The 112,989-nt window shown below is 60.5% G+C and carries 110 protein-coding genes (2 of these 110 only partly in view); 57 read left to right on the top strand and 53 right to left on the bottom strand.

What is annotated here, in order from left to right; translation table 11 throughout:
• On the top strand, positions 1-716 hold the 3' portion of the coding sequence (locus AC3WTM_RS06160; RefSeq protein ID WP_102670757.1) for a YfaP family protein. 97 nt of this gene lie to the left of the window's left edge; only the last 716 of its 813 coding nucleotides appear in the window; its start codon lies beyond the left edge, outside the window; its stop codon occupies positions 714-716.
• 337 nt (positions 717-1,053) lie between these two features.
• Here AC3WTM_RS06160 and AC3WTM_RS06155 read toward each other — a convergent pair whose 3' ends face one another.
• From AC3WTM_RS06155 to exaC, 9 genes are all read right to left on the bottom strand, one after another.
• Positions 1,054-1,800, bottom strand: coding sequence for a LexA family transcriptional regulator (locus AC3WTM_RS06155; RefSeq protein WP_102670759.1), 747 nt, complete (start codon positions 1,798-1,800; stop codon positions 1,054-1,056).
• 228 nt (positions 1,801-2,028) lie between these two features.
• Positions 2,029-2,556, bottom strand: a complete 528-nt coding sequence (gene ppa / locus AC3WTM_RS06150; RefSeq protein WP_007990564.1) for an inorganic diphosphatase — start codon at positions 2,554-2,556, stop codon at positions 2,029-2,031.
• Positions 2,557-2,669: 113 nt separating this feature from the next.
• Entirely contained in the window at positions 2,670-3,482 is an 813-nt protein-coding gene (locus tag AC3WTM_RS06145; protein ID WP_102670760.1) for a M90 family metallopeptidase, read from the bottom strand.
• Positions 3,483-3,486: 4 nt separating this feature from the next.
• Complete coding sequence (locus tag AC3WTM_RS06140; RefSeq protein WP_102670761.1) at positions 3,487-4,143, bottom strand: DedA family protein; 657 nt, start codon at positions 4,141-4,143, stop codon at positions 3,487-3,489.
• A gap of 270 nt (positions 4,144-4,413) precedes the next feature.
• A complete protein-coding gene (locus AC3WTM_RS06135; RefSeq protein WP_102670762.1) occupies positions 4,414-4,875 on the bottom strand; it encodes a GNAT family N-acetyltransferase in 462 nt (153 codons plus the stop codon).
• Between the two features lie 114 nt (positions 4,876-4,989).
• Entirely contained in the window at positions 4,990-5,814 is an 825-nt protein-coding gene (gene eutC, locus AC3WTM_RS06130; protein ID WP_102670821.1) for an ethanolamine ammonia-lyase subunit EutC, read from the bottom strand.
• Between the two features lie 8 nt (positions 5,815-5,822).
• On the bottom strand, positions 5,823-7,217 hold the full coding sequence (locus AC3WTM_RS06125; protein ID WP_102670763.1) for an ethanolamine ammonia-lyase subunit EutB: 1,395 nt from the start codon (positions 7,215-7,217) through the stop codon (positions 5,823-5,825).
• A 102-nt stretch (positions 7,218-7,319) separates the two neighbouring features.
• A complete protein-coding gene (eat, locus tag AC3WTM_RS06120; RefSeq protein WP_102670764.1) occupies positions 7,320-8,693 on the bottom strand; it encodes an ethanolamine permease in 1,374 nt (457 codons plus the stop codon).
• Positions 8,694-8,964: 271 nt separating this feature from the next.
• Positions 8,965-10,485, bottom strand: coding sequence for an acetaldehyde dehydrogenase ExaC (gene exaC / locus AC3WTM_RS06115; RefSeq protein ID WP_034148108.1), 1,521 nt, complete (start codon positions 10,483-10,485; stop codon positions 8,965-8,967).
• A 299-nt stretch (positions 10,486-10,784) separates the two neighbouring features.
• On the opposite strand from exaC, the gene AC3WTM_RS06110 reads away from it, so the two are divergent.
• The 4 genes from AC3WTM_RS06110 (at position 10,785) to AC3WTM_RS06095 (ending at position 15,125) form a co-directional block, all read left to right on the top strand.
• The gene (locus AC3WTM_RS06110) at positions 10,785-12,698 is read left to right on the top strand and encodes a sigma-54-dependent Fis family transcriptional regulator (RefSeq protein ID WP_102670765.1); all 1,914 of its coding nucleotides are present in this window, start codon (positions 10,785-10,787) and stop codon (positions 12,696-12,698) included.
• Between the two features lie 171 nt (positions 12,699-12,869).
• Entirely contained in the window at positions 12,870-14,219 is a 1,350-nt protein-coding gene (gene mpl, locus AC3WTM_RS06105) for a UDP-N-acetylmuramate:L-alanyl-gamma-D-glutamyl-meso-diaminopimelate ligase (protein WP_102670766.1), read from the top strand.
• Positions 14,216-14,848 (top strand): flavin prenyltransferase UbiX, encoded by a 633-nt coding sequence (gene ubiX / locus AC3WTM_RS06100; RefSeq protein ID WP_095941968.1) that lies wholly within the window; start codon positions 14,216-14,218, stop codon positions 14,846-14,848. Before mpl ends, ubiX begins: the two co-directional genes overlap by 4 nt.
• Positions 14,841-15,125 (top strand): YceK/YidQ family lipoprotein, encoded by a 285-nt coding sequence (locus AC3WTM_RS06095; protein ID WP_090451603.1) that lies wholly within the window; start codon positions 14,841-14,843, stop codon positions 15,123-15,125. Before ubiX ends, AC3WTM_RS06095 begins: the two co-directional genes overlap by 8 nt.
• Before the next feature lie 48 nt (positions 15,126-15,173).
• On the opposite strand, the gene AC3WTM_RS06090 is transcribed toward AC3WTM_RS06095, so the two are convergent.
• From AC3WTM_RS06090 to AC3WTM_RS06080, 3 genes are all read right to left on the bottom strand, one after another.
• Positions 15,174-15,815, bottom strand: coding sequence for an oxidoreductase (locus AC3WTM_RS06090; protein WP_102670767.1), 642 nt, complete (start codon positions 15,813-15,815; stop codon positions 15,174-15,176).
• Positions 15,816-15,842: 27 nt separating this feature from the next.
• Positions 15,843-17,561: a C13 family peptidase gene (locus AC3WTM_RS06085; RefSeq protein WP_102670768.1), complete on the bottom strand. Its 1,719-nt coding sequence runs from the start codon at positions 17,559-17,561 to the stop codon at positions 15,843-15,845.
• Between the two features lie 115 nt (positions 17,562-17,676).
• Complete coding sequence (locus AC3WTM_RS06080) at positions 17,677-18,132, bottom strand: MaoC family dehydratase (protein ID WP_102670769.1); 456 nt, start codon at positions 18,130-18,132, stop codon at positions 17,677-17,679.
• Positions 18,133-18,325: 193 nt separating this feature from the next.
• Here AC3WTM_RS06080 and AC3WTM_RS06075 point away from each other — a divergent pair, with 193 nt between their 5' ends.
• From AC3WTM_RS06075 to AC3WTM_RS06060, 4 genes are all read left to right on the top strand, one after another.
• Positions 18,326-18,688 (top strand): CidA/LrgA family protein, encoded by a 363-nt coding sequence (locus tag AC3WTM_RS06075; protein ID WP_102670770.1) that lies wholly within the window; start codon positions 18,326-18,328, stop codon positions 18,686-18,688.
• The gene (locus tag AC3WTM_RS06070) at positions 18,685-19,401 is read left to right on the top strand and encodes an LrgB family protein (RefSeq protein WP_102670771.1); all 717 of its coding nucleotides are present in this window, start codon (positions 18,685-18,687) and stop codon (positions 19,399-19,401) included. The genes AC3WTM_RS06075 and AC3WTM_RS06070 overlap by 4 nt, the downstream gene beginning before the upstream one ends.
• 10 nt (positions 19,402-19,411) lie before the next feature.
• A complete protein-coding gene (locus tag AC3WTM_RS06065) occupies positions 19,412-20,002 on the top strand; it encodes an LON peptidase substrate-binding domain-containing protein (protein WP_046041675.1) in 591 nt (196 codons plus the stop codon).
• A 118-nt stretch (positions 20,003-20,120) separates the two neighbouring features.
• Positions 20,121-20,282, top strand: a complete 162-nt coding sequence (locus AC3WTM_RS06060; RefSeq protein ID WP_158247450.1) for a hypothetical protein — start codon at positions 20,121-20,123, stop codon at positions 20,280-20,282.
• A 90-nt stretch (positions 20,283-20,372) separates the two neighbouring features.
• Here AC3WTM_RS06060 and AC3WTM_RS06055 read toward each other — a convergent pair whose 3' ends face one another.
• Both AC3WTM_RS06055 and AC3WTM_RS06050 read right to left on the bottom strand, forming a co-directional pair.
• Complete coding sequence (locus AC3WTM_RS06055) at positions 20,373-21,689, bottom strand: bifunctional DedA family/phosphatase PAP2 family protein (RefSeq protein ID WP_102670772.1); 1,317 nt, start codon at positions 21,687-21,689, stop codon at positions 20,373-20,375.
• A 158-nt stretch (positions 21,690-21,847) separates the two neighbouring features.
• Positions 21,848-22,546, bottom strand: coding sequence for a DNA-3-methyladenine glycosylase (locus AC3WTM_RS06050; RefSeq protein ID WP_102670822.1), 699 nt, complete (start codon positions 22,544-22,546; stop codon positions 21,848-21,850).
• A gap of 189 nt (positions 22,547-22,735) precedes the next feature.
• On the opposite strand from AC3WTM_RS06050, the gene AC3WTM_RS06045 reads away from it, so the two are divergent.
• The 13 genes from AC3WTM_RS06045 to AC3WTM_RS05985 all read left to right on the top strand — a co-directional run bounded on the left by AC3WTM_RS06045 (position 22,736) and on the right by AC3WTM_RS05985 (position 35,318).
• Complete coding sequence (locus tag AC3WTM_RS06045; RefSeq protein WP_102670774.1) at positions 22,736-24,007, top strand: glutamate-5-semialdehyde dehydrogenase; 1,272 nt, start codon at positions 22,736-22,738, stop codon at positions 24,005-24,007.
• Position 24,008: 1 nt separating this feature from the next.
• Complete coding sequence (nadD, locus tag AC3WTM_RS06040; protein WP_007975898.1) at positions 24,009-24,698, top strand: nicotinate-nucleotide adenylyltransferase; 690 nt, start codon at positions 24,009-24,011, stop codon at positions 24,696-24,698.
• 73 nt (positions 24,699-24,771) lie between these two features.
• The gene (gene rsfS, locus AC3WTM_RS06035) at positions 24,772-25,266 is read left to right on the top strand and encodes a ribosome silencing factor (protein WP_007975896.1); all 495 of its coding nucleotides are present in this window, start codon (positions 24,772-24,774) and stop codon (positions 25,264-25,266) included.
• Between the two features lie 9 nt (positions 25,267-25,275).
• Positions 25,276-25,743: a 23S rRNA (pseudouridine(1915)-N(3))-methyltransferase RlmH gene (gene rlmH / locus AC3WTM_RS06030; RefSeq protein WP_008052376.1), complete on the top strand. Its 468-nt coding sequence runs from the start codon at positions 25,276-25,278 to the stop codon at positions 25,741-25,743.
• 10 nt (positions 25,744-25,753) lie between these two features.
• Entirely contained in the window at positions 25,754-27,649 is a 1,896-nt protein-coding gene (gene mrdA, locus AC3WTM_RS06025) for a penicillin-binding protein 2 (RefSeq protein WP_102670775.1), read from the top strand.
• 31 nt (positions 27,650-27,680) lie between these two features.
• Entirely contained in the window at positions 27,681-28,784 is a 1,104-nt protein-coding gene (gene rodA, locus AC3WTM_RS06020) for a rod shape-determining protein RodA (RefSeq protein ID WP_173677931.1), read from the top strand.
• Positions 28,785-28,801: 17 nt separating this feature from the next.
• Positions 28,802-29,812 carry a lytic murein transglycosylase B gene (gene mltB / locus AC3WTM_RS06015; RefSeq protein ID WP_102670777.1) on the top strand — a complete coding sequence of 337 codons (1,011 nt, stop codon included), beginning with the start codon at positions 28,802-28,804 and terminating at the stop codon, positions 29,810-29,812.
• Positions 29,812-30,822, top strand: a complete 1,011-nt coding sequence (locus AC3WTM_RS06010) for a septal ring lytic transglycosylase RlpA family protein (RefSeq protein ID WP_102670778.1) — start codon at positions 29,812-29,814, stop codon at positions 30,820-30,822. Before mltB ends, AC3WTM_RS06010 begins: the two co-directional genes overlap by 1 nt.
• Positions 30,823-31,006: 184 nt before the next feature.
• Positions 31,007-32,164, top strand: a complete 1,158-nt coding sequence (locus AC3WTM_RS06005; RefSeq protein WP_102670779.1) for a D-alanyl-D-alanine carboxypeptidase family protein — start codon at positions 31,007-31,009, stop codon at positions 32,162-32,164.
• 83 nt (positions 32,165-32,247) lie between these two features.
• Positions 32,248-32,523, top strand: coding sequence for a DUF493 domain-containing protein (locus tag AC3WTM_RS06000; RefSeq protein WP_008052383.1), 276 nt, complete (start codon positions 32,248-32,250; stop codon positions 32,521-32,523).
• Positions 32,523-33,170, top strand: a complete 648-nt coding sequence (gene lipB, locus AC3WTM_RS05995; protein ID WP_046041686.1) for a lipoyl(octanoyl) transferase LipB — start codon at positions 32,523-32,525, stop codon at positions 33,168-33,170. Before AC3WTM_RS06000 ends, lipB begins: the two co-directional genes overlap by 1 nt.
• A 25-nt stretch (positions 33,171-33,195) precedes the next feature.
• A complete protein-coding gene (lipA, locus tag AC3WTM_RS05990; protein WP_162130289.1) occupies positions 33,196-34,194 on the top strand; it encodes a lipoyl synthase in 999 nt (332 codons plus the stop codon).
• A gap of 173 nt (positions 34,195-34,367) precedes the next feature.
• Positions 34,368-35,318: a S66 peptidase family protein gene (locus AC3WTM_RS05985; RefSeq protein WP_102670780.1), complete on the top strand. Its 951-nt coding sequence runs from the start codon at positions 34,368-34,370 to the stop codon at positions 35,316-35,318.
• Between the two features lie 117 nt (positions 35,319-35,435).
• On the opposite strand, the gene AC3WTM_RS05980 is transcribed toward AC3WTM_RS05985, so the two are convergent.
• The 5 genes from AC3WTM_RS05980 to leuS all read right to left on the bottom strand — a co-directional run bounded on the left by AC3WTM_RS05980 (position 35,436) and on the right by leuS (position 41,565).
• A complete protein-coding gene (locus AC3WTM_RS05980) occupies positions 35,436-36,758 on the bottom strand; it encodes a lytic murein transglycosylase (RefSeq protein WP_102670781.1) in 1,323 nt (440 codons plus the stop codon).
• A 61-nt stretch (positions 36,759-36,819) separates the two neighbouring features.
• Positions 36,820-36,984 (bottom strand): alternative ribosome rescue factor ArfA, encoded by a 165-nt coding sequence (arfA, locus tag AC3WTM_RS05975; protein WP_003228536.1) that lies wholly within the window; start codon positions 36,982-36,984, stop codon positions 36,820-36,822.
• A 204-nt stretch (positions 36,985-37,188) separates the two neighbouring features.
• The gene (gene holA, locus AC3WTM_RS05970) at positions 37,189-38,226 is read right to left on the bottom strand and encodes a DNA polymerase III subunit delta (RefSeq protein ID WP_102670782.1); all 1,038 of its coding nucleotides are present in this window, start codon (positions 38,224-38,226) and stop codon (positions 37,189-37,191) included.
• A 39-nt stretch (positions 38,227-38,265) separates the two neighbouring features.
• Entirely contained in the window at positions 38,266-38,871 is a 606-nt protein-coding gene (locus AC3WTM_RS05965; RefSeq protein WP_102670783.1) for an LPS-assembly lipoprotein LptE, read from the bottom strand.
• An 87-nt stretch (positions 38,872-38,958) separates the two neighbouring features.
• Positions 38,959-41,565 (bottom strand): leucine--tRNA ligase, encoded by a 2,607-nt coding sequence (gene leuS / locus AC3WTM_RS05960; RefSeq protein ID WP_102670784.1) that lies wholly within the window; start codon positions 41,563-41,565, stop codon positions 38,959-38,961.
• A gap of 281 nt (positions 41,566-41,846) precedes the next feature.
• Here leuS and AC3WTM_RS05955 point away from each other — a divergent pair, with 281 nt between their 5' ends.
• Complete coding sequence (locus AC3WTM_RS05955; RefSeq protein WP_102670785.1) at positions 41,847-42,167, top strand: hypothetical protein; 321 nt, start codon at positions 41,847-41,849, stop codon at positions 42,165-42,167.
• A gap of 104 nt (positions 42,168-42,271) precedes the next feature.
• The gene (locus AC3WTM_RS05950) at positions 42,272-43,030 is read left to right on the top strand and encodes a YdcF family protein (RefSeq protein ID WP_102670786.1); all 759 of its coding nucleotides are present in this window, start codon (positions 42,272-42,274) and stop codon (positions 43,028-43,030) included.
• A 122-nt stretch (positions 43,031-43,152) separates the two neighbouring features.
• Here the strand turns inward: AC3WTM_RS05950 and lnt are convergent, their stop codons facing one another.
• The 5 genes from lnt to miaB all read right to left on the bottom strand — a co-directional run bounded on the left by lnt (position 43,153) and on the right by miaB (position 48,557).
• Positions 43,153-44,676: an apolipoprotein N-acyltransferase gene (gene lnt, locus AC3WTM_RS05945; protein WP_102670787.1), complete on the bottom strand. Its 1,524-nt coding sequence runs from the start codon at positions 44,674-44,676 to the stop codon at positions 43,153-43,155.
• A gap of 8 nt (positions 44,677-44,684) precedes the next feature.
• On the bottom strand, positions 44,685-45,524 hold the full coding sequence (locus AC3WTM_RS05940; protein ID WP_046028710.1) for a CorC family transporter: 840 nt from the start codon (positions 45,522-45,524) through the stop codon (positions 44,685-44,687).
• A 5-nt stretch (positions 45,525-45,529) separates the two neighbouring features.
• Positions 45,530-46,024, bottom strand: a complete 495-nt coding sequence (ybeY, locus tag AC3WTM_RS05935; protein WP_102670788.1) for an rRNA maturation RNase YbeY — start codon at positions 46,022-46,024, stop codon at positions 45,530-45,532.
• Entirely contained in the window at positions 46,017-47,024 is a 1,008-nt protein-coding gene (locus tag AC3WTM_RS05930; RefSeq protein WP_102670789.1) for a PhoH family protein, read from the bottom strand. The genes ybeY and AC3WTM_RS05930 overlap by 8 nt, the downstream gene beginning before the upstream one ends.
• A gap of 204 nt (positions 47,025-47,228) precedes the next feature.
• Positions 47,229-48,557, bottom strand: coding sequence for a tRNA (N6-isopentenyl adenosine(37)-C2)-methylthiotransferase MiaB (miaB, locus tag AC3WTM_RS05925; protein WP_102670790.1), 1,329 nt, complete (start codon positions 48,555-48,557; stop codon positions 47,229-47,231).
• A gap of 134 nt (positions 48,558-48,691) precedes the next feature.
• Here miaB and AC3WTM_RS05920 point away from each other — a divergent pair, with 134 nt between their 5' ends.
• Entirely contained in the window at positions 48,692-49,021 is a 330-nt protein-coding gene (locus tag AC3WTM_RS05920; protein WP_102670791.1) for a DUF1820 family protein, read from the top strand.
• A 26-nt stretch (positions 49,022-49,047) separates the two neighbouring features.
• Here the strand turns inward: AC3WTM_RS05920 and AC3WTM_RS05915 are convergent, their stop codons facing one another.
• From AC3WTM_RS05915 to AC3WTM_RS05900, 4 genes are all read right to left on the bottom strand, one after another.
• Positions 49,048-49,602, bottom strand: a complete 555-nt coding sequence (locus AC3WTM_RS05915) for a tetratricopeptide repeat protein (protein WP_102670792.1) — start codon at positions 49,600-49,602, stop codon at positions 49,048-49,050.
• Between the two features lie 224 nt (positions 49,603-49,826).
• Entirely contained in the window at positions 49,827-51,110 is a 1,284-nt protein-coding gene (gene hemL / locus AC3WTM_RS05910; RefSeq protein WP_102670793.1) for a glutamate-1-semialdehyde 2,1-aminomutase, read from the bottom strand.
• A 10-nt stretch (positions 51,111-51,120) separates the two neighbouring features.
• A complete protein-coding gene (gene thiE, locus AC3WTM_RS05905) occupies positions 51,121-51,744 on the bottom strand; it encodes a thiamine phosphate synthase (protein WP_102670794.1) in 624 nt (207 codons plus the stop codon).
• Between the two features lie 31 nt (positions 51,745-51,775).
• Positions 51,776-52,573, bottom strand: a complete 798-nt coding sequence (locus AC3WTM_RS05900; protein WP_102670795.1) for a hydroxymethylpyrimidine/phosphomethylpyrimidine kinase — start codon at positions 52,571-52,573, stop codon at positions 51,776-51,778.
• Between the two features lie 314 nt (positions 52,574-52,887).
• Here AC3WTM_RS05900 and AC3WTM_RS05895 point away from each other — a divergent pair, with 314 nt between their 5' ends.
• From AC3WTM_RS05895 to AC3WTM_RS05880, 4 genes are all read left to right on the top strand, one after another.
• The gene (locus tag AC3WTM_RS05895; RefSeq protein WP_102670796.1) at positions 52,888-55,272 is read left to right on the top strand and encodes a hybrid sensor histidine kinase/response regulator; all 2,385 of its coding nucleotides are present in this window, start codon (positions 52,888-52,890) and stop codon (positions 55,270-55,272) included.
• A 74-nt stretch (positions 55,273-55,346) separates the two neighbouring features.
• Complete coding sequence (locus AC3WTM_RS05890; RefSeq protein WP_102670797.1) at positions 55,347-56,996, top strand: acyl-CoA dehydrogenase family protein; 1,650 nt, start codon at positions 55,347-55,349, stop codon at positions 56,994-56,996.
• A 76-nt stretch (positions 56,997-57,072) separates the two neighbouring features.
• Positions 57,073-58,572, top strand: coding sequence for an AMP nucleosidase (gene amn / locus AC3WTM_RS05885; RefSeq protein ID WP_173677927.1), 1,500 nt, complete (start codon positions 57,073-57,075; stop codon positions 58,570-58,572).
• Between the two features lie 72 nt (positions 58,573-58,644).
• Positions 58,645-59,280, top strand: a complete 636-nt coding sequence (locus AC3WTM_RS05880; RefSeq protein WP_102670798.1) for a pseudouridine synthase — start codon at positions 58,645-58,647, stop codon at positions 59,278-59,280.
• On the opposite strand, the gene AC3WTM_RS05875 is transcribed toward AC3WTM_RS05880, so the two are convergent.
• Entirely contained in the window at positions 59,275-59,484 is a 210-nt protein-coding gene (locus AC3WTM_RS05875; RefSeq protein ID WP_008022976.1) for a DUF2788 domain-containing protein, read from the bottom strand. The genes AC3WTM_RS05880 and AC3WTM_RS05875 overlap by 6 nt on opposite strands.
• A gap of 213 nt (positions 59,485-59,697) precedes the next feature.
• Positions 59,698-60,177 carry an Lrp/AsnC family transcriptional regulator gene (locus AC3WTM_RS05870; protein WP_007937367.1) on the bottom strand — a complete coding sequence of 160 codons (480 nt, stop codon included), beginning with the start codon at positions 60,175-60,177 and terminating at the stop codon, positions 59,698-59,700.
• Between the two features lie 437 nt (positions 60,178-60,614).
• Here AC3WTM_RS05870 and AC3WTM_RS05865 point away from each other — a divergent pair, with 437 nt between their 5' ends.
• Positions 60,615-61,658: a DUF6515 family protein gene (locus AC3WTM_RS05865; protein ID WP_102670799.1), complete on the top strand. Its 1,044-nt coding sequence runs from the start codon at positions 60,615-60,617 to the stop codon at positions 61,656-61,658.
• Here AC3WTM_RS05865 and AC3WTM_RS05860 read toward each other — a convergent pair.
• Positions 61,652-62,548 carry a cation diffusion facilitator family transporter gene (locus tag AC3WTM_RS05860; RefSeq protein ID WP_102670800.1) on the bottom strand — a complete coding sequence of 299 codons (897 nt, stop codon included), beginning with the start codon at positions 62,546-62,548 and terminating at the stop codon, positions 61,652-61,654. The genes AC3WTM_RS05865 and AC3WTM_RS05860 overlap by 7 nt on opposite strands.
• A gap of 42 nt (positions 62,549-62,590) precedes the next feature.
• Positions 62,591-63,010 carry a polyribonucleotide nucleotidyltransferase gene (locus AC3WTM_RS05855; RefSeq protein ID WP_102670801.1) on the bottom strand — a complete coding sequence of 140 codons (420 nt, stop codon included), beginning with the start codon at positions 63,008-63,010 and terminating at the stop codon, positions 62,591-62,593.
• A 109-nt stretch (positions 63,011-63,119) separates the two neighbouring features.
• Between AC3WTM_RS05855 and hrpB the strand changes: the two genes are divergently transcribed.
• Complete coding sequence (hrpB, locus tag AC3WTM_RS05850) at positions 63,120-65,636, top strand: ATP-dependent helicase HrpB (RefSeq protein ID WP_102670802.1); 2,517 nt, start codon at positions 63,120-63,122, stop codon at positions 65,634-65,636.
• A gap of 3 nt (positions 65,637-65,639) precedes the next feature.
• On the opposite strand, the gene AC3WTM_RS05845 is transcribed toward hrpB, so the two are convergent.
• Positions 65,640-66,569, bottom strand: coding sequence for a LysR family transcriptional regulator (locus tag AC3WTM_RS05845; protein WP_102670803.1), 930 nt, complete (start codon positions 66,567-66,569; stop codon positions 65,640-65,642).
• A gap of 226 nt (positions 66,570-66,795) precedes the next feature.
• Here AC3WTM_RS05845 and AC3WTM_RS05840 point away from each other — a divergent pair, with 226 nt between their 5' ends.
• The 5 genes from AC3WTM_RS05840 (at position 66,796) to AC3WTM_RS05820 (ending at position 72,687) form a co-directional block, all read left to right on the top strand.
• Positions 66,796-68,286: an aldehyde dehydrogenase gene (locus AC3WTM_RS05840; RefSeq protein ID WP_102670804.1), complete on the top strand. Its 1,491-nt coding sequence runs from the start codon at positions 66,796-66,798 to the stop codon at positions 68,284-68,286.
• A 21-nt stretch (positions 68,287-68,307) separates the two neighbouring features.
• Positions 68,308-69,678, top strand: a complete 1,371-nt coding sequence (locus AC3WTM_RS05835) for an aspartate aminotransferase family protein (RefSeq protein ID WP_102670805.1) — start codon at positions 68,308-68,310, stop codon at positions 69,676-69,678.
• Positions 69,679-70,067: 389 nt separating this feature from the next.
• On the top strand, positions 70,068-71,054 hold the full coding sequence (locus AC3WTM_RS05830) for an ABC transporter substrate-binding protein (protein ID WP_102670806.1): 987 nt from the start codon (positions 70,068-70,070) through the stop codon (positions 71,052-71,054).
• An 8-nt stretch (positions 71,055-71,062) separates the two neighbouring features.
• A complete protein-coding gene (locus AC3WTM_RS05825; protein WP_007990681.1) occupies positions 71,063-71,866 on the top strand; it encodes an ABC transporter permease in 804 nt (267 codons plus the stop codon).
• Positions 71,854-72,687 (top strand): ABC transporter ATP-binding protein, encoded by an 834-nt coding sequence (locus tag AC3WTM_RS05820; protein WP_102670807.1) that lies wholly within the window; start codon positions 71,854-71,856, stop codon positions 72,685-72,687. Before AC3WTM_RS05825 ends, AC3WTM_RS05820 begins: the two co-directional genes overlap by 13 nt.
• A gap of 82 nt (positions 72,688-72,769) precedes the next feature.
• Here AC3WTM_RS05820 and AC3WTM_RS05815 read toward each other — a convergent pair whose 3' ends face one another.
• Both AC3WTM_RS05815 and AC3WTM_RS05810 read right to left on the bottom strand, forming a co-directional pair.
• A complete protein-coding gene (locus AC3WTM_RS05815; protein ID WP_102670808.1) occupies positions 72,770-73,849 on the bottom strand; it encodes an endonuclease/exonuclease/phosphatase family protein in 1,080 nt (359 codons plus the stop codon).
• 66 nt (positions 73,850-73,915) lie between these two features.
• Positions 73,916-74,590: a YciC family protein gene (locus AC3WTM_RS05810; protein ID WP_102670809.1), complete on the bottom strand. Its 675-nt coding sequence runs from the start codon at positions 74,588-74,590 to the stop codon at positions 73,916-73,918.
• Between the two features lie 178 nt (positions 74,591-74,768).
• Between AC3WTM_RS05810 and AC3WTM_RS05805 the strand changes: the two genes are divergently transcribed.
• The 3 genes from AC3WTM_RS05805 (at position 74,769) to AC3WTM_RS05795 (ending at position 76,779) form a co-directional block, all read left to right on the top strand.
• Entirely contained in the window at positions 74,769-75,551 is a 783-nt protein-coding gene (locus AC3WTM_RS05805) for a DUF2076 domain-containing protein (protein ID WP_102670810.1), read from the top strand.
• A 120-nt stretch (positions 75,552-75,671) separates the two neighbouring features.
• Positions 75,672-76,151, top strand: a complete 480-nt coding sequence (locus tag AC3WTM_RS05800; RefSeq protein WP_007990686.1) for a LabA-like NYN domain-containing protein — start codon at positions 75,672-75,674, stop codon at positions 76,149-76,151.
• 22 nt (positions 76,152-76,173) lie between these two features.
• The gene (locus tag AC3WTM_RS05795) at positions 76,174-76,779 is read left to right on the top strand and encodes a 3'-5' exonuclease (RefSeq protein ID WP_102670811.1); all 606 of its coding nucleotides are present in this window, start codon (positions 76,174-76,176) and stop codon (positions 76,777-76,779) included.
• 129 nt (positions 76,780-76,908) lie between these two features.
• On the opposite strand, the gene AC3WTM_RS05790 is transcribed toward AC3WTM_RS05795, so the two are convergent.
• Positions 76,909-77,361 carry an Lrp/AsnC family transcriptional regulator gene (locus tag AC3WTM_RS05790; protein WP_102670812.1) on the bottom strand — a complete coding sequence of 151 codons (453 nt, stop codon included), beginning with the start codon at positions 77,359-77,361 and terminating at the stop codon, positions 76,909-76,911.
• 165 nt (positions 77,362-77,526) lie between these two features.
• On the opposite strand from AC3WTM_RS05790, the gene yedA reads away from it, so the two are divergent.
• Both yedA and rhlE1 read left to right on the top strand, forming a co-directional pair.
• Entirely contained in the window at positions 77,527-78,468 is a 942-nt protein-coding gene (yedA, locus tag AC3WTM_RS05785; protein WP_102670813.1) for a drug/metabolite exporter YedA, read from the top strand.
• Between the two features lie 65 nt (positions 78,469-78,533).
• The gene (gene rhlE1, locus AC3WTM_RS05780; protein WP_102670814.1) at positions 78,534-79,874 is read left to right on the top strand and encodes an RNA helicase RhlE1; all 1,341 of its coding nucleotides are present in this window, start codon (positions 78,534-78,536) and stop codon (positions 79,872-79,874) included.
• Between the two features lie 117 nt (positions 79,875-79,991).
• Here rhlE1 and AC3WTM_RS05775 read toward each other — a convergent pair whose 3' ends face one another.
• Together AC3WTM_RS05775 and AC3WTM_RS05770 are read right to left on the bottom strand one after the other, a co-directional pair.
• Positions 79,992-81,233: a TIGR03862 family flavoprotein gene (locus tag AC3WTM_RS05775; protein ID WP_102670815.1), complete on the bottom strand. Its 1,242-nt coding sequence runs from the start codon at positions 81,231-81,233 to the stop codon at positions 79,992-79,994.
• A 292-nt stretch (positions 81,234-81,525) separates the two neighbouring features.
• Positions 81,526-82,446 (bottom strand): histone deacetylase family protein, encoded by a 921-nt coding sequence (locus tag AC3WTM_RS05770; RefSeq protein WP_102670817.1) that lies wholly within the window; start codon positions 82,444-82,446, stop codon positions 81,526-81,528.
• A 79-nt stretch (positions 82,447-82,525) separates the two neighbouring features.
• On the opposite strand from AC3WTM_RS05770, the gene AC3WTM_RS05765 reads away from it, so the two are divergent.
• From AC3WTM_RS05765 to AC3WTM_RS05755, 3 genes are all read left to right on the top strand, one after another.
• On the top strand, positions 82,526-83,095 hold the full coding sequence (locus tag AC3WTM_RS05765) for a GNAT family N-acetyltransferase (RefSeq protein WP_057713194.1): 570 nt from the start codon (positions 82,526-82,528) through the stop codon (positions 83,093-83,095).
• A 106-nt stretch (positions 83,096-83,201) separates the two neighbouring features.
• Positions 83,202-84,071, top strand: coding sequence for an acyl-CoA thioesterase II (gene tesB, locus AC3WTM_RS05760; RefSeq protein ID WP_090451550.1), 870 nt, complete (start codon positions 83,202-83,204; stop codon positions 84,069-84,071).
• Positions 84,068-84,661: an HAD family hydrolase gene (locus tag AC3WTM_RS05755; RefSeq protein ID WP_102670818.1), complete on the top strand. Its 594-nt coding sequence runs from the start codon at positions 84,068-84,070 to the stop codon at positions 84,659-84,661. The genes tesB and AC3WTM_RS05755 overlap by 4 nt, the downstream gene beginning before the upstream one ends.
• 143 nt (positions 84,662-84,804) lie before the next feature.
• On the opposite strand, the gene AC3WTM_RS05750 is transcribed toward AC3WTM_RS05755, so the two are convergent.
• From AC3WTM_RS05750 to AC3WTM_RS05735, 4 genes are all read right to left on the bottom strand, one after another.
• On the bottom strand, positions 84,805-85,764 hold the full coding sequence (locus tag AC3WTM_RS05750; protein WP_102670819.1) for a macro domain-containing protein: 960 nt from the start codon (positions 85,762-85,764) through the stop codon (positions 84,805-84,807).
• Complete coding sequence (gene ypfJ, locus AC3WTM_RS05745) at positions 85,765-86,682, bottom strand: KPN_02809 family neutral zinc metallopeptidase (protein ID WP_492587596.1); 918 nt, start codon at positions 86,680-86,682, stop codon at positions 85,765-85,767. It lies immediately after the preceding gene.
• 226 nt (positions 86,683-86,908) lie between these two features.
• A complete protein-coding gene (locus tag AC3WTM_RS05740) occupies positions 86,909-87,742 on the bottom strand; it encodes an aldo/keto reductase (RefSeq protein ID WP_102672589.1) in 834 nt (277 codons plus the stop codon).
• Complete coding sequence (locus AC3WTM_RS05735; protein ID WP_102672590.1) at positions 87,726-89,474, bottom strand: FAD-dependent oxidoreductase; 1,749 nt, start codon at positions 89,472-89,474, stop codon at positions 87,726-87,728. The genes AC3WTM_RS05740 and AC3WTM_RS05735 overlap by 17 nt, the downstream gene beginning before the upstream one ends.
• A gap of 175 nt (positions 89,475-89,649) precedes the next feature.
• On the opposite strand from AC3WTM_RS05735, the gene AC3WTM_RS05730 reads away from it, so the two are divergent.
• The 4 genes from AC3WTM_RS05730 to AC3WTM_RS05715 all read left to right on the top strand — a co-directional run bounded on the left by AC3WTM_RS05730 (position 89,650) and on the right by AC3WTM_RS05715 (position 93,467).
• On the top strand, positions 89,650-90,426 hold the full coding sequence (locus tag AC3WTM_RS05730) for an IclR family transcriptional regulator (RefSeq protein ID WP_090451541.1): 777 nt from the start codon (positions 89,650-89,652) through the stop codon (positions 90,424-90,426).
• Between the two features lie 179 nt (positions 90,427-90,605).
• Positions 90,606-91,661 carry a Gfo/Idh/MocA family protein gene (locus tag AC3WTM_RS05725; protein WP_102672591.1) on the top strand — a complete coding sequence of 352 codons (1,056 nt, stop codon included), beginning with the start codon at positions 90,606-90,608 and terminating at the stop codon, positions 91,659-91,661.
• Between the two features lie 2 nt (positions 91,662-91,663).
• A complete protein-coding gene (locus tag AC3WTM_RS05720) occupies positions 91,664-92,479 on the top strand; it encodes a sugar phosphate isomerase/epimerase family protein (protein WP_102672592.1) in 816 nt (271 codons plus the stop codon).
• A 109-nt stretch (positions 92,480-92,588) separates the two neighbouring features.
• Complete coding sequence (locus tag AC3WTM_RS05715) at positions 92,589-93,467, top strand: DMT family transporter (protein ID WP_102672593.1); 879 nt, start codon at positions 92,589-92,591, stop codon at positions 93,465-93,467.
• A gap of 38 nt (positions 93,468-93,505) precedes the next feature.
• Here AC3WTM_RS05715 and AC3WTM_RS05710 read toward each other — a convergent pair whose 3' ends face one another.
• On the bottom strand, positions 93,506-94,843 hold the full coding sequence (locus AC3WTM_RS05710) for an MFS transporter (RefSeq protein ID WP_102672608.1): 1,338 nt from the start codon (positions 94,841-94,843) through the stop codon (positions 93,506-93,508).
• A gap of 268 nt (positions 94,844-95,111) precedes the next feature.
• On the opposite strand from AC3WTM_RS05710, the gene quiC reads away from it, so the two are divergent.
• Together quiC and AC3WTM_RS05700 are read left to right on the top strand one after the other, a co-directional pair.
• Complete coding sequence (gene quiC / locus AC3WTM_RS05705; RefSeq protein ID WP_102672594.1) at positions 95,112-97,013, top strand: 3-dehydroshikimate dehydratase QuiC; 1,902 nt, start codon at positions 95,112-95,114, stop codon at positions 97,011-97,013.
• Between the two features lie 102 nt (positions 97,014-97,115).
• A complete protein-coding gene (locus AC3WTM_RS05700; protein ID WP_102672595.1) occupies positions 97,116-97,793 on the top strand; it encodes a TetR/AcrR family transcriptional regulator in 678 nt (225 codons plus the stop codon).
• 36 nt (positions 97,794-97,829) lie between these two features.
• Here the strand turns inward: AC3WTM_RS05700 and AC3WTM_RS05695 are convergent, their stop codons facing one another.
• From AC3WTM_RS05695 to AC3WTM_RS05675, 5 genes are all read right to left on the bottom strand, one after another.
• On the bottom strand, positions 97,830-98,684 hold the full coding sequence (locus AC3WTM_RS05695) for a shikimate dehydrogenase (RefSeq protein ID WP_102672609.1): 855 nt from the start codon (positions 98,682-98,684) through the stop codon (positions 97,830-97,832).
• A gap of 5 nt (positions 98,685-98,689) precedes the next feature.
• Positions 98,690-99,130, bottom strand: a complete 441-nt coding sequence (aroQ, locus tag AC3WTM_RS05690; RefSeq protein ID WP_102672596.1) for a type II 3-dehydroquinate dehydratase — start codon at positions 99,128-99,130, stop codon at positions 98,690-98,692.
• A 139-nt stretch (positions 99,131-99,269) separates the two neighbouring features.
• Entirely contained in the window at positions 99,270-100,181 is a 912-nt protein-coding gene (locus AC3WTM_RS05685; protein ID WP_102672597.1) for a LysR family transcriptional regulator, read from the bottom strand.
• Positions 100,182-100,294: 113 nt separating this feature from the next.
• Positions 100,295-101,374 carry a tRNA (uridine(54)-C5)-methyltransferase TrmA gene (trmA, locus tag AC3WTM_RS05680; protein ID WP_102672598.1) on the bottom strand — a complete coding sequence of 360 codons (1,080 nt, stop codon included), beginning with the start codon at positions 101,372-101,374 and terminating at the stop codon, positions 100,295-100,297.
• Positions 101,371-102,666, bottom strand: a complete 1,296-nt coding sequence (locus tag AC3WTM_RS05675) for an NCS2 family permease (protein WP_008050771.1) — start codon at positions 102,664-102,666, stop codon at positions 101,371-101,373. Before AC3WTM_RS05675 ends, trmA begins: the two co-directional genes overlap by 4 nt.
• A gap of 222 nt (positions 102,667-102,888) precedes the next feature.
• On the opposite strand from AC3WTM_RS05675, the gene AC3WTM_RS05670 reads away from it, so the two are divergent.
• On the top strand, positions 102,889-103,335 hold the full coding sequence (locus AC3WTM_RS05670) for a DUF4879 domain-containing protein (RefSeq protein WP_102672610.1): 447 nt from the start codon (positions 102,889-102,891) through the stop codon (positions 103,333-103,335).
• A 67-nt stretch (positions 103,336-103,402) separates the two neighbouring features.
• Positions 103,403-103,954: a DJ-1 family glyoxalase III gene (locus AC3WTM_RS05665; RefSeq protein ID WP_090451522.1), complete on the top strand. Its 552-nt coding sequence runs from the start codon at positions 103,403-103,405 to the stop codon at positions 103,952-103,954.
• Positions 103,955-103,960: 6 nt separating this feature from the next.
• Here the strand turns inward: AC3WTM_RS05665 and AC3WTM_RS05660 are convergent, their stop codons facing one another.
• Positions 103,961-105,211: an MFS transporter gene (locus AC3WTM_RS05660; protein ID WP_008050777.1), complete on the bottom strand. Its 1,251-nt coding sequence runs from the start codon at positions 105,209-105,211 to the stop codon at positions 103,961-103,963.
• 485 nt (positions 105,212-105,696) lie between these two features.
• Here AC3WTM_RS05660 and AC3WTM_RS05655 point away from each other — a divergent pair, with 485 nt between their 5' ends.
• From AC3WTM_RS05655 to AC3WTM_RS05645, 3 genes are all read left to right on the top strand, one after another.
• A complete protein-coding gene (locus AC3WTM_RS05655) occupies positions 105,697-107,133 on the top strand; it encodes a cytochrome ubiquinol oxidase subunit I (RefSeq protein ID WP_102672599.1) in 1,437 nt (478 codons plus the stop codon).
• Positions 107,134-107,136: 3 nt separating this feature from the next.
• Positions 107,137-108,144: a cytochrome d ubiquinol oxidase subunit II gene (gene cydB, locus AC3WTM_RS05650; RefSeq protein WP_102672600.1), complete on the top strand. Its 1,008-nt coding sequence runs from the start codon at positions 107,137-107,139 to the stop codon at positions 108,142-108,144.
• An 86-nt stretch (positions 108,145-108,230) separates the two neighbouring features.
• Positions 108,231-108,398 carry a DUF2474 domain-containing protein gene (locus AC3WTM_RS05645; RefSeq protein ID WP_015096916.1) on the top strand — a complete coding sequence of 56 codons (168 nt, stop codon included), beginning with the start codon at positions 108,231-108,233 and terminating at the stop codon, positions 108,396-108,398.
• 65 nt (positions 108,399-108,463) lie between these two features.
• Here AC3WTM_RS05645 and AC3WTM_RS05640 read toward each other — a convergent pair whose 3' ends face one another.
• Both AC3WTM_RS05640 and AC3WTM_RS05635 read right to left on the bottom strand, forming a co-directional pair.
• Complete coding sequence (locus AC3WTM_RS05640) at positions 108,464-109,588, bottom strand: methyltransferase (RefSeq protein ID WP_102672601.1); 1,125 nt, start codon at positions 109,586-109,588, stop codon at positions 108,464-108,466.
• Between the two features lie 175 nt (positions 109,589-109,763).
• Positions 109,764-110,477, bottom strand: coding sequence for a helix-turn-helix transcriptional regulator (locus AC3WTM_RS05635; RefSeq protein ID WP_102672602.1), 714 nt, complete (start codon positions 110,475-110,477; stop codon positions 109,764-109,766).
• Positions 110,478-110,781: 304 nt separating this feature from the next.
• Between AC3WTM_RS05635 and AC3WTM_RS05630 the strand changes: the two genes are divergently transcribed.
• Positions 110,782-111,558 carry a ferredoxin--NADP reductase gene (locus AC3WTM_RS05630; RefSeq protein ID WP_102672603.1) on the top strand — a complete coding sequence of 259 codons (777 nt, stop codon included), beginning with the start codon at positions 110,782-110,784 and terminating at the stop codon, positions 111,556-111,558.
• 41 nt (positions 111,559-111,599) lie between these two features.
• Here AC3WTM_RS05630 and mscL read toward each other — a convergent pair whose 3' ends face one another.
• Both mscL and AC3WTM_RS05620 read right to left on the bottom strand, forming a co-directional pair.
• Positions 111,600-112,013 carry a large-conductance mechanosensitive channel protein MscL gene (gene mscL, locus AC3WTM_RS05625; RefSeq protein WP_102672604.1) on the bottom strand — a complete coding sequence of 138 codons (414 nt, stop codon included), beginning with the start codon at positions 112,011-112,013 and terminating at the stop codon, positions 111,600-111,602.
• Positions 111,997-112,188: a hypothetical protein gene (locus AC3WTM_RS05620; protein WP_102672605.1), complete on the bottom strand. Its 192-nt coding sequence runs from the start codon at positions 112,186-112,188 to the stop codon at positions 111,997-111,999. Before AC3WTM_RS05620 ends, mscL begins: the two co-directional genes overlap by 17 nt.
• A 460-nt stretch (positions 112,189-112,648) precedes the next feature.
• On the opposite strand from AC3WTM_RS05620, the gene radA reads away from it, so the two are divergent.
• Positions 112,649-112,989 carry the start of a DNA repair protein RadA gene (gene radA, locus AC3WTM_RS05615; RefSeq protein ID WP_102672606.1) on the top strand. Its footprint extends 1,027 nt past the window's final position, so 341 of the gene's 1,368 nt are visible here — the first part of the coding sequence; it begins with the start codon at positions 112,649-112,651; its stop codon lies beyond the right edge, outside the window.

Raw genomic sequence — 112,989 nt, 5'->3', positions numbered from 1 at the left:
TAGGCGGCTGGCGCACCGGCGCCCCTGAGGGTGAAGGGGAAAACTTCCGGCAGACCGTCAACTACCCGGCTTCATCGGTGAATACTCCGACAGGGCAGGCCAACACGGCTCGCATCAGCGGGCAGATCAAAGCTACAGCCAAATCCACAGAGCCCGGCCGGCTGATCGTCAACGGGGTCAGCATGCCGCTGAAAATCGACCCGGCCGGGCGCTTCGATCGCCCGTTCTCATTCCCCAACGGCAGCAACAGTGTCGAGGTTCGCAGCCCTGATGGCCAACAACGTCAGCGCACGCAATTTCTCAACAGCAGCGGCGGCGCGACCCCGGCCAAGTTGCGCGTTTTGCTGTCCTGGGACAGCGACGGCACGGACCTCGACCTGCACCTGATTACCCCCGATGGCGCGCATGTCTGGTACGGCGACCGCGTCGTCCCCAACGGCGCAGCGCTCGACGTCGACGTCACCACCGGCTACGGCCCGGAAATCTTCGCCATGCCTGCGCCGATCAAGGGGCAATATCTGGTGTATGTGAACTACTTCGGCGGCGGTTACAGCAGTGATGAGGAGGGGCAGGAAGATGCGGTGCAAGCGCTGACCACGGCGCAGGTGACGGTGATTACCGAGGAAGGCACGCCGAGCGAGAAGATGGAGACGTTCCTGGTGCCGATGCGCGCGGTGGGGGAGTTGACGTTGGTGAAGGGGTTTAGTTATCCGTGAGGGGGAAGTGACAGCGCTGTTGAGACAAATGCAGGTTCTGGGCAGTTAACTTTTTTCAGGCATTAAAAAGCCGGCTTGTGGCCGGCTTCTCGGGGACTGGCTTGGATCATTTTTGGTAAACCGCGCCAGCCTTCAAAACGTACACCCGGATCTTGCGTCCGGCTGTGGGACCTGGTGAGAAAGTCATCTGCCAGGCCAGTGCATCTGAGCCGCAGGGCGGATCGATGCACAAATGTGGGGCGCAGCATACGCAGGTTTTACGGAAATTCCCAGCGGGAAGTGCCGGGCAGAGCCGTTTGGCCACCCGGGTGGGTGGCCGATGGGCGTTCTGGAACGCTTAAAGAAAGGGCACCGTCGGCCGTCGTTTGTTCAGGGTCGACCACCAGAACACCCAGCCCAGCACCCTGATGTTCTGCTCTTCGATTTGTGCGGCCCTGAAGATTTCATCCGGGTATTCGGCGCGGTTGTGGCTGCGCAGTCGCAGGGAGTTGCCCGGTAGTCGGTGCAGGTACTTGATGCGCAGCATGCCGTCATGTTCGATGGCGTAGATTTCGCCATCGACAATTTGGGTCAGGCCACGGTCAATCGCCAGGGTCGAACCGTCTTCAATTTTCTCACCCATGCTATTGCCACTCATCAGGGTGCAGATGGCATCGGCGTGGTTGATTTCCAGGGAGTCGAGGTGGCTGCGGGGTAGGCGGATGGATTTCTCGGGGTCTTCTATGACATGGGTTTTGTTGGATCCCGGGGCGGTGACAGCTTCTTTGAGGAACGGCAGTTCGACGTCGACAGGCTCTATGACCGTGTAGACACCGCGGATGGTCTGGGCATTGAAGGTGTTGCCGGACTCGTCGAGCAGGCGCAGGTGTTGGGCGTCTTTCGAGCCTTCGCCGGTTTTCAGCCAGTCGCTGCTGACGGAGAGTTTTCTGGCGACTTCTTCCATGCAATGGGCAGGCACACCGCGGGTGTACCAGTTATGTACATTTTGCGGAGCCGTATCCAGGAATTCGGCAAATCCGGTGGTCGTGATGTTCGCTGCTTCTAGGAGCGCTTTGAAGCGTGGGCCGCTAGTGTTCTTTTTCATGAACGCGAGTCTACTGGCGGCTAACCAGGGTTTGAATAAACACCCCGTTCAAATTTTACGGGAAATTTACGACCGGATGTAAGACGCTCCAAGTGGATTTTAAACAAGCAAAACCATTGGAGGGCGTATTTAAACGTAGTGTTTTGTGTGCTTGTCAGACACCCACAAAAAACCCCGGATTATCCGGGGTTTTTCTTGCTGCTTGCAGCTAAAAGCCTGCAGTCGGGCTTAGCCTTTGTAGGCAGCGACCGACTTGGTGATCGCTTCGCGGGCGGCGTCTGCGCCGGCCCAGCCTTCGATCTTCACCCATTTGCCTTTTTCGAGATCTTTGTAGTTCGCGAAGAAGTGCTCGATCTGCTGGATCAGCAGCGCTGGCAAGTCAGTGTATTCCTTCACGTCGACGTACAGCTGGGACAGCTTGTCGTGTGGGACTGCGATGACTTTGGCATCGCCGCCGCCGTCGTCGGTCATGTTCAGGATGCCGACCGGACGGGCGCGGATCACCGAACCTGGAGCAACCGGGTAAGGGGTTACGACCAGCACGTCGAGGGGATCACCGTCGTCAGCCAAGGTGTTCGGGATGTAACCGTAGTTGGCCGGGTAGAACATTGGGGTGGCCATGAAACGGTCAACGAACAGGCAATCGCTGTCTTTGTCGATTTCGTATTTGATCGGCGCGTGGTTGGCCGGGATCTCGATCGCGACGTAGATGTCGTTCGGCAGGTCTTTGCCAGCCGGAATCTTGCTGTAGCTCATTGGGCGTTGCCCCCGTTAGTTGACCAAAAACACTTGGCCGGATTGACCAAAAAGTGGCGGCGATTATAGGCATATTCCTGTGTCGACGCCATGGACCAGAAGTCGTATGGCGCTCACTGGTGTGCCTGATAGACAGGGTCATGCGCCTGAAGTTGCTTCAATCTCGCCAACGGATCCTGGCGATAGAACATCTTCAACTGTTGGTACACCTGTGGATAAGCCTTGTGCAGCAAATCCGGGGCGCTGAAGAAGTATTCGCTGGTGACGGCGAAGAACTCGGCAGGATTTTCAGCGGCATACGGATCGATGGCAGTTTCGGCATCGGGATTGCGTTCCAGTTGCCGGTCGAGGTCGTCGTAGGCCTCTTGCATGACGTTGGCCCAGTCGCTGACGCGCATATCGGCATGCAGCGGTGGCAGGCCGTTGGCGACGCCGTTGAGCATGTCGAGCTTGTGCGCCAGTTCGTGGATCACCAGGTTGTAGCCTTCCCAGCCTCCACTGGCCATTACGCCGGGCCAGGCGAGGATGATCGGGCCTTGCTGCCAGGCTTCACCGCTGTGCTCACCGTCCCATTCGTGCTCGACACCGCTGGCATCGCGATGGCGCTGTGGGCTGAGGAAGTCGTCTGGGTAGAGGATGATTTCGTGGAAGCCCTGATACCAGTTCAGGTCGCCGAGGTGCAGCAGCGGCAATTGCGCCTGGGCGGCGAGCAGCAAGCGTTGTTCCTGATGCAGTTCGACACCGGGCAGGGCGCTCAGGTGCTTGTCTTCGAGGAACAGCACGCAGGCTTCGCGCAGCCATTGGTCTTCGGCGGCGCTGATGCCATCGAGAAAACTCAGGTGATGGCGCACCCGTTGCCACATGTCGTCGGCAATCGGGTGCTTTGCCAGGGTGCGCCGGCGACGCCAGGCGCTCAGGGACCACATCGTGTCAGCGCGATTCGGCTTTGGAATTCGAACCGGCAAGGCGGTTACGCACCATGCCAATGATCATCGGCACAAGCGAGAGCAGGATGATGCCGACTACCAATAGCGACAGGTTCTTCTTGATGAACGGCACGTTGCCGAAGAAGTAACCGAGCGTCACCAGGCCACCGACCCATAGGATGGTGCCCAGCACGCTGAAGGCAAAGAAACGTGGATAAGGCATTTTCCCCACGCCTGCGACGAACGGTGCAAAAGTACGGATGATCGGCAGGAAGCGCGCCAGGGTCACGGTTTTGCCGCCGTGCTTGTCGTAGAAGTCGTGGGTTTGTTGCAGGTAGTCACGACGGAAGATCTTCGAGTCTGGATTGCTGAACAGCTTTTCACCTGCCGTTCGTCCGATGATGTAGTTGGTGCTGTCGCCCAGGATCGCCGCGAGCATCAGCAGGCCGGCGAGTAGTACCGGATCCATGCCGCCACCGGCCGCCACGGCGCCAGCGATGAAGAGCAGGGAGTCGCCCGGCAAGAAGGGCATGACCACAAGGCCGGTTTCACAAAAGATCACCATGAACAGAATGGCGTAGATCCATGCCCCGTAGTTGGTTACAAGCATGTCGAGGTAAACGTCGAGATGCAGGACAATATCGATCGGGTTGAAATCCATGGAAAGCACCTGTGGTGACGGCCCGACTCAGCAGACCTGTGCGGATGACTTCGCGTAAGACTACGGATAGGGGTAGTTTTTCTTACAAGCCGGGAATATCGGGATTATACGAGGCGAGTGGTGAAAATCGCGTCGAGATTGTAGCGGGGAATGTCATGACAGGGCTGATGTTTGATAACGAACAGGTGGAAGCGAACCTGTTCGCGATGCCGTTACTTCGTTGGACCAGTGTAATCCAGTCGATGCCATCGCGAGCAGGGTGCAGGTGATTCAGAGTTCGTCGCTGACCGGCAGCACATAGTTCTTGAATTCAGTGTCTTCCTTGAATCCGATGGACTCGTAGGTTTTCTGCGCGACTTCGTTGTTGCTGCTGGTGGAAACACGCATGCGCACGGCATTGGTTTCCTTGGCCATTTTTTTTGCGGTGCGGATCAGGTTGTCGGCCACCAACTGGCGGCGGGCGTCCTCGGCGACATAAATATCGTTGAGGATCCACACACGTTTGAGCGAAAGCGAGGAGAAGCTTGGGTACAGCTGGCAGAAACCCATCAGTTTGTTGCTGTCATCATCGGACAGCGCCAGGTAGATCACCGACTCCTTGCGACGCAGGCGTTTCTCGAGGAACGCCCGGGACGAGTCCGGATACGGCAGGGAACCATAAAACTCGCGATATTTGACGAACAAGGGGGTCAACAGGTCCAGGTGTTCGAGGGTCGCTTGAATAATCCGCATGGTAGGTCTCGTCTTCAAGTGGCTGTCTTACGTCTCTGACGGCGATGGGAAACCCTTGGCGGCCGCGCAACGATCCTGCCTGAAACTGGTACGAATGTGCAATGCGCAAACGGTTCAGGCATTCGGCGGTCCGAGCAGGAAATTTCCTTTCATGTCGCCTCCCGTGTCCGAGTCCAGTGTCTGAACCTGCGCTTCGTCCTTCAGATTGACCCCTGACAACTGCCGCCGGCAGGCTTCGCGCATCAAATACAGCAAACGGTGTGCCGCCATGCCGTAGCTCAGGCCTTCGAGCCGGACATTGGAGATGCAATTACGGTAGGCATCGGTAAGTCCGATCTTGGGATTGTAGGTGAAATATAATCCCAGGCTGTCCGGGGAGCTGAGGCCAGGGCGCTCGCCGATGAGGATCACGGTCATTTTTGCGCCAAGCAACTCACCGATCTCATCGGCGACGGCCACCCGGCCCTGTTCTACGAGTATGACTGGCGCAACAGTCCAGCCGTCGCCGGTCATTTGCTCTTCGAAGCGCGCCAGAAACGGCAGGGTATGGCGATGAACGGCCAATGCCGACAGGCCGTCGGCGACCACGATCACCAGGTCCACGCCTCCCGGATGAGCCACCGCGTAATCACGCAGGGTCTGCGCCGAGGCATCACTGAGTTTTCGCCCCAGGTCGGGGCGTTGCAGGTACGAGTTGCGATCCGTCGCCGCACTGTGCAGCAAAAGGCACTCGCGATCACGTTCGGCCAATTGCGCGCTGAGGGAGGCATGGTCAAACGGCAAGTGCACCGCATCCCGCGCTTGAGCGTGGGCGTATTGGAAGTCCAGTTGTGCGCGGGTGGGAATGCTGGTGCCGGTGCGGCCCAGGGCAATTCGCGCCGGCGTCAGGCGTCGTAGCTCCAGCCAAGGGTTGTGTGGATCGAAGGGTAATTTATCCATGTCAATGCTCATCCCAGTTGCGCCAAGGCCTGCCGGAAGGCTGGCGGCAGGCTGTCGCCGAAGAGAACCCTGCCATCGGCTTGAGTGAAGATGCCCATTCTCGCCAGCCACTGTTCGAATTCCGGTGCGGGCTTCAACCCCAGGGTCTGCCGGGCGTAAAGCGCATCGTGGAACGAAGTGGTCTGGTAGTTGAGCATGATGTCGTCGGAGCCGGGGATGCCCATGATGAAGTTGATCCCGGCGACGCCCAGCAGGGTCAGCAGGGTGTCCATGTCGTCCTGGTCGGCTTCGGCGTGGTTGGTGTAGCAGATGTCGCAACCCATGGGCACACCGAGCAATTTGCCGCAGAAGTGGTCTTCGAGACCGGCGCGGATGATCTGTTTGCCGTTGTACAGGTATTCCGGGCCGATGAAGCCGACGACGGTGTTCACTAGAAACGGTTTGAAATGCCGCGCCACGGCGTAGGCCCGGGTTTCGCAGGTTTGCTGATCGACGCCGTGATGGGCGTTGGCCGACAGGGCACTGCCCTGGCCGGTTTCGAAGTACATCAGGTTCTGGCCCAGCGTGCCGCGATTGAGGCTCAAACCTGCGTCGTACCCTTCCTGCAATATATTGAGGTTGATGCCGAAACTGGCGTTGGCCGCTTCGGTGCCGGCGATTGACTGGAACACCAGGTCCAATGGGACGCCGCGATTGATCGCTTCGATCGACGTGGTGACATGGGTCAGCACGCACGCCTGGGTCGGGATTTCGTAGCGCTGGATGATCGCGTTGAGCATTTCCAGCATGGCGCAAATCGAGGCGATGCTGTCGGTGGCCGGGTTGATGCCGATCATGGCATCGCCGTTGCCGTGCAGCAGGCCGTCGAGAATGCTTGCGGCGATACCGGCCGGTTCGTCGGTGGGGTGGTTCGGTTGCAGGCGCGTGGACAGTCGACCGCGCAGGCCGAGGGTGCCGCGGAATTTCGTGACCACACGGATTTTCTGCGCCACCAGCACCAGATCCTGCACGCGCATGATCTTCGACACGGCGGCAACCATTTCCGGGGTCAGGCCGGGGGCGAGGGCGCGCAGAACCTGCTCGTCGGCAGCATCGCTGAGCAGCCAATCGCGAAAGCCGCCGACGGTAAGGTGGCTGATGACCGCGAAGGCTTGTTTGTCGTGGGTGTCGATGATCAGGCGGGTGACTTCATCGGACTCATAGGGAATTAACACTTCTTGCAGGAAGTGGGATAGCGGAATATCGGCCAAAGTCATCTGTGCCGCGACGCGCTCGCCGTCATTGAGGGCTGCGACGCCGGCCAGAAAATCCCCGGAGCGCGCCGGGCTGGCCTTGGCCATCACATCCTTGAGGCTGTCGAAGCGATAGGTCTGGGCGCCGACGGAATGGGCGAATGCGGCCATGGGGCGGAGTCCTCCAATAATTACTGCGATCTGCTTTTTCTGTGGGAACTGCGTGCACTTCAATATGGCCGGCACCGGGCAGTGAGCCCGGTGCCGGTGCATTCAGATACCTTCGAGCATAGCGTCTGCCGGTGCCTCGGAACGTTGCTTGGCAGTCAACTGGAAGTACAGGTACCCGGCAACCATGAAGCCGAGGAAGACCAGGCCGATCAAGGTGTTGAACCAGGCCATCGCCACCAGGCACACCACCGCCAGAAACAGCGCGATCCCCGGCACGATCGGATAGCCCGGCGCGCGGAAGGTGCGCTCCAGGTTCGGTTCGGTCTTACGCAGCTTGAACAGGCTCAGCATACTGATGATGTACATCACGATGGCGCCGAATACCGACATGGTGATCATCGCAGCCGTCAGGCTCATGCCTTGCAGGTTGACCAGACCGTCGCTGTAGATCGCCGCGATGCCGATCACGCCGCCGGCCAGAATCGCCCGATGTGGCGTCTGGAAGCGCGAGAGTTTGGCCAGCCCCTTGGGCAGGTAACCGGCGCGAGCCAGGGCGAAGAACTGCCGGGAATAGCCAAGAATGATCCCGTGGAAACTTGCCACCAGACCGAACAGACCGATCCATACCAACATGTGCATCCAGGTCGAATTATCGCCGACCACGGCTTTCATCGCCTGGGGCAGCGGATCGTTGATGTTCGACAGTTGACGCCAGTCGCCGACGCCGCCGGCCATCACCATCACGCCGATGGCCAGGAACACCAGGGTCAGAATGCCGCTGACATAGGCTCTGGGGATCGTGCGTTTCGGGTCCTTGGCTTCCTCGGCGGCCATGGCCGCGCCTTCGATGGCGAGGAAGAACCAGATCGCAAAGGGGATCGCCGCAAAAATCCCGGGAATCGAGCCCATCGTGAACTCGTTCGAACCCGACCAGCCATTGAGCACGAAGTTGCTGAAGCTGAAGCCCGGGGCGACCACGCCCATGAATACCAGCAACTCAGCGACTGCCAGCACGGTGACCACCAACTCGAAGGTGGCCGCGATGCTGACACCTAGGATATTCAGGCCCATGAACACGAAATAGGCGCCAACGGCGGCGATCTTCGGGTCCAGTTCCGGATATTGCACGTTGAGGTAGGCACCGATGGCCATGGCGATGGCAGGTGGCGCAAAGACGAATTCGATCAGGGTGGCGATGCCGGCGATCAACCCGCCTTTCTCACCAAAGGCCCGGCGGCTGTAGGCAAACGGCCCGCCAGCGTGGGGAATTGCAGTCGTCAGTTCGGTAAAACTGAAGATGAAGCAGGTGTACATCGTCGCCACCATCAACGCGGTGACGAGAAAACCCAGTGTGCCTGCGGTGCCCCAGCCGTAACTCCAGCCGAAGTACTCGCCGGAAATCACCAGGCCGACGGCAATGCCCCATAAATGCAGGGTGCCGAGTGTGGGTTTGAGCTGTGTGGAAGAAGTAGTCATAAGTCCTCTCTAATTTTTATTGTTCGATCTTTTGGACTTTCGGGTGCGACGGGTTGGGTGCAATTCCTGAATGACGGGTACGCAAGGCCCGTGCCAGAGCGGCCAGCCTTTTGTGTTGTGTCATTTAAGTCGCTATCGCGAGCAAGCTCGCTCCCACAGGGTTCTGTGTCAGGTCTCAACAGCTGGATTCACCACAAAAACCTGTGGGAGCGGGCTTGCTCGCGAAGGCGGTAGAAAGGGCGACACAGAGTTAACTGTGTCGCCCCCGGTTTTAGAAGAAGCCCAGCGGATTGATGTCGTAGCTCACCAGCAGGTTTTTGGTCTGCTGATAGTGGTCGAGCATCATCTTGTGGGTTTCACGACCGACGCCGGACTTCTTGTACCCGCCGAACGCGGCGTGCGCCGGGTACAGGTGGTAGCAGTTGGTCCACACCCGACCGGCCTTGATGGCGCGGCCCATGCGGTAGGCGCGGTTTATGTCGCGGGTCCAGAGGCCGGCGCCCAGGCCGAACTCGGTGTCGTTGGCGATGGCCAGGGCTTCGGCTTCGTCCTTGAAGGTGGTGATGCTCACCACCGGGCCAAAGATTTCCTCCTGGAACACGCGCATTTTGTTGGTGCCCTTGAGCAGCGTCGGCTGGATGTAGTATCCGCTCGCCAGGTTGCCCTCGAGTTTTTCCACCTTGCCGCCGGTCAGCAACTCGGCGCCTTCGCCCTTGGCGATTTCCAGGTACGAAAGGATTTTGTCGAATTGCTGTTCGGACGCCTGGGCGCCGACCATGGTGTCGGTGTCCAGCGGGTCGCCACGTTTGATTTGCAGGACTTTTTTCATCACGACGGCCATGAACTCGTCGTAGATCGACTCTTGCACCAGCGCCCGGGAAGGGCAGGTGCAGACTTCGCCCTGGTTGAAGAATGCCAGCACCAGGCCTTCGGCGGCCTTCTCGATGAAGGATGGTTCGGCTTTCATGATGTCTTCGAAGAAGATGTTCGGCGACTTGCCACCCAGCTCCACGGTGGACGGAATGATGTTTTCGGCCGCGCATTTCATGATGTGCGAGCCGACCGGGGTCGAGCCGGTGAAGGCAATCTTGGCGATGCGTTTGCTGGTGGCCAGGGCTTCGCCGGCTTCTTTGCCGAAGCCTTGCACGATGTTCAGCACGCCCGGTGGCAGCAGGTCGCCGATCAGTTCGACCAGCACGGTGATGCCTAGCGGGGTTTGCTCGGCGGGTTTGAGTACCACGCAGTTGCCGGCAGCCAGTGCCGGGGCGAGTTTCCAGGCGGCCATCAGGATCGGGAAGTTCCACGGAATGATCTGCCCGACCACGCCCAGCGGTTCATGGATGTGATAGGCCACGGTGTTGCCGTCGATTTCGGCGGCGCTGCCTTCCTGGGCGCGGATGCAACCGGCGAAGTAGCGGAAGTGGTCGGCGGCCAGAGGGATGTCGGCGTTGAGGGTTTCGCGAACGGCTTTGCCGTTGTCCCAGGATTCGGTGATCGCCAGCAGTTCCAGGTTCTGTTCGATGCGGTCGGCGATTTTCAGCAGCACCAGCGAACGTGCCTGGGCGGACGTGGCGCCCCAGGCATCGGCCGCCGCGTGGGCAGCGTCCAGGGCCTTGTCGATGTCTTCGGCCGTGGAGCGGGGGAATTCGGCAATCGGTTGGCCATTCACTGGCGAGGTATTGGTGAAGTACTGACCTTTGACAGGCGCGACGAACTCGCCGCCGATGTAGTTACCGTATTTGGCTTTGAACGAAACGATAGCGCCTTCAGTACCGGGGTGAGCGTAACGCATGGTGGTCTCTCCTTGCTTTTGTGCTTATAGGGAGTCGCGCATGTGCGCTTGCTTTAAGCGTAGAGCAAGGGGCGGGCCAGTGCCTTGCATGTCAGGTAAATCAAGGCCTTGCGAGGTTTTTGTCGGACGGGCGGGTAGCGCCTGTGACGCTTTCGGTACAGCCTGGGTGACACTTTGTACCCTTTGTGGCACAGCTTGTGACCAGCCGGTCTTGCAGGCATTGCAATGCGGGCCGGGCTGGAGGATGCTCGGCATCACCTCATGCACGGGTCGCCGAGCCCCGGGGAGAATAATAAGAAATGCAAGACAACCATTTGAGTCGCCATGCCCAGCAAGTATTGACGGTGACCCAGGGCAAGACCCACCTGCACGGTCCGGGTAGCGATCCGTCCATCGCCCGTTCCTGGCTGCGCTGCCTTGAGGACTATCATCTCGATCCGGCCCTGAGCATCGCGCCGACGGTGCTGGAACATGGTCGTGTCCTGGAAAGCCGCGAGCGCTTGCAGCAAGTGCTGCACATCGCCGGCAATGAAATGACCAGCCTGCATCAACAGCTCTCCGGCGCCGGCCATGCAGTGCTGCTGACCGACGCCCGCGGTGTGATCCTCAACTGCGTCACCGCGCCCGCCGAACGACAGATCTTCGAGCGCGCGGGCCTTTGGCTCGGGGCCGACTGGAGCGAGGCCTGCGAAGGCACTAACGGTATCGGCACCTGTCTGGTGGAGCGTCAGTCGCTGACCATCCATCAGGACGAACACTTTCGCGGCCGCCACACCGGCCTGACCTGCTCGGCGAGCCCGGTCTTCGATCCCCATGGCGAATTGCTGGCGGTGCTCGACGTGTCGTCGGCGCGGCGCGATGTGTCGCGGCAAAGCCAGTTCCACACCATGGCACTGGTCAACCTGTCGGCGAAGATGATCGAGAGCTGCTACTTCCTGCGTTGCTTCGACAACCAATGGTTGTTGCGTTTTCACTTGCAAGCCGAGTCCGTCGGTTTGTTCAGCGAAGGGCTGCTGGCGTTCGACGGGGAAGGGCGCATTTGCGCGGTCAACCAGAGTGCGCTGAACCTGCTGGGACATATTCGCGGCGGCTTGCTGGGTAAACCGGTGGAGGCGTTTTTTGATTGTTCGCTCGATGAGTTGCTCGGTCGCGCAAGCACCAATGCCGCCGCCAGTTGGCCGTTACGCACCCGTGATGGTCGCAAGCTGTTTGCGGTATTGCGCGGTGAGGCACGGCGGCCGCTGCCAACTCCGTTGGTGCCAGCGGCCAAGGTTGCGCAAGCACCGCGTCTGTCGGGCATTTGCCTGGATGACGCGACGTTGCAGGCGGACTTCCGCAAAGCCTTGCGCGTCTACGAGCGGGACGTACCGCTGCTGATCAACGGCGAAACAGGGTCCGGCAAGGAGGCCTTTGCCAAAGCGGTGCACCACGCCAGTCAGCGGGCGGAGAGAGCTTTTGTCGCCCTCAATTGCGCTGCCATTCCCGAAAGCCTTATCGAAAGCGAGCTGTTCGGATATCGCGGCGGCAGCTTTACCGGTGCACGCAAGGAGGGTATGCGCGGCAAGTTGCAACAAGCCGATGGCGGGACCTTGTTCCTCGATGAAATTGGTGACATGCCACTGGCCTTGCAGACGCGCTTGCTGAGGGTGCTCGAGGACCGGCAAGTGGTACCGATCGGCGGCGAGCCGGAATCGGTGAATGTGCGGATCATCAGTGCCACTCACCGTAAGTTGCTGGATCGTGTGCAGGACGGCAGCTTCCGTGAGGATTTGTATTACCGGCTCAACGGGTTGGAAGTCGCGTTGCCGGCCTTGCGTGATCGTAGCGACAAATCCCGATTGCTCGATTTTTTGCTGGCCGAGGAGGCGGGCGGAGAAACCGTATCGATCGACGGGCCGGCGCGTGAGGCCTTATTGGGGTTCGCCTGGCCGGGTAACGTGCGGCAGTTGCGAAATGTGTTGCGTACGTTGGCAGCACTGTGTGATGACGGGCGGATTGGCCTGGAGGATTTACCGGCGATGATTCGCCAGGCGCGGCCGGTAGTGCAGGCGATGGAAGTGGTGCCGGAGCATCCGCTGGAAGATGCCGAGCGGCTCGCGTTACTCAGTGCGCTGGAGCAGACGCGCTGGCATATGACGCATACAGCGGAGCAACTGGGCGTCAGTCGCAATACCCTTTATCGCAAGCTGCGCAAGCACGGTATCGCCCGGTAAACCGCGTCGCACCCTTCGCGAGCAAGTCCGCGTCCACAGGGTACACGCGGTCCCCGTGGGAGCGGGCTTGCTCCGGGCGGCGTTCCGACGAAGGCGTACTCAACTCTGAAACATCAGGTGCGATTTTCCCCTCCCTAAGCTAACCTGCGACCAAGTTTTACGAGGTCGACTATGCACATTCATATTCTTGGTATCTGCGGCACTTTCATGGGGTCAATGGCGGTTCTGGCCAAAGAGCTGGGCCATCACGTGACGGGCTCCGATGCCAACGTCTATCCGCCGATGAGCACTCAACTGGAAGCCCAGGGTATTGAATTGACCCAAGGCTACGACCCGGCGCAACTCGATCCGGCCCCTGATCTGGTGGTGATCGGCAACGCCATGTCCCGGGGCAACCCGGCTGTGGAGTACGTGCTGAACAAAGGCCTGCCCTACGTCTCCGGCCCACAATGGCTGGCCGATCACGTGCTGCAAGGTCGCTGGGTACTGGCGGTTGCCGGTACGCACGGCAAGACCACCACCAGCAGCATGTTGGCCTGGGTGCTGGAACACGCGGGCATGAGTCCGGGCTTCCTGATCGGTGGCGTGCCGCAGAATTTCTCGGTGTCGGCGCGCCTGGGTGGCACGCCGTTCTTCGTCATCGAAGCCGACGAATACGACAGCGCCTTTTTCGACAAGCGCTCCAAGTTCGTGCACTACCGCCCGCGCACGGCAATCCTGAACAATCTCGAATTCGATCACGCGGACATCTTCCCGGACCTGCCGGCCATCGAGCGGCAGTTCCATCACTTGGTGCGGACCATTCCGAGCGAAGGCCTGGTGATTCATCCGACCACCGAGCCGGCGCTGCAGCGTGTCATCGAGATGGGCTGCTGGACTCCGGTGCAGACCACGGGTGCCGGCGGCCAGTGGCAGGTCAAGTTGCTCAGCGAAGACGGCTCGGCCTTCGAAGTGATGTTTGAAGGTGTTTCCCAAGGCGTGGTCGAGTGGGACATGACCGGTCAGCACAACGTCGCCAACGCACTGGCTACCTTGGCCGCGGCGCGCCACGTCGGCGTCGTGCCGTCCATGGGCATCGCCGCGTTGAGCGCCTTCAAAAGCGTGAAGCGCCGGATGGAAAAAGTCGCGGAAGTGGGTGGCGTCACCATTTATGACGACTTCGCTCACCACCCGACCGCCATTGCCACCACGCTGGATGGCCTGCGCAAACGCATCGGCGATGCGCCATTGATTGCGATCATCGAGCCGCGCTCCAATTCCATGAAGCTTGGCGCGCATCGCGACGGATTGCCGGAAAGCGTGATCGATGCCGATCAGGTGATCTGGTACGCCCCGGCCAACCTCGGTTGGGACCTGGCGGCCACGGCGGCGCTGTGTACCGTGCCGTCGATTGTCAGCGACTCCCTGGAAGGCATCATCGAACGCGTGAAGAGTCAGGCGCAACCAGGCACTCACGTGGTGATCATGAGCAACGGCGGCTTCGGCGGCCTGCACGGCAAACTCGCCGAGGCGCTTAAATGAACAACGGCCCGGACCGCATCACCTTGGCGATGACCGGCGCTTCCGGTGCTCAGTACGGTTTGCGCCTGCTCGACTGCCTGGTGCGGGAAGATCGTGAAGTGCACTTCCTGATTTCCAAGGCGGCGCAATTGGTGATGGCAACCGAAACCGACGTCACGCTGCCGGCCAAGCCGCAAATGATGCAGGCGTTCCTCACCGAATACACGGGGGCTGCCGCCGGGCAGATTCGCGTGTATGGCAAGGAAGACTGGATGTCGCCAGTGGCTTCGGGCTCCGGTTCGCCGGCGGCGATGGTGGTGGTGCCGTGTTCCACCGGCACTCTGTCGGCTATTGCCACCGGTGCCTGCAACAACCTGATCGAGCGTGCCGCCGACGTGACGCTCAAAGAACGTCGGCAGTTGATCCTGGTACCCCGTGAAGCACCGTATTCGAGCATCCATCTGGAGAACATGCTCAAGTTGTCGAACATGGGCGTGACGATTCTGCCGGCATCGCCGGGCTTTTATCATCAACCGCAAACCATCGATGACCTGATCGACTTTGTCGTGGCGCGGATCCTTAACCTGCTCAATATTCCTCAGGACATGTTGCCACGCTGGGGCGAGCATCATCTGACCAGCGATGAATAAGCTGCTGGTGATGGTGCTGGCGCTGCAATTGGCCGGGTGCGCCACGGCGCGCACCCTCGATGCGGCCAAGCCGGGCGCGCCGGTGGTGTACGCCGGGACTCGCCTGGATTTGTACGCAATGAACGGTGGGTGCTGTGCGATGGACCGATTCGGCGCCGAAGCACCGAGCTATCCGGGTGTTGATCTGCCGGCCAGTGCGTTGCTCGACACGCTGCTGTTGCCGCTGTCGTTGCTGACGGTGATAGGGGTGAGTTTTCAGGCGACGGGTGGATTGTAAGAGAGGGTTGTAGCGAGGGGGCTTGCTCCCTCGCCACAGGTTCGCGGTTTACTTGCCCAACTTCCTCAGCTCATCCGACTCGACAATCCTGACCCCGTCCTGCTCTTCCAGAGCCAGGCGCCACATCGCGCGAGCGAGTTGGCAGGCTTCGATACCATGGTATTTGCCAGGTATCAGCCGAGACAACGGGCCGGCGACTTTCTCGCCCAGTCGCGGCTCGGTGCGATCACCCAGCAACAGCGAAGGGCGGCAGATGGTCAGCTGCGGCCAGTTCTGCGCGCGCAGTGCGTACTCCATCTCGCCTTTGACCCGGTTGTAGAGAATCGAGGATCTGCGATCGGCTCCCAGGGCACTGATCACTATCAGGTGCCGTGCGCCCATCTCCCGTGCGCGTTTGGCAAAGGCCACGACCATGTCCAGGTCCACCGCGCGGAACGCCTGTTCCGAGCCTGCCTGTTTGATAGTGGTGCCCAGGCAGCAGTAGGCGATGTCGACACGGCCGTTCAACTGCGGCAGAAACTCCGCCGGGTCGCCGACGGGGTTTTCAAGGTGCGGGTGCTCGGCCAATGGCCTGCGTGAGGGGGCCAATACCCGTGTAATCGTCGGCTCGTTAAGCAGGCGATCAAGCAGATGTTCACCGGTCAGGCCGGTGGCTCCGGCAAGCAATACGTGCTGAGGCGTCAAGTACATAGTGTTTCTCCCTTGATACTATTCAGCTTAGTTGCTGTTTGCATCCTTGCTTTCGACGGACGAACTTTGCAGCGCTTTTCGTGCCTGCTGTTTGCGCAGGAGTTGCCAATGCGAGAGGACGGTTTTCGGTGCCCAGATCTGTGGTTCGGACGCTTCGAAACCGTCCGTCAGTTCACGTTCGGCGACAGTGGCCTTGGTCAGTTTGAAGGCTTGCTCCAGGTCATCGGTCTGGTTCAGGGCCTGGGCGAACAGGGCATTTCCGAAATAAGTGAAGTTGGCTTCCTCTGAGCAACCGAAGGACACTCGGTCGGCCCGCGAGGCCGTCATGATCAGGGTCCGTTCATCCTTGAGGGCGGGAATGAAACCGCCGGAGTAGCAGGACGAAATCACGATGATCTTGTCGCGGTTTTTCAGGGGGGCGAGAACAGCGGCCAATTCGTCAGCTGGCAGATCGGCCAATTCCATGCGTGGCTGGTCAAGCACCAGTTCGTGTTCATTGGTGCCGTGGCTGGTCAGGTAGATGAAAATCAGGTCTTCGGGACCGCTGCGCTCGGCCAGCGTCAGGGCCGCCCGGCGCAGGTTTTCCCGGGTAGCCATCGGACGGTCGGCGAGGTGGTCACGATGGTTCACCAGACGGATCTGGCCAAGGGTGCCAAAACGGGTGGTGAGCATGTTGGCGACGTAGTCGGATTCGCGCAGAAACACGCTTTGCTTGCCATCCCCCCCCAGGGTCAACGAATACAGCTCCACCGCCGGCGTCGAGTGTGGAACGTTGGCCAGCGCTGCGTCGAGCAGGCGGCCCTGGGCAAGCAGGCCGAGCTCCAGGGTGTCGGGCAATAATTTGCCCTCGGCGTCGCGTACGCGCTGGCCGTTGATCCATGTGCCGCTGAGCACGGTGCCATCGGTCAGCACCAATGTGCCGCGCCCTTGGTAACTGTCGTTGTCGAACTGGCCAGTGTAAAAGCTGCCGTCGGACAGGTTCAGGCGGCCCTGGCCGGAAAAACGCCAGTCATTGAACTGGCCGATGTAGTGGCTACCGTCAGTGCCGATCAACTCGCCCTTGCCGTTCAGCGAGCCTTCCTTGAACTGTCCCAGCCAGACATCGCCGTCGGCGTTTTCGTAGCGGCCCTTGCCGTGCAGTTGATTGTTCTTGAAGCTGCCGACATAGATGTCGCCGTCGGCGCTGTTGAAAGTCCCGTTGCCTTCCAGCTGGCCGTCGACGAAGTGCCCGGTGAACTGATTGCCGTTGCCGTCGCCGCGCTGGCCTTCGCCATTGGGCTTGCCGTGGGCGAATTGGCCTTGATAGGAGCTGCCGTCTTCGAGTTCGAGGCGACCCAGGCCTGCGTATTGATCGGCCTTGAACTCTCCACGATAGATCATGCCGTTTTCTTTGAGGGTACCTTCGCCGTTGCGCCGGCCGGCCTTGAAGCCGCCACTGTAGCTGCTGGCGTTGGTGGTCAATGTTCCCTGGCCGTCGAACAGTCCCTGATTGAACTGACCGCGATAGACTTCGCCATTGCTGCCATGCCATTCGCCCTGGCCCTGCCACTGGCCCTTGTCGAATTCGCCGGCGTACCAGCTGCCGTTCGGGTAGTCGATACGCCCCTTGCCTTGCAGCAAGCCATTGACCAGGTCACCACGATAGCGTCCGCCGTCCGGCAGGCGGGCGTCAGGAGGAAATGGTGATTCGCCGTCGCCGCAAGCGGTGAGCATCAAGGTCAAGGCAAGGAGTGCAAGTGGGCGCATAGCGGATTCCGGGCAATTAGGCGAGGGAGTATGCCGCAGCTATGTGTCCTTAATATAGGGTGAGGTACCGCGTGAGGGCGCGAAACAGCATGAGCTGCTTCGCATCCGGCAAGGTTTATACGAAGCACAGAGACAGGGGTTCGGCGATGTACGCCGGTTTGTCCGAGCCTTCGATTTCCAGGGTGGTGGTGGCCTTGAGCAGCCATTGGCCGGGTTTCTTCTCTATGACTTCGGTCAGGTCGACTTTCAGGCGTACTTTCGAATTGACTTTGACCGGCTGGATGAAGCGCACGCTGTCGAGTCCGTAGTTGACCACCATCTTCAAGCCTTCGGGCATAACGAGGATGTCTTCCATCAATTTCGGGATCAGCGACAACGACAGGAAGCCGTGAGCGATGGTACTGCCAAATGGCGTTTGTGCGGCCTTGATCGGGTCGACGTGGATGAACTGAAAATCCCCCGTGGCTTCGGCGAACAGGTTGATGCGGTCCTGATCGATCGTGAGCCATTCGGAACGTCCAAGTTCCTTACCGACATAATCTTTGAGCTCCGCAACTGGAACATAGGGCATTGAGACTCTCCTTGGGTTCATCGGTTTTATAGTTTTGGCTTGCGGGGATCTGACCTCCCGGCTTACTACTTTAGATCAACATGGCCGAACGCAGCGGTCAACTGACAATGCTTTTGGCGAATGCCGGTCTATAGCGCGAGCATGCTTATAATGCCCGGCCAATGCGGGTGACGGATTTTGCGGGAGTACTTTGATGCTGTTACGGGGCCTGACGTGGCTGGTGCTGTTCCAATTGCTCGGCACTGCGCTCAATCATTTGTTCTTGCCGGTGCTGCCGGGGCCGATTGTGGGGTTGCTGCTGTTGCTGGTGTACCTCATCTGTCGCGGGCAGGTCGGCGAGCCGCTGAACCTGGCGGCCAGTAGCCTGTTGCGTTACCTGCCGCTGTTGCTGGTGCCGCCGGCAGTGGGCGTGATGGTCTACGCCACTGACATCGCGGCGGATTTCTGGGCCATTGTCGGTGCGCTGGTATTGTCGCTGCTGCTTTCCATGGCCTTCGCCGGGGTGCTGATGCAGCGTATGGTCAAGGGGCACGCTCACTCCGAGGACAGCCAATGATCTTCGACTGGCACGGCGCCTGGGCGTCGGTGATTCACCATCCCCTGTTTGGTATCGGCATTACTCTTGGCGCCTATCAACTCGTCCTGGCGGCATTCGAGAAAACCCGCTGGATCTTTTTGCAGCCGGTGTTGGTCTCCATGTTGTTGGTGATCGGCGTGCTGGTGGGCTGCGGCCTGACCTATGCCGAGTACCGAAAGAGCACCGAGATTCTCAGCATCCTGCTCGGCCCGGCCACTGTCGCGCTGGCGGTGCCGCTTTATCTCAACCTGCGACGGATTCGGCAGTTGTTCTGGCCGATATTTACTACGCTGGTGATAGGTGGGGTGGTGGCCACGGGGATGGGCGTGTTACTGGGCTGGTCGTTCGGTGCCGAGCATATGATCCTGATGACCATGGCGCCGAAATCGGTGACTTCGCCTATCGCTATGTTGGTGGCCGAGCAGATCGGTGGTGTCGCAGCGCTGGCAGCGGTGTTCGTCTTGATTACGGGTGTGATCGGTGCAATCTTCGGCCCGGCGTTGTTGACCCGGCTGGGCGTGCATAGCCCGGAAGCCAGGGGCATGGCACTGGGCATGACGGCCCATGCGGTCGGCACGGCAGTGGCGATGCAGGAAAGTGAAGAGTGTGGTGCCTTCGCGGCGCTGGCGATGAGTTTGATGGGCGTGGCCACGGCGGTGCTCCTGCCGCTGGCGGTGTCGATGGTGGTGTAAGGAAATGTCTATGAGTCTGCCGCTTTTTCCGCTCAATACAGTGCTGTTTCCAGGCTGCATCCTCGACTTGCAGATCTTCGAGGCGCGCTATCTGGACATGATCGGCCGCTGCATGAAGCAGGGCGGCGGGTTCGGCGTGGTGTGCATCCTCGAAGGTGAGGAAGTCGGGATCGCCCCGGCTGGTTACGCCTTGGTCGGGTGTGAGGCGCTGATCACCGATTTCAAGCAACAGGACAACGGCCTGCTGGGGATTCGGGTTCAGGGCGGACGGCGTTTCCATGTATTACGAACGGAAGTCCAGCGCGATCAGTTGACCGTCGCCGAGGTCGAGTGGCTGGAAGACGAACCCGAGCAGCCGTTGCAGGATGAGGACGCGGATCTGGTTGCATTGCTCAAGGCCCTGGCGGAACACCCGATGGTCGAAGCGTTGAACATGGGCACTGAGGCGACCGGGCAACAATCACTGGCCAATCAATTGGCGTACCTGTTGCCTTTCGCGGAACTGGACAAGATCGATCTGCTGCAACTTGATGATCCGCAGCAACGACTGGATGCGATTCAGGCGTTGTTGGATGAGTTGCAGGGGGAGTTGTTTGCCTGAGCAGCATTTGGCAAACATTGCACACGATTGCCAGCATTGCTGGGGGGGCGGTGTTTTGATTAGTTTGGGATTGCCCGCATGAAGCGGGTTATTCCAAAATATCAAAAGGATTTCAGTGATGACTATTTTCTCCAATGAGCGCGCAGCATGGGAAGCGGCCGCTGTAGGTTACCTGCTCAAGCATGCAAGTCTGGGTCAATCTTTCGAAGATACTGCAATCGCAGCAGGCCGGCTCGCTGATGCACTGATTCTGGAAATGCGTAAACGTCAACGTGCCTGATTGCAAATAGTTGAACGCGTTCAAAAAGAACCCCGTCATATTTCGCGGGGTTCTTTTTTTATGAGAGGCCGAGATAAAACTGCACTCTTTTTAGTAGGCATACCGCAACATCGTATGGGGCAAATGCCGCAATACGAAGAAGCCGAACAGGGCCACCAACGCCGGTAGCAGGAGCCACCAGACCTTGGTCGGCATTGCGTTCAGTGGTGCCTGACGTTGACTCAGCCAGAGGCTGGCTGCGCAGACGCAGGCTGCCAGCATTGCACCAGCCAATACATCCGTCGGCCAATGCGCGCCTAGGTAAACCCTGGAGAGGGCAATCGCCAAGGCTGGTATGCAACCCAGTAGTAACCAGGTCAATCGCATCCGTGGCGGTTGTCCACGCCCGGCAAGTACGGCGAGGGTTAGAAACAGCGCGAAAGAACCCGAAGCGTGACCACTTGGCATGCTGTAACTGGTCAGTGGATCGCTCAGGACTTCCGGACGTACGCGAGCGAAGAAGTGTTTGGTCGCGGTGTTGGCCAGTGCCGTGCAGAGCAAGGTGCTGGAGGCGAAGATCGCTTGCGGCCATTGCCTGGCGATCACCAGTAGCACTACGAACAAAGCACTGAACGCCAGCATGTTGCGGAATTCGCCGATCAGTGTGAAGACTACGGCTACTTCATCGAGCATCGAATTGCGATGCTCTTGCACCAGTGTCATCACGCCCTGATCGAACGCGCTCAGATGCGAATAGCCGATAAACAACCCTGCCAGAATCAGAAAACTCATGCCGGTGATGAACATCGTGGCATTGCGATGCCGGCGCAGGCTACTGGTTGCGCTCAAACCGACCATCACAGCAATGCTGCCGACAACAACCCCGGCCTGGAGCCAGAAGCCTTCGGGCAATGGCAAGCGGATTGCCGCGCCCGTGGCCCAGCCAGGCATCAGATAAGCCAACGACCAACCCGCGCCAGCCAACAGGCTGACAGCGAAGAAACGCGGGAAAGGCATGTCGCACATTCCGGCCACCATCGGCAGCATTGGCCGCAAGGGGCCGATAAAGCGCCCAACCAGCAGGCTGGCGATGCCGTAGCGCTGGAAGTATGACTCGGCTCCGGCGATCCATTCCGGATGATGGCGCAAGCCCGGCAGGCGCCGGATGTTCTGATGGAAGTGCCGTCCCAGAAAATACGAAATGACGTCGCCCAGCACCCCGGCGATGAAACCCAGCAAGAGCGTCTCACCGAGTGTCAGCGCGCCACTGCCTGCCAGTACCGCCACGGCGAACAGCAGCACCGTGCCGGGAACGATCAGTCCGGCAATCGCCAGGCATTCCACAAAGGCCACGATGAATACCGCTGCCGCCAGCCATTGCGGGTTGGCCGCCAACCATCCGGTCACGCTATCGAGCCATGGGCCCATAAAAACCACTCCATCAAATGTTCAATTTTCTACTTGTAGGCGCGAGCCTGCTCGCGATAGCGCACTTTGAGTCAACAGTGATGTTGATTGTGCTGACCTCATCGCGAGCAGACTCGCTCCTGCAGGGGATTCCTTCGGTTTCAAAAACCGGATCAGTCTCAGGACAGCACAAAATAATCGCGACCTTCGATCTGTCCCCGTCGTAGCGGGTTGCGCGTGCAATAAGCCGCGTAGGTCGCATCGACGAAGCGGTACATCAGGTGTTCATCGCGCCCGTGGGGAATGCCCAGACGCGTGGTCTGGATGATGTGGGCGGGCGTTTGCCCTACGTGTTCTACCAGCAGCACTTCATGGTCGAAGCGTTTGGCGTCCCATACCGGCACTTTCAGGCCCAGCGCCTTGCAGAGCAGGGTTTGCCCGGCACAGAGTTTTTGTGACGGGCGAGGGTGGTCCTGGGAATCGGGATTGTTCAGTAGCATCTGCGCCAGGCTGGCCGGCCCGCTCAATTGATCGACCCACGGGTAGGCGGATTTGATCAGTACCGCGTTTCCCGGCCCTTGAGCACTGAAGTTCAGTGAGTCGCCGCCCCGAGCGTAATACATATAGATGTGGCCGCCATCCAGAAACAAAGCCTTACGCTTTTCTGTGTAGCCGAGGGATGCGTGGCTGCCCTTTTCCGCGCAGTAGTAGGCCTCGGTCTCGATAATTCGGGCGCTGAGCCACAGGTCGCCCACTCGATGGCGAATGACTTTGCCCAGTAAATCCCGGGCCAGAACTTGCGCGTCACGGTCGAAAAACGCGTCCGGGAGGCCCGTGGGCAGGCTCGCGGTGGACGCTCGAACAGTCAGATTGGACATGATGACCGGCATTTGTCAGGGCTGAATGAGTCGTGATGATAACAATTTGCAGCTTAATCCCGGCTGAACATCGGCAATTTGCCCTCCATTTCGACCATCCGCCCGTCACCGCTGTTAGTCGGTGGGCGCGACAGCTATAATCTGTCGCTTTACTCTTTACCAAGACCTAATCAAAGACCACGCCAGACCATGACTGAGTCCGTTCTTGACTACATGACCCGCCTGGGTCGCGCTGCCCGCGAAGCTTCCCGCGTGATCGGCCGTGCCAGTACCGCGCAGAAAAACCGCGCCCTGCAGGCCGCCGCCAACGCGCTGGACGCTGCCCGCGCCGAGCTGACGGCGGCCAATGAACAGGATTTGGCTGCCGGTCGCGCCAATGGTCTTGAGCCGGCCCTGCTTGAGCGCCTGGCTCTGACCCCGGCGCGTATCGACGGCATGATCGTCGGCCTGCGTCAGGTGGCAGCCCTGCCGGACCCGGTCGGCGCTATCCGTGACATGAGCTTCCGTCCGTCCGGAATTCAGGTCGGCAAGATGCGCGTGCCACTGGGCGTGATCGGAATCATCTACGAGTCGCGACCGAACGTGACCATCGATGCGGCCAGTCTGTGCCTGAAGTCCGGTAACGCGACCATCTTGCGTGGCGGTTCCGAGGCCATTCATTCCAATCGTGCCATCGCCGCCTGCATTCAGCGTGGCCTGGCCGAGGCCGATCTGCCGGCCGCGGTGGTGCAGGTGGTCGAAACCACCGATCGCGCTGCCGTCGGCGCGCTGATCACCATGCCTGAATACGTTGATGTCATCGTGCCGCGCGGCGGTCGTGGCCTGATCGAACGCGTCAGCCGTGATGCCCGTGTCCCGGTGATCAAGCACCTGGACGGCATCTGCCACGTTTACGTGAGTGAACACGCCGATCTGGCCAAGGCACAGCGCATCGCGTTCAATGCCAAGACTTACCGTTATGGCATCTGCGGTGCCATGGAAACGCTGCTGGTCGATCAAACCGTCGCCAGGGAGTTCCTGCCGGCGATGGCGGCACAGTTCCGCGAAAAAGGCGTTGAGCTGCGCGGTTGCGAGCGTACCCGGGCAATCATCGATGCCGTGGCCGCTACCGAAGAAGACTGGAGCACCGAGTACCTGGCGGCGATTTTGTCGATCCGTGTGGTCGACGGACTGGGACAGGCCATCGAGCACATCAATCATTACGGTTCCCATCACACCGATTCGATTGTCAGCGAACACCAGGGCGACACCCGGCGTTTCGTGGCTGAAGTCGACTCCTCGTCGGTGATGATCAATACCCCGACATGCTTCGCAGATGGCTTCGAATACGGATTGGGTGCCGAGATCGGCATTTCTACTGATAAGCTGCACGCCCGCGGCCCGGTGGGCCTCGAGGGACTGACCTGCGAGAAGTACATCGTGGTCGGCGACGGGCAGTTGCGCGGACAGGAGCCGGTCTGACTTGGGCGACTTCGACCCGTCAGCCCCGGTCACCGTCAGCGAGCCAGCCCCTCGCCGCATTGGTGTGCTGGGCGGAACGTTCGACCCGGTGCACATCGGCCATTTGCGCGGTGCGCTGGAAGTCGCCGAAACACTTGCGCTCGATGAGTTGCGCCTGACACCCAGTGCCAGGCCACCCCATCGGGACAAGCCGCAGGTGTCGGCAAAAGACCGTCTGGCGATGGTCGAGTGCGCGGTGGCCGGTGTGGCGCCGTTGGTGGTGGATGCCCGCGAATTGCAGCGGGACAAACCGTCCTACACCATTGATACCCTGGAACTGATGCGCGCCGAACTGGCCGTATCCGACCAGGTTTTTCTGCTTTTGGGCTGGGACGCTTTTTGCGGCCTGCCCACTTGGCACCGCTGGGAAGAGTTGCTCCAGCATTGCCATATCCTGGTGTTGCAACGCCCGGATGCCGACAGCGAACCGCCGGATGCCTTGCGCAACCTGCTGGCAGCGCGCTCGGTGAGCGACCCGCTGGCCCTCAAAGGGCCGAGCGGACAGATTGCATTCGTCTGGCAGACACCGCTCGCGGTATCCGCCACCCAGATCCGTCAACTGCTGGCCAGCGGTAAGTCGGTACGTTTCCTGGTGCCCGACGCGGTCCTGGCCTACATCGATGCGCACGGACTCTACCGTGCGTCGAACTGAATAGGAGTGCCTCAAGGCACGTGGCAACAACGTGTATTGAAGCGCCCGAACAAACGAGCAAAACGAGTTTTATATGACGAGCAACAACGAAAGCAAAGTAAAACGCAAAGGCACATTCAAGAGTGCCCCGCTGCCGGAAAAGGTCCTCGCCGCCGAGCCGCCTAAAGGCGACGAGCTGGTCAAGATCGCCGTAGCCGCCCTTGAAGACGTCAAGGCCCAGGATGTGCTGGTGATTGATGTTCGCGACAAGCAGAGCATCACTGACTACATGATCATCGCCACCGGTACCTCCAACCGCCAGATCGGCGCGATGCTGGACAAGGTTCGCGAGGCCGTCAAAGCCCTGGGTATCAAGCCGTTGGGTGAAGAAGGCAAGGGCGACAGCGACTGGGTGCTGTTGGACATGGACGACGTGATCGTTCACATGATGACCTCCAACGCCCGTCAGTTCTACGACCTGGAGCGCCTGTGGAAAGGTGCCGAGCAGAGCCGTGCGGCCGATGGCAAGCACCACAGCCCTGAAGTTGGTCACGAGCACTTCAACAAGCTCAACAAAGACCAGGAATAAGGGACCGCCGTGCGACTGCGACTGATCGCCGTCGGTTCACGCATGCCCAAGTGGGTGGAAGAAGGCTGGCATGAATATGCCAAGCGTCTTCCGTCCGAGCTGGCGCTGGAACTGGTGGAAATTCCGCTCAATACCCGTGGCAAGAACGCCGACGTGGCCCGTTTCATCCGTCAGGAAGGCGAAGCCATGCTGGCCAAGGTCGGGCCGAACGAGCGGATTGTCACTCTCGAAGTCCATGGCAAGCCCTGGAGTACCGAGCAACTGGCGGTCGAGCTCGATCGCTGGCGGCTGGACTCGCGCACTGTCAACTTCATGGTCGGTGGCCCCGAAGGGCTGGCGCCGGAAGTCTGTGCCCGGGCTGACCAGCGCTGGTCGTTGTCGCCGCTGACCTTGCCGCACCCGCTGGTGCGGATCCTGATCGGCGAACAGATGTACCGTGCCTGGACCGTGCTGTCCGGTCACCCTTACCACAAGTAGTTCTGCCCTCATGTCCCAGCCGATCCGCATCAAGGACCACGAAAAAGACGCCCGTCTGGTGCGTGGTCGCGTCGTGTTCGGGGCCATTGCAGTGGTGGCGCTGATTGCGGTGCTGATCGCGCGCCTGTATTTCCTGCAGGTGATCCAGTACGAGTACCACTCGACCCTGTCGGAAAACAACCGCGTCCACGTGCAGCCGATTCCGCCGACTCGCGGGCTGATTTTCGACCGCAACGGCGTGGTGATTGCCGATAACCGGCCGAGTTTCAGCCTGAGCATGACCCGCGAGCGTTCCGGCGACTGGCAGCAGGTGCTCGACGTGATCGTCGAAGTGCTGGAACTGACGCCCGAGGACCGGGTGATCTTCGAGAAGCGCATGCGTCAGGGGCGCCGGCCGTTCGAGCCGGTGCCGATCCTGTTTGAGCTGAGCGAAGAGCAGATCGCCCGGATCGCCGTTAACCAGTTCCGCCTGCCGGGCGTGGAAGTGGTCGCGCAGTTGGTTCGTCACTATCCCCAGGGGGCGCACTTTGCTCACTCGGTGGGCTACATGGGGCGGATCAACGAGAAAGAGCTCAAGTCGCTGGACCCGGTCAATTACAGCGGCACCCACCACATCGGCAAAACCGGCATCGAGCGTTTCTACGAGCCTGAATTGCACGGCCAGGTGGGTTACGAGGAAGTCGAGACCAACGCCAGGGGCCGCGTACTGCGCGTGCTCAAGCGTACCGATCCGATTCCCGGCAAGGACATCGTCCTGAGCCTGGACATCAAATTGCAGGAAGCCGCCGAAGCTGCGCTCGGTGGTCGTCGTGGCGCGGTAGTAGCGCTGGACCCGAAAACCGGCGAAGTGCTTGCGATGGTCAGCCAACCGAGTTTCGACCCGAACCTGTTCGTCACCGGCATCAGCTTCAAGGCCTATTCCGAGCTGCGCGACTCCATCGACCGGCCGCTGTTCAACCGCGTGCTGCGTGGCCTGTACCCGCCGGGTTCGACCATCAAGCCCGCGGTGGCGATTGCCGGTCTGGACGCGGGCGTGGTGACGGCGTCGTCGCGAGTGTTCGACCCGGGTTACTACATGCTGCCCAACTACGATCACAAATACCGTAACTGGAATCGCACCGGTGACGGTTTCGTCGATCTCGATACGGCGATCATGCGTTCCAACGACACCTACTTCTATGACCTGGCCCACAAGCTGGGGATCGATCGGCTGTCGGCATACATGACCAAATTCGGCATCGGCCAGAAAGTCTCCCTGGACATGTTTGAAGAGTCGCCGGGGTTGATGCCGTCCCGAGAATGGAAACGTGCGACCCGCCGGCAGGCGTGGTTCCCGGGTGAAACGCTGATTCTGGGGATCGGCCAGGGCTATATGCAGTCGACCCCGTTGCAACTGGCCCAGGCCACCGCTCTGGTCGCCAACAAAGGCGTCTGGAACCGTCCACACCTGGCCAAGACTATCGAGGGCGTGAAGCCGGTGGATGAGAATCCGATGCCGGACATCATCCTGCGTGACCCCTCGGACTGGGCCAAGGTCAACCACGGCATGCAGCAGGTTATGCATGGTGCCCGTGGTACGGCGCGCAAAGCCTCTATCGGCGCGCAATACCGGATCGCCGGCAAGTCGGGTACGGCCCAGGTGGTCGCGATCAAGCAGGGTGAGAAGTATGACCGTTCCAAGGTTCAGGAGCGCCATCGCGACCACGCCCTGTTCGTCGGTTTTGCGCCGGCCGACGACCCGAAAATCGTGGTGTCGGTGATGGTCGAGAACGGCGAGTCCGGCTCCGGCGTCGCCGCGCCAGTGGTGCGCCAAATCATGGATGCCTGGCTCCTGGACCAGGACGGTCGGTTGAAGCCCGAATACGCCAGCCCTATCAGTGCAGAGGCTACCGCCCGTGATGAATAACTTCGATCGCATGCTCTCCAGTGAGGATGTGATGCGTCGCCGTGCGACGCTGCTGCAACGCCTGCACATCGACGGCCCGTTGCTGATCCTGCTGCTGACCCTGGCGGCCGGCAGCCTGTTCGTACTCTATTCGGCCAGTGGCAAAAGCTGGGATCTGCTGGCCAAACAAGCCACTTCTTTCGGCATCGGTCTGGTGTCGATGATTGTCATCGCCCAGTTCGAGCCACGCTTCATGGCCCGCTGGGTCCCGGTGGGTTATGTGATCGGCGTGCTGTTGCTGGTAGTCGTCGACATCATGGGTCACAACGCCATGGGCGCTACCCGCTGGATCAACATTCCCGGGGTGATCCGCTTCCAGCCTTCGGAGTTCATGAAGATTCTGATGCCGGCGACTATCGCCTGGTACCTGTCCAAGCGCACCTTGCCGCCGCAACTCAAGCATGTGGGGGTGAGCCTGTTCCTGATCGGCTTGCCATTCATCCTGATCGTGCGTCAGCCCGACCTCGGCACTTCATTGCTGATTCTGGCGGGGGGCGCCTTCGTGCTGTTCATGGGGGGGCTGCGCTGGCGCTGGATCCTCAGTGTGCTCGCTGCCGCCGTGCCGGTGTCCGTGGCCATGTGGTATTTCGTTATGCACGATTACCAGAAGCAGCGCGTCCTCACGTTCCTTGACCCGGAAAGTGACCCGCTAGGCACCGGCTGGAACATCATCCAGTCCAAGGCCGCCATCGGCTCTGGTGGTGTGTTCGGCAAGGGCTGGTTGCTGGGCACCCAGTCGCACCTGGACTTCCTGCCGGAAAGCCATACCGACTTCATTATTGCCGTATTGGGTGAAGAGTTCGGCCTGGTGGGGATCTGCGCACTGTTGCTGATCTACCTGCTGTTGATCGGCCGCGGCCTGGTGATTACCGCCCAGGCGCAGACATTGTTCGGCAAGTTGCTCGCGGGCAGCCTGACCATGACGTTTTTTGTTTATGTTTTCGTCAACATCGGTATGGTCAGTGGCCTGTTGCCGGTGGTGGGGGTGCCGTTGCCGTTCATTAGCTACGGAGGAACTTCGCTGGTGACGCTACTGTCAGCGTTTGGGGTTTTGATGTCGATCCATACCCATCGCAAGTGGATCGCGCAGGTTTGAATAAGGTGAAATTTTCGATGCAAGTAATGCGTGGCTGGGCGACTCGATACGCGCCATGGGTCAGCCTGGTAAGCATCCTTGGCACCATGCCGGACGCGTTGGCCGGCGACTACGAAGGCTCACCCCAAGTGGCCGAATTCGTCGGTGAAATGACCCGCGACTACGGTTTCGCCGGTGAACAATTGATGGGTGTGTTCCGTGAGGCCGAGCGCAAGCAGTCGATTCTGGACGCCATCTCCAAACCTGCCGAACGGGTCAAGCAGTGGAGCGAGTATCGCCCGATGTTCATCACCGATGCGCGAATAGCCCGGGGTGTGGATTTCTGGCGTCAGCACGAAACGGTGTTGGCTCGTGCCGAACAGGAATACGGCGTGCCGGCCCAGGTGATTGTCTCGATCATCGGTGTTGAAACCTTTTTCGGCCGTAATACCGGAAATTTCAGGGTGATCGATGCCTTGTCGACCCTGGGTTTCGACTATCCTCCCCGTGCCGAGTTTTTCCGCAAGGAGTTGCGTGAGTTCCTGCTACTTGCCCGCGAAGAGCAGGTCGATCCGTTGACGCTCAAAGGCTCCTACGCTGGCGCAATGGGATTGCCGCAGTTCATGCCGAGCAGTTTCCGTGCTTATGCAGTGGATTTCGACGGTGATGGCCATATCAACATCTGGACCAATCCGGATGATGCCATTGGCAGTGTTGCCAGTTACTTCAAGCACCATGGCTGGGTCGCCGGCGAACCGGTAGTCAGCCGCGGCGATGTCCGTGGCGACCAGGTCGACGAAGGTTTGACCACAGGTATCGAACCGACGAAAACCGTGGGGGAGTTGCGAGCCCTGGGGTGGTCAAGTCATGATGCGCTGCGCGATGATATGCCGGTTACTGCGTTCCGCCTGGAAGGCGACAATGGCACCGAGTACTGGATGGGCCTGAAGAATTTTTACGCGATCACGCGATATAACCGCAGCGTGATGTACGCCATGGCCGTACATCAACTGTCTGAACAGCTGGTCCAAGCACGGGGCGTCAAGTAATGCGGGCATTGCCTATCAATAAACCCCTGAAGCTGATGGCATTCGCCGCGTTGGCAATGCTGGTCGCCAGTTGTTCGACCAGCCGTGCGCCGGCCCAGAAGACCAGCAGCACCGCTGTGCGCACGACGCCGGGGCTGGACATCAACCGCGCCCACAAGGATGGCGCGCCATGGTGGGATGTCGATGTTTCGCGTATCCCGGACGCCACGCCCACCCTGCACACCGGCCCGTACAAGGCCGCTCCTTACTCGGTACTGGGCAAAACCTACTTTCCGCTGCAGGAGTCAAAGACCTACGTGCAGTCGGGCACGGCGTCCTGGTACGGCACCAAGTTCCACGGCCAGAACACCGCCAACGGCGAAGTCTATGACCTGTACGGCATGAGCGCTGCCCACAAGACTCTGCCACTGCCAAGTTACGTTCGGGTGACCAACCTGGACAACAACAAGAGCGTGATCCTGCGAGTCAACGACCGTGGGCCGTTCTATTCGGACCGGATCATCGATTTGTCCTACGCTGCCGCCAAGAAACTCGGTTACGCCGAAACCGGCACCGCGCGGGTCAAGGTCGAAGGCATCGACCCGCAGCAATGGTGGGCTGCCAAGGGCCGTCCGGCACCATTAATGCTCAACGAACCGAAAGTCGCGCAGAATAGCGCCCCGGTGATCACGGCCTCGGCCGGCACCGTCGAGCAATGGACGCCGCCGCCGCAGCAACACGCCGCCGCGGTGGTGCCCGTGCAACTCGATGCAAAAAAAAACGCTTCTGTAGCAGCCTCTGGCCAGTATCTGCAGGTGGGCGCGTTCGCCAACCCGGACGCTGCAGAACTCCTGAGATCGAAGCTCAGCGGGATGGTGAACGCTCCGGTGTTCATCAGCTCGATCGTGCGCAATCAGCAGACCCTGCATCGGGTGCGCATGGGGCCAATCGGTTCGCCGGGTGAAATCCAGCAGGTGCAGAACAGTGTGCGCCTGGCCAATCTCGGCTCGCCGAGTGTGGTCACGGAGTAATACGTAGAGCTTGATTGACGGTTCGTCTGCGGTATTGGGGGGCGAACCAGGTTGTTGACTCGTTGAAGAACAAAAGCCCGGCAAGGGTGACTGAGTGAGCAACTGAACACGCGATGACTCGTTAGAAAGTCATTTGATTAGTTTTGCCCTTGGGCAAGTTTCCATTAGCGATTTCGAGAGACGGATGAACATCACCACCTTTGCCAAACGCCTGTTCCTGCTAGTCCCGCTGCTTCTCTCACCCGCCGCGTTCGCGGTCGAGATGATGCCTTCGCCACCACAACTGGCCGCCAAGGCCTATGTGCTCATGGATGCCAGCAGCGGCAACGTGCTGGTCGAGAACAACGGTGACCAGCGTCTGCCGCCGGCCAGCCTGACCAAGCTGATGACCGCGTACATCGCGACTCTGGAAATCCGTCGTGGCCAGATCGGTGAAAACGATCCGGTGACCGTCAGCGAAAACGCCTGGCGTACCGGCGGTTCGCGGATGTTCATCAAGGTCGGCTCGCAGGTGACTGTCAGCGACCTGTTGCACGGCATCATCATCCAGTCGGGCAACGACGCCAGCGTCGCACTCGCCGAGCACATCGCCGGCAGCGAAGACGCGTTCGCCGACATGATGAACAAAACTGTTGGCGACCTGGGCATGACCAACAGCCACTTCATGAACCCGACCGGTCTGCCGAACCCTGAGCACTACTCGTCGGCTCACGACATGGCCGTACTGGCTCGCGCGATCATCCACGAGGACCCGGCTCACTATGCGATCTACTCGCAGAAAGAGTTCTTCTGGAACGGCATCAAGCAACCGAACCGCAACCTGCTGCTGTGGCGCGACAAGACCGTTGACGGCTTGAAAACCGGTCACACAGACGAAGCCGGCTATTGCATGGTGTCTTCGGCCGTACGTGATGGCATGCGTCTGATCGCCGTGGTCTTCGGCACCAACAGCGAAGTGGCCCGTGCCGCCGAAACCCAGAAGCTGCTGACCTACGGTTTCCGTTTCTTCGAAACCCAGACCTTCTATCAGAAGGGCACCGAGCTGGCTCAGGCTCCGGTCTGGAAAGGCTCCACCAACCAGGTCAAGGCTGGCCTGGCGCAAGACCTGACCATGACCTTGCCAAAAGGCCAGCTGAAGAAGCTCGCTGCCAGCATGACCATGAACCCGCAACTGATCGCGCCAATCGCCAAGGGCGACGTGATCGGTAAAGTCGAAGTCAAACTGGACGACAAGGTGGTGCACAGCGCCGATCTGATCGCTCTGGATGGCGTCGAAGAGGGTGGTATCTTCCGCCGCATGTGGGATAGCATCCGTCTATTCTTCTACGGCTTGTTCAACTGATAGTGTGCACCTGCATGGCCCTGCGCTGATCCGGCGCGGGGCTTTGCCGTCGCCACGGCTTACGCTTACGAGGCCGTTACGCCATGACCGATACCGAAGTAAAGGCGCCAAAGATCGAGTTCCCTGCCAATGATTACCCGGTTAAGGTGATCAGCGACACCGGCGTGGGTAACAAGGACAGAATCATCGACATCGTCCGCAAATATGCAACGATCAACGATGAGCGTGTTGATGAGCGCCAGAGCAGCAACGGCAAATACACCACCATACAGTTGCACATCGTCGCGACCGACCAGGATCAGCTGTACAACATCAACAGCGAACTGCGGGCAACCGGTTTCGTGCACATGGTGCTGTGATGTCCGGGGTGCTGGGCTTTCGCGAGCTCGGCCAGATGGCTTACGAGCCGGTCTGGCATGCCATGCAACGCTTCACCAACGAACGCGGCAACGATGCCGCCGACGAGATCTGGCTGGTGGAACACCCTGCGGTGTTCACCCAGGGCCAGGCCGGCAAGGCCGAGCATCTGCTGCTTCCCGGTGATATTCCGGTGGTGCAGGTCGACCGTGGTGGTCAGGTGACCTACCACGGCCCTGGCCAACTGGTGGCTTATCTGCTGCTGGACGTGCGCAAGCTCGGGTTTGGCGTGCGCGATCTGGTCAGCCGGATGGAGCAATGCCTGATCGAGCTGCTGGCCAGTTACGGTGTCACCGCCGTGGCCAAGCCCGATGCGCCGGGTGTCTACGTCGACGGGGCGAAAATCGCCTCCCTGGGTCTTCGGATCCGCCACGGCTGTTCCTTTCATGGCCTGGCCTTGAACGTGGACATGAACCTGGAACCGTTTCGACGGATTAATCCCTGCGGCTACGCCGGGCTGGCGATGACCCAGCTGAGCGATCACGCAGGATCGATTGAATTTGCCGAGGTAAGTGCCCGGCTGCGCGCGCAGCTCGTCAAACACCTCGACTATGCTGAGCAGACGACCCTGACGGGCGGAATCGACTGATATGACTACTGATGCAGTGCAAACCATGATCCCGACGCTCGATGTCACCGAGCGCCCGGCCCCGCGTCCCAAGGTTGAAGCCGGCGTCAAGCTGCGCGGCGCCGAAAAGGTTGCACGCATCCCGGTGAAGATCATTCCGACCACCGAACTGCCGAAGAAGCCGGACTGGATTCGCGTCCGCATCCCGGTTTCGCCGGAAGTCGATCGCATCAAGGCCCTGTTGCGCAAACACAAGTTGCACAGCGTGTGCGAAGAAGCTTCCTGCCCGAACCTGGGCGAGTGCTTCTCCGGCGGCACCGCGACCTTCATGATCATGGGTGACATCTGCACCCGTCGCTGCCCGTTCTGCGACGTCGGCCACGGCCGTCCGAAGCCGCTGGACGTCAACGAGCCGGAAAGCCTGGCCATTGCCATCGCCGACCTGCGCCTGAAGTACGTGGTGATCACTTCGGTGGATCGCGACGACCTGCGTGACGGCGGTGCCCAGCACTTTGCCGACTGCATCCGCGAAATCCGCAAGCTGTCGCCGAACGTGCAGCTCGAAACCCTGGTCCCGGACTACCGTGGCCGCATGGACATCGCGCTGGAAATCACCGCCGCCGAGCCGCCGGATGTGTTCAACCACAACCTGGAAACCGTGCCACGCCTGTACAAGGCTGCACGTCCGGGTTCGGACTACCAGTGGTCGCTGACCCTGCTGCAACGCTTCAAGCAGATGATGCCGCACATTCCGACCAAGTCCGGCCTGATGCTGGGGCTGGGCGAGACCGACGAAGAAGTCATCGAAGTCATGAAGCGCATGCGCGAGCACGACATCGACATGCTGACCCTCGGTCAGTACCTGCAACCTTCCCGCAGCCACTTGCCGGTCCAGCGCTTCGTGCACCCGGACACCTTCGCCTGGTTCGCCGAGGAAGGTTACAAGATGGGCTTCAAGAACGTCGCTTCCGGTCCATTGGTTCGCTCCTCGTACCACGCCGACGAGCAGGCGAAGCTGGTCAAGGCCGAACTGATGTCGTCCTGATCGACTGTGAAACATAAAACGCCTGCAAGGTTTCAAAGCCTTGCGGGCGTTTTTTTGCCTGGCCTACGACAACGGCTGCCTTTTCCTGCAATCTGCGGGGCAACGGTTCCTCTTCTGTTTGTTCCCGTTCCTGACTACTGTGTGCTGATGTTTTCACGCAGGGAGATTCACGGATGACCGCTCGACCGACCCTCACCCTTTGCCCCCATGCTCCCGTCCCGGCACTGCCGTCGGAAGGCATGATCGGCGTTATCGCACCCGCCGGTCCCGCACCACTGGACACCGACAAGGCGGTGCAATGGATGCGTGCCCGGGGTTATTCACTGAAAGTGTTTCCCGGGGTCTACAAAAAAAACGGCTACCTGGCCGGTAGTGACGAGGTGCGACTCGACGATCTGCATGCAGCATTCGCCGACAGCGAGGTGGATGCGATCATCTGCCTGCGCGGTGGTTACGGTACGCCCCGGCTACTTGATCGCATCGATTTTGATTTGCTGCGTGACAACGCCAAGCCGTTCGTCGGCTACAGCGACATCACTGCGCTGCATTTGGCGATCAGTCGTTATGCCGGCTTCGTGACCTTTCATGGTCCGTTGCTCAATGCCGACCTGCTGGGTGAGAAGCAAATACCTACCGAGTCTTCGTTCTTCAACATGCTGCGAGGGGCGGTGAGGGCCGGAACAGTGCTGGCGCATCCGGTGGCCTACCCGCTGACCACGATCGAGCCAGGCGTGGCTCACGGGCGCTTGCTCGGTGGCAATCTGGCCATGATCGCCGCGACCATGGGCACGCCCTACGAGATCGACGCCGAGGGCGTCATTCTGTTGATCGAGGATATCAACGAGCCGCTGTATCGCATCGACCGGTTGCTCACCCATCTGCGGCTGGCAGGCACGTTGCACAAGCTGCGCGGTGTGTTGGTCGGGGATGTGGCGGGGGTTGAGGTGGCGGCGCTGGACAGGTTGCTCAAGCAGATCTTCGAGCCATTGAAGATTCCGGTGCTGTCCGGGTGGCGCAGCGGCCATTGCGACCCGAACCTGACATTACCCATGGGGGCGCTGGTCAGGTTGGATGCCGGAAACAAGGAATTGGTGCTGGAGCAGGATGTGGTGGTCAGGCGCTAGATTTTTATCGCCTGTCAGTCAGTCTTCGCGGGCAAGCCCGCTCCCACAGTGTTCGCGTCGTGCACAAATCATGTGAACGCCCCTGAACCTGTGGGAGCGGGCTTGCCCGCGATGCTTTTAGCGGTTACGCAGTCCTTCGAGCAACTTGTGCGTCGGATACCCATCTGCCGGCCAGCCAAACGACTGTTGGGCGCTGCGGATAGCCTTGCGGGTGTTGGCGCCGATGATCCCGTCGGCGGTGCCTGCGTCATAATTTTGCGCGCTCAACAGGGTTTGCAGTTCGATCCGCTCGGTACGGCTCAGAGGCAGGTCATCCTTTGGCCACGTACCGCTGATCAAGCCAGCGCCATTGAAGCGTTCGGACAACAGGCTGACCCCCAGGGCATAGGACGACGAATTGTTGTACTTGAGAATCGCACGAAAGTTGTCGAGCACAAGGAACGCGGGGCCGCGGTAGCCAGCCGGCAATAGCAGTGCCGCAGACAGTTGCTCCGAGCCTGCCGGGGCCTGGCCGCCATTGGGCAGCGTAACGCCCAGTTGGCGCCACTCGGCAACACTCTTGCGAATCGTGCCATCGGCCAGTACGTAGTTGAAGCCGCTCGGCAGCTGGACTTCAAAGCCCCACGGCTGACCTCTCTGCCAGCCGGAGCTTTGCAGGTAATGCGCGGTCGAGGCCAGGGCATCAGCCGAACTGCTCCAGATATCGCGACGGCCGTCGCCGTCGAAATCGACCGCGTGGGTGTTGTAGGTGGTCGGGATGAATTGGGTCTGGCCCATGGCGCCGGCCCAGGAACCGAGCATTTTTTCGGGTTCGATGTCGCCTTGTTGAAGGATTTGCAGGGCCGCGATCAATTGTGCGTGGGCGAAGCCGGGACGGCGGCCTTCGTAGGCCAGGGTCGCCAGCGAGTTGATCACCGACTTGCTGCCCTGGAACTGGCCAAAATTGCTTTCCATGCCCCACACGGCCACCAGCGCCTGACGATCAACGCCATAACGCTGCTCGATGCCTTGCAGGATGTTGGCGTACTGGTCGATCAGTGACTGGCCTTTGCGTACCCGCAGCGGCGACAACGCGCCATCGAGGTATTCCCACACCGGTTTTGCGAATTCCGGTTGGCTGCGATCGGCACGAATCACACTGGGGTCGAAGCTGACATTGGCGAAAGCGCGATCAAACAGATCGGCACGGATACCAGCGGCCAGGGCATCCTTGCGGAAACCCGCCTGCCATTCGGCAAATGTCTGGGTAGGCTGGATATCGAGGTTCTCACCCGTCGGAATCACCGGCGGAACAACCGCCGGGGCGGTAGCGACAGGAGGTGTCTGAAGCGGCTGAGCATCGGCTGCGGTCGGTTTTTCCGCACAGGCGACTAGCAAAACAAGGCTGGAGGCAGCGATCAATTGGCGTAAGTGCCAACGATGGGGAAGACAAAAGGGCATGCACGGGTCCAGGGAATACGAATCAGGTACAGACCTTAACATGTTGAAGGGGTGTTCTGCTTTACGCAGCCAGAAAGTAAGAAGCCTCCCAGCTGTCAGACTGGAAGGCTTCGCGGCGGTAGCTGCCTTTGCCCTTGGTGGGGCGTTCCTGGCGGCTGCGGAATAAAGGCTGGGCGATGATGGATTTGGCCTTGTTGGGGCCATGCTTTGATGGCTTTTTGCTCATGATGGTGCCTCGTAAGTGAGTGGTTTTTGCGAGGCAAATCATCTGCCGAAGTTGAGGGGCTGTCTAGTACCGGTGGCTATCGGAAAAAGCGCCGTTCTTTGTAGGAGCGAGCTTGCTCGCGGAGCACTTGAGGGCGCTGCGTTAAATCAGAAAGTCTGCGTTATTGTTAACGATCATCGCAAGCAAGCTCCTACAGGGGCGGTGTTATTCAGCGGGTAGGGTTAAGCGTTGCCCGGCCATCAACAACGTCAGCCGGCTCAGGCTCATCCACGGAGACCCGGCCGCCTGGCCCTTGATCTGCGCGTCGATGCGCTGCGCTTCGAGCAGCAATTGCGCCCAGCGTTGCGCCGAGTAGCGTTGCAGGGCTTTGCTCATCAAGGGTTTTCGTTTGTCCCAGACCGGAGGTTTGGCCTGGCTGAAAGCTTTGTCCAACGGCGTGCCCTGACTGTATTGCAGCGAAATATTGGCCAGCAGGCGCAACTCTCTAGCCAGGGCCCAGAGAATCACCGGCGGCTCGACGCCTTCACCGCGCAACCCTTCGAGCATGCGCAAGGCATGGGCTGCTTCACCATTGAGAACCGCATCGGTCAGGCCAAAGACGTCGAAGCGCGCACTGTCGGCTACCGCAGCCTGCACGGTTTCAACGGTGATCTGACCCCTTTCGGCCATCAGTTTGAGCTTTTCGATTTCCTGGGCGGCGGCCAGCAAGTTGCCCTCTACTCGTGCGGCGATCAGCTCTACGGCGTCCTGGCTGGCGGAAAGACCGGCCTGGGACAAACGTTGGCGGATCCAGCTTGGCAGTTGGGCGACATCGACCGGCCAGATCTGCACGAACTGGGTCTGTTGTCCTTCGACCAGCGCCTTGCCCCACTTGGTTTTCTGTGCGCTGCCATCGAGTTTCGGCAAGCTGATCAGCAGCACGGTGTCGTCGGCCGGGCGCGAGCAGTACTCGATCAGCGCGGCGGCGCCCTTGTCGCCGGGTTTGCCGGACGGCAGGCGCAGTTCCAGCAGGCGCTTTTCGGCGAACAGCGACATGCTGGCGCCGGCTTGCAGCAGCGTCCCCCAGTCGAAACTGGCGTCGGCGGCAAACACCTGGCGTTCATCGAATCCCTGCTGACGGGCGGCAGCGCGAACAGCGTCGGCTGCCTCCTGGCACAACAACGGGTCATCGCCGCTGATGATATAGACCGGCGCAAGGGCGCCTTGGAGGTGTTTGGCGAGTTGGGCGGGGGCGAGTTTCATAATTGAGGGCGAACGGGGCGCACAGGCGCCCCGTAAGTCTTACTGCTGTGGCAGTTCGACAGGCGACTGACGCGGGGTATCCGCTTCAGCCTTCTTTGCCGCTTCCAGCGCTGCGGCATCAGCCTTGGCCTTGGCTTCGGCAGTCTGCTGCAACTGGTCCAGTTGGGTAGGGCTCAGTTGTTCCAGGCGCAGCATCATGCGTTGAACCAACTCCCGGCGGCCTTCTGTGCGGGCCGTTGCGGCTTCCTGGTCGGATCCCACCAGGTTGTTGCCGTCGTGCATATAGATCTTCTGCACTTCAAGCTTGTCGCTCAACAGGGGCAGATCGCCGCGACCACGGATGTCGTAGCTCAACACGGTGGTGACCTGGTACTCGCCGGCACGACCGGCACCTGCATAGCTGAGGATGCGCTGGCTTTCCTGTTCATTGGTCAGTACCAGCTTGTAAGGCGCGCCGGTATAGACGTTGACGCCGCTGCCAATCAGTACCTGACGCAACTGAGTCACGGTTTCGCCATAAGCGTTACGGGCGCTCAGATCGAGTTCCTTGATCGCCAGTTGATTGGTGCCGGTGCCGCGCAGCTGGAAACCACAGGCGCTCAGCAGAACCGCGAGGCCCATCACCAGCAGATTGCGTTTGATCATCTTGTTGCTCCCCTTGAAACCATGTGGGCCGATCAAGCGACCCGAAAGGTTTTACTCGGCGCCAGGCTCACCTGGCGCCTGATCCAATTAGCTGGCGACGATATTGACCAGTTTCCCGGGCACTACAATCACTTTACGAATAGTCAGACCGTCGACGAAGCGCAGCACGTTCTCGTTGGCGCGGGCGGCGGCTTCGACTTCTTCACGGGTGGCACTGGCCGGCATTTCGATGTGACCACGCAGCTTGCCGTTGACCTGAATCACCAGTTGCAGGCTGTCCTGTACCAACGCACTGTCATCCACCACCGGCCAACCGGCGTCGATCACAGGATCGGCGTGACCCAGTTGATTCCACAGCTCGTGGCTGATGTGCGGGGTGATCGGAGCCAACAGCAGAGTCACGGTTTCCAGACCTTCGTGAATCAGTGCGCGATCCTGGTCGGTGCCTTGCGCGGCTTTTTCCAGTACGTTCATCAGCGTCATCACCTGAGCGATGGCAGTGTTGAACTTGTGGTTCTGGCCGACATCCTGGCTGGCCTGCTTGATGGCCAGGTGGATCGAGCGACGAACGACTTTCTGCTCGTCATTCAGGCTGGCGACGTCCAGTTTGCCCGGCAGGCCCTGAGTGACGTGGGCTTGAGCCAGGCGCCAGACGCGCTTGAGGAAGCGGTGCGAACCTTCGACGCCGGAGTCGGACCATTCCGCGCTCATGTCAGGTGGCGAGGCGAACATCATGAACAGGCGGCAGGTGTCTGCGCCGAACTGGTCGATCATCGACTGTGGGTCGACACCGTTGTTCTTCGACTTGGCCATCTTCTCGGTGCCGCCGATTTCCACCGGCAAGCCGTCGGCTTTCAACTTGGCGCTGATAACCTTGGCCTTGCTGTCACGCTCAAGCTCGACGTCCGCCGGGTTGAACCAGGTGTAAGCGCCATTGGCTTCGCGGCGGTAGTAAGTCTCAGCGATCACCATGCCCTGGGTCAGCAGGTTCTTGAACGGCTCGTTGGAGCTCACCAGGCCTTCGTCGCGCATCAGCTTGTGGAAGAAGCGCGCATAGAGCAGGTGAAGAATCGCGTGTTCGATACCGCCGATGTACTGATCCACCGGCAGCCAGTGGTCGGCCGCCGATTTTTCCACCAGGCCGCCTTCAAAGTGCGGCGAGGCGTAGCGGGCGTAGTACCACGAGGACTCTACGAAGGTGTCCATGGTGTCGGTTTCACGCTTGGCAGGCTGGCCGCATTTAGGGCAGCTGCACTCGTAGAACTCGGGCATGCGCGCCAGTGGCGAGCCGGCGCCATCGGGTACGACGTCTTCCGGCAGCACGACAGGCAGTTGATCTTCCGGTACCGGCACGTCACCGCAGGTGCCGCAGTGGATGATCGGGATCGGGCAGCCCCAGTAGCGCTGGCGGCTGATGCCCCAGTCGCGCAGGCGGAATTGGGTGCGCGAAGCGCCCAGTTCTTTCTTGATCAGCGCGACTTCGATCGCGTCGAAGGCGCCCGCGAAGTCCAGGCCGTCGAACTCGCCGGAATTGATCAGCGTGCCGTACTCGCCGTAGGCGTCTTGCCATGGCGCCGGGTTGCTGTCACCGGAGCTGGTGCGTACCACGGATTTGACCGGCAGGTTGTATTTGTGGGCGAATTCGAAATCGCGCTCGTCGTGGGCAGGAACAGCCATGACCGCGCCGTCGCCGTAATGCATCAGCACGTAGTTGGCGACCCATACCGGTAGCTTTTCACCGGTCAGTGGATGCTCAACGAACAGGCCGGTCGGCAGGCCTTTTTTCTCTTGAGTCGCAACGTCGGCTTCCGCAACGCTGCCGCCCTTGCATTCAGCGATGAACGCTTGCAGCTCAGGGTTGTTCTGTGCGGCCAGGGTGGCCAGGTGGTGCTCGGCGGCGACGGCAACGTAGGTCGCGCCCATCAGGGTGTCAGGACGGGTGGTGAAGACTTTCAGCGCGCCCGCTTCGCCGATGGAATCGACGTTGTACGGGAACTGCACTTCCATGCCGCGGGACTTGCCGATCCAGTTGCGCTGCATGGTCTTGACCTGTTCAGGCCAGCCAGTCAGTTCGTCCAGGCTCTCCAGCAGTTCATCCGCGTAGGCGGTGATCTTGAAGTAGTACATCGGGATTTCGCGCTTTTCGATCAGCGCGCCGGAACGCCAGCCGCGACCGTCGATCACCTGTTCGTTGGCCAGGACGGTCTGGTCGACCGGGTCCCAGTTCACGGTGCCGCTTTTTTTGTAAATCACGCCTTTTTCGAACAGGCGGGTGAACAGCCATTGTTCCCAGCGGTAGTAATCGGGCTTGCAGGTGGTCACTTCACGGGACCAGTCCACCGCCAGGCCCAGGCTGCGCAGCTGGGATTTCATGTAGGCAATGTTTTCGTAGGTCCACTTGGCGGGCGCTACGTTGTTCTTCATCGCGGCGTTTTCCGCCGGCATGCCGAAGGCATCCCAACCCATGGGTTGCAGAACATTCTTGCCTTGCATGCGCTGGTAGCGGGAGATCACGTCGCCGATGGTGTAGTTGCGCACGTGCCCCATGTGTAGCTTGCCGCTGGGGTAAGGGAACATCGACAGGCAGTAGTAAGTCTCCTTGCCTGGCTGTTCACTGACTTCAAAGGACTTTTGCTCGTCCCAGAACGACTGGGCGGCGGCTTCGATTTCACGGGGCTGATATTGTTCGTGCATGGCTACTTTTGAACTGAATAGGGGTGGCCTAATCCTCTTCAATGCAACGCTGGACGCTGATCACGCCGCATTGGCGTTTTCGATGTCCAGCCGAGCTGGAAGTGGAGTTACAGGAAGCGCCGTAGCATACATGACCGCGCTCTACCGAGGGAAACCCTGATTGCTGCCGCGCGTCCCGCAAAAACCGCCGCGAGGGCCGTTGGTCGCGGCGCTCAGCCGGTTTGTTCATGGAAGCTAAGCTCTAACTGGGGAGTAGGTCTTATCTTCCAATGAGGTGAGGGATGGTTGAGTCACAGCAAAAAGCTACAAAACCGGAGCTGTACGAAAGGCTGATCGATCGTCTGGCCCTGGCCTTGGAAGCGGCAAGAACTGCTGGCCGGTTGCGCGACGTACGCCCTCTGGAACTGGAACTGCGTGGCCTGAGCCCCGCAGAGTATGCACTGGTCAAGGCGTATCTCGATCGCAGTGAGCGTGAGACGCACGGATGCTTGTCAGAGGCGGTAAAGCAACTCGACGCACCACGTTCAGCCAAGATCATCTGGCTCAAGGACAAGGTTCCCGGCAGAGACGCGGTAAAGGTCCGGTCTTTGCAGTTCAAATAAGACACAGAGCCGTGCTCCATGGTTTTTTGAAGCATAGTTCTTCTGTATTGATTGTCGCATTGCGCTAACCCACTTAGGCTTCGGGCATCTCCAGGAGATGCTCGATGCCTTTTCGTTACTTTGTAAAACAACTTCTTTTGCCCCCCGGCATTCTATTGCTGCTGCTTTTGCTTGCCTGGTGGTTGCGCCGCTCAAGGCCAAGGCTCGCCGGTGTGTGCTTTGCACTGGGGTTGGGGGGGCTTTGGCTGATGAGCCTGCCGGTGGTGGTGCAGTGGAGTGCCAGCCTGCTCGAGCGTGAGCCACCGCTGGCCCGCGATGAATGGGCCGTGCTGGGGCAGCGCGCGGACGCCATTGTCGTCCTTGGTTCCGGACGCGAACGCGGTGACTTGGCCTGGGGTTCCGACCAACCCACGGGTGTAGGCCTTGAGCGTCAGCGCTTTGCCGCGCGATTGTCCAAGGCTTCCGGCCTACCGGTACTGACCAGCGGCGGATTGCATTACGGCACTCCGCCAAGCGAAGCGCAGATGATGGCTGACTCTTTGCGCGACGATTTTGGTGTGACCGTGCGCTGGCAGGAAGGGCGCAGCCGCACGACCTGGGAAAATGCGCAGTTCAGCGCCCAGGTGTTGCTGCCACAGGGCATCAAGCGTGTGGTGCTCGTGACTCATGCCGGGCATATGCCACGAGCGGTCTGGAGTTTCCGCAAGGCCGGGTTTGAGGTAGTGCCGGCACCGGTAGGGTTTCTGAGCGGCGACAATGCGCGGCCACTGGGAGGCTGGATGCCGGAATTCAAGGCGATCTGGCAGAACGGGCAGTTGATGAACGAGGCGGTGGGGCAGGTCGGTTATTCGATGTTCTACTGAGGTGATGTCGGTGCTGGTCGATGAGGTGCCTGTGATGCTGCCTTCGCGAGCAAGCCCGCTCCCACACTGGATTTTGTGTACGACGCCGATCAAATGTGGGAGCGGGCTTGCTCGCGAAGCTTTTAAACGGTTTTAGCCATCCGACTGGCGATCAGCGCCCAGCCAAACAACAACACGCAGAGAATGAGCAATGGCCACGAACGCCATTCCAGGTACGGCGTGAGGTTGTGCATCGGCACCACTTCGCCATACAGGATGCCGCGTTCGAACTGCGGGATCTGATCGGTAATCTGACCGAACGGGTTGATCAGACCGGACACGCCGTTGTTGGTGGCGCGGATCATCCAGCGGCCGGCCTCCAGCGCACGCATCTGCGCCATCTGCAGGTGTTGCAGCGGGCCAATGGAGGTGCCGAACCAAGTGTCGTTGCTGATTGTCAGCAACAGGTCGCTGCGGGCGGCGAGGCTGGCGGCGAACTCCGGGTACACCACTTCATAACAGATGTACGGCGCGATCTGATAACCCTTGGCTTGCAGCAACGGCTGGTCAGATGGTCCGCGGGCAAAGTCCGACATCGGCAGATCGAAGAAAGCGATCAACCCGCGCAACACATCCTCCAGCGGAACATACTCACCAAACGGCACGAGTTTTTGCTTGAGGTAGGTGCCGTCGCCTTCGCCGACAGCGGTGATGCCATTGAAGAAGCGCTTCTCGTGGTGGACCTCCATGCGGACCGGGACGCCGGTAATCAGCGCCGATTTACGCTCGGCCGCGAAGCTGCCCATCATGTTCAGGTAGCCCTCGGCGGACTCCTTGAGCACCGGGATCGCCGTTTCTGGCCAGATGAGAAGGTCGACTCGCCTGGAGCTGAAACTCATGTCGCGATACAGCGCCAGTTGCGCGTTGAGCTGCGTCGGGTCCCACTTCATGCTTTGTTCGATATTGCCTTGAATGGCGGCGACGCTCAGTGGCGGGCCCGACGGGCTGGTCCAGGCGTGGTGCTTGAGCGCGATGCCGGCCAGCCACGGACCGACCAGCAGCAAAACACCGGCAGCGATGAAGCCTTTGCGTCCCGTGCGAACCAGGCGCATGCCGTTGTAGATCAACGCCGCTGTCAGGGCCAGGGTGAAGGAAATCAGCCACATCCCGCCGATAGGTGCGAGCCCGGCCAGCGGGCCATCGAGTTGGCTGTATCCGGAATACAGCCACGGGAAGCCTGTCAGGAACCAGCCGCGGAAGGCTTCCTGGCCGACCCACAGCGCTGCGAAGGCCAGGGCGTCGGCCAGCGGCGCTTCATTTCGGCGTAACCAGCGCGCCCATATCCAGGCGGGCAGGGCAAAGAACCAGGCAATTGCCGCCGTGAAGAGCAGCATCAGGAAACCGGCCAGCAATACCGACGCGCCGCCGAAGTGGTGAATGCTGTAGTAGATCCAGCTGGTGCCGGCACCGAACAGGCCGAAACCGAAACACCAGCCGCGCCCTAGTGCCTGACGTGGGCTCAGCTCGCGCAGGCCGGCATAGAACAGGCCGACGGCGAGCAGTGCCAGGGGCCAGATATCGAACGGCGCCAGGGCCAGTGTGGTGATTGCACCGGCCGCCACGGCCAGCAGGTTACCGGGCCAGCCGGGGCGGGTTGTCCAGCGCATTTCAATCCTTAGCGAGCAATGGGCGTCAGGCGAAGCAAGTGAATCCGACGGCTGTCGGCGTTCAGGATGCGGAAGCGGTACGGGCCGATTTCAGTGATTTCGTTACGTTTTGGCAAATGCCCGAACGCGCTCATCACCAGGCCACCAACGGTGTCGAATTCGTCGTCGGAGAACTCGCTGTCGAAAAATTCGTTGAAGTTCTCGATCGGTGTCAGGGCCTTGATCAGGAAGTCACCGCTGGGCAGCGGCTTGATGTAGCTGTCTTCTTCGACGTCATGCTCGTCTTCGATGTCGCCGACGATCTGTTCCAGCACGTCTTCGATGGTCACCAGACCTGCCACGCCGCCGTACTCGTCAATGACGATGGCCATGTGGTTGTGGTTGGCGCGAAACTCGCGCAGCAGCACGTTAAGGCGCTTGGACTCCGGCACGAAGGTGGCTGGTCGCAGGAGGTCCTTGATGTTGAAGCTGTCGCCGTTCTCCCTGAGGATCAACGGCAGCAAGTCCTTGGCCAGCAGCACGCCCATCACGTCATCGTGGCTTTCGCCGATCACCGGGTAACGGGAGTGGGCCGAGTCGACCACGGCAGGCAGGAATTCGCGCGGTGTCTGGGTCGCCTTGATGCTGACCATCTGCGAGCGCGGGACCATGATGTCCCGGACCTGCAAGTCAGCTACCTGGATGGCGCCTTCGACGATGGCCAGCGCTTCACTGTCCAGTAGTTTGTTCTGGTGTGCATCGCGCAGCAGTTCCAGCAGCTCCTGGCGGTTTTTCGGCTCGTGGGCAAAAGCCTGGGTGAGCTTACCCAGCCATGACTTCTGCCCGTTGCTCGATCGATCTTCGCTCATAGCGATTACTCTGAATCCTTTGTTGTTTCGGTAGGGAATGTGTCGGTTTCGTCGTCCGCGTACGGATCGGGAAAGCCCAGTTCTGCAAGCAACGTTCGTTCCAGTGCTTCCATTTCTTCGGCTTCTTCGTCATCAATATGGTCGTAACCAAGCAGATGCAAGCAGCCGTGAATCACCAGATGCGCCCAATGGGCCTTTAGGTCCTTGCCTTGTTCAGCGGCTTCGCGCTCGACCACGGCCACGCAGATCACCAGATCGCCCAGAAGCGGGATGTCGAGGAACTCATCCGGCACGTCGGCCGGGAATGACAAGACGTTAGTGGCGTAATCCTTTTGCCGCCAGGTGTTGTTGAGCTCGCGGCCTTCGGTTTCGTCAACCAGACGAATGGTCATCTCCGAGTCGGCGGTGCGCTGGCGCAAAGCCAGTTCGCACCACTGGCGGAACTCGTCTTCGCTGGGGGTGGGGGCTTCAGTGGCGATTTGCAGGTCAAGCTCAAGCATCGCGGCGGCTATCCTTGGCGGCTGCATCATCGGCCGCTTTGGTTTCGAAGCGCTCGTAGGCTTCGACAATCCGTTGCACCAGTGGATGGCGCACGACGTCCTTGGGCTGGAAATGGGTGAAGCTGATCCCCGGCACTTCCTTGAGCACCTCAATCACATGGTGCAGGCCGGACTTGGTACCGCGTGGCAGGTCGACCTGGGTAATGTCCCCGGTGATGACTGCCGTGGAGCCAAAGCCGATCCGGGTCAGGAACATTTTCATTTGCTCGACCGTGGTGTTCTGGCTTTCGTCGAGAATGATGAAGCTGTTGTTCAGCGTGCGGCCACGCATGTAGGCCAGCGGCGCGACCTCGATCACCTGGCGCTCGATCAGCTTGGCGACGTATTCGAAGCCGAGCATTTCGTAGAGTGCGTCGTAGAGCGGGCGCAGATACGGATCGATTTTTTGCGACAGGTCGCCGGGCAGGAAACCGAGTTTTTCACCCGCTTCGACCGCCGGGCGAACCAGCAGGATGCGGCGGATCTGCTCGCGCTCCAGTGCATCCACCGCGCAGGCAACGGCCAGATAGGTCTTGCCGGTACCGGCCGGGCCGATGCCGAAGTTGATGTCGTTACCGAGGATTTCCTTCACGTAACGCACCTGATTCAAGCCGCGAGGGCGAATCATGCCTTTCTTGGTGCGCAGGGCGACGGACGGTTCGGCGGGGGAGTGGTTGTCCAGCTGCTCGACGGCCGATTCCTGCAGGAACAGGTGCACCATGTCCGGCGACAGCTCGGTAGCCTTGGTTTCCCGGTACAGGCGGCGCAGGAGGTTTTCCGCGGAGGTGGTGTGTTTGGGTTCGCCGATCAGCTCGAACTGGTTTCCGCGATTGCGGATCTCGATGGTCAGGCGCTGTTCGATCAAGCGCAAATGCTCGTCGAATTGCCCGCACAGATTGGCGAAGCGGCGAGCTTCAAAAGGCTCGAGGATGAAACGATGTGGTTCTATGGGTGCGTTCAAGGTCGTATTTAGCCGCCCTGGGGCAATGGTGATGAGTTCAAGGATAGCGCCAGTGGCGTGGGTGCGAAAGCTCTTAAATAACCAACGTCGCAGGCAGTCCCTGTGGGAGCGAGCTTGCTCGCGATGACGGCCTGACATTCAACATATGAGTTGTCTGGTCTGGCGCTATCGCGAGCAAGCTCGCTCCCGCAGTGGAGTGCAGTGTTATTGGATCAGCGAGCCCCGTAGCGAGTGCGGCTGCGCGGCATCAATGTGCACGTCCGCGAACTGGCCGATCAGGGTCGGATTGTCGCAGCGGAAGTTGACGATACGATTATTCTCGGTGCGGCCTTGGAGCTCGCCCGGGTCCTTTTTCGAGTAATCGGTCACCAGGATTCGCTGGATCGTGCCGACCATTTGTCGGCTGATCTCGAAACCTTGCTGGTTCAAGCGATGCTGAAGGGCATTCAGGCGTTCTTTCTTCAGCTCTTCCGGAGTGTCGTCGGCCAGATCGGCGGCTGGTGTGCCCGGGCGCTGGCTGTAGACGAACGAGTAGGAGAAGTCGAAGCCGACGTCGGCAATCAGCTTCATGGTTTGCTCGAAGTCTTTCTCGGTCTCGCCGGGGAAGCCGACAATGAAGTCCGAGCTGATGCAGATTCCCGGTACCGCGGCACGCAATTTGCGCAGTTTGGATTTGTATTCAAGCGCGGTGTGGTTGCGTTTCATCGCCGCGAGGATGCGGTCCGAGCCCGATTGCACCGGCAAGTGCAGGTGCTTGACCAGCTCCGGCACGTCGGCGTGGGCCTGGATCAGGCTGTCGGAGAACTCCAGCGGGTGCGATGTGGTGTAGCGGATGCGGTCGATGCCATCGACCGCGGCGACCACGCGGATCAGCTCGGCAAGGTCGGCCAGGCGCCCGTCATGGGTGAGGCCGCGATAGCCGTTGACGTTCTGCCCCAGCAGCGTTACTTCCCGCACGCCGTTTTCGGCCAGGTGAATGATCTCGGCAATCACGTCGTCGAACGGCCGGCTGACCTCTTCGCCGCGGGTGTAGGGCACCACGCAGAACGTGCAGTACTTGCTGCAACCTTCCATCACCGACACGTAAGCGCTCGGGCCGTCGATACGGGGCTCGGGCAAGTGGTCGAACTTTTCGATTTCCGGGAACGAGACGTCGACTTGCGGCAGTTTGCTGGTGCGCGCGGCGTCGATCATTTCCGGCAGGCGGTGCAGGGTCTGCGGGCCGAAGACAACGTCGACGTACGGCGCGCGATCGCGAATGGCTGCACCTTCCTGGCTGGCCACGCAACCGCCGACGGCGATCACCATGTCCGGGTTGGCCAGCTTCAGTTCGCGCCAGCGGCCGAGCTGGGAGTAGACACGATCCTGGGCACGTTCGCGGATCGAGCAGGTGTTGAGCAGGATCACGTCGGCGTCTTCTGCGCGAGCGGTGACTTCCAGGGCCTGATGTTCGCCCAGCAGATCGACCATGCGCGAGCTGTCGTACTCGTTCATCTGGCAACCGTGGGTTTCGATGTAAAGCTTCTTGGCCATGGATTAGAGTCATCACGTGATTCAAAGAACCGCACATTATAGGGAACATGTACTCAGGTTCCTACCGCTGCGCGTCCGATGGCTATGCTATAGTTTGCGCCCTCATTTTTATCCCCCGATGTGTTTCGCCCACCATGACCAAACGTGAAGCTCCAATCTACAAGGTGATTTTCCTCAACCAGGGCCAGGTGTTCGAAATGTACGCCAAGCAGATCTATCAGAGTGATCTGTGGGGCTTTCTGGAAGTGGAAGAGTTCGTCTTTGGCGAGCGCACGCAAATGGTCGTCGATCCGAGCGAAGAAAAGCTCAAGGCTCAGTTCGAAGGCGTAGTGCGCAGTTTTGTGCCGATGCATTCGATCGTGCGTATCGATGAAGTCGAACGTATGGGAACACCGAAAATCAGCGAAGCCCGTGGCGCGGTCGGCAATGTCATGCCGTTTCCGATGCCGATGCCTGATAAGTAAGGTTCTAGACCGAGTCAACGCAGAAATCAGGGTAGCGGCGAGAAAGGTGTACGCCCGTCAGCGCTCTGCAATTCCATCAAATATTTACGGAAGATTTGCCCGAGCACCTGGGTAGCAAGCTCCAGTTCTTCGCGGGGCATCTTTTCGGTGACTTCGTCGGCGGTGTCCAGGGCCTCTTCGGCGCCGTTGACCGCCGCCATCTTCAGCAGGATGTACGCCTGAACGTTATTGGCCGGCACGCCTTCGCCGTGGAAGAACATGGTGCCGAGTTTGAATTGTGCCTGGGCGTGGCCTTGCAGCGAGGCTTTTTCGAAATAGCTCAGGGCTTGATTGAGGTCGCGCGGCGTGTTTTTGCCTTCGTAGTAGAACTCACCCAACTCGTATTGCGCTTGCGCATCCCCTTCTTCCGACGCTTTCTGGCAGGCGGCGAGCGCCTGTTCCAGGTCTTGCGGCTGAGTATTGAGGGTGCAGCGACCCATCGCTGGGATTAACAACGAGTTGCCGCCTGCTTGTGCGTGCGCGAGCAGGGGCTGAAGAAGCAACAGGCAGCCCAGTGCAAGGGTGCGGCCGGTGCGGTTCATGGGAATCGACTTACCTCTGAAGGGCGCGCGGACCCATCGAGGGATCCAATAAGCGCGCATTATGAAATAAGCAGGGCCAACCTTACAAAGTCTTTACTCGTTTTTCTGCTGCACGGGAAATTTATCGCCCACTTTGCGGGGGATTATTAGCAGATGAGTAGGAAAAATCGTGGGAACGCAGGTGAAAACTGACGCTGGCAAGGGCCAGCGTCAGCATTTGAACGTTACTTCAAGGCCGCGAAGGCGCGCTCGGCGGCGTCCAGGGTCAGCTTCAGTTCAGCTTCGCCGTGGGCGATCGAAGTGAAACCGGCTTCGAATGCGCTCGGTGCCAGATAAACGCCACCTTTGAGCATCAGATGGAAGAAACGGCCGAACAGGGCTGCGTCGCTGGCCATGACGTCATCGAAGGTGACGATGTCGTCGGCACCACTGAAGTACAGCCCGAACATGCCGCCGGCCTGGGTGGTCACGAACGGAATGCCGGCCGCATCGGCGCGCTGTTGCAGGCCGTCGAGCAGGCGAGTGGTGTAGTCGGTCAGCTCGGCGTGGAAGCCCGGGCGGCTGATCAGGCGCAGAGTGGTCAAGCCGGCGGCCATCGCCAGTGGGTTACCGGACAACGTACCGGCCTGGTAGACCGGGCCCAGCGGGGCGATGCGCTGCATGATTTCGCGCTTGCCGCCGAAGCAGCCGACCGGCATGCCGCCACCGATGATCTTGCCGAAGGTGGTCAGGTCCGGCGTCACGCCGTAGTACGCCTGGGCACCGCCGAGGGCGACACGGAAACCGGTCATCACTTCGTCGAAAATCAGCACCACGCCGTGCTTGTCGCACAGGGTCCGCAGGCCTTCGAGGAAGCCCGGAGCAGGCGGTACGCAGTTCATGTTGCCGGCCACTGGCTCGACGATGATGCAGGCCACGTCCTGGCCAACTTCGGCCAGCATGCTCTCAACGGCGTCGATGTCGTTGAACGGCAGGGTCAGGGTGTGTTTGGCGAATGCCGCTGGTACACCGGCCGAGCTCGGTACGCCTTGGGTCAGTGCGCCGGAGCCGGCCTTGACCAGCAGGCTGTCGGAGTGACCGTGGTAGCAACCTTCGAACTTGATGATGCTGTCGCGGCCGGTGAAGCCACGGGCCAGGCGAATGGCGCTCATGGTTGCTTCGGTGCCGGAGCTGACCATGCGCACCATTTCCATCGACGGCACAAGGGAGCAGACCAGGTCGGCCATCTGCGTTTCCATCTCGGTCGGAGCGCCGTAGGACAGGCCGTGCTCAAGCTGTTTGCGCACGGCGTCCAGCACGTCCGGGTGGCTGTGGCCGAGAATCATCGGCCCCCAGGAACCGACGTAATCCACATAACGCTTGTCATCTTCGTCAGTGACGTAGGCGCCTTCGGCGTGCTTGAAGAACAGTGGCGTGCCGCCGACGCTCTTGAACGCGCGAACCGGCGAGTTCACGCCACCGGGAATATGTTTCTGGGCATTGGCAAACAGCGTTTCGGAACGAGACATGATCGGGCTCTCAGACTTTTAGTAATTCATTGAATGCGCGGGCGCGGCGGGTTACTTCAGCTGTGCTCTCGGCGCCAAACAGGCCATGCACCACGGCCAGCAGGTCGACACCATGGGTCACCAGCGGCGCGGCGTTTTCCAGGGTGATGCCGCCGATCGCGCAGATCGGCAGGTGCAGGTTGCTGCGTGCCTGGTCGAGCAGGTCGAGACTGCAGGTCGGGGCGCCGGGTTTGGTGTTGGAATTGAAGAAGCGGCCGAACGCGACGTAGCTGGCGCCTTCCTTGACGGCCTGTTCGGCGAGGTCGAGTTGCGCATGGCAGGTCGAACCGATGATTGCATCGCGACCCAGCAGGGCGCGGGTCGGAGACAATGGACCATCAGTTTGACCCAAGTGCACGCCGACATTCAGGCGTGCGGCCAACTCAGCGTCATCATTGATAATCAACCGGGTGTTGTAGCGCTCGCATAAATCACGCAAGGCTTCGGCTTCGCGCAGACGACGGGCTTCGTCACTGCTCTTGTCGCGGTATTGCAGCAAGGTGACGCCGCCTTCCAGCGCCGCCTCCACGTACTTGAGCAGCTTACCGTCCAGCAAATGGCTGTCGGTAATGGCGTACAGGCCACGTAGTTTCATCGGACAAGCCTCACCGCATTACAAATAGAAGTTACGAGCAGAAATCCAGTGGCAAGCGACGCGGCACGAACTGGCCTTTGCCCAGTTGCTCGGCATCACGCAGGGTGCGCCATGTGTAGTTAAGTGCGGTCTGCACGGCACTGGCGAGGTTTTCGCCCTGGGCCAGACGACCGGCCAGCGCACTGGCCAGGGTGCAACCGGAACCGTGATAACTGCCCGGCAAACGCTGGCAGGTAAAGGTTTCGCGCAAGCCGTCGCGGCTGTACAGGCGATTGTGGATTTCGGTTTCGTCGCCATGTCCGCCGGTGATCAGCAGGTGTTTGACGAACGGCAGGAGTTTTTCTGCGCACTCGTCCGCGGTGCCTTCGGGCAGTTCGGCGAGGATGCGGGCTTCGGGAAGGTTGGGGGTCGTAATGATCGAAAGGGGCAGCAAGCGTTCGCGCATGGCGTAGCCTACCTCGTCCTTGCCCAGGCGTCCGCCGCCGCCAGCGCGCAGCACCGGGTCGCAGACCACCGGCAAGTGCGGGTGCGCCGAAAGCAGTTCGACCACGGTGTCGACCATTTCCAGGGAGCCGAGCATGCCCAGTTTGACGGCGGCGACTTCGGAGTCGTTGAGCACGGCATTGGCCTGGGCCAGTACCCACTCACGGTCCAGGACGCGGAAGTCAGTGACATTGACGGTGTCTTGCACGGTCAGGGCGGTGACGGCCGGAGCCGCATGGCAACCCTGGGCGAGCAGGGCTTCGATATCTGCCTGCAAGCCGGCGCCACCACTTGGGTCGTGGCCGGAGAGACAGAGGACAACGGGGCGAGAGCTGTAGATATTCATGGTGCGCGAGCTTACCACCAAACAACGTTTTTCGGGTGTAGCGACATCCAGTCCGGCCGATAGATTGTGGCGAAGGTGCTTAGTGTTCGCAGTGCATTTTTTATATCTGATCAAGTCAACAGCTCTATCTCAGTGTTTTTGGCTGTAACGCCCGTGCTAGAGCCTTTGTAGGAAAAATTTCTGTGGTTCTCATTGGCTATCAACGGCTATGCTAGAGTGGATCCAAACCAATAACAGGTGATACCGGTTTTACGTCTGCTCAAAAGGAATGGGGGGCTTCCTGACAGAACCGGACAGGCCACGCTGGGGCTTCAATGCGCTATTTGCTGATGTTGCTGTTGTGTTTGCCCCTCCTGGCAAACGCCGTCGAGTTCGATGAGTTCACTCAAAGCCTTCCCTTGGGCCGAACCCTGCAGGTCTATGAGGACGCTGGTGGTCAGGCGACCATCGCGGATATCCGTGCACAAGCGGCGGCCGGCAACTTCAAGCCACACCACAAAAATACGCTTAACGCCGGGTACTCGCGTTCGGTGTTCTGGCTGAAAATCGACCTGCATTACCGTCCAGCCAATCCGGCGGCGCAAAGGACCTGGCTGCTGGAACTGGCCTATCCGCCCCTCGATCATCTCGATCTCTATTTGCCCGATGCGGCCGGCAACTATCAGCTGGTCAGGCAGACCGGCGATGCCTTGCCCTTTGCCAGCCGTGATATTCGTCAGAACAACTATCTGTTCGACCTGACGTTCAAGCCGGATCAGGCCGAAACCGTATTCATGCGCTTGCAAAGCGAAGGCTCGATCCAGGCGCCGGTAACCTTGTGGTCGAGTACCGCCTACCTCGAAGAGCAGCCCGTGCGTCTCTACGTACTGGGGCTGATCTACGGCGTACTGCTGGGGATGCTGGTCTACAACCTGTTCATCTACCTCAGCGTGCGCGACACCAGTTACCTCTACTACATCTTTTATATCGCCTCGTTCGGCCTGTACCAGCTGTCGGTAAACGGTGCGGCCGTGCAGTATTTCTGGCCGGACAATCCGTGGTGGGCCAACGCTGCGACGCCGTTTTTCATCGGCTGTGCGGGGCTGTTCGGCAGTCAGTTCGCCCGCAGTTTCCTGCAGATGGCTACCCACAGTCGCTGGCTTGACCGCTTGTTGCTGGCGCTGGTTGCCTTTAGCGCGCTGGTCGTGGGTTTGTCGTTGATGACCAGTTACGCCCTGGCCTTGCGCCTGGCCACGGCGCTGGCGCTGACGTTCACCGTGGTGATTTTTGCCGCCGGGATCTTTGCCTGGCTACGGGGCCTGCGCGTCGCGCGGTATTTCATCATTGCCTGGTCGGCGTTTTTACTCGGTGGCATCGTCAATACGCTGATGGTGCTTGGATACCTGCCGAACGTGTTCCTGACTATGTATTCCAGTCAGATCGGCTCGGCCATCGAAGTGGCGTTGCTGTCCCTGGCGCTGGCCGACCGCATCAACGCCATGCGCGAGCAGCAGGCTCAAACCCTGCTCGACGCCAGCCAGAAGCTTGAAGTCCTCAACCAGCAATTGGCTCACAGTAACAAGCTCAAGGACGAGTTCCTTGCCACCCTGACCCACGAATTGCGTACGCCCATGAATGGTGTGATCGGTTCACTGGAGCTGATGCAGACAGTCGAGATGGACCCGGAACTCGAGTACTACCAGCAGACGGCCTCGGGGTCGGCACGGGACATGATGCGCATGGTCAACGGCATCCTCACCCTCACCGAATTGCAGGCCGGCAAACTCAAGGCCTCGGCCGACACCTTCAGCTTGCGTGGCGTGGTCGAGGCACTGCGCACGCAGTTCGAGGGCAACGCATCGAGCAAGTCGCTGGACTTCAAGGTCGATGTCGCGCCAGGTGTGCCGGATCGCTTGCTCGGCGACAACGTCAAGATCGCGCAGTGCCTGGAATGCCTGCTGGATAACGCCATCAAGTTCACAAAGGTCGGCGGTCTGGCGCTGCGGGTGACCGGCAAGACCATCGAGCCCGACCGGGTGGCGTTGACCTTTGCGGTGATCGACACGGGCATTGGTTTCACCGATTTAGGGGAGGCCACGATGTATCAACGGTTCTTCCAGCTCGATGGCTCGATGACCCGTGAATACGGTGGCCTGGGGGTTGGCCTGGCCATTTGCCGACAGTTGGTCGAATTGCTCGGTGGACGACTGACTCATCGCTCCGAGCCAGGGCGCGGCAGCCGGTTTCAGCTGGATGTGGAAGTCGGGTTGCCGGCGGTCGAACGTCCGGTGACGCCGTTGATGCCCCGGGATTTTCCGCGCCTGCGCTTGCCCCAGGATTGTGCCGTGCTGTTGGTGGATGACAACAGCATCAGCCAGTTGGTGATGCGCGGCATGTTGCTCAAGCTGGGCTTTCGCGTACGTACGGCCAACAGCGTCGATGTCGCGCTCGATCTGTTGCAGCGCGAAGTGTTTGACGTAGTGTTGGTCGATTGTCAGTTGCCGCTGCCGGACGGTGAGTCGGTGTGCTGCCGGATCCGCGCGTTACCCGGTTATGCCGAGCTGCCGTTGTTCATGATCGCCCTGGGCGGTGACCGTGAACGCTGCCCGGCCGGCGCAGTAATTGATCACTTGAACAAACCGGTGAAATTCGAAGACTTGCAGGCCGCGCTCTACCGCCGTGTGCTCTGCCCGAAACAGGGCGAAAGCGCCGACAGTTAGGCGTATATGACACTTTGTTCGGTCGAGGGGCGGTGCTTAACTGAAGTCCCTTGGCCGACCAAAGGAGCCCTGTCATGAACCTGCATCAGTTCGCCGAAACCCACGAAGTCACCAACCAGCCACCGTCACTGGACGGCGCCAACCTGTACCGCATCGACTTGCCGTTGCAGGAATGGTCGCGGCGCTTCGGGGCCGGTTGGGCCGAATCGCGGATCGACGCCTATGGCGCGCTGGCCGGTGGCCCGTTGATGGAAGCCGGGTTCCTGGCCAATCAGAACAAGCCGGTGTTCAACAGCCATGACCGGTTTGGTCATCGCATTGATCTGGTGGAGTTTCATCCGGCCTATCATCAATTAATGCGCACGGCGGTCGAACACGGCCTGACCTCGCTTCCCTGGGCGCACCCGCAGGACGGCGCCCATGTCGCCCGCGCGTCCATGACCTATTTGCACAGCCAGGCCGAGGCCGGCAGTGGATGCCCGCTGACCATGACCTTTGCCAGCGTTCCGGCCATGCGACTGCAACCGGACCTGGCGCAAAAGTGGCTGCCGAAAATCCTCGCCACCGAATACGACCCGCGCAATGTCAGCATGGTCCACAAGGCCGGAGTCACCATCGGCATGGCCATGACCGAGAAGCAAGGCGGTACCGACGTGCGGGCCAATACCACCAAGGCCTATCCGGTCGGCGCCAGCGGTCCGGGCCAAGCCTATGAACTTGTGGGGCACAAGTGGTTTTGCTCGGCGCCGATGTGCGACGCCTTCCTGACACTGGCGCAGACCGACAAGGGCCTGACCTGTTTCCTGTTGCCACGCCATCGTCCGGACGACACGCGCAATCAGTTCTATATCCAGCGCCTGAAGAATAAACTCGGCAACTGCTCCAACGCTTCCAGCGAAGTGGAGTTCCGTGGAGCACTGGCGTGGATGGTTGGTGAAGAGGGCCGTGGCGTTCCGACGATCATCGAGATGGTCGCCATGACCCGCTTCGATTGCATGGTCGGTTCCAGTTCGCTGATGCGTCAGGCGCTGACTCAGGCCAGCCATCACTGCGCTCACCGAACGGTTGGCGGCAATCTGCTCAGCGAACAGCCGTTGATGCAGAACGTGCTGGCGGATCTGGCGCTGGAAAGCGAAGCGGCCCTGGCGTTGAGCCTGCGCATGGGCCGGGCGCTGGATCATCTGGATGATTCGCAGGAAGCCAAATTCGCCCGCCTGGTAACGGCGGTGGGCAAGTACTGGATCTGCAAACGGGCGCCGGCGATGATCAACGAAGCGGCCGAATGCATGGGCGGCGCAGGGTATGTCGAAGACAGCATCCTGCCGCGGCTTTACCGCGAGGCGCCGGTGAATTCGACCTGGGAAGGCTCCGGCAACGTGCAGTGCCTCGACGTGCTGCGTGCCCTGTCGAAAGAACCAGGCGTGCTCGATGCGCTGTTCAGCGAGTTGGGCGATGGCCATGGCGACAAGCGTCTGGCGGCGCACATCAGCCAGTTGCAGACGGCCTTCAAGGACACCAGCGACATCCAGTACCGCGCCCGGCAACTGACTGAAGACATTGCCCTGGGGCTGCAGGCGAAGCTGTTGCTGGAAGCCGGGAATGCGGTGGTCAGTGATGCGTTTATTGCCAGTCGCCTGGATGGCGGCGGCCGAGTGTACGGTGCGTTACCACGAGGGCTGGACGTGGAAACGATTGTCGCGCGCTCGACTCCGCAGGGCTTCTGATCACGGTTGACCCAGCACTGTAAATCTCTGTGCTCAGTCAATGCCACTGTTCCCGTGAAGCGACGATGCAGGCAAGATGAAGGTCTGCAAGTCAGAACACAGGATGCTGATCGTGACCGAAGCTTTTATTGTCGTTCAAACCGCCGAGCAAGCCGTGGATCGGCTTGCACTCTTGCACAATCGTGCGACCACCGCGTTGAGCCAGGCGCTCAAGCGCTACCTCAAGGATCGCGTCGAGCCCGATGCCGAACAGCGCTCGATGTTCCGCTATCCCGAATTGCGCCTGACCTATCACTGCCAGGGCGAAGTCCCGCAGACCACCCGTGCCTACGCCAAGGTCCAGCTGCCGGGCACCTACAGCGTCACCGTCACCCATCCCTCGGCTTTCCGTAAATACTTGCTGGAACAGCTCGTTCCGCTGATGCACGACTTCACCGTGACCGTGGAAGTCGGTGTCAGCCAGCAGAACATCCCGTATCCGTATGTGGTCGAGCAGGGCGATGAGCTGGCGGGCTCCGGCGTCACCGCCGCCGTACTGGCGCGGGTGTTCCCGAGTACCGACCTGTCGGCGGCGACCGACGGCATTGCCGACGGTCTGTACGATTGGGAAAACACCGATCCGCTGCCCCTGGCGCTGTTCGATGCCGCGCGGGTGGATTTCTCCCTGCGCCGACTGGTGCATTACACCGGCAGCGACTGGCGGCATGTTCAGCCGTGGATTCTGCTGACCAACTATCACCGCTACGTCGACCAGTTCATCGTCCATGGTCTGGAGCAACTGCGCAACGACCCGCGTTTCGTGCGCATGGTGCTGCCGGGCAACGTGATCATCGAAAAGAGCATGGATCACGGCGAAGCCTCGGCGATTGCCGCCGGGGTGGTCTGGCACCGCTACCAGATGCCGGCCTATCACCTGATCGCCAGCGATGGCCACGGCGTGACCCTGGTCAACATCGGTGTCGGCCCGTCCAACGCCAAGAACATCACCGACCACCTGGCCGTGCTGCGCCCACACTGCTGGCTGATGATCGGTCACTGCGGCGGCCTGCGTCAGTCGCAGACCATTGGCGACTACGTGCTGGCCCACGCCTACATGCGTCGCGACGGAATTCTCGACCGGGTGGTGCCGCCGAACATTCCGATTCCGGCGTTGGCCGAAGTGCAGCTCGCGCTTCAGCAAGCGGCGGCCAACGTCACCGGCGAGAAGGGCGACGAACTGAAGAAACGCCTGCGTACCGGCACCGTGCTGACTTACGACGACCGTAACTGGGAGCTGCGCTGGGCGCAGGAACGGCCGCTGATCAACCTGTCCCGCGCCGTGGCGGTGGACATGGAAAGCGGCACCATTGCCGCGCAGGGTTATCGCTTGCGAGTGCCGTACGGCACGTTGCTGTGCGTCTCGGACAAGCCGCTGCACAGCGAAATCAAGTTGCCGGGCTCGGCCAACGCTTTCTATGAGCGCGCGGTCAGCCAGCATCTGAAGATCGGTATCGAGGCGGTGGATCTGTTGCGCACCGAACTCAACTCGCTGCACTCGCGCAAACTGCGCAGTTTCGACGAGCCGCCGTTCCGCTAACGGTTTGTCATGGTCATTTGGCGGTCAGGGCACTAGCATTAGCAGCCCTGACCGTTAGATGTTGTTTTGCCCATGTCGCGTCCATCTCGTCCACCTTCCCGTCGCCCCGGCGCGAAGCCATCCCCATCAGCCCCGCGCCGTGTCGCCAAGGCGCCACCAGCCGAGCCGAAGCTGATCCTGTTCAACAAACCTTTCGATGTGCTGACGCAATTCAGCGACGGCGACGGGCGCGCGACCCTCAAGGATTACATCGATGTACCGGGCATCTATCCGGCCGGACGACTGGACCGCGACAGCGAAGGCTTGTTGCTGCTGACCAACGACGGCCAGCTTCAGGCGCGGATCGCCGACCCGAAACACAAACTGGCCAAGACCTATTGGGTGCAGGTCGAGGGCGAGCCGAACACCGAACAGTTGCAGCGCTTGCGCGACGGCGTCGAATTGAATGACGGCATGACCTTGCCCGCCGAGGCACGGCAACTGGACGAGCCTGAGCTGTGGCCGCGCAATCCGCCGGTTCGCTTTCGTAAAAGCGTGCCGACCAGCTGGCTTGAGTTGGTGATTCGCGAAGGGCGCAACCGGCAGGTGCGGCGCATGACCGCTGCGGTCGGGTTGCCGACCTTGCGCCTGGTGCGAGTCAGGATCGGCGACTGGACGATCGAAGGGCTCGATCAGGGACAGTGGAAAGAAGTACCGGCGCGCTTATAAAGTGCCGGATTCGATCAGGCCGATGACCACACTTTTGATCACGAATGCAGCAACACCAAGACCGAGTACGAAGAACAGAATGAACGAGCCAAAGCGCCCGGCCTTGGACTTCTTCGCCAGATCCCAGACGATGAAACCCATGAAAATGATCAGGATCGTGACCAGTCCGGTCATCATCCACTCTTCGAATACTGCAGGATCCATCGAACATCTCCAGCACAGGCGAGGCTAAAAGGGCGCGGCGAGTATACGCCGCACTGGCTTCGTGCAGTATTGACCTGCGTCGGTGTGTCGCAGTCATTCGTCGCCTGTGCCGGCCCCATCGCGAGCAAGCTCGCTCCCACAGGTTTTGTATGGATCACGATACTGCGGTCAACACAAAACTTTGTGGGAGCGAGCTTGCTCGCGATGGCGTCCTCAGCTGCGCAGATGAGTCAAAGGCAGTTCGGTGCTGTTCAACACCTGATTCAACACAAAACTCGATCGCACGCTGGTCACGCCTTCAATCCGCGTCAGATGCCCCAGCAGCAGTTTCTGGTAGTGATCCATGTCCGGCACCACGACCTTGAGCTGATAGTCGGCATCCATCCCGGTCACCAGGCTGCATTCGAGCACTTGGGGCAGGGTGCGGATGGCCGCTTCGAAATTCTCGAAACGCTCCGGCGTGTGACGGTCCATGCCGATCAGCACGTAAGCGGTCAGGCTCAGGCCTAGCATCTTGCGGTCGAGCAGGGCGACCTGGCGGGAAATGTAGCCGTCGTCTTCCAGTTGCTTGACCCGTCGCGAGCACGGCGAAGGCGACAGGCCGATGCGCTCGGCCAGCTCCTGGTTGGAGATGCGTGCGTCGCGCTGCAATTCCGCCAGAATACTCAGGTCGTAACGGTCGAGCTTGCTCATCAATCGGTCCTTTGTCGTAACTATTGCGGAGGATTATGTATCTAGGGTTAAAAATTGCGCAAGTGATGTTTAATTCAGCAATCTTCGCAATCCTCTGCCGGCGCTCCCGGCCTATTCTTATCACCAGAATCACTGCTCGGACAAACAGTCCAGTGCGGCTCGCCGAATCAGGCCCGCCGCGGTCGCCACCCCCACCGGGGATGTGCCGGCCCCCGAGCTACACACTGTCCAGAAGACGGCGTGAGGTGAGCCGACACCACAAGTGTCGAGCCAGGACGAAGTTCTCCAAGGGGAGGCCGACGGGTCTCCCCTTTTTCTTGCGTGGAATTTGACCCGCTGGCCTCAATAAATAAGTTGTGTGACAGATAACCAGTCGCAGAACCGGCCAGCGCTTTCCCAGTCTTAAGTACAGGCCCTTGCCCGCAATGAGGTAAAGCATGAAATCGCGCATCTGGCGTTTGGCCGGTGTTGGTTTGTTGTGTGTCAGTGTCTCTGTGCAAACGATGGCCGATGAGCCGCAAAACCGTAGTCATGATGGCGGGCAACGCAGCCAGGGTGGGCATCAGGGCGATAACCAGGGGCATGGTGGCGGCAAGCAGCCGCATCCGCAAAGCGGCCAGCAGCAGAATCAGCCCCGGGCGCAGAACAATGACAACCGCCAGAAAGAGCACAGCGGCCAGAATCAACGTCAGGACAATGACCAGAGGCAGAGCCGTCCAGCGCCGGATTTCAACAGCCAGGTGCGCTCGCCGCCGCCACCGCCGCAGATGCCGGCCACTGACATGCCAATCCAGCCCCGGCCCGACACCGTACGCCAGACCCAGGAGCCGCAGCGCGGTTACTACCAGGATCAGCCGCGTCGCAACGATTACAACAAGCACTGGAAGGGCTACATAGGCGCGCCGTCCAATGACACGCATTGGGAGGGGCGGTCGAGTGGAGGCGGCAACGGCTGGGGGCCTGGCCCCAGGTATCGTCCCGGTCAAGTGATCGACCGCTTTCCCGAGCGCGACTACCGCGTGCCTTACCGTGGCATGGATTACTACTATTCCGGAGGCTACTGGTATCGCCCGCTGGGCCCGCGTTACGTGGTTGTGCAGCCACCGCGCGGGATTCGTGTCAGGTACCTGCCCGATTACGCCGAGCAGGTGTGGATCGGCGGGGCGCTGCTGTTCCTGGCGGCCGGTTCCTATTACGCCTATCAGCAAAGCACTCAGGATTACGTCGTGGTCGAACCGCCGGTTGGCCAATCGCAACCTCCAGCCGGCAACAGCGGTTATGACGTGGAGGCATATCCAGCCAACGGTCAGTCGCCGGAGCAGGTCAGTCGGGATGGTTACGAGTGTTATCAATACGCGGTGCAGCAGAGTGGTTTCGATCCACGAACCGCCACCTACCAGCCAGCCCCGTCGGTGGTGCAAGCCTACCGACAGGCCCAGGGCAACTGCCTGAGCAGTCGCGGTTATCAGGTGACTTACTGATCCCGCGCGGCTTTCACCACTTCCTGCGGATCGGCGTGCACTAGCACTTCGGCCCGCGGGTAGGCGGTGTGAATGGCTGCGGCAGCCTGATCGCTGATGCCATGGGCAACGGATAGCGTCAGCTCCCCCGGCAGTTCCAGATGCAACTGCACAAACCATTGGTTACCGGAGATCCGCGTGCGCAGGTCATGGGCACCCAATACGCCAGGGACGCTGCACGCCAATTCCAGCATGTGTTGGCTGACCTCCGGCGGCAGTTCTTCATCCATCAACACCGCGAAGCTCTCCCGGGCGATCTGCACCGCGCTCCACAGAATGTAGACGGCGATTCCCAGGCCGAACCAGGGGTCGACCTGATGCAGTCCAAACCCGGCAAACACCAGCGCGATCAGAATGCTGCCGTTGAGAAGCATGTCCGAGCGGTAGTGCAGGGAGTCGGCGCGCACCGCATTGGAGCCGGTGGCCTTGACCACTCGATGTTGAAACATCAACAACGCCAGGGTCAGCACGAGGGAAAGCACAATCACGCCGATACTGATCAACGGCGCGCCCACGGGCTCGGGATGCTTCAACCGATCGTAGGCCTGCAACGCGATCAGTACCGCACTGCCGCCGATGAATAACGCCTGGGCCATGCCCGCCAATGACTCGGCCTTGCCGTGCCCGTAGCGATGATCATTGTCGGCGGGGCGCAGGGCGTAATGCACTGCCAGCAGGTTGAGCAATGACGTGACGCCGTCGAGTGTCGAGTCGGTGAGCCCGGCGAGCATGCTCACCGAGCCGCCCAACCACCAGGCGATGGCTTTGGCGACGATCAGGATGCATGCCACCGCCACCGAGGCACGGGTCGCCAGCCTCAGCAGGCGGGCGTGTTCGGAGCTGGAGGTCATAGGGGCCATCGTTCCTTGAAGAGTCCTTTCGCGCGTAGGGATTTACGCGGCGGGTTGCAGGCCAAACATCGCCAGTTGCTGGGCGTTGCCTTTGCTCTGAATCAGGCGTGGATCGTTCAGCGGGAAGCTGCGACCCAGTTCGCTTTCCAGAATAGTCTGCAACTTGCGGTTATCGACTTTGCCGTCGGCGCCGATGGCTTCCTTGAGTTTTTCCGGTGCAACCTGGGCAGTCTCTCCCGGCGCGTAGTAAATCGCGCCGGTGGCGAAGTCCACGGCAAACGCAATCAGGCCGGGGATGATGTAGAACAGCAAGCCCACGGCGTCGAGCGCGGCGATGGCCGGGTCGATCTTGCCTTCGATCTGGCCACGGCGATCCGGGTAGAAGATCGAACCGCAGGCGGTCACTTGAGTCAGCAAGGTTGCGACCAGAACACCGCCAATCAGGCGAAAGGGAGCACGCATATGAAATCTCCTGGGTAATCTCGAAACGAAACGTCGTCTGTATGAATTAAGACCCTGACGAACGCCTTGCAGTTCGCCGTTATACTCGGCCCTCTGTTTTGGAGCCAGTATGATTTCTTTGCCGATCGATGAAGTTTTACCCGCCCTGCGTGAAGCCCTCGCTACACGTCACGAAGCTGTGCTCGAAGCACCGCCCGGCGCCGGTAAGACCACCCGTGTGCCTTTGGCCTTGCTCAACGAGCCATGGCTGGCCGGGCAGACCATCCTGATGCTCGAACCCCGCCGTTTGGCGGCGCGGGCGGCGGCGGAGCGGCTGGCCAGTGAGCTGGGAGAGAAGGTCGGAGAAACCGTGGGCTATCGCATTCGGCTCGATAGCAAGGTCGGCCCCGACACCCGTATCGAAGTGGTCACCGAGGGTATTCTCACCCGTCGCCTGCAGGATGACCCGGCGCTGGAAGGCGTGGGCCTGTTGATCTTCGACGAATTCCACGAACGCAGCCTCGACGCCGACCTTGCATTGGCCCTGAGCCTCAATGGCCGCGAACTGTTTCGTGATGACCAACCACTGAAAATCCTGCTGATGTCCGCGACCCTGGAAGGCGAACGCTTGGCCGGGTTGCTCGACGACGCGCCGATCCTGCGCAGCGAAGGGCGCATGTTCCCGGTGGTGATGCGCTGGGGACGGCCGTTTCAGGCCGGTGAATTCATCGAGCCGCGTCTGGTGCAGACCATCCTTGAAGCCTTGAACGACGAGGTCGGCAGTGTGCTGGTGTTCCTGCCGGGGCAGGCGGAAATCCGGCGCGTGCATCAGCAACTGGCCGATGCCTTGGGCGAAAACACTCAGGTTCTACTGTGCCCACTGCACGGTGAACTGGACCTCGCCGCGCAACGGGCAGCCATTGATCCGGCACCGACGGGCAAGCGTAAAGTGGTGCTGGCCACCAACATCGCCGAAACCAGTCTGACCATCAATGGCGTGCGCGTGGTGATCGATGCCGGGTTGGCGCGGGTGCCGCGCTTCGACCCCGGCAGCGGCATGACCCGTCTCGACACCCAGCGCATCTCCAAGGCCAGCGCCACCCAGCGCGCGGGCCGGGCCGGGCGCCTGGAGCCGGGCGTGTGTTATCGCTTGTGGTCCCAGGATCAGCATGAGCAACTGGCGGCATACGGCAATGCGGAAATCCTTTCGGCGGACCTCGCGGGGCTGGCCTTGCAACTGGGTCGCTGGGGTGTGACGCCCGGGCAGCTGGTGTGGCTCGACGCGCCACCTGCCGCCGCGTATGCGCAGGCTCAGGACTTGCTCGAACGCCTGGGCGCTCTGCAGGGTGACGCGCTGACCCGACACGGTCAGGCCATGGCCGAACTGCCGGCGCATCCGCGCATCGCGCATTTGCTGTTGCGCGGCCAGGCGCTGGGTCTGGCGGACATGGCCTGCGACGTCGCGGCACTGCTCGGCGAACGCGATATCCTGCGCGGCGCCGGGGCTGACCTGCACAGTCGACTGGTGCTGCTGTCCGGTGAAGAGCGTGCCGTACGCGGTGCTCAGGGCGGCGTGCAGCGCGCACGACAACTGGCGCGGCAGTATCGTGGTTACCTACGGGGCAAAGCAACGGAGCCGGTCAGCGATCCAGATCACCCGCGCTGGCTCGGCGCATTGCTGGCGCTGGCCTATCCCGACCGGGTCGCTCAGCAACGGCGCGCCGGTGGTGCGGAATATCGCCTGGCCAACGGACGTGCCGCACTGTTCGCCGAGGCCGATAGCCTGATGAAGCAGCCTTGGCTGGTGATCGCCGATCTGGGCAGTCGCCAGGGCCAGCGTGAGGAGCGGATTTATCTGGCGACGGACTTCGATCCGACACTCTTCGATTCAGTGCTGGCCGAGCAGGTTCGCTGCGTCGATCAACTGGATTGGGATGAACGTGAAGGCGTACTGCGGGCCGAGCGTCAGCGCAAGGTTGGTGAACTGGTCCTCAGTCGTGAACCGCTGACCGGTCTCGACGAAAGCGCACGCAGCCAGGCGCTGGTGAATCTGGTGCGGCGCAAGGGGCTGGAGCTGTTGCCGTGGACGCCGGAGCTACGTCAGTGGCAGGCGCGGGTCGCCTTGTTGCGTCAACTGGACCTCACCGGCAAGAGCGAGAGCGAGTGGCCGGACGTCAGCGACGCCGCGCTGCTCAGAAACCTCGAGCACTGGTTGATGCCTTATCTGGGCAAAGTCTCGCGACTCAGCCATTTCGCCAATCTCGACCTGTCGAGCATCGTCCACAACCTGCTGCCGTGGCCGCTGCCACAACGCTTGGACGAACTGGCACCCCATCATTTGAGCGTGCCGTCAGGCTCTTCGATACGTCTGGATTACAGCGAACAGCCGCCGATTCTCGCGGTGCGCTTGCAGGAACTGTTCGGCCTGGCCGAAACCCCGCGCATTGCCGGGGGGCGGCAGGTGGTCAAACTGCATCTGTTGTCCCCGGCGCGGCGGCCGGTACAGGTGACTCAGGACCTGGCCAACTTCTGGCGCAGCACCTACGCCGAAGTGAAGAAGGATTTGAAGGGGCGTTATCCGAAGCATTATTGGCCGGATGATCCGCTGGTGGCCGAAGCGACAGCGCGGATCAAGCCACGTAAATAGTCGCTAAGGCAATTGATGCGGCTTTTCGGATTTGGCGGTCAGTTGTTCGCGGCAGTAATCCGCAAACAACTGCGCCGGCTTGGTCAGTTGCCCGCGTTTGAGCCACGCCGCCACCAGCCCCGAACCGGTGACGTCTTCAGCGATGTCCACGCACACCACTTTCTGCCCGTCGTAGGTGCATTCCGAATGCGGCTTGGTCACCAGGATCGAGAACCCGAACCCCTGGCCAACCATGCCCCGCACCATCTCGATCGAAGGCGAGCTGAAGGCGATGCGTGGGGTCAGTCCCAGCTCATCGAACAGGCTGACGAAGTAGGTCCGGCTCGGCTGCACGTCCAGAAGAATCATTGGCTCCAGGCACAGATCCCGCAGCGACACTTGCGCCTGCTGGGCGAAGCGGTGATCTGCCGGCAGCAATGCGTAAGGCCGTTGCGCGGGCATCAGTGGTTCGGTCTCGATGGTACCGTCGAGGTCGTGCTCGTAGAGGATCGCCAGATCGAAGGCTCCGGAAGTCAGGCCCTGTACCAGCTCTTGTTGCTCGCCGTCGCGGATGCGGATTTCCACCCCCGGGTACAACGCCGAAAATCCGGCGATCAATTGAGGCAGGTACAGCGGCGCGACGGTTTCGAAGCAGCCGATATCGATCTGCCCGGAGACCACATCGTTGTCGGCCAGGGCATTCTGCTCGAACTCCCTGGCCATGCGCAGCAGTTCCTGGGCCTTGCGGTAGAAGCGTGCACCACTGGGGGTCAATGACACACCCTGTGCATGGTGACGGATCAGCAGCTGCACGCCGAAACTGTCTTCCAGTCCTTTGATGGCCGTGGAGATCGAAGGCTGGGCGATGTACAGCTTGCGCGAGGCCTCGGCGACGCTGCCGCACTCGACGGTGGTGATGAAGTACTTCAGTTGACGCAGATTGTAGGCAGCCACAGCAAACCTCGGGGGAGAACGGATCAGGCATCCTGGCAATTTGCGCGCCACCCCTATCCGCTCGGGCAGCGATTTGTTGTGGTTGAACAATAACCACATGCTGCGCCAGAAGGGAGATTGGCTACGTAGTTTTTTCTTGGCCTGCGAACACATTTTTACTGGTTTTCCACCGCTTGGGCCTGAGCGACTATCCAATACACAAGAATGTCCTCTGGAGCATCTGAACGTGTTCGAGCTTGAGTATTGGCAACGCAAGGCCGCTTCCCTGCGGTTTCCCGACCAGGCCGTGATCGACGGCCAGTGTCGTCCGGCGCAGTCGAGGCAGACTTTCGCCGCGATCAACCCCGCCACCGGCCAATGCCTGGCCAACGTTGCCGCCTGCGGTGAAGAAGACGTGAACGCGGCGGTACACAATGCGCGGCAGGTTTTCGAGGCAGGCACCTGGGCTGCGCGCTCACCGACCGAACGCAAGCAAGTACTGTTGCGCCTGGCCGATTTGATCCTCGAAAACCGTGAAGAACTGGCGCTGCTCGACTCGCTGAACATGGGCAAGCCCGTCGCCGATGCCTACAACATCGACGTGCCGGGTGCCGCGGGAGTGTTCCGCTGGTACGCCGAAAGCCTCGACAAACTCTACGATCAGGTCGCGCCGAGTGCGCAGAACGTGCTGGCGACCATTACCCGCGAAGCCTTGGGCGTGGTGGCTGCCGTGGTGCCGTGGAATTTCCCTCTGGACATGGCAGCGTGGAAACTCGCCCCGGCCCTGGCCGCCGGCAACTCGGTGATCCTCAAGCCGGCCGAACAGTCGCCGTTTTCCGCCCTGCGCCTGGCTGAGCTGGCGCTGGAAGCCGGTCTACCTGCGGGTGTGCTGAACGTACTGCCAGGGCTCGGCGAGCAGACCGGCAAGGCCCTTGGCCTGCACCCGGACGTCGATTGCCTGGTGTTCACCGGCTCCACCGAGGTCGGCAAATATTTCATGCAGTACTCGGCACAATCGAACCTCAAACAAGTGTGGCTGGAGTGTGGCGGCAAGAGCGCCAACCTGGTGTTTGCCGATTGTCAGGATCTGGATCTGGCGGCCGAGAAAGCCGCGTTCGGTATCTTCTTCAATCAGGGCGAAGTCTGCTCGGCCAACTCGCGGTTGCTGGTGCAGCGCTCGATCCATGACGAGTTTGTCGAACGCCTCAAAGCCCAGGCCGAACGCTGGTTGCCGGGCGATCCGCTGGACCCGTCGAGCGCCGCCGGGGCCATCGTCGACAGCCGTCAGACCGCGCGCATCATGAAGTTCATTCAGCAGGCCGAACAGCAAGGCGCGACCAGGGGCTGTGGCGGTCGACAGTCGATCTTCAACGGCTCGGACAACTTCATCCAGCCGACGATTTTCACCGGCGTGACACCGGACATGCCGCTGTTTCGCGATGAAGTGTTCGGCCCGGTGCTGGCGATTACGGCATTCGACGATGAAGCCCACGCCTTGCAACTGGCCAACGACAGCGTCTACGGTCTGGCGGCCTCGCTGTGGACCGACGACCTCAACCGCGCCCACCGTGTGGCGCGACAATTGCGGGCCGGTACGGTGTCGGTCAACAGCGTCGATGCGTTGGACGTGACTGTGCCTTTTGGCGGTGGCAAGCAGTCGGGTTTCGGCCGCGATCTGTCCCTGCATTCATTCGATAAATACACCCAGTTGAAGACCACCTGGTTTCAATTGCGCTGATAACAAAACGGAGAACTGGCGATGACCACACCACGTGATACCCGCGACTACCAGGCCGCCGACGCTGCGCACCACATCCATGCGTTCGTCGATCAGAAAGCCCTCAACGACGAGGGGCCACGGGTGATGGTCCGTGGCGAGCGCCTGCACCTGTGGGACAACGATGGTCGGCGTTACCTCGACGGCATGTCCGGGTTGTGGTGCACCAACCTCGGTTACGGGCGCAAGGACCTGGCCGCCGCGGCGAGCCGGCAGCTGGAACAGCTGCCGTACTACAACATGTTTTTCCACACCACCCACCCGCAGGTGATCGAGCTGTCCGAGCTGCTGTTCAGCCTGCTGCCGGCTCACTACAGCCACGCGATCTACACCAACTCCGGCTCTGAAGCCAACGAGGTGTTGATCCGCACGGTGCGTCGTTACTGGCAGGTGCTCGGCAAGCCCGAGAAGAAAATCATGATCGGCCGCTGGAACGGTTACCACGGTTCGACCCTGGCCGCGACGGCGCTGGGCGGCATGAAGTTCATGCACGAAATGGGCGGCATGATTCCGGACATCGAGCACATCGACGAGCCGTACTTCTTCGCCCACGAAGGCAACCTGACTCCGGCCGAATTCGGTCTGCGCGCGGCGCAGCAACTGGAAGCGAAGATCCTCGAACTGGGGGCTGACAAGGTCGCGGGCTTTATCGCCGAACCGTTCCAGGGTGCCGGCGGCATGATCTTCCCGCCGGAAAGCTACTGGCCGGAAATCCAGCGCATCTGCCGCAAGTACGATGTACTGCTGTGCGCCGATGAGGTGATCGGTGGCTTCGGTCGTACCGGCGAATGGTTCGCGCACGAGTACTTCGGTTTCGAGCCGGACACCCTGTCCATCGCCAAGGGCCTGACCTCGGGCTACATCCCCATGGGTGGCTTGATCCTGTCGAAGAAAATGGCCTCGGTGCTGGTGGAGCAGGGCGGCGTGTTTGCCCACGGCCTGACCTATTCCGGGCACCCGGTGGCGGCGGCGGTGGCGATTGCCAACCTCAAGGCCCTGCGCGATGAAGGCGTGGTGACGCGGGTCAAGGATGACATCGGCCCGTACCTGCAACAGTGCCTGCGCGAAGTGTTCGGTAAGCACCCGCTGGTGGGTGACATCCAGGGCACCGGCATGGTTGCGGCGTTGCAACTGGCCGAAGACAAATCCACTCGCAAGCGTTTTGCCAACGAGAACGACATTGCGTGGCGCTGCCGCACGATTGGTTTCGAGGAGGGCGTGATCATTCGCTCGACCTTGGGCCGGATGATCATGGCGCCAGCGTTGATTGCCAGCCGTGAGGAGATTGATGAGCTGATCGGCAAGACCCTGAAAGCGGTGGATCGTACGGCGCAGGAGTACGGCCGGATTTGATCTTGTAGCGTTCTCTCGGGCCTCTTCGCGAGCAAGCCCGCTCCCACAGGATTTGTGTCTGCCGCAAGTTTTGGGCACTACACATAACCTGTGGGAGCGGGCTTGCTCGCGAATGCGATGGCCCATTCAACACATTCTTCACCTCTTGCACCCACCTCGGGCATCCCCGCCCACAGTGCCCTTTCGCGGTGCGCGCTAACGAGTTTTTTCATCGTTCGCATCCACATATTTCCTCATTTTCCTAATCCCGCCCTTGGGCCAACATCGATCTCGCCAGCCCACCGAATGCTGCCCGCCGAAGGGTCCCCGAGAGACCACAGGTTGCAGCCGATTCAGAGCTCGCCGTACTGCCCATGACAAAACTAAATCAACAGCTTTGGGAGTGCTCCATGATCAAGTCCTTGCTTACCCGCGTTGCCCATCCACTGGCGGTCACCGCCATCGCCGCGACGGTCGCCACCAGCGCCCAGGCCGGCACCCTGTCCATCGGTCATACCACCTGGGTCGGCTACGGCACCCTGTACCTGGCCAAGGACCTTGGCTACTTCAAGGAAAACGGTTTGACCGTCGAATTGCCGGTGGTCGAGGAAGCGGCGATGTACATGGCCGCACAAGCTTCCGGCGAGTTGTCCGGCTCGGCGTCGACCATCGACGAGGTGCTCAAGTACCGTCCGCAATTCTGCTTCAAGGCTGTGGCCGCGCTGGACGACAGCCATGGTGGCGACGGCGTGCTGGTGGGCAAGGACGTCAAGAGCCTGCAGGAGCTCAAAGGCCAGGCGGTGGCGGTGAACGAAGGTTCGACCTCGCAGTTCTGGTTGTCGTATCTGCTGAAAAAGAACGGCATGAAAATGAGCGACATCACCGTACAGAACATGACGGCTGACGATGCCGCCACTGCGTTCATCGCCGGTCGCGTACCGGCCGCCGTGACCTGGGAGCCGCACTTGTCGATGGTTCGCGACAAGAAACAGGGCAAGGTGCTGATCGACAGCAGCAGCACACCGGGGGTGATCGTCGATGTGGTCGCACTGAACTGCAGCGTGATCGAAAAACAGCCGGAAGACGTCAAGGCCCTGGTGGCCGGTTTGTACAAAGCTGTGCAGTTCACCAAGGATCATCCACAGGAAGCCTACAAAATCATGGCCAAGGGTGTCGGCGGTTATCTGGCCGATCCGAAGGAAATGGAAGCGGCCGCACAGGGCGTGCGTTTCTACGATCAGGCCATGAGCGAAAAACTGCTGGGCTCGCCGGGTAAACCGGGTGACAGCGCACCGCTGATCAAGCTGGCCAACGAGACCGCCAGCGAGCTGCAAGGCAAGCCCTACAACGTCAGCAATGACGACCTGATCGACAACCGCTTCGTCACCCCGCTCTAGGAGGCTGCATGTTCAAGCGCAATTCATGGCTGAGCCGCTGCATCACGCCCAAGACCGGATTGCCGGTCTCGGTGATCTGGAGCGCGAGCGGCCTGGCCTGGGTGCTGTTGGTCGGCCTGTGGGCCGGGTTGTCCTACGGCGGCGTGGTGCCGGGCATGTTCCTGCCGACGCCGGGCGCGGTGGTCGAGGCCGCCGTGCGGTTAGGCCGCGACGGCACCCTTGGCCAACATGTGTGGGCCAGTGTCGAAGTGGTGATGGTCGGTTTCATCGTGTCGTCCCTGGTGGCGGTGCCCCTGGGCTTGTTGATGGGCAGCTTTCGCATCGTCCAGGCCTTCCTTGAGCCGCTGGTGAATTTCATTCGCTACCTGCCGGTGACCTCGTTCGTGCCGCTGTTCATCCTGTGGATCGGCATCGGTCTGGAGCAGCGGGTGTCGGTGATCATTTTCGGCGTGTTCTTCCAGCAACTGGTGATGATCGCGGACGTGTCCAAAGGCATCTCCAAGGACCTGATCAATGCTTCCTACACACTTGGCTCGAACCGTCGTGACGCGGTGCTGCATGTGATCGCCCCGGCGTCCCTGCCGGGCGTGCTCGACACCTTGCGGGTGACCATGGGCTGGGCCTGGACTTATCTGGTGGTGGCTGAACTGGTCGCTGCTTCCAGTGGCCTGGGTTACCTGAGCCTAAAGGCCATGCGTGGCTTCCAGGTGGATGTGATTTTCCTCGCCATCGCGATCATCGGCCTGCTGGGCCTGGTCACCGATCAACTGTTCCGTTTCCTTCGTCTGAGGATCACCGCATGGGCTCAGTAACCGCCGCCACTCATCGTTTTGTCGCCCCCCAGGCCGCCCCGGTGAACGCGCCACGGCTGCAAGTGGACAAGGTCAGCCTGAGCTACAGGAAACCCGATGGCGGAATCTTTACCGCGTTACAGGAGGTGTCGTTCGAGGTGCCGGACCAGCAATTCGCTGTGCTGGTGGGGCCTTCGGGCTGCGGCAAGTCGAGCCTGCTGTACCTCACCGCCGGCCTGGCCGAACCGACCTCGGGCGAGATTTACGTCGGCGGCCAACAGGTGGAAGGCCCCGGTGCGGATCGCGGCATGGTGTTCCAGAGCTACACGCTGTTCCCGTGGCTGACGGTGCGCCAGAACGTCGAGTTCGGCCTCAAGCGGCGCGGCATGCCGGCGGCGCAACGCAAGGACATCGTCGACTACTACGTCAATGAAGTGGGCCTGAGCGGCTTTGCCGACAACTACGCCAAGCAGTTGTCTGGCGGGATGATGCAGCGTGTCGCCATTGCCCGGGCGTTGGCCAATGACCCGCAGATCCTGCTGATGGACGAACCCTTCGGCGCCCTCGACAGCCAGACGCGTTTGCAGATGCAGCAGTTGTTGCTGCGGGTCTGGGGTAACAGCAAGAAGACCGTGTTGTTCGTGACCCACGACATCGATGAGGCGATCCTGCTGGGTGACCGGGTGTATGTGATGGGCGCCAGGCCAGGGCGGATCAAGCAGATTCTGGATGTGCCGATTGAACGTCCACGGAACCTGGACATGGTCATGGAGCGCTCGTTCATCGAGATGAAGCGCGAGATCTTCGGGCTGCTGCATGATGATCTGGAAGAGGTGCATTAAACCCGATTCCAGCCCGTGCCCCATCCCTGTGGGAGCGAGCAAGCTCGCTCCCACAGGTTTTGTGTCTGGCTGGGGTGAGGTGTCAGGGCGCAGCCGGTAGAAGGAAGCGCGCAATCACTGGCAGGTGATCGGAGATGCGCAATGTATCGTCCTGCCGCACCATCGCCTCTACCCGTTTGATCCGCGGGCTGTAGAACAGGTAGTCGACGGTCCGGTCCGGGCCGTTCAGTCCGGGATCGTTCGGGTAGTGGGTCAGCCAGCGCTTGCGGTCGATACCACTGGCTTCGTTGTTGGTCGGGATCATCGGGTACTTGTCCCACAGCAGGTGCAGCAAGCTGTCGGCGGAGTAAGGCGCGCGTTGAGCATCGGGCAGGCGCTGATACTGGCCCAGCGGCAACAGGTTGAAATCCCCACCGATCAACCACGGCGTGCCACGGCTTTCGAGTTTATCGAGGGCCCTGGCCACGGCGTTCACCTGGTTTTGTAAGGTGTTGTCGGCTCGATTGGCGCGCTCCAGATGGGTATTGAGCACCGCTATTTGCCCGCCATCACTCAATGGCAAGTAGCTCACCAGCAAGGCGTCTCTGGGTTTGAATTGGCGGCTGACCGGATTGCCCGAGGCGACTGGCAGTTGCAGCCGTTCGGCATGCTCGATCCGGTAACGGCTCAGGGTTGCCAGTTGCCGGCCGACACTGCCGAAGATGTGCGGATTCGGCACGAAGTCGGCCTTCCAGTCGAACGCGCTGGTGCCACACGGGTACAAGTCGGCGAGCCGCTCTTGCAGCAGCTTGAACTGGTGCTGGTAATCGCTGGCCTTGGCGCCGTCGTCCAGTTCCTGCAATAGCACGATGTCCGGTTGTTCGTCGCGAATCACCCGCGCCACTTCGTCAAGGCTGAAAGCCATGTCTTCCGCTGTGGGACGTTCGTCGGTGCCCGCGGTCAGGTCATTCCAGAATACGTAGCGCTTGCCGGCCAGGTACTGGACGTTCCAGGTCATCACCTTCAATGCCTGCCCGGGGACCAGGGTGGGGGCCTGGGCACTGCAACTGACGGGCAACACTTCTTTGGCATCGGGGCGCCAGGTCAGGCTGTAGATCATCGCGGCGATCAGGCCGATCACGATCAGCAGGCCCAGCAGGAAGTAGCGCAGTAGACGGGTCATGGCTCGGCTTATTAGCGTTACAGGATTATTTCCGAGCATAACCGAGAGCGAAGGTCGCGCCCAAGGTCAGAGCGAGTTGTCGTTTCTTTCAGGCAACGGGTTGATCAGCATGAACAGTCGGAACAGCACCACGCTGGTAAATAGCTGCAGGAAACTGTGGGCACTGTCGATCAGCATGGAGAACACCGGGTTCTGAGGCTCGGGGTACGCCGCCAGCGTCACGCCTTTGAGCAGCCACAACGGCCCCATCACACACAGAATGCACAGCAGGATGCGCAAGAAATGCCCTTGGGTCATGCGCAGGCTTTCCTTCATGGCCGCCAGCGGCGCCAGGCCGCGCAACACCAGCAGGTATTCGCCAAATGCCAGGGTCACCATCAGGTAGATACCGGGCAGGAAGTACAGTGACAGGCCCAGCAGAATCAGCACGGTATTGAGCGCGGTCAGCAGGGCGAAGCGCGGCCACAGGCTCGCGGCCATCGCCAGCAGGTCGCGGTTGCGCGGCGACTCGCCGCGGCTGCGGGCGTCGAGAAACAGAATCAGCGCGGCGGTGTACAGCGGGTACACCAGCAAGCCGACTATCACGCTGATGCCGGGGAAACTGTCCACCTCGGTGGAGTGGTCGACCACTTGTTGCAGCAGCGCCTCAAGTATCACCAGCGGCAGGCACAGTTGCACGATCTGGCTCAGATTGCGCTTGAAGAAATACAGCGAGTCACGCAGGACATCTAACGGATTCATCAGTGGGTATCGCAGGTTGGAAGCAGTGGCTCACTTTAACCGATCAAGCGCTCGTAGGCGCAAACGTAAACGTTCGGTAAATGTCATTGAAACATCTTGTTTCAGCCTCCATTAAGGTCGGGCACCTTATCCTCATTGGATAAAGGCAACGATTTTCCCGGCAATCTACGAGGTCGCCATGAACAGCGAAGAACAAACCCTGATCGATGGACTGTTTTCCCGGCTGCAGCAGGCCGAAACGGACTCAGCCCCGCGCGACGCCCAGGCCGAGGCGCGGATCAAGGAACACCTGACGCGCCAGCCCGCAGCAGGTTATTTCATGACCCAGGCGATTCTGGTGCAAGAGGCGGCGATCAAGAGCCTCGATGAACAGAACAGGCAACTGACCCAGCAAGTCCAGCAGTTGCAGGCCGAACTGCAACAGGCCAAGGCCCAGGCGGCCCCGGCCCCGGCCCCAGCGCCGAGCAGCGGTGGCTTTTTGTCGAGCATCTTTGGCGGCAACTCTCGTGAGCCACAGCCTGCACCCACCCAGAGCTCACCACCCTCGAGCGGTGGCTGGCGCGAGCCGGGACGCTCGTCGTTCGGTTCGCAACCGCCACAGCAAAACTTCGGCGCGCCGCCGCAGAACTTTCCCCAGCAAGGCTATGCACCACAGCAACAGGCTCCGGCAGCGGCCGGCAGCAGTTTCCTCGGTGGTGCGCTGAAAACCGCCGCAGGCGTGGCGGGTGGCGTGATGCTGGCACAAGGCATCAGCAGCCTGTTCCATCACAATCAGCAACCGGAAGTCGTCGAAGTCATCAAGGAAGAGCCGGCCCAGGTCAACGACCAGGGCAACAATGGCTGGGGCGATGACCAGCGTATGGCCGGTAACGACTCCTACAGCAACGATCAGGGCGGGTTCAGCGACGCTGACTATAGCGATGACTCGTTGTTCGGCAGCGACGACGATTCCTTCGTCTGATACGCCATTCGTCCGGAGCGCAACCGCGCTCCGGGCCGATTATTCGCGGAACAATCCTCAGGGCTGGCATACTGGGCGACTTTTCGGGCCTGGTGCCTGATTCAGCCCTGAGGAAAGCCGGTGAAAAAAATCGCAGTGTTCGCCGATGTCCAGAACCTCTACTACACCGTGCGTCAGGCTTATGGTTGCCACTTCAACTACGCCGCACTGTGGGCTGACATCAGCAAGCAGGGCGAGATCGTCGAAGCCTACGCCTATGCCATCGACCGTGGCGACAGCAAACAGCAGCAGTTCCAGCAGATCCTGCGCAACCTCGGTTTCACCGTGAAGCTCAAACCCTATATCCAGCGCAGCGATGGCTCAGCCAAGGGCGATTGGGACGTGGGCATCACCCTCGACATCATGGATGCCGCCGACCATGTCGATGAAATCGTCCTGGCCTCCGGCGACGGTGATTTCGACATGCTGCTCGAACGCATTATCAGCAAACACGGCGTACAAGCAGTGGCCTACGGTGTGCCGGGCCTGACCGCCAACTCGCTGATACGCGCCGCCAGCCGTTACGTGCCGATCGAAGGCGCGTTGCTGCTCAAGAATTGATTTTTACGGAGTTGAACCAGGTTTGGAACGCATCGCAGTCATCGACTTTGAAACCACCGGGATCTCACCGAGCAGCAGTTGCCGGGCCACGGAAATCGCCGTGGTGATCCTTGAACAGGGGCGCATCGTCGAGCGTTACCAAAGCCTGATGAACGCCGGCGTGCGCGTCCCGGCCTTCATCGAACAACTCACCGGCATCAGCAACGCCATGCTGCGCACCGCGCCGTCGGCGGAGCAGGTGATGAACGAAGTGAATGAATTCGTCGGCTGCACGCCGTTGCTCGCGCACAACGCCGCGTTCGACCAGAAGTTCTGGGACTTCGAACTGGGGCGAATCAAACGCACCCGCCTGCAGAACTTTGCCTGCTCGCTGCTGCTGGCTCGCCGCCTGATGCCCGCTGCGCCGAACCACAAACTCGGCACCCTCACCACGTTCGCCAACCTGCCCCACACCGGCAAGGCTCACCGGGCCATGGCCGATGCCGAGATGGCTGCCAACCTGACCACACATCTGGCCGAAGAGCTGCGGCAGAAGCACGGCTTGCGCGAGCTGTCCCATGACCTGCTGTGCAAATTGCAGAAAGTGCCGGCGGCGAAGGTAAACGAACACCTCAAGCGCTATCGCTGATCCCGAAAACACCGCAAACACCTTGTAGGAGCGAGCTTGCTCTTGATGAACCCGAGAACAACACGGGGTATCAGGTTTCCCGCGTTATCGTTGGCGACCATCGCGAGCAAGCTCGCTCCTACAGAAAAGCTATTTGCCGTTCGCCTCCAACTGCCCCAAAGGCACCCGCTTCTCTATCGCACTCGACAACACAATCGACGTCTTGCTGAAGCCGAACGTGGCGATCCGGTTGATCAACTCTTCCAGCTCCGGCATCGAGCCCACCGCCGCTTGCATGATCACGCACGGGTCGCCGGTCACCCGATGGCATTCGGTCAATTGCGGGATTTTGATCAGGTCGTCGTAGGCTTTCTGGTTGCCGTGCTGGTTCAGACGCAGTTCGATCACGCACTGGATCGGCAGGCCGAGCTTGGCCATGTCGACCTTTGCCTGGTAGCCGGTAATCACGCCGCTGGCTTCGAGCTTGGCCACGCGCTCGGCCACGGCCGGGGCGGACAGGTTGACCTTGCGCGCCAGGTCCGCGTAGGACGCGCGACCGTTTTCCAGCAGGGCGCTGAGCAGCATGCGGTCGTACTTATCCATCGGGGTGACTCCTGAAAATAGCCAACTTTCGAAATCACGGTTTATAGCGCTGAACTCCGTGTTTTGAAAAGTGTACTGGCGCTTTAAACAGGTTTTGTAACTTATTTTCCGACGCTAGCCTTTCTAGAATAGCCGTTCACTTGTACTTGCCTGTGAGCTGCCTCCATGTCCGGCTTTCGTCGCTTTCCTTTACCCTTGATCGCTGCCTTCTTCGCCTTGTATGTGATTTGGGGCTCGACCTACCTGGTGATCCGCATCGGCGTGGAGTACTGGCCGCCGTTGTTGCTCGCCGGTATCCGTTTCGTCATTGCCGGGACTTTGATGTACGCCTTTCTGCGCTGGCGCGGGGCGCCGGCGCCGACCTGGGCGCAGTGGAAAGCCGCCGGGATCATCGGCGTATTGCTGCTGGCGTGTGGTAACGGGGCGGTCAGCGTGGCCGAACACACGGGAGTGGCTTCTGGAGTGGCCGCGTTGGCGGTGGCAACGGTGCCACTGTTTACCTTGCTCTGTGGCTATTTCTGGGGCGCGCGCAATACCCGTCTCGAATGGGCGGGAATTGTGCTGGGGATGATCGGTATCGCCATGCTCAACCTCGGCTCCAACCTGCAATCGAGCCCGTTGGGTGCAGCCCTGCTGATTTTTGCGGCGGCCACCTGGGCCTTCGGTTCGGTGTGGAGCAAACATTTACCGTTGCCTCAAGGGGCGATGGCCAGTGCCGTGGAAATGCTGGTGGGTGGCGTGGTGTTGCTGATCGCCAGTGCGGTCAGCGGTGAGCATATGGACAAGGTTCCGCCGATTGAAGGCTGGGCCGCGCTGGCGTACCTGACCGTGTTCGGTTCGATCATCGCCTTCAACGCCTACATGTACCTGTTGAAACACGTGCGTCCGGCGGCGGCTACCAGTTATGCCTACGTCAATCCGGCGGTGGCGGTGTTGCTGGGGATCGTGTTTGTCGGCGAAACCATCGGCATCGAGGAAGCACTGGCCATGCTGGTGATCATCAGCGCCGTGGTACTGATTGGCCTGCCGCAGTGGCGTCGTGTACCGGAGCAGCCGGTGGAGAAGGTCGTGCCGACGGTAGTGCCGACAGAATCCCGTGTGAATTAGGGTAAACTGCGCGCCATTGCACTCTTGTTTCGCACAACCGCGCTGAATTTTCCTACGGTACTCCCATGACTTTCGCCACCCTTGGCCTGATCGAACCCTTGCTGCGCTCTCTCGAGAAGCTCGGCTACCAGACTCCGACGCCGGTTCAGGCGCAAGCCATTCCGGCGGTGCTGGCCGGTCGCGACCTGATGGCCGCCGCCCAGACCGGCACCGGCAAGACCGCCGGTTTCGCCCTGCCGCTGTTGCAACTGCTGGCCATGGAAGGGCCGAAAGTCACCGCCAACTCGGTCCGCGCGCTGATCCTGGTACCGACCCGCGAGCTGGCCGAGCAGGTTCACGAAGCCGTGCGCCAGTACGCCGAAAACCTGCCGCTGCGTACTTACGCGGTGTACGGCGGCGTCAGCATCAACCCGCAAATGATGAAGCTGCGCAGCGGTGTCGATCTGCTGGTGGCGACCCCGGGCCGCTTGCTCGACCTGTTCCGCCAGAACGCGCTGAAGTTCAACCAGTTGCAAACCCTGGTGCTGGACGAAGCCGACCGCATGCTCGACCTGGGCTTTTCCGAGGAGCTGGCGAACATTTACCGTGCGCTGCCTTCGAGACGTCAGACGTTGCTGTTCTCCGCAACCTTCTCCGATGACATCCGCCTGCTGGCCGGGCAGATGCTCAACGATCCGCTGACTATCGAAGTCAGCCCGCGTAACGTCGCTGCCAATACGGTCAAGCAATGGATCGTGACGGTGGACAAGAAGCGCAAGCCGGAACTGTTCGTGCACCTGATGCGCAAGGGCAAGTGGAAGCAGGTGCTGGTGTTCGCCAAGACCCGCAACGGCGTGGACGCGCTGGTGGAGAAACTCCAGGGGCTGGGCATCAACGCCGACGGCATCCACGGCGACAAACCCCAGGCGACCCGCCAGCGTGCGCTCGACCGCTTCAAGGCGAGTGAAGTGCAGATCCTGGTCGCTACCGACGTGGCAGCCCGTGGCCTGGACATCGAAGACCTGCCGTTGGTGGTCAACGTCGACTTGCCGATCGTCGCCGAGGACTACATCCACCGCATCGGTCGTACCGGTCGAGCGGGTTCGACGGGCGAGGCGATTTCCCTGGTCTGCGCCGATGAAGTGAATCTGCTGTCGGCCATCGAGATGCTGACCCGCCAGACTTTGAAGCGGCAGAACGAGCCGGACTTCGAGCCGGAGCACCGCGTGCCGGACACCGATGCCAGTGGCCAGGTCGTCAAGAAGCCGAAAAAACCGAAGAAGCCCAAGGCGTCCGGTGGTGGCGGTGGTAAACGCAATCTGGGTCGGTGGGTTGATAGCGGTGAGGTTGCGCCGGCTGAGCCATCGATCAAGCCGGTGCGCAAGGTGCCGGTGTTCAATACCGGGCCGCGCAAGCGTAAGCCTTGATTAACTTCGGCGTCTGTTAAGCCGCCATCGCGAGCAAGCTCGCTCCCACAGGGGATTTGTGATCGACACAATTCCAATGTGGGAGCGAGCTTGCTCGCGATGGGCGCGCTGCGGTCTTCAATCTTTGCGCTGTAACCACTCCACCATCCCCAACCCCGCCGCTCGCCCACTGGCGAAACACGCGGTCAGCAGATAGCCGCCGGTCGGCGCTTCCCAGTCCAGCATTTCTCCCGCGCAAAACACGCCAGGCATTTGCTTGAGCATCAAACGCTCATCCATCGCCTCGAACAACACCCCGCCAGCACTGCTGATGGCCTCGTCCAGTGGACGGGTTTTCACCAGTGTCAGTGGCAAAGCCTTGATCGCGTTGGCCAGCAAGGCCATGTCGGCAAAGCAGTCGGCGCTGGTCAGTTCACGCAATAGCGCCGCTTTGACCCCATCGATGCCCAACTGACTGTGCAGGTGCTTGGCCATGGAGCGCGATCCCCGGGGTTTGCTCAACGCCGCTGCAACTTTATCCACAGGCCGGCCCGGCAACAGGTCAAGATGAATGGTTGCCGAACCTTGCCGGTTGATTGCCTCGCGGATGGGGGCCGACAGGGCGTAGATCAGACTGCCTTCAATTCCGGTGGCGGTAATCACGCATTCGCCGAGTCGCGGCACGTCATCGTTAAGGCCGATGGCGATGTTTTTCAGCGGCGAGCCGGCGAATTTGCTGACCATCAATTCGCTCCAGGCCTGCACCTCGAAGCCGCAATTACTGGGTTGCAACGGCGCCAGTCCTACGCCGCGTTGCTCCAGTGGCAGCGTCCACGCGCCGTCCGAACCCAGGCGCGACCAACTGCCGCCACCGAGGGCGAGCAGGGTGGCATCGGCTTGCACGGTTGTTTCGCCTTCCGGGCTGTCGATACGCAATCCGCCACGCTCGTCCCAGCCGAGCCAGCGGTGGCGGGTGTGTATAACTACGCCACTGTCGCGCAGGCGTTTGAGCCAGGCGCGCAGCAGCGGCGCGGCTTTCATATCGGTAGGGAATATCCGGCCGGAACTGCCGACGAAGGTCTCGATGCCCAGTTCATGAATCCACTGACACAACGCTTCGGCGCCGAAGCTGCGCAGCAGCGGGGCGATCTGTGGGGCGCGTTCGGCGTAGCGTGAGAGAAATGCCGGGTAGGCTTCGGAGTGCGTGATGTTCATACCGCCGACGCCGGCCAGGAGGAACTTTCGCCCCACTGAAGGCATACCGTCGTACAGGTCGACCTTGATCCCGGCCTGGCTCAACACTTCGGCCGCCATCAGGCCGGCGGGACCGCCGCCGATGATGGCGACACGGGAAGGGGAGGAGGTCGAAGATCGGGTCATGGAGTGCGCTGCGGTTTTGGCGAATGAAGCCGGGCATTCTACCAGCCCAGACCTCTGTAGGAGCGAGCCTGCTCGCGATGGTCTTGAACGATTACGCGGGAAACCAGATGCTCGGCGGCGACGTTGCGTTTTTCGCGAGCAGGCTCGCTCCTACAGGGATCGTTGGTGAATTCGAGGGTTGGTTAAAAAACAACCACCACTCTGTAGCCGAAGCTCCGCATGGGCTGCAGGCCTTTTCACTCAGGTTATCCACAGGCAGCTCCACAGGCATTGTGGGTAAAGCATCCACAGCTCAGTGACAACCTGATGACTGCCAGACGCGCTGCGCGCTGTGATGGAGGATGCCGTGACGGCGGGCCAGGGCCTGGCGGTCCTTGCTGTAGCCGCCGCCGATTACCCCGACCACCGGAATGTCACGACCCAGGCAATGGCGCATCACGCTTTCATCGCGGGCGGCGACGCCTTCGTCTGTCAGCTTCAGATAACCCAGGGCGTCGTCCTTATGCACATCGACGCCGGCGTCATACAGAACCAGATCCGGTTGGTAGAGCGGCAGCAGGTAGTTGAGTGCATCGTCCACCACCTTCAGGTAGTCGGCATCGCCCATGCCTTTGGGCAGTGGAATGTCCCAATCACTTTCGGCCTTGCGTGCGGGAAAGTTCTTCTCGCAGTGCAGGGAAACGGTCACCGCTTCCGGGGTGTTGTGCAGTATTCGTGCAGTCCCGTCGCCCTGATGCACGTCGCAATCGAAGATCAGCACACGGTTCACCCGACCACTTTCCAGCAGGTAATGGCTGATCACCGCCAGGTCATTGAAGATGCAGAACCCGGCCGGGTAATCGTAGTGCGCATGGTGGGTGCCGCCCGCCAGGTGGCAGGCCAGGCCATGCTCCAGCGCCTGCTCGGCCGCCAGCAACGAACCGCCCACCGCCCGCACCGTGCGTCGGGCCAGGGCTTCGCTCCAGGGCAGGCCGAGGCGGCGCTGGTCTTCGCGGGATAATTCGCCACTCATGTAGCGCTCGATATACGAAGGGTCATGGGCGAGGGCGAGAATCTCTGCGGGACACAGATCCGGGCGCAGCAGATCGGCGTCGCGGGTCAGGCCGCTGCCCACCAGGTGATCGCGCAACAGGCGGAACTTGTCCATGGGGAAGCGGTGATCCGCCGGAAACTCTGGACTGTAGTCTTCGTGATAAATCAGCGGCAGTGGCATGGTCATTTCATGTAGGAATGAGAGACGGATCCTACCAGCGTTGTAGACTGGCGACATTGAAATGGAGGGGCGGGGCACGATGGAGCCAATACTGGAGCTTGAAAGCGCTCGGCTGCTGTTGCGCCAGTGGCGCGATGAAGATTTACCTGACTTTGCGGCGATGTGTGCCGATCCGCAGGTGATGCGCTATTTCCCGGCAGCCTTGAGTCGGCTGGAGAGCGCCTCATTGATCGGGCGAATCCGTGGTCATTTCGCCGAGCATGGTTTCGGCCTATGGGCTCTGGAACGCAAGGACACCGGCCAATTCATCGGTTTTACCGGGCTCGGTGTGGTCGGTTTCGACGCGCCTTTCACCCCGGCCACGGAAATCGGCTGGCGCCTGGCCCGCGAGCACTGGGGGTTGGGTTACGCCAGTGAAGCGGCGTGGACCGCTCTGCGCTGCGGGTTTGACCGCTTGCCGCTGAGCGAAGTCGTGTCCTTTACCGCTGACAGTAATCTGCCGTCGCAGAAAGTCATGCAGGCGATTGGCATGCATCACGATCCGGCCGATGACTTCGATCATCCCAAGCTCTCCGTCGATCATCCCCTGCATCACCACGTGTTGTACCGCATCAGCCGTGAACAATGGCTGCAAACCTTGCATGGATAACCTGACACGGACGTTTACAATGGACCACATGTTGGCCCGGGCCAGAAACTGAATCGACCGCCGCAGCCAAGACTGCGCGGTATTGCGTTGTGTGAGGAGAGTCTGAATGAGCCAAGTGTTGGAAGATCTGGTCGACCTGCTGACGCTGGAGCCGATCGAAGAAAACCTGTTCCGTGGCCGTAGCCAGGACTTGGGTTTTCGTCAGCTGTTTGGTGGTCAGGTGCTCGGTCAGTCGCTGTCGGCGGCCAGTCAGACGGTTGAAGAGGCGCGCCATGTGCATTCGATGCACGGCTATTTCCTGCGCCCAGGCGATGCCGGGTTGCCGGTGGTGTATCAGGTTGACCGGGTGCGTGACGGTGGCAGTTTCAGCACGCGTCGGGTGACGGCGATCCAGAAGGGCCACCCGATATTCACGTGCAGTGCGTCGTTCCAGTACGACGAAGAAGGCTTCCAGCACCAGACCGAAATGCCGCAAGTGGTCGGTCCGGAAAACCTGCCATCGGAACTGGAAATCACCCAGCAGCGCGCGCACCTGATCCCGGAGAAAATGCGCGAAAAACTGCTGTGCCCGAAGCCGATCGAATTTCGCCCGGTGACCGAGAAAGATCCCTACAACCCGCTGCCCTCCGATCCGGTCAAGTACGTCTGGTTCCGCGCCGACGGGGCGTTGGCTGATTCGCCGGCGCTGCATAAATACCTGCTGGCCTATGCATCGGACTTCGGTCTGCTGGTCACTTCGATGCAGCCCCACGGCAAGTCGGTTTGGCACAAGGACATGCAGGTCGCCAGCCTCGATCACGCGTTGTGGTTCCACCAGGATCTGCGTGCCGATGACTGGTTGCTCTATGCGATGGACAGTCCGTGGGCCGGCAACTCCCGTGGCTTCTCCCGTGGCAGCGTGTTCAACCGCGCCGGGCAACTGGTGGCCTCGGTCACCCAGGAAGGCTTGATCCGTCACCGCAAGGATTGGGCATGAGCCTGGCCGACGTGCGTCACTGGGTGTTCGACATGGACGGCACCCTGACGGTGGCCGTGCACGACTTCGCGGCGATTCGCGTGGCGTTGGCGATTCCTGCCGAACACGACATCCTGACCCACCTCGCCGCACTGCCGGCCGATGAAGCCGCAGCCAAACATGCATGGCTGCTGGAGCACGAGCGGGACCTGGCCCTTGGTTCGCAACCGGCGCCGGGCGCGGTGGAACTGGTGCGCGAACTGGCCGGGCGTGGTTATCGCCTGGGCATTCTCACGCGCAACGCCCGGGAGCTGGCGCATGTCACGCTGGAGGCCATTGGCCTGGCCGACTGCTTTGCGCTGGAGGATGTGTTGGGCCGCGATGATGCTCCGCCCAAGCCGCATCCGGGCGGGTTGCTGAAACTGGCCGAAGCATGGAAGGTGCCGGCGAGCGAGATGGTGATGGTTGGTGATTACCGCTTCGATCTCGATTGTGGGCGGGCGGCGGGAGCGCGGACTGTGTTGGTGAATCTGCCGGATAATCCATGGCCGGAATTGACCGATTGGCATGCGGCGGATTGTGTTGAGTTGCGGCAGATGCTTTCGGTTTGAGGGCGTTGTTGTCGGGTGAGCCGCTTTCGCGAGCAAGCCCGCTCCCACATTTGATCTCGGGTGCTCACAAATGATGTGTACACCGCAGGTCCAATGTGGGAGCGGGCTTGCTCGCGAAGCGGCCCTTCCAGACACCACAAATACTACTGCCCGAACAACGCCTTCTGTCCCTCTGGCGAGGTAAACATCCCATCCCCGTTATGCCCGACCCCGGGCACTTCGATCAGTTGTTGGTTCAACCCCTTGGGTGCCAGCCGCTTCAGGTAGTCAAAGTAAAAACGCCCGCGGGCCAATCGAGACGGCCCTTGCGCCCTGGCTTCACAGCTTTTATCCAGCGCCGGATGATTCGGGTCGGTGTCCTGCTGCCCCAGCAGATAAACGACTTCACGCTTGAGGTAACTTTCCTGCAACTGTGCTGCGGTTTGTCCTTCGGCGTAAGCCGGTAAATCCGCCAGCCCGTACTTCCAGCGATGGAAATTCGGGCAACCGGCGTGGCTGAATGCCACGGGCCTGCGCTCATCGAAATAAGCGTAGGAGGACGGATTGGCGATCACGTAGCGCACCTGCACGCCGGCAGCATCGAGGTCGGATTGCGCGTGACCGAGCAACGCATAGCGCTGAACCATCTGCGCGCCGCCGGAGTGCCCGGCGATGACAATTTGCTTCACATCCGGAAACTGCTGACGGTCACCCAAGCGGGCGGTGATTTCGTCGAGCGCCGCGTAGGAACTCAGCCGAAAGGGTGCCGTGGATTCACCGCCGGCCATCCATTCATTGCCTTGCCAGCGCAAAACGGTGTCGGCCACCGGATGGACCGCGACGTCGGTTTCATTGAGGAATTGCGGGGCGATCACCAGGGTCGTTGCGCTTTGCCCCGCCAGTTCGGCCGCGTGCTCACCGCTTTGCAGATAGGTTTGCGCATTGCGCAAGCGACCGTGGAGGACGATCAGCACCCGTTCGATTTTTTCCGGGGCGGGGCTGATGCCCACCGCGATTTCACCTGACTTCAACAGCAGGCGCCCTGAACTGAGTTCCTTGACCCCATGCTCGGCGGCCTGGGACGTTGTGCAAGTAAACAGAACAACCAACAACCACTTCTTCATTTACAGATTTTTCGCAGCAAAGGTATCGCACTGGCCAACCTGGCCTTGGGCGAAACCGGTTTTGAACCAGCGCACCCGTTGCGCCGACGTACCATGGGTGAATGAGTCCGGGACCACACGGCCCTGACCCTGTTGCTGCAAACGATCGTCGCCGATGGCGTTTGCGGCGTTCAATGCTTCTTCGATGTCGCCCGGTTCCAGCCAGTTCAGGCGCTTCTGCGCATTGTTGGCCCAGACGCCGGCCAGGCAATCGGCCTGAAGTTCCTGGCGAACCAGCAAACCACCGTCGCCTTCCATCTGCCGGCCTTGTTGGCGCGCTGCCTGAATTTTCGTGGACACCCCAAGCAGAGTCTGCACATGGTGTCCGACTTCGTGAGCGATCACGTAGGCCTGGGCGAAGTCGCCCGCGGCGGAAAAACGTTGGGACATTTCCTGGAAGAACGCCATGTCCAGGTAGACCTTCTGGTCAGCCGGGCAATAGAAGGGGCCGGTCGCCGAGGTGGCCAGACCGCAGGCCGAATTCACGCGGTTGCTGAACAGCACCAGGGTCGGGTCCTTATATTGGCGGCCGGCCTGCTGGAATATCGCGCCCCAGGTGTCTTCGGTATCGCCGAGGATCGAGCGCACGAATTCCGCGCTCTCATCATTGGCCGGCGGTGCCTGGCGACTCTGGTTGGTGGCGGGCGCCGATTGCTGCTCCATTTGCCCGGTCAGTTGTCCGAGGATCTGCAGTGGATCCTGGCCGGTGATCCAGCCGATGCCGACAATCAGGAGGATCGCCGTCAGGCTCAAACCCTTGCCACCGCCAAAACGCATGCCGCCGCCACCACCGCCGCCACCACCGCCGCCACCACCGCCGACATCATCGCCACGGGCGTCGACCACGTTGTCGCTGCGTCGGCCTTTTTTCCATAGCATGTGGGAATCCTCTTCTGTTCCGGGTAAAGCTCCGTGCGATGAGTGTTGCTGCCAAGTGGGAGCGGCGCCAGTCCGATCGTCCGTCTTTTTTTCGCGTACAGGTTGATTTCCGGCCACCCGTGAAGGGTCGCCGAGAAGGTTTCAGGCTTGTATTGAACACGGATAACCCATCGAATTCCGTTGGACGATGGGTTTTTATCGTGAGGGCGATCACCGGTCTTGCGGATTATTCGTCAAATGCATCCCACACTGGCGCAAAGTCAGGGCTGACCTGGCGCTCGCGTTTGGACAGGCTGGCGATCAAGGCACGGTCTTCATCATCCAGTCGCACATCCAGCGCCGCGAGATTGGCCAGTTGATTGGGCTCGCTGCTGGCCTTGGGGATCGCGGCCACGTTGGGTTGATCGAGCAGCCATTTGAGCGCGACCTGCGTCGGCAGTACGCCGTGTTTCGCGGCGATCCACCGGATGGCCGGAATGTCGGATACCTTGTTGCGTGCCAGTGGCGTGTAGGCTGTCAGCGCAAGATCCTGTTGACGGGCGTAGTCGAGCAGGGCGTTTTGTCCGAGCAGCACGTGGTACTCGACCTGGATCGCCGACAGCGGCGCCCCCAGTTCTTCGACGACTTTGCGCAGCAGGGGCAGTGGAAAATTCGCCACGCCAATGTTGCGCGCCAGGCCTTGCTCCCTGAACGACACCAGGGTTTCTATGGTGCGCGGCAAATCCCAATCGGTGGTTGGCCAATGGAGCATGAACAGGTCGACGTATTCGCTGCGCAGGGCTTTGAGGCTACGGTCCATGGAGTGACGCATGGCGTCGGGTTGCAGTTGGTCCCACCAGACTTTGGTCGTGACGTGGATCTGCTCGCGGGGTGTCGGACTGTTCGCCAGCGCCTGACCGACCGCGTCTTCGTTGTTGTAGGCAGCTGCCGTGTCGATGTGCCGGTAACCCAGGGCCAGAGCCTGCTCCACTGCTCGGGTGCATTCCTCGCCGAGCATTGGCCAGGTGCCGAGGCCGAGTTTCGGCATGTTCAAACCCTGAGCGTTAATGATGTGCTGCATGGTCGATCTCCTTTTCATAAGCAGTGACACCTGCGATATGGCGCGCGGCGATGTAGCCGAAGGTCAGCGCCGGGCCGAGATTGATGCCGCCAGCGGGGTAGTGACCGCCCATGATGCTGGCCATATCGCCGCCCGCCGCGTACAGGCCGGCGATGGGTTGCGCCGCGCCGTCCAGGACCTGGGCATGATGGTTGACCTTGAGCCCGGCGAAGGTACCGAAGCAGCCTGGCTGGACTTTCACGGCATAGAAGGGGCCTTGTTCGATCGGCGCGACGCATGGGTTGGGCTGTTGCAGTGCGTCACCCTGCTTGCGGTTGTAGGGTGTGGAACCACGGCCGAATTGCGGGTCCTCGCCGTTGCGCGCGTGGCGGTTGTAGTCCGACACGGTGGTGCGCAGGCCAACCGGGTCGATGCCGCAGGCTGCAGCCAATTCCTCAAGGGTGTTGCCGGTTTTCAGATAGCCGCTGCGGATGAAGGATGACAGCGGCACCGGAAATGGCCGAGAGATGCCCAGGCCATATCGACGCTGAAAGCCATGGGTGCAGATCAGCCACGACGCCACTTCTTCACCCAGCGGGGCGGCGGCGACCATGGCCGTGACGTAGTCGTAGTAGCCGTTGGCTTCATTGACGAAGCGCTGGCCGTTGCTCAGCACACCGATGATGCCCGGTTTGCCCCGCTCGATGATGTGCGGGAAGTGTCCCGTGCTGCCGTCGCTGTACGGCACCTGCGAAACCGGTGCCCAGGCGACGGCGGACGCCATGTCGCTATTGACCCGGGCACCGGCACTTTCGCCCAGGCGCAGGCCATCGCCGCAAACGCCGAGGGGTGGCAAGGCCAGATGCTCATGCCCGGTCGGTGTGCGGGGGAACAGGGCCTTGCGGCGGTCGATGTCATTGGCGAAACCACCCGCGGCGAGCACCACGGCCTTGCGTGCATGGATGCGCACCGAGCCTTTGGCGGTGTTGACCACAGCGCCTCGTACCTGGTCATTCTCGCGCAGCAATCGGCTCACGGGCGCTGATTCCCAGAGCAACACACCGAGGTCATCGGCGGATTTTGTCAGGCGCGCCACCAAGGCCACGCCGTTGACCAGTTGCATCGCCCGGCCATGTACGACGAGATCGAACAGGTGGCGGCTGAAGCGCCGCGTAACGTGCCAGGCCGCCGACAGTGAACGGGTCAGGTTGAGGAATGCCGTGAGGTCCGCCCCCGCCATGATCGGCATGCCCATGAACGATGTTTCCCGCATGGTTTTGCGCAGCCGCTTGAGCAGCTTGCCGACTTTTCGTGCGTCGTACGGGGCGGCGATCACCGAGCGTCCACCGGTGCCTGCCCCGGGGGTGTCGCCATGAATGTCGGCAATGGCGTTGCCGTCGGCGAATTGCAGCGAGGTGTGCTGCTCGAAGAACGACACCATTCGCGGGCCGGCCTCCAGGAAAGCGTCGATCATCGCCGGATCAAAGCGCTCGCCCAATTCGTGTTGCAGATAAGTGCGAGGCCGTTCAACGTCTTCGACGATGCCCCCGCGCCGGGCCAGCGGGTTGCAAGGGACCCAGGCCCAGCCACCGGACCAGGCCGTGGCACCGCCGAACACCGGGTCCTTTTCCACCACTATGACTTTCAGTCCATGCCACGCGGCGGTCACGGCCGCCGACAGTCCCGCCGCACCGGAACCAACGATCAGCACATCGCAGTCGATGTCGGGAAGAAAGTGCGCTTGGGCAGGCATTGTTTGAACTCCGGTGTTTTATTGTTTCGGAATCTTGTTCCAGAAAATATAAGAATCAGGTGAGGCCGAACAAGTCTTGAGGGTCTAAAACGGGCGGTTATCGAACGTTCAGTTCCAGATTTCGCATTCGTTCAGATGTCTTCTAGAATCGAGCAAATTTTGCGTGGAAGCGACCATGGCCGGCAGTCAGATCGAACGTGTTTTCAGTGTGCTCGAAAGCCTCACCAGCGATCCCCGTGGCCTGCCGATGCAGACCCTGGCAGAGCAACTGGATATCCCCAAGAGCGCGACCCATCGCCTGCTGGCCGAGCTGATCCGCCTCGGTTACGTGCGGCAGAATCCGGATAATCTGCGTTATCACCTCTCGACCAAACTGGTGGCGATGGGCTTCCGTTATCTGTCGAGCAGCGGTGCCGACATCGTGCAGCCAGTGCTTGACCGCCTGGCGCAGGAAACCGGCGAACTGGTGCGTCTCGGGGTGATCGACGGTGAGCGTCAGACCTGGATCGCCAAGTCCCAGGGCGCGCGCTCCGGTCTGCGTTATGACCCGGACATGGGCCGCGATGCGCCGTTGTTTTACACAGCCTCTGGGCATGCGTGGCTGGCCTGCATGAGCGATGCCGAAGCCTTGTCGCTGGTAGAGCGGCAGGGCGCACAAGTGCCGGAACATGTGGGGCCGAACGCGCCGCGCTCGAACATCGAATTGCTCGAACGCCTGCGTCTGGCGCGGGACCAGGGCTACGCCTGGGTCGAGGAGAGCTCGGCGATCGGCACTTCGGCGATTGCGGCGGTGGTGCGTCATCCCGCCGATGGGCGGGTGATCGGCGTGCTCAGCATCGCCGGGCCAAGTGCACGGATGCCGGGGGCGCGGCTGCATGAGCTGGCGCCGTTGTTGCTGGCGTACACCGAGGAGTTGAGTGCAGCGAGCCTGGCGTCGGAGTTGTTCAACTAAGGCCTGTGCAAATCAACTGTGGGAGCGAGCAAGCCCGCTCCCACATTTTGAACAGTCTTCAGCTTGAGAAGCTGTGCGCTGTTCGAACACTTTCAGGATAGGTCTGTGTAAGAATCTGGAACCAGGTTCTAAATTATTGGAGTTCATCGCTCCAATAACACTGACAAGAGGACCGTATCTTGAGTTCGCCACTTCGCATCGCCCTGATCGGTGCTGGCAACATGGGCCAGCAGCACTACCAGCATCTGCAATCCCTGACTGAAGCGACGTTGTGCGCCGTGGCCGATCCGGGACCGCAGGCGGCCAGTCTTGCGGCGCAATGGGGCGTAGCCTGTTTCGCCGATCATCGTCAGATGCTGGAGCAGGCAAAGCCGGACGCCGTCATCGTCGCCAACCCGAACACGCTGCACGTCAGCACGGCCCTCGATTGCCTCGCGGCCGGCGTGCCGGTACTGCTGGAAAAACCGGTGGGCGTGCACCTGGATGAAGCCAGGGAGCTGGTGACTGCATCGAAGGCTAGTGGCGTTCCGGTACTGGTCGGACATCACCGTCGTCACAACCCGTTGATCGTCCGCGCCCACGAGCTTGTCCACAGCGGCGCATTGGGGCGGTTGACCACAGTCACGGCGCTCTGGCAGTTGCGCAAGCCCGACAGCTATTTTGAAACACCCTGGCGGCGCGAGGCCGGCGCGGGGATGCTGTTGACCAACCTGATCCACGACCTCGATCTGCTGCGGCATTTGTGCGGTGAAGTGCGTCAGGTTCAGGCCATCACCAGCAACGCCATTCGCGGGTTTGCCAACGAAGATTGCGCGGCAATACTGCTGCAATTCGACAACGGTGCACTGGGCAGCCTGACCGGCTCCGATGCGGTGGCTGCGCCCTGGAGCTGGGAGCTGGATTCGGGGGAGAATCTGGTGTATCCGCGTCATCCTGATCAACCGTGCTACTTGCTGGCCGGGACAGGTGGGGCGCTGAGTATTCCGCAGCTTAAACGCTGGCACTACAACGAAGTCGATGGCGGCTGGCATCAACCGTTGCTGGCAACCCAGGAAAACTTCAGTGCCGATGAAGCCCTGCGTCTGCAGTTGCAGCACTTCGTGCGTGTTGCACGCCGGGAGGTCGAGCCGCTGGTGAGTGCCGCCGATGCCGCGCGTACGTTGGCGCTGATCGAAGCCATCCGCGAAGCCGCCGAAACCGGTCGTGCCTGCACGCCATCCTTAATCGAGGGCTGACCATGAGCGAGCGTATCTTCTCCCTGGCCAGCCTGACCGTGCTGGAGTTGTCACCGCCCGACATGGTCGAGGTCGCCGCGCGGGCCGGTTACAGCCATGTCGGCTTGCGCCTGGTACCGGCAACCCCTGAGGAACACCATTTTGCCTTGGTGGCCGACAGCGAATTGCGGCGCCAAACCCTGGCGCGTCTGCGCGATACCGGTATCAGGGTGCTGGACGTCGAAATTCTGCGTCTCAAGCCGGAGACCGTTGTTACCGACTTCGAGAAAATCCTGGCGGTGGGTGCCCAATTGGGTGCCAGTGAATTGCTGGTGGCCGGCAACGACCCTGATGAACAACGGCTGACGGAACATTTTGCCGAACTCTGTGATCTGGCGGCACTCTATGGGCTGCACCCGCATCTGGAGTTCATGCCCTGGACCGATGCACGCAATCTTCAACAAGCCGCGCGTATTGTAGAAAACGCCGGGCGGGGAAACGGCGGAGTGCTGGTGGACGCCTTCCACTTCGATCGTTCGGGATCGCGCCTGGAAGATCTGGCCAAAGTTGCTCCCTCACGGTTACGGTATGCACAGTTGTGTGACGTCGCAGGACCACGGCCGGCGGATATGGCGGAGATCTTGCGTCAGGCGCGTAACGAGCGGCGTTTCCCCGGCGATGGCGATTGTGATCTGCAGGGGTTGTTGGGGATTTTGCCGGCTGACATTCCATTGAGCCTGGAGATTCCCACCGTGCAGTTGCTGGAGCAGGGCGTGAGTGGGTTGGAGCGGGCGCAGATGGCGCTGGATAAAACCCGGGAATTGTTTGCGCGGCTGTAATCGGTGCTGCGCACCTATCGCGGGCAAGCCACGTTCCCACAGGTTCTATGCTGACTGGGTGGAAGCGTGGTTTGCCCGTGATGCTTTTGACTTTATGTAAGGAAACCCAATGACCGTCAGCACCCCGCTTTCCGGCGTCAATCAGCCCTTCAAAGGGATCCTGCTGATCATTGTCGCAACCTTCCTGTTTTCCACCCACGACGCCTTTTCCAAATACCTCTCCGGTTTCTATCCCATTGTCATGGTGGTCTGGGCGCGCTACGTGGTTCACACCTTGTTGATGGCCGGGATTTTCCTGCCGCAGTCCGGGTTGCGGGTGCTGCGTACCAAACGGCCATTGCTGCAGGTGATCCGGGCGCTGTGCCTGCTGGGCACCAGTCTGTTTTTCACCACGGGGCTGATGTACATCCCGCTGGCCGAGGCCACGTCGGTCAACTTCCTCGCTCCGGTATTGGTCACCGCGCTGTCGGTACCGCTGCTTGGCGAGCGGGTGACCCGGGGGCAATGGCTGGCGGTGATTTTCGGTTTTAGCGGAGTGCTGATCATCGTTCACCCCGGGGGCGATCTGTTTACCCCGGCGGTGTTGCTGCCGTTCTGCTCGGCGCTGTTTTTCTGCTTCTACCAACTGCTGACCCGCAAGCTCAGCGAGATCGACAGCCCGACCACCAGTAACTTCTTCGCAGGCTTGTGCAACACGCTGGTGATGAGTGCGCTGGTGCCGTTCTTCTGGCAGACGCCGAACCTGATGCATGGCGCGATGATGCTGGCGCTGGGGGCCTGCGGGATGACGGCTCACCTGTTCCTGACCCAGGCTTTCCGCCTCGCGGCACCAGCACTGCTGGCACCGTTCAGCTATTGCCAGATCATCTTCGCCGGCCTGCTGGGCTGGCTGCTGTTTTCCCATACGCCGACACTGACCACCGTGCTCGGCATCGCCGTGATCTGCTGCAGCGGGTTGGCGGCGGCCTGGCAGCAAAGCCGCAAGTAGAAAGTAACCGGAAAACAACGGTGGGAGCGGGCTTAACTTTAGTCAGTGACGGTCGGAATCTTGCGCGGTGCCATGAAGTACATCCAGATCAGGGCGATGAAGTACATCGCCGGAATCATGGTGAACAGCACGGTGTAGTTGTTGTTGGTGATTGTCAGGATGTGGCCGACCAGTTGGGTCATGAACATCCCGCCAATCGCCGCACACATGCCACCGAAGCCGAACACCGTACTCATCATGTGCTTGGGCGTGTAGTCCATCACCAGGCTCCAGATGTTCGCGGTCCAGGCCTGGTGCGCGCCGATGGCCAGGGAGATGGCGGCCACCGCGACCCACAGGTTGCTGGAACCGGCCGCCATGATCACGCCGATGATGCAGCAGGCGAACAGGAACATGGACATCAGTCGCGCCTTGATCGGGTTGACGCCGCGACCGATCAGGAACGAGGAGAGGATGCCGCCGCCAACGCTGCCGAAGTCGGCAGTGAGGTAGATGATGATCAGCGGGATACCCATCTGGGTGACGTTGATGCCCAGGTTGTATTGCTGGTTGAGGAACGGCGGCAGCCAGTACAGGTAGAACCAGAACACTGGCGCGGTGATCGAGTAGGCGAGGGCGAAGGCCCAGGTACCACGCATGCGCAGGATTTTCGAGAACGGCACGCGGGTTTGTTCCGGCTCGACTTCTTTCTGGATGTAGTCCAGCTCCGATTGTTTGACGCTCGGATGCTCTTCCGGGTTGAAGTACTTCAAGCCCCAGAACAGCAGCCAGATCCCGCCCAGTGCCGACATGCACAGGAACGCGGCCTGCCAGCCCCAGGCGTGGAGGATCAGCGGCAGCAGCATCGGGGTGAACATCGCACCGACGTTGGTCCCGGCATTGAAAATCCCGGTGGCCACGGCGCGCTCGCCGGCCGGGAACCACAGGCGGGTGGTTTTCACGCAGGCCGGGTAGTTGGCGGCTTCGGTCAGGCCGAGGATGAAGCGGCAGACCATGAAGCCGACCGCCGAAGTGGCCAGGCCGTGGGCGCCGGTCGCCAGGCTCCAGAGCAGCACGGCGCAGAAGAACACGCGCTTCACGCCGACCCGGTCGATCAACCGGCCCTGCAGCACGAAACCGATGGCGTAACCCACCTGGAACCAGAAGTTGATGTTGGCGTAATCCATCGCCGTCCAGCTCATTTCCTTGGCCAGGATGGGCTGCATCACGCCCAGTGCGGCGCGGTCGATGTAGTTCAGGGTGGTGGCGAAAAACACCAGCGCCAGCATGCCCCAGCGGGTTTTGCCGACCGCCATGGCGCCGCGGATTTTGTCGCCGATGCCACCGGCAGTGACGTTCATGGCCGGAGCCATGCGTGAGCTTTGGGAAGGGATCATGTGTACCACCCGTTTTTTGAATTTGTTATTTGGTGTTTTGGACATCGCGGCCGGTGCTGCGTGTCCGGACTTAATGTGAGGACGATGTTGGGCATTGGACAAAAAATCGTCAATTCGCCATCCACCATTTTGTTCGATAATCGAACACAAAACTAACCGGATAGTACACTTTGCATTGCTCAATGCATGGGCCAGCTCAATAATTCACTCACTCTTTTAAAAGCGGCGCAAATTCCCTGTAGCCGAAGCCTCCACCGGGAGCCGAAATATGCAGCGTTCCATTGCCACCGTATCCTTGAGCGGTACCCTGCCGGAAAAACTCGAAGCCATTGCCGCCGCCGGTTTCGACGGCGTCGAGATTTTCGAGAATGACCTTCTCTACTACGACGGCAGTCCACGGGAAATTAAACAGATGTGTGCCGATCTCGGGATCGCCATCACCCTGTTTCAACCGTTCCGTGATTTCGAAGGCTGTCGGCGTGATCGGCTGTCGCGCAATCTGGAACGCGCTGAGCGCAAGTTCGACCTGATGCAGGAACTGGGCACCGACCTGGTGCTGGTGTGCAGCAACGCCTCGGCCGAGTCCATCGGTGATGAACAGATTCTGGTCGATGATTTGCGGCTGCTGGCCGAGCGTGCCGGGGCACGCGGCCTGCGCATCGGCTACGAGGCCCTGGCCTGGGGGCGGCATGTGAACACGTATCAACAGGTGTGGAACATCGTGCGTCAGGCCGATCACCCAAGCCTTGGCGTGTTGCTGGACAGCTTTCACACGTTGTCGCTCAAGGGCGATCCAAGCGCTATCGCCGAGATTCCCGGCGACAAGATCTTCTTTGTGCAAATGGCCGACGCGCCGATCCTGGCCATGGACGTGCTGGAGTGGAGCCGGCATTTTCGCTGCTTCCCGGGCCAGGGTGAATTCGACTTGCCGGGGTTCCTCGCGCCGATCATCAAGAGCGGGTACACCGGGCCGTTGTCGCTGGAAATCTTCAACGATGGCTTCCGCGCCGCGCCGCCACGGGCCAATGCCGCCGACGGTTTGCGCTCGTTGCTGTATCTGGAAGAGAAAACCCGCGAGCGTCTGGCCCAGGAAGCCAAGCCTGCGGCCAACTCTGAAATTCTGTTCGAAACGCCCAAGGCCAGTGAGTACAACGGCATCGAGTTTCTCGAGTTCGCCGTGGACGAAAGCCTCGGCGCCAAGCTCTCGCATTGGCTGGAGCGACTGGGTTTCGTCAAGGCCGGGCAGCATCGTTCCAAGAGCGTCAGCCTGATGCGCCAGGGCGATATCAATTTGATCCTCAACTCTGAACCTTACTCCTTCGGCCACAGCTTTTTCGAAGCCCACGGCCCTTCGTTGTGCGCTACCGCCGTGCGAGTCAAGGATAGCGCCAGTGCGCTGGCACGAGCCGTAGCCTACAAGGGTCAACCCTATCGCGGGCTGGTGGGCCCCAATGAACTGGAACTGGCGGCGGTGCGTGCGCCGGATGGCAGCCTGATTTATCTGGTGGACCAGGATGCCGACGTCTACGGTACCGACTTCAATCTGCTGGCGGATGCACCGGTCAGCGGTGGCCTCAAGCGCATCGACCACATGGCCATGGCGCTGCCGGCCGACAGTCTCGACAGCTGGGTGCTGTTCTATAAGAGCCTACTGGATTTCGAGGCAGACGATGAAGTCGTGCTGCCGGATCCTTATGGTCTGGTGAAGAGCCGTGCCTTGCGTAGCCGGGACAGTTCGATCCGCCTGCCACTGAACATTTCCGAGAACCGCAACACCGCGATCTCACACGCGCTGTCGAGTTATCGCGGCTCCGGCGTGCACCACATCGCGTTTGATTGTGATGACATCTTTGCCCAGGTCAGCCGTGCAAAAGAGGCGGGCGTGCCACTGTTGGATATTCCGCTCAACTACTACGATGACCTGGCGGCGCGGTTCGATTTCGACGACGAGTTCCTCAGTGAGCTGGCCTACTACAATGTGTTGTACGACCGCGACGCTCAGGGCGGTGAACTGTTTCATGTGTACACCGAGCCGTTCGAGGGGCGGTTCTTCTTCGAGATCATCCAGCGTAAAAACGGTTATGCCGGCTACGGCGCGGCCAACGTCGCGGTGCGGCTGGCGGCCATGGCCAAATCCCGTAGCGGCGCATTGCGCCAGGCGAAGTTGTAGGTAATTCGTAAACGCGGGACTAAACGTGGGCCGCGCGGCTTCCTTCACTGTGCCGCGCAGCCCATAATCGCCAGCCTGTGCAGTGATGGCCGTGAGCCCGCAATGACAATGACTTCAGAACTCCCCGCAGCCTCCGTAGAACCTGGTGCCGAGCCGCGCAAGAGTCGCAAGAACAACCCGGAAAAGACCCGCGAAAACATCCTGCAGGAGGCGATTGTCGAATTCGTCCAGCAGGGGCTTTCCGGTGCCCGCGTCGATGCCATCGCCGAGCGCATCCACACCTCCAAGCGCATGATCTATTACTACTTCGGCAGTAAGGAACAGCTCTACGTCGAGGTGCTGGAGAAACTCTACGGCGATATCCGCAACACCGAAAATCGCCTGCACCTGGCAGAGCTGGCGCCGGTCGAAGCCATTCGGCGGCTGGTGGAGTTCACCTTCGATCACCATGATCGCAACGTTGATTTCGTGCGCATCGTCAGTATCGAGAATATTCACAACGCCGAGTTCGTGAAGCGCTCCGATGCGATCAAGGCGATGAACAACACTATCCTCGATTCACTGGGCGAGATTCTGCGTCGCGGTGCCGAGCAGGGGCTGTTCCGTACCGGGCTTGATCCGCTGGACGTGCATTTGCTGATCAGTTCGTTCTGCTTCTATCGCGTCTCGAACCGCCACACCTTTGGTGAGATTTTTCAGATCGACCTGCCGGACGAACGTATCAAGCAGCGTCATCGGGAGATGATTTGCGAGTCGGTTCTGCGGTATCTGCAAGTCTGAGGCGAGGTGAGGGGTTTCCCCCCTCACTTCACTCATTCAGTCATTCATGCTCTGGAAATGCTCAAGCATCCGCTGGGCATCCGGGACTACGCCGCTGAACAATTCGAATGCTTTGACCGCCTGAAACACCGCCATGTTGCCGCCGTCCAGTGTCCGGCAACCGAGGGCGCGGGCGTTGCGCAGCAGTTCGGTTTCCAGTGGGAAGTAAACGATCTCCGCCACCCACAATTCGGCCCGCAGCAGTTCGACCGGCACGGGCATGCCCGGCAGTTTTTTCATGCCCATCGGCGTGGTGTTCACCAGGCCGTCAGCCTGGGCCATGGCATCGGGCAGGTCATACCCGGCCACCGCCCGACTGACGCCGAAATGCTGATTGAGGTTGTCAGCCAGATCCTGGGCGCGGCGGATGTCCACGTCAAAAATGCTCAGCTGTTGTACGCCTTCGCTCAACAACGCGTGGGCCACCGCCGCACCTGCGCCACCAGCGCCCATCTGTACGACACGTTCAACGGCAACGCCTTTCAAACCCCGGCGAAACCCCTCGGCAAAGCCCAGGCAATCGGTGTTGTGGCCGATGCGTTTGCCATTTTTGAGCACCACCGTGTTGACAGCACCGATACCGCGGGCCTCCGGCGAGAGTTCGTCGAGCAGCGGGATGATCGCCTGCTTGCATGGAAAGGTAATGTTCAGTCCGGTGTAATTCATGCGCTCTGCAGCCATCAACAGGTCGGGCAGGGCGTTGCTGTCGAGCTTCAACTGATCAAGATCGATCAGGCGATACAGATAGCGCAGCCCCTGGGCATCGCCTTCATGCTCGTGCATGGCCGGTGTGCGGGACGCCTGGATGCCGGCGCCAATCAGCCCGGCCAGTATCACGTGGTTCTGAGTCACGGCGATCACCCCTTCAAACGATGACTGAAGTGTTCCAGCGCCAGGCGATAGCCATGACTGCCAAAACCGGCCATCACCGCCGTTGCAATGGCGGATACGAACGAATGGTGGCGGAAGGGCTCGCGGGCGTGCACGTTGGACAGGTGGACTTCGATCACCGGCAGTTCGCTGGCGACCAGGGCGTCGCGGATGGCGACCGAGGTGTGGGTCCACGCGGCAGGATTGATGACGATCCCGGCGCAGCGACCGCGGGCGGCGTGAATCCAGTCGAGCAATTCGCCTTCATGGTTGGTCTGGCGAAACTCCACCGCCAGGCCGAACTCTTCGGCGGCGCGTGCGCACAAGGCCGAAATGTCTGCCAGGGTTTCGTGGCCGTAAGTCGCCGGTTCACGGGTGCCGAGCAGGTTCAGGTTCGGGCCGTTGAGCACCAGAACGATAGGGGACATTGGAATCTCTCCACTTATTATTTTTGGAATCGGCCGAGTGTTCAGCCTGTGGAGATAAATTGTACTAACTGGTTAATTTGGTCAATTGAAGTGAAGGTATACAGGCTGTTTGTGGGCGGTGATCGGACACTTTCGCAGGTCAGCGCGGCAGGTGCTCCACGAGGAAATCGATAAATGCCCTCAAGCGCAGCGGTACATGGCGACTTTGCGGGTACAGCAAGGTAAACGGCCGCGATCGCCCGCCATAGGGCTTGAGCACTTCCACCAGCGAGCCGTCGGCCAGTTCCTTTTCAACGATAAAACGATAGGTCTGAAACAACCCCGCCCCGTGTTTGGCCAAGGTCACACCGCCCAGCACATCGTCGGAGCAACTGAGGTTGCCCTCGGCCAGAATCTCCCGGGGCACGCCTTCATCGTTGAACAGCCAGGCAATGCGACGGCCGCTGCTGGGCAATTCGTACTGGATGCATTCGTGGTTTTCGAGGTCGTCGAGGGTTTGTGGAGTGCCGGCCCGTTTCAGGTAATCAGGGCTGGCGATCATCACCAGGACGGCATCTTCCAACTGTCGGGCGATCAGACCCGAATCCGGGATGGCCCGCACACGAATCGCCATGTCGTAGCCTTCGCCGACGAAGTCGATGTTGCGATTGCTGATGTGCGACTCGACCTTCACCGCCGGATAACGCGCGCGAAATTCCGGCAGCAGCGGCAGGATTCGATGATGCGCGTAGGTGGTCGGAATACTGATGCGCAAAGTACCGGACGGCACTTGCTGCTGGCCCATCACCTCACGCTGGGCCTCGACCAGTTGCGCCAGGGCCTGGCGGCACTCCTCGTAATAACGGCGACCACTGTCGGTCAGCTTCACACTACGCGTGGTGCGCGCGAACAGGCGCACACCAAGGCGTTCTTCCATGCGCGACACCGAACGGCTCACGGCAGCGGGTGTGACACCCGCCACCAGCGCGGCGGCAGTAAAACTGCCGGCCTCGGCGGCCAGGCAAAACAGCTCGATGCTACCCAACTGAAGATCGTCGAATTGTCGCTGCATGATTGATTACACCGGGGATCAGATGAAGAAGCTGGACCAGTATTTATCAGTCTTGCGCGCACGAATACAAAAAAACCGTCACGAGGACGGCTTATTTGTGGGTGCGCTTGCCATCAACGCCGGGTCAGCATTACCCCGGATTCCATGTGATGGGTCCACGGGAACTGGTCGAACATCGCGCATCGGCTGATGCGGTGGGTGTCGTGCAGTTGGGCGATGTTGGCTGCCAGGGTCTCCGGGTTGCAGGAGATGTACAGGATGTTGTCGAAGCGCCGGGTCAGCTCGCAGGTGTCCGGGTCCATGCCGGCGCGGGGCGGGTCGACGAAGACGCTACCGAACTCGTAGCTCTTGAGGTCGATACCGTGCAGGCGGCGGAACGGACGCACTTCGTTCAGGGCTTCGGTCAGCTCTTCGGCGGACAAGCGCACCAGAGTGACGTTATCTACCGCGTTTTCGCTGAGATTGCTCAAGGCCGCGTTGACCGAGGTCTTGCTGATTTCGGTGGCCAGCACCTTGCGCACGCGTGTGGCGAGGGGCAGGGTGAAGTTGCCGTTGCCGCAGTACAGCTCCAGCAAATCATCGGAGCGATCGCCGAGCGCATCGTATGCCCAGTTGAGCATCTTCTGGTTCACCGTGCCGTTGGGCTGGGTGAACGCGCCTTCAGGCTGGCGATAGCTGAAGGTGCGGCCGCCGACTTCCAGCTTCTCGACCACGTAATCGTGACCGATGACTTCGCGCTTGCCCTTGGAGCGGCCGATGATGCTGACGTTCAGGTCCGCGGCCAGTTTCGACGCCGCTGCATGCCAGTGCTCGTCCAGCGGACGGTGATAGCACAGGGTGATCATCGCGTCGCCGGCCAGTGTGGTCAGGAACTCCACCTGGAACAGCTTGTGGCTCAGGGGGGCGCTGGCTTGCCATGCTGCCTTGAGCTGCGGCATCAACTGGTTGATGCGCAGGCTGGCAATCGGGAACTCTTCGATCAGGATTGGCGTGCGTTTGTCTTCCTGGGAAAACATCGCGTAGTGGCGCTCGCCGGCTTCGCGCCACAGGCGGAACTCGGCGCGCAGGCGGAAGTTTTTCAGCGGCGAATCGAAAACGGCTGGCTCGGGTGCATCGAACGGGGCCAGCAGGTCACGCAGACGCGTGACCTTTTCTTCGAGCTGAACGGCGTAGGCCTGGGAATCAAAAGTCATGCGTTGAACCAACCCAGCTTGATCACGAACAGAATCGACAGGATCACCAGCGCCGGGTTCAGCTCACGGCCACGACCGGACATCAGCTTGATGGCGGTCCAGGAAATGAAACCGAAGGCGATGCCATTGGCGATGGAGTAAGTGAACGGCATTGCCAGCGCGGTGATCACCACCGGCGCGGCGACGGTAATGTCGTCCCAGTCTATTTCGGCCAGGCCGGATGTCATCAGCACGGCGACGAACAGCAGTGCCGGTGCGGTGGCGAACGCCGGAACGCTGGCGGCCAGTGGCGAGAAGAACAGCGCCAGCAGGAACAGGAACGCCACCACGATGGCAGTCAGGCCGGTGCGGCCACCGGCACTCACGCCAGCGGCGGATTCGATGTAACTGGTGGTGGTTGAGGTGCCCAACAGGGAACCGGCCATGGCTGCAGTGCTGTCAGCGATCAGCGCGCGGCCCATTTTCGGCATGTGGCCGTCCTTGCGCATCAGGCCGGCGCGCTTGGCCACACCGATCAGGGTGCCGGAGTTGTCGAACAGATCGACGAACAGGAAGGCGAAGATCACGCTGACCAGACCGATGTCCAGTGCCCCCTTGATGTCCAGTTGCAGGAAGGTCGGGGCCAGCGATGGCGGCATCGACATCACGCCGCCGAATGGGGTGAAGCCCATCACGATGGAAATGATGGTCACCACCAGAATGCCGATCAGCACTGCGCCGCGCACGGCAAGGGCTTCGAGGGCGACGATCAGGGCAAAACCGAGGGTGGCGAGGATCGGGGCCGGTTGTTTCAAGTCACCGAGGCCGACCATGGTCGCCGGGTTGCTGACTACGATACCGGCGTTGTGCAGGGCGATCAGCGCCAGAAACAGGCCGATGCCGGCAGCAATCGCCGAGCGCAGCGGCAGCGGGATGCTGTTGATGATCCATTCACGGATGCGGAAGATCGACAGGAGGAAGAAGCACACCGCCGAGATGAACACCGCACCCAGCGCCACTTGCCAGGTATGGCCCATGTGCAGGACCACGGTGTAGGTAAAGAAGGCGTTCAGGCCCATGCCTGGTGCGAGTGCGATCGGGTAGTTGGCGATCAGGCCCATGGTCGTCGAGCCGATGGCAGCTGCCAGACAGGTGGCGACAAACACTGCTCCCTTGTCCATGCCGGTCTCGCCGAGGATGCTCGGGTTGACGAACAGAATGTAGGCCATGGCCAAAAAGGTCGTGACGCCCGCCAGAATCTCGGTCCGCACGTTGGTGTTGTGTGCCTTGAGTTGAAACAGCCTTTCCAGCATGTCTGCTCCCCGTGGCGCGCCGGGCGCCGTGAATGTATCGACCTCAACAGCAAAGCACAGGCAGCAGAACGCGCCTGGAAATTACTGTGGGCCGGAAAAAGCCGCGCATCATACCAGTAGCTTGGGAATATGGCTGCTTTGGCGGTGATCGTCGTCGATGTTTTGCGACAAAGCCAAGTGCGCCATACTGCGCGCTGGTTTTTTTGGGTGGATGGGTCCTGCATGAAAAAGCGTCTGGTTGCCGCCCTCGGAATAGGGGGGGCGTTGTTTCTCGGGGCGCAAACGGCCGTGGCGGCCTCGGCTCCACCACTGACGCAATTGAAAGTGCTCAAGGTCGCGTCGCCGTCCTGTGGTGTCGAGAACATCGACGAAGGGCAAACCCGGACTCGCTGCGATCACATTGGCCCGAACATCATGGTGTACGTGCTGGAAGTGGGTTATGGGCGGGAGGCCCATGTCGCCCTGGACGGTTTCGAAGTAAATGGCACCCGCACACCAGTTTGTGCGTTCAAGAACGGCAACCTGACCAGCTGCACTCCCGGGGAAAAAACCGTCGGCTATTTGTATGCCCTCGATCTGGCGGGCAAGCAGGAAGGCACGCTGACCTTTAGCAATACCTCGATCAACGCGCCCGGCAATACGATGTCGACGCAGCTTTATATCCAGTAATCGCACGTATCGACCAAGGGTCAGAAAGCTGACTACGCTTAAAAGATCATTCCGTGGACAGTACCCGATGACCTTTAGAGCCTTGATTGCCCTTGCCGAGGGTACCGACGACCTGCAAACCGTGACCCTGATCGACGTACTGCGCCGCGCCAAAATAGAAGTGGTGGTGGCCAGTATCGAAGGGCGGCGCATGCTCACCTGCGCTCGCGGCACTCGCCTGACGTCCGATGCGATGCTGGTGGACTTGCTGGCGCAACCCTTCGACCTGATTGCCTTGCCAGGTGGAGCGGTGGGTTCGCAGCACCTGGCAGCCCACCAACCCTTGCAACAATTGGTCAAGGATCAGGCCGCGGCCGGTCGCCTGTTCGCCGGCATCGCCGAAGCGCCCGCCGTGGCACTGCAGGCCTTTGGCGTATTGCGTCAACGGCGCATGACCTGTCTGCCCTCGGCCAGCCATCAACTGCTGGGCTGTACCTTCGTCGATCAACCGGTGGTGGTCGACGGCAATTGCATCACCGCCCAGGGCTCGGCCGGCGCATTGGCATTTGCCCTGGCGCTGGTGGAGCAACTCTGCGGTAAAGCCACTCGTATGGCAGTGGCGGGGGAGTTGCTCGTTTAGAGAGTGTCAGACCTTCGCCTCTTCCTTCTCTTCATCTTTAGCCACGTGCATGCGATCGCGGCTGGCCAGTGTCGGGAACAGTTTGACCCACACCCCGGTCACCACCAGTGTGCCGATCCCGCCCATGACCACCGCTGGCACGGTGCCGAACCAGTGGGCAGTCAGGCCCGATTCGAATTCGCCCAACTGGTTCGAGGCACCGATGAACAGTCCATTGACGGCGCTGACCCGGCCGCGCATTTCGTCCGGTGTTTCCAGTTGAACGAACGAGGCGCGGATCACCATGCTGATCATGTCTGCCGCGCCCAACACCACCAACACCGCCAGGGAAAACCAGAACGAGGTCGACAGGCCGAAGGCGATGGTCGCCACGCCGAAGATGCCCACGGCCGTGAACATCACCCGTCCGACGTTGCGTTCCACGGCAAACCGCGCCAGGAACAGCGACATCAGCAGCGCGCCTACCGCCGGCGCCGAGCGTAGCAGGCCAAGCCCCCACGGGCCGGTCAGCAGAATGTCCTTGGCGAACACCGGCAGCAGCGCTGTGGCGCCACCCAATAGCACCGCAAACAGATCAAGGGAGATCGCCCCGAGAATGTCCGGACGACTGCGGATGAAGCGAATGCCCGCCAGCAGTGAGTCCAGCGTGGCCTTGCCCTTGTTCAGCGGGGTTTGTCGGGCCGGCAGGTTGAGCATCAGCGAACAGGCGATGACATACAAAAGCACCGTCGGGCCATACACCCAGACGCTGCCGAAGGCGTAGAGCAAGCCGCCGAGGGCTGGAGCGACGATGGTTGCCGATTGCTGGGCCGATTGTGCGGCGGCCACTGCACGGGGAAACAACGCGCTGGGCACGATACTGGGCAACAGGGCCTGGGTGGTCGGCATTTCAAAGGAGCGAGCGGCACCGAGCAGGAAGGCCAGGATAAAGATCATTTCCCGGGTGACATGGTCGGTGGCGCTGCCGATGGCCAGCGACAGGGCGATCAATGCCTGGAGGGACTGGCAGATCGCCGCGACCTTGCGCCGGTCATAACGGTCGGCGACGTGCCCTGTGTGCAGCATGAACAGTACGCGCGGGGCGAATTCGACCAGGCCGACCAGACCCAGGTCGAGCACGTTGCCGGTCAGTTGGTACAGGTTCCAGCCGATGGCCACGGTGAGCATCTGGAAGCCGCTGGCGGTAAATACCCGGGCCAGCCAGAACGCGAGAAAAGGGCGATGGTGACGTAACAGCAAGGGCTCTTGGCTGGGCATCTGCGGGAAGATCTGGGGAGAGGGGAACAGCGAGATTAGCATCAACCTGTAACAGGAAGTTGCCATGACAAAAAATTTAGTTAGCTAGATACCTATCCTGAGAACGCAGGAAACACTGTGGGAGCGAGCTTGCTCGCGAAGAGGGCGGCACATCCGGCATTGAAGTCGCCTGATACTCCGCCTTCGCGAGCAAGCCCGCTCCCACAGGAAATGTATTTCAGCTCGTGACCAAGGCCGTGAGGCAACTTGTCACGCGGCAAAAGACCACGCGGTTCATCCCCGAAATTGGGACTACTCTTTCAACGTTGATTGATCCAGATCAAAACCCACAAAAGGAATTGATCCGGCGGCCGCAAGGCCAGACTCCCTGCGTTGTGATGCGTGCAAAAAAAAGAACAAACAGAGATTCGCCACACTCCATATCCGTGGGGGCCGTGGGTGCAGGCTTCCAGCCCGCAGCCGTACTACCTGACAGAGGAAGACTTATGTTCGGTTTAGAGGCACTTGATCTCGCCCGAATTCAGTTCGCGTTCACCATCTCGTTCCACATCCTGTTTCCGGCCATCACCATCGGTCTGGCGAGTTACCTGGCGGTACTCGAAGGCCTGTGGCTGAAAACCCATAACGACACCTACCGTGACCTCTATCATTTCTGGTCGAAGATCTTTGCCGTCAACTTCGGCATGGGGGTGGTTTCCGGCTTGGTAATGGCCTATCAGTTCGGCACTAACTGGAGCCGCTTCTCGGACTTCGCCGGTTCCGTGACCGGGCCGTTGCTGACCTATGAAGTGCTCACGGCATTCTTCCTCGAGGCCGGGTTCCTCGGTGTCATGCTGTTTGGCTGGAATAAGGTCGGGCGTGGCCTGCACTTCTTCGCCACCGTGATGGTGGCCATCGGTACGTTGATCTCGACTTTCTGGATTCTTGCCTCCAATAGCTGGATGCAGACCCCGCAGGGCTTCGAGATCGTCAACGGTCAGGTCATACCCACCGACTGGCTGGCGATTATCTTCAACCCGTCGTTCCCGTATCGTCTGATGCACATGGCCACGGCAGCCTTCGTCGCCACGGCCTTCTTCGTCGGCTCCTCCGCGGCCTGGCATTTGCTGCGCGGCAAGGACAACCCGGCGATCCGCAAAATGCTCTCGATGGCCATGTGGATGGCGTTGATCGTGGCGCCGATCCAGGCGGTCATCGGCGACTTCCACGGCCTCAATACGCTTGAGCATCAGCCGGCGAAAATCGCTGCGATCGAAGGGCACTGGGAAAACAAAGGCAACGAGGCGACTCCGTTGATCCTGTTCGGCTGGCCGGACATGAAGGAGGAGAAGACCAAATTCGCTGTCGAGATCCCGTACCTGGGCAGCCTGATCCTCACACACTCCCTGGACAAACAGGTGCCGGCGCTCAAGGAGTTCCCGCCTGAAGACCGGCCGAATTCGACCATCGTGTTCTGGTCGTTCCGGATCATGGTGGGGCTGGGCTTGCTGATGATCTTCACCGGATTGTGGAGCCTGTGGCTGCGCAAGCGCGATACCCTCTATACCTCGCGGCCGTTCCTGTACCTGGCGCTGTGGATGGGGCCGTCCGGCCTGATCGCGATCCTCGCTGGCTGGTTCACCACGGAAATCGGCCGTCAGCCATGGGTGGTCTATGGCCTGATGCGTACGGCGGATGCGTCGTCCAACCATAGCTTCATGCAGATGAGCATCACCCTGATCCTGTTTGTCGTGGTTTATTTCGCGCTGTTTGGCGCCGGTCTTGGCTACATGATGCGCCTGGTGCGCAAGGGGCCGAAGATCGACGAAGGCAAGGAAACCAACGACGGTGGCCCCGGCCAGAAACGCACACCGGCCCGTCCGCTGTCCGCAGCCGACGACGATCACGCCGATGCCGGCCAAAGCCTGACCAAGGAGATTTGAATCATGGGTATTGATCTTCCGCTGATCTGGGCCGTGATCATCATCTTCGGCATCATGATGTACGTGGTCATGGACGGTTTCGACCTGGGCATCGGGATTCTCTTCCCGTTCATTCCGGGCAAGACCGATCGCGATGTGATGATGAACACCGTCGCCCCGGTCTGGGACGGCAACGAGACCTGGCTGGTGTTGGGTGGCGCGGCGTTGTTCGGCGCGTTTCCGCTGGCCTATTCGGTGGTGCTCTCGGCGTTGTACCTGCCGCTGATCCTGATGTTGATCGGGTTGATCTTCCGCGGCGTGGCCTTCGAGTTCCGCTTCAAGGCCAGAGACAACAAGCGCCATCTGTGGGACAAGGCATTCATCGGTGGCTCGGTCACTGCGACGTTCTTCCAAGGCGTTGCGCTTGGCGCCTTCATCGACGGGCTGCCTGTGGTCAATCGGCAGTTCGCTGGTGGTTCACTGGACTGGCTGACACCGTTCACGATGTTCTGTGGTGCGGCGCTGGTCGTGGCGTATGCCTTGCTCGGTTGCACCTGGCTCATCATGAAGACCGAAGGCAAGTTGCAGGAGCAGATGCATGACCTGGCACGGCCATTGGCCTTCGTGCTGCTGGCGGTGATCGGCATTGTCAGCATCTGGACCCCGTTGGCCCACACGGATATCGCCGCACGCTGGTTCACCATGCCGAATCTGTTCTGGTTCATGCCGGTGCCGATCCTGGTGCTGGTGACGATGTACGGGCTGATCCGCGCCGTGGCCCGCAACGCGCATTACACGCCGTTCCTGCTGACTCTGGTGCTGATCTTCCTCGGTTACAGCGGGTTGGGCATCAGTCTGTGGCCGAACATCATCCCGCCGTCGATCTCGATCTGGGACGCCGCCGCGCCGCCGCAAAGCCAGGGCTTCATGCTGGTGGGCACGCTGTTCATCATCCCGTTCATCCTGGGCTACACCTTCTGGAGCTACTACGTGTTCCGCGGCAAGGTCACCCATGAAGATGGTTACCACTAGTCTGCTGTACAACGAATCTGTGGGAGCGAGCTTGCTCGCGATGGCGTCCTGACAGACGCCATTGATCTACATCGGAGGATTTATCAATGAACGGCAAACATTCCCTGCACGACATTGAAGAAGCCGAAAAAAAGCCGCTGTGGCAGCGGCTCGGCTGGTTGGCCCTGATCTGGGTCGGCAGTGTGGGCGCCCTGTTCATCGTCGCCAGCCTGATGCGTCTGTTCATGAACGCGGCCGGCCTGACCACGCACTGAATATCTCTCCCGTGGCCTCGAGGCACGGATTTACGACCCTCCTGCCGGAGGGTTTTTTTTGCCTGTTATTTGCGCGCCTTGAGGATCACGAACTTCGGATTGGCCGCCACTTGCTCGACGCCACGGAACAATCGCGCCAGCTTGCTGTGGTAGCCCAGGTGACGATTGCCGACGATATACAGCGCGCCGCCCACCACCAGCGCTTCGCGGGCCTGCTGGAACATCCGCCAGGCCAGGAGGTCGCCCACCACCTGTTGCTGGTGAAACGGTGGATTGCACAGCACGACGTCAAGTGATTGCGCTTCCTGGCCGGACAGGCCATCACCGGCGCGCACGATCACTTCCCGTTCACCCAGCGCTGCGCGCCAGTTTTCGGAGGCCGATTGCACGGCCATGTACGACTCGTCCACCAGTGTGTAGTGGGCCTCGGGGTTTTGCAGGGCGCTGGCAATGGCCAGGACGCCGTTGCCGCAGCCGAGATCGGCGACCCGCGCCGAACCGAGGTTTTTCGGCAGGTGTGGCAAAAACGCCCGCGTGCCGATGTCCAGGCCTTCGCGGCAAAACACATTGGCGTGGTTGAGCAGTTCGATGGCCGGTTCGTCGAGTCTGTATCGCGTTGGGTAAGGCGACACCGCTGGGGTTTTGTCTTCAGCGGTGGCAATCAATAGCCGCGCCTTCTTCACCGCCAACGAGGCTTGCACGGGGCCGATGTAACGCTCCAGCAAGTCGCCCGCCGCCCGGGGCAGATGCTTGATCATGGCTGCGGCAACCACTTGGGCGCCAGGTGCCAGTTGACCTTGCAGGCGGATCAGTTGTTCTTCCAGCAGGGCCAGGGTTTTCGGTACACGGATCAGCACACAGTCGAACGGCCCGGCAGGGGTTTCGCTGGCGGGTAGGCTCGGCACGGCATCAAAGGCCAGGCCGTTGCGCACAAGGTTCTTTTCCAGACCCTGGAAAGCCAGGAAAGAATCACCGCTGCTGACCACCCGCACCTTACCCGCCAGGCTGGCCGCCAACGCACCGAAACTGTCATTGAGCACCAATACCCGGGTGTCCGACGCCGGTTGCTGTTCGGCCAGATGATTGAGCAGGTATTCATCGGCCGCATCGAAAGCTTGCAGCGGTTCGTTCTGCTGTTCGGGCTGGCGGATCAGGTCGAGGCTGGCGAAGGGTGTTTCGAGCAAAGGCATGGGGCGGGGCTCTGGGTAATCAACGGATGTCCCGCTGCCCGAAGGCGTTGGAGCGGGCGGAGCCGTCCGAGTGTAATGCGTCGTGAAGGTTTACACGCCATCACTCAGGAGGGACCGCAAATGGTACGTTTTTTTTGCCTGGATTACTCGCAGGTTTTCCCGCGGACGGGCGCTTTCAGATGGCTCCGGACCGGGCCGCGGCAATGACGGCCGCAATCTTGTTGTTGACGCCGAGCTTCTCGATAGCCCTGTGCACATGAAAGTTGATTGTGCGTTCACTCAAACTGAGGATCCTGGCAATTTCATAGGCCGTCTTGCCATCGGCTGACAGTTTCAATACTTCGAGTTCCCGCCGTGACAAGGGGGGAGCCTGGGGGCGAGCCGGTTTTTTCGGTTGCATTGCGATCGCCAGCGCGTGCAAATGGCGGCTGATGAACACCGAGAATCCAAGATGCTCGTACAACTCATAGGCTGAAATCGGGCAGTGGCTTCTGGCCAGGCTGAGAATACTGCGCTGACCGGTTTCCTCATCAAATATCGACTGGGACCAGCCATGCTGCAAACCTTGTTGCTGCAGCAACTGCCATAGCCATGGCGTCCTGGAAAAAAGCTCTTCGCTCCAGAGAACAGGTAACGTTGACTGATCGCAAAGCGCCACTATCGGATCTATTTGCGTGGTGTTGTTTTTTTCATATTGAATGTTCCACTCATGGGGGAAATTATTCAGGTTCAGCGTACTGGTATCGATTCCGACTGAGTTCGAAGTAATTGAAAAGCCACAAAATTTATATCCAAGGTTTCTAGCGAAGTTGAGCGCGATTCGATAGGCAGCTTTGATCTCTTGCGTGTTTGACAATTGCTTGAGCTGTGACTCCTTCCAGATTTCCATACAAGGGGCTCCATCACTGTGTCTTCTGGGTGCAATCCTGGATCCAAGATTCGGCACGTCACGAAGTGTAGGATAATTCCTACTGTGGTGGTGCGACAATTTTGCTCTTTTGACTGTTGAGAAAGTGTATTTCAGGTTCTTAGGCAATCGATGGGATATAAAATTCCATATGTCATTTTATAATGATGGGTGCCTGCAAAATTTGGTAAGCAGTCACTAGTGCAGATTAATGTCACTACAAACTGTCGGTGGTTACGCTGCTTTCTTTGCGGGACACTGGGGTATCTTTTGATTGGAGCCTTCCATGTCCGTCAGTGAAGAAAAATTTACCCGTCAGACCTTGTTTGAGGTTCATCCGCTGACCCAGAGCCTGTTTACCTTGCGTGCCACCCGGGATGCAGGGTTTCGTTTCCGGGCGGGGCAGTTTGCCCGGTTGGGCGTCGCCAAGGCTGACGGCAGCACGGTATGGCGCGCCTATTCCATGGTGTCCTCGCCTTTTGACGAGTTCCTCGAGTTCTTTTCCATTGTCGTGCCGGGCGGTGAGTTCACCAGCGAGCTAAGCCGACTGGGTGTTGGCGATGCATTGCTGGTCGACCGCCAGGCCTTCGGTTATCTGACGCTGGACCGGTTTGTCGATGGGCGTGATCTGTGGTTGTTATCCACAGGCACGGGCATCGCGCCGTTCCTGTCGATACTCCAGGATTTCGACGTCTGGGAGCGATTCGATCGGATCATTCTGGTCTACAGCGTTCGCGAAGCCCGGGAACTGGCGTATCAGGAGCTGATCGCAGGGCTGGCGAAGCGTGATTATCTGGCGGAGTACGCCCATAAACTGCAATTGATCACCACGGTCACTCGTGAACAGCATCCTGGCTCATTGAACGGGCGGATCACCACGCTGATTGAAAACGGCGAACTGGAGCGGGTCGCGGGTGTTGCGCTGACGCCTGAGCATTCACGGGTCATGCTGTGCGGCAATCCGCAGATGATCGATGATACGCGCAAGCTGCTTAAACAGCGGGACATGCACTTGAGCCTCAGCCGGCGACCTGGTCAGGTGGCGGTGGAAAATTTCTGGTAAAAAAATGGCGCCTCGAAGGCGCCGTTTTTTTGCTAATGCCATCAAGGCCGGTTGTTCTGGGCCTTGAGCAGGTCGCGGATCTCGCCCAGCAACTCTTCTTCCTTGGTTGGAACCGGCGGCAGGCTAGGGGCTACGGCCTCTTCGCGCTTCAGGCGGTTGATGACCTTGACGCCCATGAAGATCGCGAAAGCGACGATGACGAAGTCGATGATGGTCTGGATGAATTTGCCATAGGCGAGCACCACCGCCGGAATCTCGCCGTCCGCTGCCTTGAGCGTTATGACCAGATCACTGAAGTCCACGCCACCGATCAGCATCCCGATTGGCGGCATGACCAGGTCACCGACAAACGAGGTGACGATCTTGCCGAAGGCCGCACCGATGATGATGCCGACGGCCATGTCGACCACGTTGCCTTTGACCGCGAAGGCCTTGAACTCATTTAGCACGCCCATAGGTTATTTCCTTGTTACAGATGAGGTTGATGAACGCAGTGTAAATCAGCAAATCGCATTCTGCTTGAATCAACTGCCTGCCGTGCTTGCCAGCAATCGACACCGGGTGGTGTTGAAAAAAGTCACCGATTGATCTCGTTTGTGGAGCGGCCAGGCCTTGCGCGGTGTTTTGCATGCGGTGTTTTTTCAGCGATATGGTTTCGTTTGTGTGAGCAAACCAAGGTTGAGGGAGGCCATTCCTGAAACGGGACGTTAAAGTTGGTCGTGTAGTTAGTGGTCAGGTGCGGTATTGAAATTGATTGCAGTTGTAGTGATATTAACTGTTTCGTTAGTTAACAAGTAGCGTGCTTCCATGAATTAATCACTGTGCTCTGTGTGAGTGATTCAGAGTTGTACATTAAGTGTGTAAGTGAATAAAGTTTGTATAGGTTTTCAGGTTGTTCAGACAGGCATGCCCTTAGAGTTTGTTGAGTATATTGAACGAAAAACTTATACAAGGTTTTGTTTGGCGGGTGTTTATCAATATACCTGATTTTTTATGTGGATATTTGTAATCATCAAAAGGGTTGCGAAGTATCCGGCCGCACTCGCGAGCTTCAGCTGAGCTATCATCGCGTTTTTTTCCGGGAGTTCCGATGGCCAAGGCCAAGCGCATGTACGGCTGCACCGAGTGCGGCTCCACCTTCCCCAAATGGGCCGGCCAGTGCGGTGAGTGCGGAGCCTGGAACACGCTCACCGAAACCATGGTGGAAAGCGGCGGGGCAGCCGCTCCTAGCGGTCGTACCGGCTGGGCCGGCCAGCAGGCGCAAATCAAGACCCTGGCCGAAGTCAGTGTCGAAGAAATTCCGCGCTTCTCCACCGCTTCCAGCGAGCTCGACCGGGTTCTGGGTGGTGGTCTGGTGGATGGCTCGGTGGTGCTGATCGGTGGCGACCCCGGCATCGGCAAGTCGACCATTCTGTTGCAAACCTTGTGCAA

This window comes from Pseudomonas sp. EU05-FHT14B02 (assembly GCF_058791055.1).
The sequence above is the reverse complement of the archived record's forward strand: the minus strand, read 5'-3'. Positions and strand labels throughout refer to the sequence as shown.

Coding starts and splice junctions, on each gene's coding strand:
- leuS (WP_102670784.1), bottom strand. CDS start 41,565: ATGCACGAACAATATCAGCCCCGTGAAATCGAAGCCGCCGCCCAGTCG.
- AC3WTM_RS05980 (WP_102670781.1), bottom strand. CDS start 36,758: ATGCCCTTTTGTCTTCCCCATCGTTGGCACTTACGCCAATTGATCGCT.
- AC3WTM_RS05955 (WP_102670785.1), top strand. CDS start 41,847: ATGGTTGAGTCACAGCAAAAAGCTACAAAACCGGAGCTGTACGAAAGG.
- AC3WTM_RS05900 (WP_102670795.1), bottom strand. CDS start 52,573: ATGAATATCTACAGCTCTCGCCCCGTTGTCCTCTGTCTCTCCGGCCAC.
- AC3WTM_RS05890 (WP_102670797.1), top strand. CDS start 55,347: ATGAACCTGCATCAGTTCGCCGAAACCCACGAAGTCACCAACCAGCCA.
- AC3WTM_RS06010 (WP_102670778.1), top strand. CDS start 29,812: ATGCGGGCATTGCCTATCAATAAACCCCTGAAGCTGATGGCATTCGCC.
- AC3WTM_RS05965 (WP_102670783.1), bottom strand. CDS start 38,871: ATGATCAAACGCAATCTGCTGGTGATGGGCCTCGCGGTTCTGCTGAGC.
- AC3WTM_RS05735 (WP_102672590.1), bottom strand. CDS start 89,474: ATGCCTGCCCAAGCGCACTTTCTTCCCGACATCGACTGCGATGTGCTG.
- cydB (WP_102672600.1), top strand. CDS start 107,137: ATGGGTATTGATCTTCCGCTGATCTGGGCCGTGATCATCATCTTCGGC.
- AC3WTM_RS05740 (WP_102672589.1), bottom strand. CDS start 87,742: ATGCAGCACATCATTAACGCTCAGGGTTTGAACATGCCGAAACTCGGC.
- AC3WTM_RS05765 (WP_057713194.1), top strand. CDS start 82,526: ATGGAGCCAATACTGGAGCTTGAAAGCGCTCGGCTGCTGTTGCGCCAG.
- AC3WTM_RS05940 (WP_046028710.1), bottom strand. CDS start 45,524: ATGAGCGAAGATCGATCGAGCAACGGGCAGAAGTCATGGCTGGGTAAG.
- ybeY (WP_102670788.1), bottom strand. CDS start 46,024: ATGCTTGAGCTTGACCTGCAAATCGCCACTGAAGCCCCCACCCCCAGC.
- trmA (WP_102672598.1), bottom strand. CDS start 101,374: ATGACTTTTGATTCCCAGGCCTACGCCGTTCAGCTCGAAGAAAAGGTC.
- AC3WTM_RS05880 (WP_102670798.1), top strand. CDS start 58,645: ATGTCGCGTCCATCTCGTCCACCTTCCCGTCGCCCCGGCGCGAAGCCA.
- amn (WP_173677927.1), top strand. CDS start 57,073: ATGAAGGTCTGCAAGTCAGAACACAGGATGCTGATCGTGACCGAAGCT.
- AC3WTM_RS06045 (WP_102670774.1), top strand. CDS start 22,736: ATGACTGAGTCCGTTCTTGACTACATGACCCGCCTGGGTCGCGCTGCC.
- quiC (WP_102672594.1), top strand. CDS start 95,112: ATGCAGCGTTCCATTGCCACCGTATCCTTGAGCGGTACCCTGCCGGAA.
- AC3WTM_RS06075 (WP_102670770.1), top strand. CDS start 18,326: ATGCTGTTACGGGGCCTGACGTGGCTGGTGCTGTTCCAATTGCTCGGC.
- AC3WTM_RS06155 (WP_102670759.1), bottom strand. CDS start 1,800: ATGAAAAAGAACACTAGCGGCCCACGCTTCAAAGCGCTCCTAGAAGCA.
- AC3WTM_RS05635 (WP_102672602.1), bottom strand. CDS start 110,477: ATGGAAATCTGGAAGGAGTCACAGCTCAAGCAATTGTCAAACACGCAA.
- AC3WTM_RS05985 (WP_102670780.1), top strand. CDS start 34,368: ATGACCGCTCGACCGACCCTCACCCTTTGCCCCCATGCTCCCGTCCCG.
- lipB (WP_046041686.1), top strand. CDS start 32,523: ATGTCCGGGGTGCTGGGCTTTCGCGAGCTCGGCCAGATGGCTTACGAG.
- mscL (WP_102672604.1), bottom strand. CDS start 112,013: ATGGGCGTGCTAAATGAGTTCAAGGCCTTCGCGGTCAAAGGCAACGTG.
- hrpB (WP_102670802.1), top strand. CDS start 63,120: ATGATTTCTTTGCCGATCGATGAAGTTTTACCCGCCCTGCGTGAAGCC.
- mrdA (WP_102670775.1), top strand. CDS start 25,754: ATGTCCCAGCCGATCCGCATCAAGGACCACGAAAAAGACGCCCGTCTG.
- AC3WTM_RS05710 (WP_102672608.1), bottom strand. CDS start 94,843: ATGATCCCTTCCCAAAGCTCACGCATGGCTCCGGCCATGAACGTCACT.
- AC3WTM_RS05655 (WP_102672599.1), top strand. CDS start 105,697: ATGTTCGGTTTAGAGGCACTTGATCTCGCCCGAATTCAGTTCGCGTTC.
- AC3WTM_RS05830 (WP_102670806.1), top strand. CDS start 70,068: ATGATCAAGTCCTTGCTTACCCGCGTTGCCCATCCACTGGCGGTCACC.
- AC3WTM_RS05755 (WP_102670818.1), top strand. CDS start 84,068: ATGAGCCTGGCCGACGTGCGTCACTGGGTGTTCGACATGGACGGCACC.
- AC3WTM_RS06005 (WP_102670779.1), top strand. CDS start 31,007: ATGAACATCACCACCTTTGCCAAACGCCTGTTCCTGCTAGTCCCGCTG.
- AC3WTM_RS06135 (WP_102670762.1), bottom strand. CDS start 4,875: ATGCGGATTATTCAAGCGACCCTCGAACACCTGGACCTGTTGACCCCC.
- AC3WTM_RS06080 (WP_102670769.1), bottom strand. CDS start 18,132: ATGCCCTATGTTCCAGTTGCGGAGCTCAAAGATTATGTCGGTAAGGAA.
- AC3WTM_RS05750 (WP_102670819.1), bottom strand. CDS start 85,764: ATGAAGAAGTGGTTGTTGGTTGTTCTGTTTACTTGCACAACGTCCCAG.
- AC3WTM_RS05950 (WP_102670786.1), top strand. CDS start 42,272: ATGCCTTTTCGTTACTTTGTAAAACAACTTCTTTTGCCCCCCGGCATT.
- ubiX (WP_095941968.1), top strand. CDS start 14,216: ATGAACAACGGCCCGGACCGCATCACCTTGGCGATGACCGGCGCTTCC.
- AC3WTM_RS05665 (WP_090451522.1), top strand. CDS start 103,403: ATGACCTTTAGAGCCTTGATTGCCCTTGCCGAGGGTACCGACGACCTG.
- AC3WTM_RS06145 (WP_102670760.1), bottom strand. CDS start 3,482: ATGTGGTCCCTGAGCGCCTGGCGTCGCCGGCGCACCCTGGCAAAGCAC.
- eat (WP_102670764.1), bottom strand. CDS start 8,693: ATGACTACTTCTTCCACACAGCTCAAACCCACACTCGGCACCCTGCAT.
- AC3WTM_RS05790 (WP_102670812.1), bottom strand. CDS start 77,361: ATGGATAAGTACGACCGCATGCTGCTCAGCGCCCTGCTGGAAAACGGT.
- thiE (WP_102670794.1), bottom strand. CDS start 51,744: ATGAAACTACGTGGCCTGTACGCCATTACCGACAGCCATTTGCTGGAC.
- AC3WTM_RS05620 (WP_102672605.1), bottom strand. CDS start 112,188: ATGCAAAACACCGCGCAAGGCCTGGCCGCTCCACAAACGAGATCAATC.
- holA (WP_102670782.1), bottom strand. CDS start 38,226: ATGAAACTCGCCCCCGCCCAACTCGCCAAACACCTCCAAGGCGCCCTT.
- rsfS (WP_007975896.1), top strand. CDS start 24,772: ATGACGAGCAACAACGAAAGCAAAGTAAAACGCAAAGGCACATTCAAG.
- AC3WTM_RS05685 (WP_102672597.1), bottom strand. CDS start 100,181: ATGCAGCGACAATTCGACGATCTTCAGTTGGGTAGCATCGAGCTGTTT.
- rhlE1 (WP_102670814.1), top strand. CDS start 78,534: ATGACTTTCGCCACCCTTGGCCTGATCGAACCCTTGCTGCGCTCTCTC.
- mpl (WP_102670766.1), top strand. CDS start 12,870: ATGCACATTCATATTCTTGGTATCTGCGGCACTTTCATGGGGTCAATG.
- AC3WTM_RS05865 (WP_102670799.1), top strand. CDS start 60,615: ATGAAATCGCGCATCTGGCGTTTGGCCGGTGTTGGTTTGTTGTGTGTC.
- AC3WTM_RS05855 (WP_102670801.1), bottom strand. CDS start 63,010: ATGCGTGCTCCCTTTCGCCTGATTGGCGGTGTTCTGGTCGCAACCTTG.
- AC3WTM_RS05825 (WP_007990681.1), top strand. CDS start 71,063: ATGTTCAAGCGCAATTCATGGCTGAGCCGCTGCATCACGCCCAAGACC.
- AC3WTM_RS06095 (WP_090451603.1), top strand. CDS start 14,841: ATGAATAAGCTGCTGGTGATGGTGCTGGCGCTGCAATTGGCCGGGTGC.
- AC3WTM_RS05920 (WP_102670791.1), top strand. CDS start 48,692: ATGACCAAACGTGAAGCTCCAATCTACAAGGTGATTTTCCTCAACCAG.
- AC3WTM_RS05775 (WP_102670815.1), bottom strand. CDS start 81,233: ATGACCCGATCTTCGACCTCCTCCCCTTCCCGTGTCGCCATCATCGGC.
- AC3WTM_RS05875 (WP_008022976.1), bottom strand. CDS start 59,484: ATGGATCCTGCAGTATTCGAAGAGTGGATGATGACCGGACTGGTCACG.
- AC3WTM_RS05630 (WP_102672603.1), top strand. CDS start 110,782: ATGTCCGTCAGTGAAGAAAAATTTACCCGTCAGACCTTGTTTGAGGTT.
- AC3WTM_RS06125 (WP_102670763.1), bottom strand. CDS start 7,217: ATGGCCGCATTCGCCCATTCCGTCGGCGCCCAGACCTATCGCTTCGAC.
- lnt (WP_102670787.1), bottom strand. CDS start 44,676: ATGCGCTGGACAACCCGCCCCGGCTGGCCCGGTAACCTGCTGGCCGTG.
- AC3WTM_RS05895 (WP_102670796.1), top strand. CDS start 52,888: ATGCGCTATTTGCTGATGTTGCTGTTGTGTTTGCCCCTCCTGGCAAAC.
- AC3WTM_RS05805 (WP_102670810.1), top strand. CDS start 74,769: ATGAACAGCGAAGAACAAACCCTGATCGATGGACTGTTTTCCCGGCTG.
- ypfJ (WP_492587596.1), bottom strand. CDS start 86,682: ATGCTATGGAAAAAAGGCCGACGCAGCGACAACGTGGTCGACGCCCGT.
- AC3WTM_RS06090 (WP_102670767.1), bottom strand. CDS start 15,815: ATGTACTTGACGCCTCAGCACGTATTGCTTGCCGGAGCCACCGGCCTG.
- AC3WTM_RS05810 (WP_102670809.1), bottom strand. CDS start 74,590: ATGAATCCGTTAGATGTCCTGCGTGACTCGCTGTATTTCTTCAAGCGC.
- AC3WTM_RS06050 (WP_102670822.1), bottom strand. CDS start 22,546: ATGTCCAATCTGACTGTTCGAGCGTCCACCGCGAGCCTGCCCACGGGC.
- AC3WTM_RS06140 (WP_102670761.1), bottom strand. CDS start 4,143: ATGGATTTCAACCCGATCGATATTGTCCTGCATCTCGACGTTTACCTC.
- AC3WTM_RS05645 (WP_015096916.1), top strand. CDS start 108,231: ATGAACGGCAAACATTCCCTGCACGACATTGAAGAAGCCGAAAAAAAG.
- mltB (WP_102670777.1), top strand. CDS start 28,802: ATGCAAGTAATGCGTGGCTGGGCGACTCGATACGCGCCATGGGTCAGC.
- AC3WTM_RS05915 (WP_102670792.1), bottom strand. CDS start 49,602: ATGAACCGCACCGGCCGCACCCTTGCACTGGGCTGCCTGTTGCTTCTT.
- AC3WTM_RS05720 (WP_102672592.1), top strand. CDS start 91,664: ATGAGCGAGCGTATCTTCTCCCTGGCCAGCCTGACCGTGCTGGAGTTG.
- AC3WTM_RS05820 (WP_102670807.1), top strand. CDS start 71,854: ATGGGCTCAGTAACCGCCGCCACTCATCGTTTTGTCGCCCCCCAGGCC.
- AC3WTM_RS06085 (WP_102670768.1), bottom strand. CDS start 17,561: ATGCGCCCACTTGCACTCCTTGCCTTGACCTTGATGCTCACCGCTTGC.
- AC3WTM_RS06060 (WP_158247450.1), top strand. CDS start 20,121: ATGACTATTTTCTCCAATGAGCGCGCAGCATGGGAAGCGGCCGCTGTA.
- AC3WTM_RS05670 (WP_102672610.1), top strand. CDS start 102,889: ATGAAAAAGCGTCTGGTTGCCGCCCTCGGAATAGGGGGGGCGTTGTTT.
- AC3WTM_RS06065 (WP_046041675.1), top strand. CDS start 19,412: ATGAGTCTGCCGCTTTTTCCGCTCAATACAGTGCTGTTTCCAGGCTGC.
- AC3WTM_RS05700 (WP_102672595.1), top strand. CDS start 97,116: ATGACAATGACTTCAGAACTCCCCGCAGCCTCCGTAGAACCTGGTGCC.
- ppa (WP_007990564.1), bottom strand. CDS start 2,556: ATGAGCTACAGCAAGATTCCGGCTGGCAAAGACCTGCCGAACGACATC.
- hemL (WP_102670793.1), bottom strand. CDS start 51,110: ATGTCTCGTTCCGAAACGCTGTTTGCCAATGCCCAGAAACATATTCCC.
- AC3WTM_RS05730 (WP_090451541.1), top strand. CDS start 89,650: ATGGCCGGCAGTCAGATCGAACGTGTTTTCAGTGTGCTCGAAAGCCTC.
- AC3WTM_RS06055 (WP_102670772.1), bottom strand. CDS start 21,689: ATGGGCCCATGGCTCGATAGCGTGACCGGATGGTTGGCGGCCAACCCG.
- AC3WTM_RS05675 (WP_008050771.1), bottom strand. CDS start 102,666: ATGCTGGAAAGGCTGTTTCAACTCAAGGCACACAACACCAACGTGCGG.
- arfA (WP_003228536.1), bottom strand. CDS start 36,984: ATGAGCAAAAAGCCATCAAAGCATGGCCCCAACAAGGCCAAATCCATC.
- tesB (WP_090451550.1), top strand. CDS start 83,202: ATGAGCCAAGTGTTGGAAGATCTGGTCGACCTGCTGACGCTGGAGCCG.
- AC3WTM_RS05770 (WP_102670817.1), bottom strand. CDS start 82,446: ATGCCACTGCCGCTGATTTATCACGAAGACTACAGTCCAGAGTTTCCG.
- AC3WTM_RS05870 (WP_007937367.1), bottom strand. CDS start 60,177: ATGAGCAAGCTCGACCGTTACGACCTGAGTATTCTGGCGGAATTGCAG.
- rodA (WP_173677931.1), top strand. CDS start 27,681: ATGCGTCGCCGTGCGACGCTGCTGCAACGCCTGCACATCGACGGCCCG.
- miaB (WP_102670790.1), bottom strand. CDS start 48,557: ATGGCCAAGAAGCTTTACATCGAAACCCACGGTTGCCAGATGAACGAG.
- lipA (WP_162130289.1), top strand. CDS start 33,196: ATGATCCCGACGCTCGATGTCACCGAGCGCCCGGCCCCGCGTCCCAAG.
- AC3WTM_RS05815 (WP_102670808.1), bottom strand. CDS start 73,849: ATGACCCGTCTACTGCGCTACTTCCTGCTGGGCCTGCTGATCGTGATC.
- aroQ (WP_102672596.1), bottom strand. CDS start 99,130: ATGTCCCCTATCGTTCTGGTGCTCAACGGCCCGAACCTGAACCTGCTC.
- yedA (WP_102670813.1), top strand. CDS start 77,527: ATGTCCGGCTTTCGTCGCTTTCCTTTACCCTTGATCGCTGCCTTCTTC.
- AC3WTM_RS06070 (WP_102670771.1), top strand. CDS start 18,685: ATGATCTTCGACTGGCACGGCGCCTGGGCGTCGGTGATTCACCATCCC.
- AC3WTM_RS05660 (WP_008050777.1), bottom strand. CDS start 105,211: ATGCCCAGCCAAGAGCCCTTGCTGTTACGTCACCATCGCCCTTTTCTC.
- AC3WTM_RS05860 (WP_102670800.1), bottom strand. CDS start 62,548: ATGACCTCCAGCTCCGAACACGCCCGCCTGCTGAGGCTGGCGACCCGT.
- AC3WTM_RS06000 (WP_008052383.1), top strand. CDS start 32,248: ATGACCGATACCGAAGTAAAGGCGCCAAAGATCGAGTTCCCTGCCAAT.
- AC3WTM_RS05835 (WP_102670805.1), top strand. CDS start 68,308: ATGACCACACCACGTGATACCCGCGACTACCAGGCCGCCGACGCTGCG.
- exaC (WP_034148108.1), bottom strand. CDS start 10,485: ATGCGTTACGCTCACCCCGGTACTGAAGGCGCTATCGTTTCGTTCAAA.
- eutC (WP_102670821.1), bottom strand. CDS start 5,814: ATGGATAAATTACCCTTCGATCCACACAACCCTTGGCTGGAGCTACGA.
- AC3WTM_RS06110 (WP_102670765.1), top strand. CDS start 10,785: ATGCAAGACAACCATTTGAGTCGCCATGCCCAGCAAGTATTGACGGTG.
- AC3WTM_RS05715 (WP_102672593.1), top strand. CDS start 92,589: ATGACCGTCAGCACCCCGCTTTCCGGCGTCAATCAGCCCTTCAAAGGG.
- AC3WTM_RS05640 (WP_102672601.1), bottom strand. CDS start 109,588: ATGCCTTTGCTCGAAACACCCTTCGCCAGCCTCGACCTGATCCGCCAG.